A 104,410-nucleotide genomic window follows, 5' to 3' on the forward strand; every position below is an offset into this window, starting at 1 on the left:
GCTTCGCCAGCGGGGGATAATAACCTAAGTCCTGCGGCACTTGAGACGCTTGCCATTATCGCATATAAGCAGCCGATTATACGCGCCGATATAGAATCGATTCGAGGCGTCGCCTGCGGCGAGATGGTTCGCTCCCTGATGTATAAAGGCCTTGTGAAGATTGTCGGAAAGGCGGAAATCCTCGGCAGGCCGCTTCTTTACGGCACAACGAAGAAGTTTCTCGAAGTTTTCGGATTAAACGACTTAAAAGACCTGCCAAAAGCGGAAGAACTCAAACAGCCCGGACAATAATCACTAAAAAGATTCCCGGCACCATTTTGTCGCGGATGCCCGATGGTTCAGATTATTGTGATTTATCTTCAAGCCAGTTTTCAGCAAGGATAGCCAAATCGAGCATATTAACCTTGCCGTCAGGCTGAATATCCGCCCATTGGCAAAAGCTATTTCCGCTTGTGCAGTCCGTATGCAGCCACCAGTCGGTAAGCTGGACAACATCGAACATATCAACTTTGCAATCCCCATCGATATCGCCCGCCGGACAATCAGCAGTAATTATTTCGTTAATCCATGCCGCATAAGAACTTACTCTGATTCCCCAGAAATTGTCGGGGTCGACGTTTCCTGTGTTAGGGTCGTCAAACCATGTTTGGTTTATTCTTTCAACATAAGCTGACAGTGCGGCCAGTTTCCAGGTACCATTCTGGTAGATAAACCATCCGCCGCCTGAATCATACATTGCGGGGGCGGCTTCATAAGGTCTTCCGTTAAGGTCGAAATCGGCGACTAATGTATCGGAATAATAAGAGCCGACGTGTTGCAATGTACTCGTGCCGTCTATAATATTCTGTCCCCACCTTAAAGTAGTACAGGAACCTGCCCATAAATATCCGTAGCTTTGTCCGCTTAAATAACGAGTACTGCCTCTATATTTGCCATATCCGCCGATACAGATATCCTGATTAACTTCATTCCTGTCTATATATGGCGGCGCATAGGCGGTAAGATCGGGGTCTGAATCGTCGGTATTTTTGAGACGGATAAGACGAATATCTACAAGACCTGTTGGGCCGCCGGTCCATTGAGAATTATAAACGCATTTATAATTAATACCGTCGATATTTACTGTCGCCGGGCTGCTGTTTTGGTGGCGAGTGGTAACAATCCATTCAGGGGAAACAACTACAAACGAAGCGTTTGTACTCCATTTTCCAACGATGGCATTTACAGGTCTGTCTGTCCACGTCAGTAAATTCGGCTCTCCATTAGCGTGCAGAATCATACTTATACCGGTAGTTGGCATTATCAGCAGAGAAAATGCGCACAAGTATATACAACAAAACTTGTTCTGACTGTACCCAGGCCTTTTCAGATACTTCCCTCCTTTAGGTTTTACAAAAAAGACTTTGAAGGTCGGATTTTCTTTGTCCCTGCTATCTATACCTTCCTCAAATTCCTTATTTTATATAAAATACCAAATTAATCTCGAAAAATCAAGAATTTCAGTTTTATCTCGAAGTTTTTTCCGCTAAACGCCAAAATTTTTAATAAATCCAGAATATTTGTTGCTATAAAGGGTCAGCGAAGTTAGTATTATGCGCGAGTATTGATTTGAGGTGCTTGCGTAATAGGCCGATTAAGGAATAGTTGAGATTTTATACAAATCCATCCGAAACATGTCATTAACGTCCTCTCTCATTTTGCAGCGTTTAATAAGATTATTTCAGGAAGATATAGTTTTCTAAAGGAAATTTGCTAAACAGATGCTACGAGTGTAGCATAATTTTTTTACTTTTTTAATTTGAGGGTTTTTCAGATGAACATTTATGTAGGTAATTTGTCAAGAGATGTAACAGAAGACCAGTTACGGCAGGCTTTTGAGGCTTATGGTGAAGTTAAGACCGTGTCCATTATAAAGGACAAACTCACCGGAGAGCCAAGGGGATTTGGCTTCGTTGAAATGTCTTCCAATGAGCAGGCAGCCGCGGCATTGCAGGAACTTGACGGCAAGGACCTTGGCGGCAGGGCGCTGAAGGTTAATGAAGCTCACGATCGCGCTGACAAGGGCGGCGGCAGAGGCCCGCGTCGCGGCGGCGGTTTTGGCGGCAGAGGCGGCGGCGGTGGTTTCGGCGGCAGAGGCGGCCGAGAGGGCGGTTATCGTTCTCCAAGGTAGTAATCCAGACCAGTACCTAACTAAATAATTATCAGCGGCCCGTACTGTCTTTTTATGGTACGGGCTTCTGTAATTGTTCTTATCATTTACGGTAAGGCATTAGGGGTTTTCGTATATTTGCTCGCACTTGCCGGAATAAACAGGCTGGCCGGTGTTTCTGCAGCATGACGTGTCATGTTTTGCGGGGTGTATAAAAATATTCCCAACTCCCCGAGTAGGACTCGAACCTACGACCTAGCGGTTAACAGCCGCTCGCTCTACCAATTGAGCTATCGGGGAATAGCTGCGAAAACAACGGATTTTCCAGATTTTAGCCGATTTGTCAAGCATAACTTACGGCTAAAGAAGCTAAAAGCTGGACAAACTATAAATTTTAAGATACTATGCCTCCTTTTTCAGCGGGAATATGTATTTTATAGGCTTTTCATAAATATAGTTGGATTGTTATAATATCGTCTTATGGCTATTGACAGGCTCGAATTAGAAGGTTTTACAGTAATAAAAAAGCTCGGTACGGGTGCCCGGACTACAATTTTTCTTGCGCGCGATGAGGAAACCGGCAGTACCGTTGCTCTTAAACGGGCTGTATGCGAAAAGCCGGAAGACACACGAATATTCGAACAGATGACAAATGAATATAAAGTCTCACAGGCTATCAATCATCCATACCTTCGTAAATGCAATAAGCTAATCAAAGTCCGCAAGGCTCTCAAAGTCAGAGAAGTATTTCTTTCGATGGATATGTTCGAAGGGGAGACTCTTGAAAAGACAAAGGCCCTGAGTCTCGGCGATGTGCTTCTTGTCTTCCGCATGGTTGCCGACGGTCTTAACGCGATGCATCAGCAGGGCTATATCCATTGCGATATCAAGCCGAATAATATTCTGATAAACGAATCAGGCGCCATCAGGATAATAGACCTCGGGCAGGGCTGCAAAATCGGTACAGTAAAACCGCGAATACAGGGTACGCCTGATTATATCGCGCCGGAACAGGTGAAAAGAAAACACCTTAATCAGCGGACGGATATATTCAATCTCGGAGCGACGATGTACTGGGCCCTTACCGGCAAAAATGTTCCGACCATGATTCCGCAATCAAATGATCTTTCAGCGATGCTCGGCCAGCGGAAATTTCCCACTCCGAGCCAGGTGTATCGCAAAATACCGATAGGCGTTTCGAATCTTGTTATGGACTGCGTCAAAGAGGAACCTGAAAGACGGCCCGGTTCGATGGTTGATATTATTTCAAGGCTTGACCTTCTTATACACAGTATTTTCGCGAAAAAGATGAGCGCTCAATAATGACAGAAGAATTTATCAAACTGCTTGAAGCCGGTATCCTGGCAAATCAGCAGGATAAATACCGCAAGGCCAATGTGACGGTTCTGCCGCAAAACGGCGATGTCGTCGTCGCAGGCGATATTCACGGCCACAGACGGAACTTTGAACGAGTTGTTTCTTATTCAAATCTTGAGAAAAATCCCGACAGGCATCTTATTCTGCAGGAAATCATACACGGCGGGGCGGAAGACCAGCAGGGAGGATGTCTATCGTATGAAGTGCTGGCCGATGCCGTAAAATTAAAAACAGAATACCCTGACAGGGTGCATTTAATTCTCGCCAATCACGATACCGCATTCATAAACAACAGCGATGTTATGAAAGGCGGAAAGGAAATGAACGCCGCGATGCGGGCGGCGATGCAGCGGAGTTTCGGCAAAGATGTTAAAGCCGTGGAAAGTGCGATTGAACGTTTTCTTTTTTCGCAGCCGCTTGCGGTCAGATGTCCGAACCGGATATGGATATCACATTCCCTGCCTTCAGACAGAACGTTGGGAAAATTCGATTTTACGATATTCGACAGAAATTTGAAAATCAGCGATATCGTAAGGCCTAATTCAGCCTATCTTCTGACGTGGGGTAGAGGACAAAGCGAAGAGACACTCGAATTTCTCGCGCAAAAGCTCGACGTTGATTTCTTTGTTCTCGGCCACCAGGTGCAGGAAAGCGGCTGGATGAGCAATAATAAAAATCTTATCATTATAGACTCACAGCACAATCACGGTCACCTGCTGCGATTTGACCTTGGTACTCAATACACGATAGAGAAGTTAACGAAATCGCTTGTGCCGATTGCAAGTATTTACTAAAGGGCCGGCAGATATGATGTTTTTGTACCTAATGGTTATAGCTTCAATTTTGATTCAGGCGGTAGTTGTTTTCCTTGTTATCCGCAATTATAAATATGTCCTGAGAAAGTTGAGTCAAAACCGCACTTCCCATTGCCCCAGAACCTCGCTGATTATCCCATGCAAAGGAATCGATACCGCTTTCGATAAAAATATCAGGTCTTTTTACGAGCTTGATTACAACGATTACGAAATAATCTTTGCGACAGACAGCGCAGAAGATGCGGCTTATAATCGTCTGCTTGAGCTTAAAGAACAGTTTAAAGACAAAACAAAGGCGTTTAATATCAGAGTTCTTGTCGCAGGTTCGACAAGTCAGGGCAGTCAGAAATTGCATAATATGCTTTGTGCGTGCAGGAATGCCGACAAAGATGTTAAGGTTTTCGCGTTCGCCGATTCCGATGCCTGCGTCGGCAGCAACTGGCTTGGCGGGCTTGTTTATCCTCTTCGCAAAGAGCGACACGGCGTTTCAAGCGGTTACCGATGGTATGTTCCATTGAAAAATAATTTCGCGACAATAGCCTTGTCCGTACTCAACGCCAAGGTCGCGCAGCTTCTTGGCGCAACGGCCTTCAATTACGCATGGGGCGGCTCAATGGCCGTGCGTGTCGATGTATTTCAAAAGCTCGGCATGGATAAAATATGGGAAAAAGCGGCAAGTGATGACCTAACTATAAGCAGTGCGGCCAAGAAGGCCAGACTCAAGGTTATCTTTGCGCCTGTATGCTTTGTGGCTTCTTACGAGCAGGTTGACTGGACGAGCTTTATGGAATTTGCACGGCGGCAGTTTCTTATTACGCGCATAACAACACCGGGCAAATGGTGGTTCGGTTTTCTCAGCGGCCTGTATTCGGTTCTGGCAGTGTGGGGATTTGCGGGATTAGCTTTTTATTTATGGAACAGAGGCTCTGAAAACTGGCGTATTTTTTTGCTAATGGCTTTATTGGCTCTGGCCGGACAGTTTTTAAACGCTATTTTGCGGCAGAAGATGATTTTCAGGATTTTTTCCGCTGATTGGCAACAGATGAAAATCGCGGCGATTGCCGATATCGCAGGAAATCTATTCTGGTCGTGGCTTATGCTCTTCTGTATCGTTTATTCATCTGTGGGCAGGACGATAAAATGGCGGGGCGTACGGTATAAACTTAAAGGGCCGACAGAAGTTGTCAGGCTTTAATTTTTTCAGGCCTGTTGCGGCTGGTTGTTTTCGCCGCCGATGATGTAAACACGATTTTTGCCGCTGCGTTTTGCTTCCAGCAGGGCCTTATCAGCCTGTTCAAAAAGTTCATTAGCGGTTGAACCGTCGCGCGGAAACGTGGCCAGACCTCCGCTTATTGCTAAAATACCTTTGCCATACGCACCAAGTGCCGGAAGGTCGGTTTTGTTCAGCTCTCTCCTGAATCTTTCGCAGATATTTATTACCTGTGTTGGATGTTCGCTTTCAGTACGTCTTCTTTCCGCTGTATGGCCGGAATCGAGAGCGACGGATTTATCGGCCGGCAAATTCCAAAAGACAACGGCAAACTCGTCTCCGCCGATTCTGCCTACAACGTCCTGTTTCCTGCAGCATTTCTGCATTAAAACAGCAGCCTGTTTGAGAATATTGTCTCCGACGTGATGACCGTAAAGGTCGTTGTATTGCTTGAAGTTGTCAATATCGAATATCAGCAGGGTTGCCTGCAGGGAGCGTTGTTTTATATGTTCGATTATCTGACGAAGAAACTCCCTGACGAATCTTCTGTTTTTCACTCCGGTAAGTTCATCTTCCATTACCAGTTTTTCAAGAATTTCAATCCGCTCGAGCTGCTCTTTGGCGGGTTTGACATCAGGTGCACTGCTTTCTGACGGCTGCGGGTTTTTCAGGGAGAAAACGACAGGGCAGATATAGTAGTCATCCAGCAGTTTTTCGCCATTGGACAACTGTGCCATCATTTCTGCGGCCAATGGTTCCTGCTGCATTTGGGCCAGCAGAAAGATTTTTGATTTCGGATTTGTCTGTCGAAGATTTTTAATCGCCGAGGGCAGATTTTCATCGAAACTGTCCGGCATTATTACTATGGCATCGAATTGATTCGCCGCGGCAATAGAAACGGCATCGGGAATATTCCGGCTGCTGCGGAACTTTATTCCGGCGCAACCTGATGTATCGACGAGGGTTTTGTCGCTTTGGCCTATCAGCAGTATTTCCGCATCCTTATTTTTACCGTCTATTATTATCCTGCTTTGCATCATCGGCTCATTATACTAAAAAGCCGATAGGAAGTCAAACTTGGCAAAACGGGCAAATTGCAGAAGCTGGAATTGTCAGTTGTCCGGCAAAACGGAGAGTTTTTCATGGGCTTGTTCGGCGAAGATACTGTTGGGGTAGTCTTTAAGGAAACGTTCAAGGCCGTCTTTTGCCTCGGCCAGGTATTTTTCTTTTTCTATACTGCTTAAATTCTGTTCTTTCCAGATGGTCAGTTTCAGAGAGGCCTGTTCGAATTTCGCCTGGATTCCGCCATCGGTACCGGCGAAGGTTTTGGCGACTTCGCCCAGCCGCTGTGCTCTTAAAATAACATCTGAAATGAGTATGGTCTGAGCCAGGACGATATTGTCCTTTAAGGGACTTTTATCGCCAGCCTGTTCGAGCAGATTGTCAAGCTGATTACTGTAAAAAATATCGTGCGGGTTGAGGATAATAAATTTAGCCAGAAAACGCCGGTCTTTGGGGTCGCTGCCGAGATTTTCACTGCCGATTAAATTTTGCAGATACAGGAGTTTTCTTTTTATTTTTTTGAGTTCATAATCGGTAATAACGGTTGTCGCGGGTTTATGGAAAATCGACTCAATTTCACTGGTAGCAATGTCGGTGGTTTTCGCCGACTGTTTTTCAATCATTGAAAGGCCCTGTTCTATCAATGTATTAGCGTATGTAAATTCTTCCATTCCCGCCAGATGAACGGCTCTTCGCCATCGCGCTTCGATTGATTCTGTGCTGTCGGGATATTCGGAATAAAGCCTGTGCCATATCGGAAGGTTCTCCCTTTGAGGGTAGTCGTTGTAGAAATGCAGAATCTCCTTTTCGACGAGTATATTAAGTTCCGGCGAAAGCTCGCTCAGCATGGCTTTATAGTAAAGCGCTATTGGCATCCGTTTAATTCTGACTTTGCTTTTAAGCAGCGCGTTGTGCAGAAACGCCGGCTTCCACCACTGCTTGGGAGGGTTGATGAATTTATCATATTGCCTCATAAGCTGGCGTTTTTCCCCCTGGTAGCCGAGATTGGCCGGCTCGTCAAACCATTCCGGCCAGCGGTCGAGCAGCAGCCTGTTCTGGATTTCCTTTTTCAGCACCGCCCTTAACGCTATGGTTTCGACCGGATAAAAAGGCGACTGGAAATAACTTCTGCTCTGCGGGCTTTTCAGCGTGCGGTCGAGAGCGTCTGAAATACTGTTATCCTGAAATTCCTTTATGGTTTCGGGATTATTCTTGGCGATGTAAAGCTGGTAATCAAGTTCGGAAAGACTGATGGTGTTCTGAAATATTATTATCGCAGCGGCAAGAGTGATGGCGCTTATACTCCATATCAGGCCGGGCCTGTAACGTGTGAAATGGCCTATCACAATTATAATAGCGGAAATTACCAGTGCGGTAACTACGCCGTCAAACCATGGGGCATAAGACAGCGCCCATTGAATGCTGTCGGCGTTTTTGACGCCGCCGAAGAAACCGAAATATATAAATACAGGTGAAATGCACATAACTACGGCAATGTATCGCGACCTGAATCGCAAAGGCCTTAGTGCCGCGGCGAAGGCTCCAATCAGGACAAAAATCGCCAGTCCCGGCAGACCTGCTATGAAAGCCAATACCAGCACAAACAGGATGCTATATTTGAAACTCATAAGCTGCGAAGCGAGGATTGGCACAACGATAAAAATTCCGACAAGAATACCCATTACAAATATCTGAGCGGGATATTCAAAAATACTTAACGGCGACAATATCAGCTTTTCGAGGTAAAAAGGGCCTGGAAATTCAGGACAGATAAGTTTGCCTGTTAGAAGCTTTGACCAGAAAACAGCGGCGATATAATACACACAAATCGCGAGAAAATAACAGCCGTTTACATTTGCATGGCTGTAGTGCAAAGTAGGACCGGCGGTCATAAGCTCTTTTGAGGCTAATTTTTCAGTTTTAGGGATATCAATATCAGGCATATCAGTATTATAATCTGTGTTTGTTCCAAATAACAGGCAATTTATCAGGGGGATATGGGCAATAATGGACTTGTTGGGTCTGGATATATAGAGCCAATTTTCGTAAAAAACCGGCTGTTTAGACCGCTCTTATCATTTCTGTGATTTTCATCAGCCTGCTTATATTATCGCGTTCGGCCTCGGCAAGTTTGTCGTAGATAAAGCGAATTGTCTGATGCAGTTCAGGGATAACCACATGTTCGAGCACGTTTACGCGACGGCGTGTTTTCTGGAGTTCATCGGCAAGGAGCTGAGCCTGTTTTTCCTTTTCGGCAAGTTCGAGCAGTTTGTCGAAGACTTTTTCCAGACCCTTAAGTGCGATGTCAAGTTCGCCGCTGGTGGTTGAAAAGCCATAGCTTATTATTTCACCTTCGATTTCCTTGGTGAATTTCGGAACCCTTACGTTCATTATCGCGGCAAAACTTATTGCAAGACTGAATTTCTTTGTTGGAACTTCCATTGCTGATTTTATATTTTCAGGTTCCATCGTGGCCCGCGCCATAACGAAACGTCTCGATGTCTCGACCAATTCTTTTTCAACCTCGTTTCTCAATGAGCCCAGAGTTCTGGAAATTTGTATAAGCTGTCTTGAGATTTCATCTCTTTTCTGGCTGAGCAGTTTATGCCCTCTGGCCGCAAGCGCAACGCGTCTGCGGAGTGAAAGCAATTCCATTCTTGTCGCATTTGTGTTTGTCTGCATAGCCGGTTATTTTCTGAAGTTAGGCATATATTTCTTAAGGAACTCGGCGCGAATACGTTTCAGTTCGTTATCTTCGAACATACTTAACAGTTCCCAGCCGAGATTGAGAGTTTGTTCGATGGTTCTGTTCTCATAGTAGCCCTGAGAGATATATCGTTTTTCAAATTCGTTCGCAAAGGTCATATATTTTCTGTCTTCGTCCGACAGGGCCGCTTCGCCGAGGATTGTCGCAAGTTCCTGGCACTCTTTGCCGCGAGCGTAAGCGGCGTATAGCTGATTATACAAATCGGCGTGGTCTTCGCGTGTTTTGTCCTTGCCGATACCCTTGTCCTTCAACCGTGAAAGGCTCGGCAGCACATCAACCGGCGGGGCGATGGCTTTGCGATGCAGAGAACGCGAAAGAATTATCTGCCCCTCGGTAATGTAACCTGTCAAATCCGGTACGGGATGGGTCTTGTCATCTTCGGGCATTGTCAGAACGGGCACCATCGTAATCGAACCCTTTTTGTTTTTGATTCGTCCCGCACGTTCGTAAATCGTCGCAAGGTCGGTATAAAGATAACCCGGATAGCCTCGCCTGCCGGGAACTTCTTTTCGCGCGGCGCTAATCTGGCGAAGGGCTTCGCAATAATTTGTCATATCGTTAAGGATAACGAGAACGTGCATATCCTTTTCGAAGGCGAGATATTCCGCGGCGGTGAGAGCGACTCGCGGGGTCGCGATTCTTTCGATTGCAGGGTCGTTGGCGAGATTGATAAACATAACGGCTCTTTCAATAGCGCCGGTGTTCTGCAAATCATTGATGAAGAACTGGGCGGCTTCGAAAGTTATGCCCATCGCGGCGAAAACTACGGCAAACTGTTCGCCTTTGCCGAGAACCGTTGCCTGTCTTGCGAGCTGGGCGGTCAGTTCGTCGTGAGGCAAACCGGAACCGCTGAATATAGGCAGCTTTTGGCCGCGAACAAGCGGATTCAAGCCGTCGATGGTCGATATGCCGGTCTGGATAAATTCGTTGGGATAGTCTCTGCTGTATGGATTGATAGGGTTGCCGTTGATGTTGAGGCGTTTTTCAGCGATGATTTCTGCGCCGCCGTCTTTTGGTTCGCCGATACCGTTGAAAACTCTGCCGAGAATGTCCGGCGAGACGGCAAGCTGCTGAGGTCTGCCGAGCATCCTGACCGTGGCGGAATTTATGTCGATGCCTTCGGTGCCTTCGAAGACCTGGACAAGCACTTTGTCCCTGTCGACCTGCAGTATCTGGCCGTGACGGATTGAGCCGTCGCCGATTTCTATATCGACTATTTCGCCGTAACGGGCGCCATCGACCGATTCGACCAGTATCAAAGGACCGCTTATACTTGTTACTGTCTGGTATTCCTTAAGCATTTTTTGCTCCTGTAAGTTGAGCCTTGAATTCTTCGTCTATTTTGTTTCGTATTTTTATGATTGTTTCAATCTGCTCTTCCGGCACAAACTTGGCCCTGGCGATGTCCTGCCATACCGCAAATTTTAAAATGTCGCCTGTCTCAACGCCGCGGCCGATAGCCTCAAGAGCTTTGTTGTGGAAGTGAAGTATACTCTTGAGCATTTCGAACTGTTTTTCCATCGAGGTATATGTATCTACTTCGTGAAAGGCGTTCTGGTGCAGGTAATCTTCACGGATACTTTTGGAAGTCTGGAGTACCATTCGGTCGGCCGGACTTATCGCTTCAGAACCGACAAGCCTTACGATTTCGACAAGGCCTGATTCCTGTTCCAGCAGGCTCATCGCCTCCTGGGTCAGAGACATCATTTCCTGTCCTCTTTCCTTGTCCTTGAAGCAGCTTGGCAGATATTGTTTATAAAACGAATAGCTTGTCAGCCAGTCGATTGCAGGGAAATGTCTCTGATAAGCGAGTTTGCCCATCAGCGACCAGAAGACCTTTACGACGTGCAATGTCGCCTGTACAACTGAATCTGACAAATCGCCACCCGGCGGACTTACCGCACCAATTATCGAAAGAGAAGCCTGACGGTCGGGCTTTCCAAGACAATCGACGCTGCCGGCACGTTCGTAGAACGATGCGATTCGTGAGGCAAGATACGCGGGATAACCTTCTTCAGCGGGCATTTCCTCAAGTCTTGTCGATATTTCTCGCATTGCCTCGGCCCATCGGCTTGTAGAATCTGCCATCAGAGCTACGTTATAACCCATATCACGGAAGTATTCGGCGATTGTCATTCCTGTGTAAACCGAAGCCTCTCTTGCGGCTACGGGCATATCGGAAGTATTGGCGATAAGAACCGAGCGTTTCATCAAAGGCTGGCCGCTGCGGGGGTCTTTCAATTCCGGAAATTCCATCAGCACATCGGTCATCTCGTTGCCTCGCTCGCCGCAGCCGACATAAACAACGACGTCGGCATCGACCCACTTGGCAAGCTGATGCTGCACAACTGTTTTTCCTGAACCGAAAGGTCCGGGTACGCAGGCTGTGCCGCCTCTGGCTATCGGGAAAAATGTATCTATAACGCGCTGGCCCGTCTGCAGGATAGAATTCGGTGCAAGTCTTTGTTTTACTGTCCGGCCCGTGCGTACGGGACATTTCTGCATCATTTTAATTTCATGCTTTTTGCCGTTGCCTGAGGTAACAGTCGCGATAATCTGCTCGACGGTGTAATCGCCTTCTTTAAGGCCTTCGATTTTTCCGCTTATATTCTGTGGAATCATAATTTTGTGCAGCAGAATCGGTGTTTCCTGAACTTCGCCGATTATATCGCCGCCGTCAACCTGAGCACCATTTTCAATAACAGGTTTTAAATGCCATTTCTTTTCCCTGTTAAGGCCCGGCAACTGACTGCCGCGAAGGATATAATTTCCCTGCACCTTATAAAGCTCATTAAGCGGCCTTTGGATACCGTCATAAATACTTTCAATCAATCCGGGTCCGAGTTCGACGCTCAACGGGGCTCCGGTATCGACGACAGGTTCTCCGGGGCCGACACTGATGGTGTCTTCGTAAACCTGGATGCTCGCGGTTTCGCCTTTGAGTTCGACGATTTCGCCGATAAGGTTATGCTTGCTGACTCTCACAACATCATACATTCTCGAACCGAGCATTCCTTTGGCTGTTACGACCGGACCTGCAACTTTTACTATCGTTCCTGTTTTTGTCTCTGACATAATTTATCCTGTTTTAGAAAGAGTCTAAGAATTCTGTAATATATTTATTCCTGTAGCGTGTTTCAAAAGCCTCGACAGGCTTTCAATCGCAAAGCCCTTCGATTCGGTAGTAAACGGCACGACGAGCACGCAGGGCACAGGCTTTGTGACGAACCGGCCGAAAACTTCCTGCGCGGCCGGGGCCATATTTTCTGAAACGATGACAAGGACATACTTTTCATCAATAATTTTTTCCGCTGCCTGAACAATCTGCTCGGCCTTATCGTCGACTGTGAAACAATCCACGCCGAGCGCCGAATAAGGCATCACGAAATCAGCACTACCGAGTATCGCTACTTTTCCCTGCATAGTTAAACAACAATCCTGTCATGAATTACTTTTGGGTCCATCTGCGCTTTTTTACAGGCAAGAACCATTCTTACCATTCTTATCTCGTGCTCTTTTCTCATAAGATAAGCCACTATCGGCTGATGGCCGGCGGTTATCTGGTCGGCACTTTTGAGATAGCCGGTAAGATGCCACTCCGCAGCCGCTTCGAGTTTTAAAAATGAATTATTGCTTTGCATATAACCTGCGCCTGCTTCGAGTATTTGATAATAAGGCGTCGCGGCAAAGGCCTGAGCAAGGCCGTCATAGCCGATATCAATCATCTGGCTGAGCCTGGCGGGGTCGATATATCCGCCGGGCATAAAAACGTCCCTGTCCTGCATCTCGGTAAATTTCAGCCTCATCATCGTGCGGATGTTAGTGATGTCTGCATACATTCTCATAAGCTCGACAAGAAAAACGCTGCCTGCCTCTGCCGCGTTTTTAATCTGAAATTCCGCTTCGACTTTATCCATTGCGATATCGATATCACGGACGTTTTTGTTTTTGTAGTAGCCGAGAACTCCCGCTTCCACCGCTTCCTGCAAATACTTCGGCAGGGCGGTATAATCTTCCTGCTCAAAAACCAGTTCGAACTGGTCGACAGGTATATTTCCCTGGTCGCAGTAATCGGCCGGATTGCCGAGCGGTTTTTCGAGGACGAGCCTGCGTATCGCCAGTCTCATATTCGCGAAGTCAGACCTTGCCTGCAGAAATTCTATTATTTTCTCATCAATGAGCAATTGGCAAATTAGTTTTTTTGTTTCCCTTCGTCTGTCGCACAGCAGTTTTTCAAGCTCTTCATTTGAAACGGATTCTGTCATGGCATAATCGGTTCCGTTCAGAAGTTCGACAGTGTCCTTAAAGCTGTTACTATTTGCCATTTCTGCAAAAAAGGCCGAGTCGAACAATTTCTCCGACAGCGTTTTTACCTGTGCCGTCGCGAAGATATAACGCCAGTCTTCTTCACCGACCGGCGGATACAGGCTAAAATGCAGAACGTTTTGTTGTTGAACCGGATTCATTTTATTATCAGTTTATCCCTGGCCAAATAATTCAGCGGCCAATTCGCTTTGAAGGTTTTCTTTTGCCGTTTCAAGAAGAACTTTCAGGCTTCCATTTACTCTTACCCTGCCTTTTTGCAGGATGAAACCTGCTCCGATATCAGCTTTTGCCTCGGCCAGTTTCAGATTTCCCTTTATTTTTGGGGAAAGTTTCGCGTTTAACCGTTCGACAAAAGCGGCATCGATTCTTTTTTCATTTTTGTCGATGACAATTTCCTCATCGCCGGTATTTACCGACATAAGTATCAGTTTTTCCATAAGCTGCTGATAGTCCTGTGTGCCCATGGTTTTGATTTTTTCCGCTGCCGCGGCGAAAGTCTGCTCGAGCATATCGTTTCTTGCCTGGAGAGATTTCCTGGCTATTTCCATCCTGGTCTGCGCAAGTATCTGCGAGCTGGTCTCCTGAGCGGCCTGGTTTGCGAGCTTTGCGGTCTGGCTGTCGAAGCTGTCAAGCTCTGCCCGGAGTTTCTGTGTTTCCTGCGAGGCTTTTTCGTCAGCCTGCTTTTTTATATTTTCCGCCTGCCCCTGGGCTTCGGACAGAATCTTGCCTGTAACTTCATTGGCACTCATAATATTTCACCAAAAAATATACTGATTGTTTTATTGACCTGTCACGGCGGCAGTAACAACCTTTACCGCTTCCCAGTCAACTCCGAATTTCAGAATGAAAATCGTTGTCAAAAGTCCGAACAACGCGTAAAGCTCAACCATAGCTGCGTAAACGGCACCGGCCTTAAAAGCCATTTCAGGACGTTTGGCGGCCATAACGATGCCTGCGGCACAAACATTACCCTGATGAATCGCGCTGATCAGTCCTGCTATGCCGACAGGAAGACAGCCGGCAAGTACGGTAAGACCCTGCCATGTACTTAATGTAACTTTGAAATCGGCTGAGAAGAAACCCATAAAGTTCATAACAAGCATCGCGCCGACAAGACCGTAAATGCCCTGCGTGCCGGGCAGCACGACGAGCATAAAATTAAGGCCGTATCTTTCAGGTTTTTCCGTAAGGACGCCTGCAGATGCGCGGCCGGCATTGCCGACACCGATAGAAGAGCCGGAGCCGGAAAGAAATACCGCCGCCGCCGCTCCCAAAACCGCCAACATATTACCAATTCCCATCATTTCCATAGCCAGACCTCTCTAAAAATATAGTTGCTTTTAAATTTTTTCTTTCTTTATGTACACATATTTATACTGTTTCGACAGCGGTGCGAACTCTTTGCCTCCGCCGACGAGGAACTTCGGAAAATATTCGACAAACTGAAGACGCATAGTATGAACAAACGCGCCAAGCGCCGACGATGCCGTCGCGAAGATATGGCCGAGTACCAGCAGGATTATCGCCAGAACCATCCCGACATAAGGTATTTCACTGAGAGTTTTGCCGATGACATTAATGGCCATCGCAACGCCGGCAGAAGAGATGCCCAGTGCCATAAGACGCAGATAGCTCAATATATCGCCAAGATAAAAAACTGTGCTGAAGAGCTGGTAAGTTCCCATTCCTATTCTGCCGCCCCAGCCGCCTTCTCTCTGACTGAATAAAAGTATGACAGCCGCCGGGAGTATCGCGAATTTTATCGCGATTGAACCCAGTATCGCAGGCGCAAATCCCATTTTTGCCGCTCCGAACAGGGCGAGCGAATTAACCAGTAAAAACCATACGAGCTTGTCGCAAACCGCCGCGATATATTCTTTCCTTCTGGCAAGGTCAAAAAATCCGACAAGAAGGCCAAGCATTATCTGGAAATAACCGAGCGCTACCGCTATTGCGAAAAACTTCATCGGGTCGCTCAGCGGATCGAACCACATTGTCCTGTCGATAAGAGTGACAATCCATTTGATATTATATGCAACGCCAAGGTCCCGCAGACCTGAGCCGAACCAGCCGCCGGTCATTGCTCCGGTTCCGATTGACAATATTCCGCAGACAAGCAGCAGATATAAAAATCTCTTGTCGCCCTGAAGTTTCTTTATCAGATAAACGGATGCAGCGATAAGTATCAGGCCGCAGCCGACATCGGCAAGGCACAGAGCGAAAAAGATTGCAAAAAACGGTGCCAAAAACCACGTCGGGTCAACCTCGACATACATCGGCATTCCGTACAGTTTGGTGATTACCTCGAACGGTTTGGCTGCAAGGCTGTTCTCTATTTGAACGGGAACTTCCTCGTCCTGTGCAGGATTGATGAGATTAAAGCTGGTGCCTTCGAATTTTTCGAGGATGCTCCGTAGTTTTTTCAGGTCGTGTTTTTTTATCCAGCCTTCGAGTATGACTGTTTTTTCGCTTTCCGGCACGGCAAGTCTTGTCTGCTCGCGGCCGAGAAGATTTCTGTAATGGTCCGCAAGGATTTGGAGCTGCAGGCGATTTTCGCTTAACTGCCGAGCCTGTTTTTCGAGAGAAACAATCTGCAGGCGTGTATCGTCAATCTGCTTTCGTGTGTTTGTAATCAGTTCGGCCGGAGTACCTTTGAATTGCGATAAATTTACCGCTTCGAATTCGATGCTTCTAAGAGCTTTATAGACTTCGGCGGAATGTTCCTTAAGAGCGACGACAATACAGGCGATAAGCCTGTCTTTTGTGCCGATTTTTTCAATCGCCGCCTTAAAGTCTTTTATCTTTTCCGGTATGAGCACGAAATTTTTTTCAGGAATAAGCCCTAAAATCGCAGAGCTTTTTTCAAGTTTCTCCAAATCAGCCAGGTCAATGCCAAGTTTTTCCCACGGCAAAAGCATACTTAATTGCCCCTGTGAATGTTCCTGCTGGTCGCGGAGTTTATGAAGCTGATTTGAAAGTTTACTGCATACTTCGAGCATCTGCATAGCCTTGTCGGTATTAACCGCCGAGGCATATTCTTTTTCGCTGATAACCGCACGCGGTGCGAGCATTTGTGTAAATGTAGGTTTTGGGGCGTATTGATTTAAAAACTGGACCGTTGAATCAATCTTTGTACTTAATTCTTCAACCTGTTTCGGTTTTTCGACTTCGGTATGCAGTTCAGGCCAGTCTTTACTGACGTTGGCCCGCTGGGCATCGTGTATTTGCACCATGCCCGAATTCTGAAGGGCTTCCAGAACATCTGCCGCTTCAGTATGATAACTGGCGATAAGAATTTTTTGCATTAGAGCTATTGACATTGTTTGTCCGGTGAAACTCTTATTGTGTTTTTTCAGTCAGGCGATTACGCAAAAAATCAATGACTTTATCTGCCGCCGATTCTTTACGCTTCGCCGCAGCGGCTTTTAACTGCTGTTGCTGCTGAGCTGCTTTTTCCGTCATTTCTTTGGCCTGTTTTTGCCCTTGGGCCTGACCCTGCTCTTTTGATTTCGCAATCGCTTCTTTTCTCTGCCGCTGAGCCTCTGCGAGCCGGTCGTTACGGTCTTTTTTAACCTGCTCTTCGGTTTCGGCAGTGTATTTTTGAGCGTCTTCTATCAGCTTTTTCGCCTTGTTTTCAGCTTCTTTAATCTGTTTTATTAGTTCCATTTTTATACCATATATAGATTTGTATTATTTTGAACGCGAGCAGAAGAAGCAAGTATAGGTATTGTTGTATAAATTTCCAGAAAATTACCCCAGTTTTTTTGTAAGATTATCGGCATTTATTAACAAAAAACGGTCTTTCGTTAAAAAATACACAAATGTAGCTGTCAGGGCCTGTTTTGCCGATTATTAGGAGTTTTATGTGTGTCTGGGGCGGTTAGTTTCGGCGGTTTGTGCGATAAGGTAAGGTTTTTTTTAAAAAAATGGTACCAGAATAGCCGTGATATTTTATACCTCTACGGCCTGATATTCCGAGGCGAGTTGTTTTTCTCTCTGTTCACCCGGCTTGAAAGGCAGGGGCTGGGCGAATTGAATTACTATTTTTTTCATAAAAGAACTTATGTTTTCGACCCTGCATACAAAGCCGCTTCTTATATGATTTTCAAGATTGAAAGAATCATCCAGGTCATGGCGAGGTACGCTGAATCGGGCTGTTATATATTGACCCTGATATGGAGAGCTGTCTGAGAAACAAGTAAAGGCCGCTCCGTCACTGCTGATGTTAACCATCTGTCCCTGTGACAGAATATCTGTAAAATCTTCGGCAAACCAGACGGGCCAGTGATAGTTAAGACGTTTTTCTCTGCGGCGTTCCATTGTGTGTTCACTCATATTGCAACTCCATTTAATTTAATAGTTAAAGTTCGTCAAAAGACAAGCACGGGTTAACGAGAGCAGTTATAAAAATGACGATATTTTTTTTAAGAGTCGAAAAACTTTTCAAAACCCATATTTTGTTGGAAGAAAAAAACGCTGAATAAACCGCAAAGAATGCCGATGTCCGATAATCTTTGAAATTTATGCTGCGGAAAGATGAATTTATATCGATTTTACTTGACCCGAGGGTATGTTTTTTATTATACTTAGTATAAGAACGCTGGGTTTGGCGCAGACGCAAAAAAACTTTAAAGAACAAACTCCAGCAGGGGTGCCGGATGGTCCGACACTCCTTATTTTTGCGCCTGTTTTTAAAGTTTGCTTACCATCTCGGCAAACATATTTCCCCTCTGTACAAAATTAACGAACATATCGTAACTTGCGCAGGCTGGACTTAATAAAACCACATCGCCGTTCGTTGAAATTTCTTTTGCTTTATTCACCGCTTCGGTGAGCGAACCTGCCCGATAAATCGTAGGCACCGCTCCGGTTTTTTTTACAGATTGTTCGATTTTATCGGCCGTTACGCCAATCAATATTAATGCTTTCAGTTTATTGCTGATTTTTTTTGCCATTTCATCAAAAGGCAGTCCTTTATCGTATCCGCCTGCGATTAAAATTTTCGGCTCGCTGAATGCCTCCACTCCGACGACTGTACTTTCCGGCGTTGTTGCAATCGAATCATTATAATATCTCACGCCGTTGACGGTTCCCACAAGTTCGAGCCTGTGGGGCAGGGAAACAAAACTTCCTACTGATTCGACTAAATCCTCATTGCTGAGGCCGAAATGATAGGCTATGGTTATCGCTGCGGAAAGATTTTCAGCATTTGCCTTGCCGGGCAGCTTAAAAACTTCGGTCAGTTTGCTGTCGAGTTCTTCTCTGTCGAATAAAACACAAATTCTATCTGTTTTTTTATATTTTTCGTACCATTGACAGCATTTTTCATCGTAAGCGTTTAATACAGCCACATCGCCGGGATTTTGAAAACGCAAAATGTTTTCCTTGGCGCTGCAGTAATTTTCCATTGTTTTGTGTCTGTCGAGATGATTCGGAGCGATATTTGTAATGCAGCCTATATAAGGCGATTTTTTTATGCGGGCAAGCTGTTCGAGCTGAAAACTCGATATCTCAAGTACCACAACATCATTTTTCTTAATCTGCTCAAGCGTTTCGAGCAGCGGCCGATTGCCGATATTGCCGCTAAGCCAGACGTTTCCTGTTTTTATGTTTTTCAAAAGATGCGCGGTCAGGGCGGTAGTTGTACTTTTTCCGTTTGAGCCGGTGATTGCGACAATTTTCGCGGGGCACAACTGGAAGAATATTTCCATCTGCGATGTTATAAGTTTGTTTCTGCTTTTCGCGGCGTCGATATAAGGGTTTGCTTCGTCAACCGCGGGATTAACGATAATAACATCCGAATCGGTAAAATCGGATATCTGATGGCCGCCGATGTGAAACTCGATATTCTTAAAACTTGCGAGTTCTTTTATCGAATCCGCAAGTTTTTTTTCATCGCCCTTGTCGGTTACGATAACTTTTTTGGCGAACCTGGCGGCGAATTTCGCGGTATCGACCCCGCCTCCGAATACACCCAGCCCCATTACAACAACAGATTTATCTTTGATAAAGTCGATACTCATTATTTTTGCTGTAATGCCTGCGCAAGCTCAATCTTGGCATCAATTACAGCCTGTTCTATACATTTTTCCCAGTTATCGCCGAACTGCTGAATATATTTTTCATTTTCATAAGCGTAAATTATAGACCTCGATGCGCTGATAATGGCACCGGTGCCGTCCGGTTTGCAGAATCGTACGCAATCAGCGGCTGTCGCACCTTGTGAGCCGAAGCCTGGAACCAGAAACCATATATTTTTATACTTTTCGCGAAGAGCCGTTGTCTGCTCGCCGCTTGTACCGCCAATGACCATACCAACGTTACTGAAACCGCTGTTGCCGAATCTCTGCTTTTGATTTGCGATTTGGGCAACTACTTCGGCGAGTTTCTCATACATTTTTACTCCTGCCGCATCGGCAAAATCCTGAATGACTGCCGCCGATGGATTACTCGCGCGAACCCAGACGAAAACACCTTTTCCCTGGCTGTTTGCCATATCTGCGAATGGCAAAATGCCGTCAGAGCCTGCAAAGCCGTTTATGGTGACAGCGTCGGGTGCAAATACATCTTCCAGTCCTTTGAGTTCCGGATTCTGAAGATGAGCTTGTGCATAATTTTCCGCGGTATGTCCGATATCGCCGCGTTTGACGTCGCCGATAATTTCAAGACCGAGTTCCTGCGCCTCGCTGATGAGCGAATAATAACATTCGACGCCTTCCCAGAGATATTTTTCAAAATAAGCGATATTTATTTTCACAGCCGGCACAAGCGGTGCGATAATTCTTAAAACTTTCGTGCTGAACTCAAATATAGCGTCAATCGATGCGGCAGCGTCTTTTTCGTCGCTTAGGCTTTTGGTTTGACGTATAGCAGCGGGTAATTTGCTGTAAACAGGGTCGAGACCTGCTATCAACTGGGTTTTCTTTGATTTGACAGCCTTATAGAGCCGGTCTCCGAAATGACTTGCCATCCTGTTCCTTTCAGTTAATATACTATTACTATCTATTTTAATCTTATTTAGCAGGAAATACTATAAACATAAAATTTTCTTTGGCAAGAAGGTAATGAAAATTTATTTCAATTATGAAAGAGTAAAGCAAAGCCTGAAAAATCCAAAAGTAAGAACAATTATTACTTTATCGGAATGGTTCCTGTTTTTTTTGATTCTGTTCTGGCTTATTGGACTTTTCAGTGTTCCCAAATATTACCGGCCGGTTAAGTCTGTATCCGATGGGCAGGTAAGCCAATATCTTACCAATCGTATACTTCCCGATATGCACAACAACTCGCAATATGACCAGCCGTTTGATATTGTTTTTTCCGAGAAGGGCATCAATGATATTCTCGTAAGGCATATTGACGCCAATAATCTGGGGAAATCGAATCTATCGGACGTCAGTGTTACTTTTAAACGGAACAGAATCCTGCTGACAGGCAAAACTGTTTATCACGGATTTAATTTTATTGTGACAATTGTCTTAAAACCATACATAAACAAAGAAGGATATTTTTTGCCGGGGATATCAAAGATACTGATAGGCAAAAGCCGTATCCCGTTTGCGGTCAGAGCAGTGAAAAGGAAAGTCCTTTACGAACTTACGGGCTTTTTTAAGGATTCTGATACCGCAAATTTTGTCGGGATATTGTTCAGCAGCAACAGGATAGAACCGGTATTTCCGTTTAATCATCGGAAACTTCGAGTTGAGAAAATAACACTTCAGGACAAAGAAGTTGTCATTAGTTTTCTACCTCAGCAGGATAATTAAGCACGATGGATATGAAAGAAAAATGTTTAAAACCGCAGTTTGAAATTACAGGCGAAGCTTTAATCGCAAGAGCGCCTGCGAAAATTAATCTTTCTCTTCTGGTCGCCGATAAAAGGCCTGACGGTTTTCATAATATAGAAACCCTGATGGCGAAAATTACGCTTTACGACCAGTTGCTTTTTGAAATCGGCAAGGCGGAAGGAATCGAACTTGTTTGTAATGGACTCTGGTCTCCGGCAGGAAAAGATAATCTTGTCTATAAAGCGTGCGGCCTTTTTTACAAATGCATCGACAAAAAACCATCAGTTAAAATAACCCTTACAAAAAATATTCCGGCCGGCTCAGGTCTTGGCGGGGCCAGCAGCGATGCGGCGACGGTTCTTCTGGCTCTGAATAAACTGCACGGCCAAATAGTTAATGATGACCAGCTTTATAACCTTTCAGGACAACTCGGAAGCGATGTGTCATTTTTTTTGAATGGGCCTTTAGCTGTTTGCAGTGGCAGGGGAGAGAAAGTGGTTAAAGTGGGCAACTCTCGCCCTTTTGCGGCAATTCTTGTCTTGTCTGACATAAATGTTTCTACTAAAATGATTTATGAAAATTTTGACGTGGACTTGCAGCTTTTTGGGTCTCTTGACGATGTCATAAAAGGCTATATTTCAAAAAACAAGATTGATTTAATACCAAAAATGTGCGCTAATATGCTTGCCAAAACATGTTTTTCATTGAATAATGAATTAGCTCTGTTAAAGGTAAAAATTCAAGAAATTACAAAACTGCCGACCTCGCTCAGTGGTAGCGGTTCAGCTTTGTTCGTGGTTCTCGATGCCGAACAATACCATAAAGCGGAAATATTACGGCGAGAAATTACAGATTCGCTTGACTGCAATTGTATAATAGTTTTCAACAACGAATGGTAGTTTTGTGAGGCGATTGTTATGGAGATTACCGAAGTCAGAGTAAAGTTGATTGCCAACAAGGACGAGAGACTCAAGGCATTTTGTTCAATGACCCTCGATAACGATTTTGTCATTCGCGACATCAAGGTTATCATGGGCACCAATGGTTATTTTGTTGCGATGCCTTCGAGGAAAATGAGCGACCATTGTCCTAAGTGCGGCGGGAAAAATCATCTCAGGGCAAGATTCTGCAATAACTGCGGGGCGTCATTGGGTGAGGACAGAGCAAAGAAGGATATGAAAGGCAGAATGAAATTACATGCCGATATAGCTCATCCAATCAATGCTTTGTGCAGAGAGACGATTCAGGCCAAAATAGTCGAGGCTTTCGAGGTGGAACTCGAAAAGTCCAAGCTCCCCGGCTATAAGCCCGTTGAGTTTGACGAGCCGGATGACGATGTTCCTGACGATGTGGCCGGGCATTCATAAGCCCCAATGGTTTCTGCAGAGAGAGATTAAGTAGGCTGTTGTTTAACACACCTTTGTGTTTCGAGAGGAGACAAAAGGTTGCGGTTCTATTCCGCCTTTATATAGCAGTTGTTTGATTTTACATCGTTGAAGCAATGAGAGGAGAGTAAACTACTTCAGGATTCAATAATAAGTTCTTCGAGTATTCTATCTACTGCGGCATCGAGTTTTTCATCGATTTCGTATTTGCCCATACAGATTTGCCTGCGAACGGTAGAAATCTTTTCAAGTCTGACTTCGGGCAGGTTGGATATTTTTTCGAGCAATTGGCCTATAGGCGTGCCGGCGCCTGCCTGGAGAAGTTCTTCCGCATGCAGGTCATCGGCAGAATTTAATTTTTCTACTCTTATATTGAGCGAGGATAGCCGGTTATTCAGTTTCTGAATTTTAATCTGTTCCATTGCAGTAAACCTTTCTTGTATGCCTTTTAGACCGGAAAAAATCCATTTTTCCGACTAAAACTCAAGGTTAGCAGGTTTTATCCTGCCGAGCCCCTATATGTTGTGCTCCCGCTATTCCCTTACGGCTTTCACTATTTCACTTCTAATACTGATATCGTCTGTATGAAAACTAAAACTTTAAAAAAGATTTGAACTTTTTTATAGATGTTTAAACGCCTTCCTAAAGCGTTAAAACTGCGTTTATAGCCCTGTTAACGCAGTTTCCCAGGGTTGTTTATTTTAAAGGCGGGTTTATCTGATTTTATGATTTAGGACGGCAGGCGACATACAATATATTGTGGTAGGGTGATTTTGAGCAAATTAAAATAAAGCGGATTTTATAAAAAAATAGGCTTATTGACTTAAAGAGCTTGACAAAATGGTTTTAAATATTAACTTTATACGCTTTCTGTATAATATAAGTTTCGGGGCCGTAGCTCAATTGGCTAGAGCATCGGACTGTCGATCCGAAGGTTGAGGGTTCGAGCCCCTTCGGCCTCGTTTGTTAAGTGATTGGCCAGTAAGCAGTTGTGTTTACTGGCCTCTTTGCTTGATACCCAGAAATGCCCTGCGGTGTCAAAATCATGTTAATTCCTGGCGAGGTTTCTTTTACTTATTTATACTCCTCTGTCCTGTGCCGTACGATTTGACCTTCAATCATATAAATAACATCCTCAGCGATATTAGTAGTATGGTCGGCGATACGCTCCAAATGGCGGGAAACAGACAGCAAATGAATAAGAGAATCTATCTGCTCAGGATGTGCAAGAATCGCTTTTTGCACCTTTAAGTACATCTGACGGTTCATATCATCGATTACATTATCAGTGCTGCAAACTTCCTGTGCGAGTCTGGGGCTCATATTTACAAGAGCATCGAGACTCTTCTTTAACATCTCCTGTGCGACACCTGCCATATTCCCGAAATCGAAAGCTATATCAGGTTTCGGTTGTGTAGCAAGAAAAACTGCCCGTTCGGCTATGTTTACCGCCAAATCGCCGATTCGTTCCAGGTCGCTGTTTATTTTCAAAACAGCAATTATAAAGCGCAAGTCTATGGCAACCGGCTGGTACAGGGCAAGCGTTTTGAGGCATTCTTCCTCGATTTCGACTTCCTGCTGGTCTATGGTAATATCGTTCTCTATTATCTTCTGAGCCAATTCGCTGTTTCTTTCTTCAATAGACAGCGCAGCATTGTGAACGGTAGATTCAATTTTGGCGCCAAGATTGAGTATCGTTTTTTTCAAACTCTCTATTTCTCTTTTTAAATGTTCAGGCATATCTGATTCCCATCATTAATATTTTTTCCCAACTTGTGAAACAAGGCTATACGCATACTGCTTATCCTTGATATTTATGGTTCCATCTTTATTGCCGGAAAGATGCGCATCGGCATAATCGAAGGATTCTGAAAGTTCGTTAATTATTTCTATTCTGGTCCATGGAATTATACGTACCATATTTATGCCGGCGTAAACGTCTTTTTCAGAATTCACCATTTTCCCAAAATGATAAGTTCTGCAGTCCATACGGACATAGGAAGAAGTTATCTCAAGTACATGACCTACAATTATATGATTGTGAGCTTCCGGATAGGTCTTGACGGTGCGAATTTTCCAGATTTTTATTTCAGTATCTTTCGGCATATCAACCAAACCTTCCTGTAATATAATCTTCCGTTTGTTTATTGGACGGATTACTGAATATTTTCGAAGTCAGGTCATATTCTATCATTTCGCCCATGCAGAAAAACGCGGTTCTGTAACTGATACGTGCGGCCTGCTGCATATTATGAGTAACTATAATGATTGTATAAGAACTTTGCAACTGAGCAATGAGGTCCTCTATTTTGCTTGTCGCTATCGGGTCCAGTGCCGAGCAGGGTTCATCCATAAGAATAACCTGCGGCTGAGTCGCCAATGCGCGGGCGATACAAAGCCGCTGCTGCTGACCGCCGGACAAGGCTAATGCTGATTTTTTAAGCTCATCCTTTACTTCGTCCCAAAGAGCGGCAGATTTCAAACTCTTTTCTATAATTTCTTCCAGCCTGGAATATTTTTTTATGCCCTGAAGCCTGGGGCCATAAGCGACATTGTCAAAGATGCTTTTTGGAAACGGATTCGGCTTTTGAAATACCATCCCCACGTGCTGACGAAGATTTACGAGATTGATTTTTTTGTCGTAAATGTCCTGGTTATATACCATTAATTTTCCTTCGGTGCGGGTATGGGGAATGAGGTCGTTCATCCGGTTTATGCTTCGCAGGAAAGTGCTTTTTCCGCATCCACTGGGCCCGATTATGGCAGTCACGCAGCAGGGGAAGATATTCATCGATATATTTTTTACTCCCGTTTTATTGCCATAATAGAAACTGAAATCGTCAGCGACGATAGCCGCAGGTAAATCCCGGTTGCAGACAGAGTCGGAATTCAAGTTTTTTCCTGCCGCTGAAATTTTTATTGTTTGTTTGTTGTTCATTTTTTTCGCTTCTAAAATAGAGTTTTGCATATTTTCAGTGTCCGTGAAGTTTTTTAAACAGCCTTGTCCGCAAAACGATCGCGATGGCATTGAGGCAAAGAACTAATATTATAAGAGTCGCAACCATTCCATATTGATTGTGCGGTACCATCATAGCGAGACGGTCGCCGACGGCCATATCGTAACTGCCGTAGGAAAGAGTTCTGGTTGACTGGAAAATCGACGAAGGAACGGGGCCAAGCGCTATGGCTCCTGTAAAAAGTATCGGAGCAGTTTCACCGGCCACACGGCTCAGGCTTAATATTACGCCTGTAAGAATACCGGGCATCGCGGCAGGCAGTGTTACAGATATGAAAGTTCTAAATTTGCCTGCGCCCAACGCAAGCGAAGCCTCTTTATATGTTGACGGTACGGTTTTTATAGCTTCTTCACTGGCGCGAATCATCACCGGGAGCGCTAATATGCTTAACGTCAAAGAAGCTGTAAAAATACACGGCTTGGAGGCGGCGCCAAAAGCCGGCAGAAGAAACAATACGAAAAATGCCAAACCGAACAATCCGAAAATAATACTCGGAACTCCTGCCAGAGAATTTATGCATACCCGAATTATTTTTATTATGAAATTGTCCGAGGCGAACTCCGTCAGATACGCCGCCGAGATGATGCCAAGCGGTATGACAAAAAGCATACTCAAAAGAGTCAGCAGTAATGTGCCGATAATCTCAGGCCCGATTCCGCCGAAGTAATGGCCGGGCGTACTGTCGTCGATTAAGTACTGCCAGTAAAACCGCAATTTGGGTTTCATCATTGTTTTAAGATTGTCCTTAATATATCCGAAAAGCGGTTCGATTTCAGTGCCGGCAAACTCTTCTGCACGTTGTGTTCTGGTTTTTACGAGCGGTAGTCCATCCCCCTGCGAGACCCATTGTTCTTTCCACAGGATTTTATCCAGTATGGACTGGGCCAAATCCCAGCGGGTCGCACCGAACTGATTCATCGCGGTTGCGGGCAAAGCTGCGCCCGGACGCGGCCCCAAAAGCAAAGTCAAAAGGTCTTCGATTTGGCCGACAGATTCGGCATATAGATGCTGTTTGGTCAAATCTGTTTTTTTCGCAGCTTTTTGAAAATCCGCGGCTATTACAAAAAAATCCTCGGCGGAGGTGCCTTTAAAATTTTCGTCCCCTGAAAATTTCATCACATAAGTAACACATTCAGCGATCTCGGCTTTATCTTTGCTTGCGAAAGCGATTTCAAGCCGGTCGCGGATGTCCTTAAGCGTAGAACGAATGTCAGTGTATTGCTGAGGCGTCAAATCTTTCCTGCGGAGTTCCTGACCGCAGCGGCGGTATATCGTTCTGACCTGTTCGGTCAAAGACTGCGTATCTATTCCTTTTTTGAAATCATCAATCGTATCGTATATTTTCTGCCGAACGGCGGCGGTTTGTTTTTTTTCAGCCGACAGTTTCATTTCATTGCCGCGGCGGAAAAGAGTAATCTGCATTTTGCGGAATTCCACTGTATCCCTGAAAATAACCGCACTTGTTCCTTTTGACAATATCGGCCCAAGTATCATAATAAGCAGAGTTATAATGACAAGAACTGTCAGCCATGTTACGGCTGTGAATATTTTATCAAAATGGCTGCGGGTTGTAATTTTCATTTGAGTGCCCCGGTTTTTTTAGCGGTGCGTGAAAGGAAATATTCGCTAAGGAGATTGAGGCAAAGAGTGATGACCAGCAAAAGCAGCCCGATAGCGAAAAGAGCCCTGTAATGTTCGCTGCCTTTTGCGGTTTCTCCCATATCGCCGGCGATTGTTGCCGTCATTGTTCTTATAGACAGAGACAAGTCCCACCATGGGTGAGGAATCCGGCTGGCATTGCCTGAAGCCATCCATACGACCATCGTCTCGCCGACAGCTCTCATCATGCCGAGTATAATTGCCGCGATGATACCGCTGTGAGCTGCGGGAATAATCACTTTAAAAATTGTTTCCATTCGAGTTGCGCCAAGCGCGTAGGAACTTTCCCGCAGTTCTCTGCCGACGGCGGATATGGCATCCTGCGAGACGCTTATAATTGTCGGAAGCGACATCACCGACAGTATAATCGCGGCGTTTAACGCGTTTACACCCGTGGTAAAGCCCAGCCTGTGCTGCATCCACGGAGCCAGAACCATAACCGCGAAGAACCCGTAAGCTACCGAAGGTATTGCCGCGAGAAGCTCTATAACAGGTTTTACGACGGATTGTACTTTAAAGGATACGACGTCGCTGAGGAAAACTGCCGCAAAGATTCCTGCCGGCACCGCAAAAATCATCGCTGTAACAGTAACGTAAATCGAACCGACTATTAAGGCCAAAGCGCCGAACTGGGGTTTTTCCGCCTGCGGATACCAGCCTGTATTCGTAAAAAATTCTGCCGGACTGAATTCACGTAAAAAAGGAAGAGCTTCCTTGATGATAAAGAAAAAAATCAAAAAAACCGACAGCACAGAAGTACAGGTTATCAGAAACAGAATTGACTGTCCCAAATAAAGACCCAGGCAGCGACCAAGTCCCTGGCTGTAATTAAGAACCAACGGCTGATGTTTGAGAACATCAGCCGCCGGTAATGCAACCTGATTTATTTTTGCCTCATTCATTTATATCTTTAGTAATGTGTTACAGGAACAAATCCCTTTGCTTCGATAATTTCCTGTCCCTTTTCAGAAAGATAGAAAGTACAGAATGTATAGCTCAGTGAACCGAGTTCAGGGTAACCGTTTGTGAACAAGAACAGCGGTCTTGAAAGCGGGTATGTACCGTTGGCAACGGTTTCTTTTGACGGCATTATGCCATTTACCTTCAGGCCTTTTACTTCTGCATCGAGGAACCCGATTCCAACGTATCCGATAGCGCCAAGGGTAGTTTTTACGCGACTGTGTACCTGCGGATTGGAACTGACATACTCGACGCTTTCGTCCATTTTAACCTTTTTCATTACGAAGTGGTCGAAAGTTTCATAAGTTCCGGAAGACGTATCTCTGCTGACTACTACGACAGGCATATTCGGGCCGCCAAGTTCTTTCCAGTTTTTAATCTTTCCGATATATATATCGTGAATCTGCTGAACGCTCAGTTCTGTGACGGGATTGGACGGATGAACTATTACACAAATTCCGTCCATTGCTATCGTGTGAGCAACGGGCATAACGCCTTTATCAACGGCCGATGTGAATTCCTCGAGTTTCATAAACCGGCTCATCATAGCGATATCGCATCGTTTGTCAATAAGGGCTGCTGCGCCGTTTCCGCTTCCGTTTTTGGTTACTGTAATCTTGATGTCCGGATAGGTCTTGTTAAAAGACTCGGTAAAGGCATCGGCAATCGGGCCGACTGTTGTCGAACCTTCGATTTGCAGGGCTTTATCTGCCGCGGTTACTTTGCCAGTTGAAACAAGAGCCAGCATCATCAATCCACATACAATCAGTTTTTTCATTTTTAATCTCCTTTTAAGTACTATACGTGTTAATTGTTAGAGTTTAGTTAGGATTATGTAAAATATTTATTAATAATCTTAACATTAGAATTTAAGCACCAAATCCGCCTGCAATCTTGTGTATTTGCTGTCTTTTTCTCCGGCTCCGAGCTGGTCCATAAAGTAAGTCAGGCCGGCCTGTAAGTTCTTTGCTATCTGATACTTAATGCCAAATCTGTGGCCCTTGGCATCGGTCCCGCCGCCGGCAAAATCGGAATCGCTGAACTGGCCGAGAACCGCATCAGCATCGAGACTTCGGTAATCATAAGAAAATTCCCATGAACCGGGGTCTTTGGCCTTGTTAAGACTAAAGCCGATAAGCCAGCCGGTATCTGCCGAACTTGTAGCCGCGATATTTTTCACATAGTCGCCAAAGACGGCCACGGGCATATCGTTGAATTTGAAGCCGTATTCACTGAAAGCCTCGACGATATCATAATCATTTTGATAATTAAAAGTACTGGAGTTGATACTGTTGCCAAGTGATTTTACGGGGGTACTGCTGCTCCATTGCTTATATAAGGACTGTTTTCCTTTCAAATTACCGTAGTTGTAATAGCTCATACCCGCGGTAAGATAATTTTTGTTTTCAAATGTATGCTTCAAATATCCCTGCGCACCCCATAGCGATATATTGCCGGTCGATGAAGACTGGTCTACCCAGAAACCGCCGCCATTGACATATAATTTGTTGGTTTCACTAAGAGACTTTTCATAAGAAGCGGCAATGCCTTCAGGATTCAAATCATCGTCCCATACAAGCTGACTGCCGCCAACTCTGTAGAATGGGTTCTTCATTTTTCCGCCGTACACGTTCAATCCTTTTACTGAAGCGGGATGCCAGTCGAAATACGCCAGGTCCAGCCATATCGCTTTACTCGAAAACGCGTTTTCAAGGGTCTGATTTGTGGATGTAGGGTCGGCCGAACCGCTGGCAATCCTGAATATCGCATTCCAGTCGTCATTTATTTTGGCGTCCAACTGAAGTCTTGCGCGAATGCGGTTTTTGTTGTCTCCGGCATTCCATCTGCCGTTGCTTTGTGAGTTGACCGTTTCGTGGCGATATCTTAAATCGCCGCTGAGTTTTACATTTTCAACCCATTTAAGATTGTCCGGCAGCAAAGAAAATTGTTTATCCTGGACAGCGGTTGAGATTTTTTCGTCTATTTTCTTTTCCTGTGTTTTCTGGCCGGCCTCAAGCTGCTCGAGTTTTTGCTGCATTTGCATTAACATTTTCTGCTGTTCGTCGAGCTGCTGCTTAAGCTGGGTGACTTCATCAGCCCTTACGGTGACAGGGCCGACGAAAAGAATCAGCAACACAATAGACATAAGCCCTTTCTTCATTGCAATCTCCTTATTAAAAAGCATCCGATTGTTTCGCTCGACAGACCTGTTCTGAAGAGCAGTTTTGTAAAAAGAATAAGCAGAAATTGTTAAAAAAATGTGTGATAAATATTAGAATTATGTTAATAAAACAGCAGGTGCACCCTTATAGAATGCACCTGCGCACCTTCCTCGTCCTGCTGGATGCTTTATTTATCCATCGCCTGCTTACCAGTTTTGGGCCAGGGTCGCGAAATCTACAAAATCAACTCTGCCGCTATGATTGTAGTCCATTCCTTCGCACCACGACGGTGATGAGCAGGTCTGGAGCCAATGATTTGCAAATGCCGACAGAAGAGTCGTTCTATACATATTCAGGTCTTCTGAAGTAACAAAGCCGTCGCCGTTAATATCGCCGTCAGCCCAGCCTTTGCCGTAATTTGTTCCTATATTGGTTATAATAATGTCTCGGTCATCGGCATCAATTTTGCCGTCAAGGTTGACATCGCCGTAGTTAGTTCCGAGAATGTCCATCACAACTATATCTATGTCCTGACCGTCAACAGTTAAATCGCCGTTCATATCGCAGCTCAAATCCATCCATGATGCGTCATTGAGATTGCTCCAGTTAAGGACGATGCCGCGTACGTTAAGATTGATTGACGGAGTCTGACCGAGAGCAGCAGCTTTTATTCCGCCTCTGAGCACATTATATATCCAGTCAATATCCTTTGCGTTGATGATGCCGTCAGCCGCTATCGGGTTTGCTCCCGGGGTAACTTTCATATCATTAGTATCAACGGCATTAACATCGGCACCGGCAATATCCGCTTTTGACCAGCCTGAATTCGGCTCATAAACTCCGCCTGTTGCCAGAACGGTACCGAAGTAATTTCCGCTGCCGCCGGTGGCTTTATCGGCATAATCAACTTGCGCGAAACCTCCACTGCGGTCAAGGTTTCCGGTTGCAGGGTCGATTGCAAGGCCATCGGCAAAATATCTTACATCGTTGGTATCGAAGTTCCCATTGCCGTCGAAATCGCCGATGATTTCAGGAACGACATAATCGCCTGTTTGTCCGCCGTAGTATCCGCCGTGGTTTACATTCTGTTCGAATGCACGTGGATTCTTAACTGCTTCGATAAGTTTGGCGATATCATTCATATTACGTTTATGTTTCTCGGTACTGATATAATTGAAATCGCCTGCGACTTTGTTTCGCTCTGACAGTTCGATGCCGGCATTAACGGTATTGCCGCCGTTATCGACGTATGAGGATGTCCTGCCGTCGCTGTAAGTTGCACCGCCGATAAGGACCGTTCTGCTCGGAGCCAAACCTGACGGCTTTACAGCACCAAAAGCGGGAATCGGTGTAAGTGTAAGTTCATGAGTACTTCCTCTGACGAAATCCTGTAAAGTCTGATTAAGTTTTGCATTAGGTCCGAAATAAGTTGGGTTGAGAGGACTTGGCATTTCATCGATAGATGCCACAAGGAAGTAATTATAAGCCATATACTCGCCGGGCATATTATAATTTGCACTAAGCCCGTTTGAATCAACAAAGTCAGCGATACTTTCAGTTATATTATTAATATAAGCCGCTGCATGCGGGTTTGACATAGGATAAGCTGCACCAGATTCCGGGCTTCCTACGGTAGCAAAAGTTTCATTGCCGCCGATTCGCCATCCGCTGTTCGGGTCGCCGTTATCAAGAATGTTATCAAGAGTTGGACGGAGATAAACCAAACCTCCGAGATTTTTAACGCTGCACACCTCGTACTTGCCGCCGTAAACATCGCCGCGGGCTCTGCTCGAACCGCAAAGGCCTGTATAACCGATGCCAAGCCTTCTTGTTTCGACAGCTTTTTCCAGTACGCCTGAGCCGCCGCAGTTTGTGTATTTATGGTCTTTTCCAAGTTTTGTTTCCGATTCCACATCGAATTTTTTCCCGACGTTATCGCCGCGTCCCCAGCTTGGGTCAACTCCCAATGTGTTCATTGCACCGTTACGTGTGCCGGAACCTGAATCACGTGTAGCAACCGCGAGATTTTCACCGCTGGGCATACGGCCGGTAACATTAAGATATTGTACTTGCTCTGCGTTGATGTTTCCTGAAGGAAGTCCAACACCCTGATTTGCGACAATCGCGATTGGAACCCAGGCGATTTCAGTATCAAATACAGTCTGGACATCCGGTGATGTCGTATTTGTATTAAGACTGCCGAGACTTTTTAATTTATTGCTCTGTGTGGTATCCCAGCATTTAAGAGGATTTCGGCCGTAGCCTGCTTGTGCCGGCGTTTTATCCCATTGAGCATCTGTATCTGCTCCGGTATAAACAAACCATGTTGTAGGAACGTCCATTACAGCAATGTCGATATTGCAGGGGTCAACAGGGCAACCGCCCGGCTGATAATAGTCGGCGATGCCCGGCTGAAGAACGCCCAGTTGTGCCCACATAATGCGATTAATATAACCATAATCTGCCGGGACTGTTAAATCGGTGAAAAGTTCAGGGTCGGCGTTATACCAGTTTACAAGGTCTGACAAACCATTTCCTGAACCGACTCCGCGATAAGCCACCGACCAATACGAGGACCAGCCTGAAGTTGTATATGTTGCCGCTAATTGGTCAACATAAGGCGAGTATTTCATAAAACCGTATAAGCCATCGCCATCGACATCAATATAGTCATTTGTCGAAGCCGGTGCAGTGAAGAAATCAGCGAAAAGCGTTGCGCCGCTGATGTTCACCTGATGCTGCTGTGCATAAAGTGAACTTGTCATTATCACTGCCACCAAAAACAATACTGAACCATTTTTTTTCAAACTCATCTTCATTTTACACACCTCCATTAATAATATTAATTGCTTTTTCCACTACTTATTACTTCACTTCATTTCTGCCGGTTATGCCGTAGAACTTGTCGCCCCATTCTCTTTTCTCCAGTGTTTCAAGAACGGTTTTTCTGGCAACGTGACCGTCAACATAAATAAAATTGGCACAACCTCCGAATTCTTTTGTTACGCCGGAACCTGAGTGATGTCTTCCAATCGCGTTAATGGGATGACCTGCACCGCCGTCGAGAAGGTCTGAAGCCTGCTCAACTTCTTTGAGAGACCTTAAACCAAAGTTCCTTGCCGCTCCATTGTCGCCGTAAACATAAAATGGTGTATTTAAAGGCGCTTTATAAACGGCGTTACCTTTGTATCCTGTGCCAACATGTGAGAACGCCAGAATGGGACGATGACTTTTGCTCAAAATTCCGCTGCCCTGCTGAACGCCGATAGCCTTCCAGTTATTATTGAATTCCGTCGCAAGGATGAGCGAAGCCGGATTTCTCAGTTCATCGCTGCGTACGAAACGATTTACTCTCTGGCCTTCGGACATTACGGGAGTAAACTTGTTGCGGGGAATAATCGCTGCGTTTGCGGTAATCGATATTCGCGGGGCCTGTCTATCCGTAAGATTATTTGCACTTGTCTGGCCGTTTTGGTCCTGCTGTCCCCTTTCCCAGTCTTCGCCTTTTGTACCGGGATTTGTCCGCGGTGCGCCGCCGGATTTCATAGAAGGACAGGTGAATACTTTGGCATCGCATTTTCCGGAATAAAACAAATACCACGACCAGTGGATATAACCGTACGGATGACTTGGGTCCTGGTTCTCTATGCTGTAACCGCCATCGGCGTTTGACGGATACAGATAAGAGGCCGGAAAATACTGGAATTCGGTTATGTAACAAAGCATTCCCGTACCAACGCCTCGCATATTGGCAGCACAGATGACTCCCTGAGACAATTTTCTTGCTTTGCTTAATGCAGGCATTAATACAGCCAGCAATAGGGCGATGATGGAAATAACCACAAGCAGCTCAACGAGAGTAAATCCGCTATTACCGGTTTTTTGTCCTTTTAACGTCTTAAAATGCATTTTTCAAACCTCCATAAAAAAATTCTCTGTATATTTCTGGAGGTGATGATAGAAAGATATGTTTAGAAACGTATTAAAGTAATGTTAGAATTTAAAAAAAGTGAAAAGTTTTTTAGGCTGTCGGCAGATGGATTATGAAATTACTTCCCTGGCCGATGGAGCTTTCGACGGTAACGAATCCGCCGTGAACGCCAGATATGTGCTTGATAATGGCAAGCCCAAGTCCTGTTCCGCCCAGTTTCCTGCTGCGGGCCTTGTCGACAACGTAAAATCTTTCGAATATGCGGGAAAGATGTTTTTGTTCTATTCCGCAACCCTGGTCTATGACAGATATGGTAACTTCATTCGCCGTTTTTTGAGCTTTTACTATTATTGTACTGTTTTCCGGACTGTACTTAACGGCATTGTCCACAAGATTTATTACTGCCTGCTCTATAAGAGCAGCATTTATTTTTACTGTTATCTCCTTGTCGCAAAGCAGCTCGACCGCTATATGCTTTTGGTCTGCTTTAACTTTGGAAAGTTCGATAGCTGAAACGAGACTTGGCCTAATATTTGTTTTTTCAAAAGAAAGCCTTCTTTTTTCGCTGTCTTCTTCTAATCGAGAAAGACTTAGCAAATCATCCACTATTGCATTTAACCTGTCGGCATGTCTGGCGATAATATTAAGAAACCTCTTCGCTTCTTCCGTATTGTTGATAGCCCCTTCCTGAAGTGTTTCTACAAAGCCCTTGATTGAGGTTATAGGCGTTTTAAGCTCATGAGAAACATTAGCAACGAAGTCGCGTCTCACTTCTTCCAGTTGACGGGTTCTTGTAACATCGTGCAGCACCAGAACCGCACCGTTATTATTGCCTTTATTATCAGTCAGACTGGAACCATACAATTGCAGGAAACGTCCGCTGTCATTCAATACGAAACAATCGGCTTCAGCCGTTTGTTTATCTTCGAGAGTATCCTTTATGTACTGCTGAAGCTGAGGATTACGGACAACCTCTTCAATATTCATCCCATTTGACTTGGCTGTATCGATATCGAGCAAATCTGCGGCCGCTTTGTTAATGCTGACTATATGTCCTGCCGAATCAATTGCCAGAACGCCCTCAATCATACTTGAAAGAATTGCTTGTATCTGGCTTCGCTCCTGGGTTATTGTGTCAATCCTGTCATTAAGCTGGCGAGCCATTTCGTTTAAGGCTTTCGCCAAATCAGCCAGTTCAGCCGTATTTGGTATGGATAGCCTCATATCGAGCTTGCCTGAAGCGAAATGTTTTGCGACCTCGGTCATCTGCTCCACAGGTCGGCTTATTTTCTTGGATATAGCCAGGCTTATCGCTGCCGCACAAATTGCGATGATAACGCCTGCCCAGAAAAGTTTTTTATAAATGTCTTTGAGCGCTTCATCAATTGCGGTAACGGGCACAGATGTCCGGACAACAGCTATGACTTTGTCATCCTGCCCACCATTTGGCGAGGTCTCGCTTTGGGCGGACTTAATTGGGATTGCCAGATACATCATTCTTTTGCCAATGGTCTCACTAAATCTAATTGAGTCGCCAGAGCCTTGCCGCAGTGCATCCTGAAATTCCGGCCTGTCAGCATGATTTTTCATACGGCTTGGGATTTCGTCCGAATCCGCGATGACTTCACCATTTGGCAGGATTACTGTAATTCGTGTGGAACTGGTAATTGCTATTTGTTTACAAAAATCATCTATTTCTTTAAAATTTTGGGTTACCAGATTAGCCGATATTTGTTTTTCAATCAAATGAGCCCTGATTTTGAGAACCTCGGCAACCTGATTAAGGTGAAATTTACGTAATGACTGTGACCCATACCACGCTACACTGATTACTGAAATAGCAATAATTAGTAAGAAAGATGGATAAATTTGCCATAACAGCCGCTTTTTAAACATTGATTAATCCTTAAAGCGATATCCAACGCCGCGGACAGTTTCAATATATTCGCTGCAAGGCCCCAATTTTTTTCGAAGCCCTACTATCTGAACATCTACGGCTCTGTCCGTAACCAGGTAGTCATCACCATGCAGCATATCAACAATCTGGTATCGTGTAAAAACCAGGCCCGGTCTTTTAGCTAATGCGTAAAGGATATTGAATTCAGTAAAGGTTAAATCTACCAGTTTGTTTTTAATCAGAACCTGACGGCGGGCGGGGTCTATAGTTAAGTCGTGAATTTTTACCGGCGACTTTTCCAAATCACGTGCTACGTTCCTGTGTAGAATCCTGCGTATTCTGGCTACAAGAACTTTTGGACTGAATGGCTTGGTTAAATAATCATCAGCCCCCAATTCCAGACCGGTGACAATATCAGATTCTTCACCTTTAGCGGTAAGCATTATGATTGGAATATTCTGCGTTTTGGCATCACTTTTCAGTTTCTTGCAGACCTCTAAACCATCGATGCCGGGAAGCATTAAGTCCAGAATCATCAGGTCGGGCATTTTGACCCTTGCTTTTCTCAAGGCATCCTCACCGGTGGTTGCCGTCTCAACTTTGTAGCCGTTCTTGTCGAGGTTATACCTAACCAGTTCGAGAACGTCCTCCTCATCATCTACAATCAGAATATTTTCCTTTGCCATAGCTTTTTTATACTCTATTTGTATTAGCTTGTTGTTAGCAAAATGTTAGTTTTTTGTTAGTTGGCTTGAGTTTAGTTTACCATAATCTGGTCCAATCTCAACATCTGGTCTAAATAGAGCTTATCCATAGTTTACAATTCTTGATTTTTGTTGCAAATAGTGATGTCAGATTAGAAAGAGACCGGTGTCAAAAAAGTGTCAATCGCCACGGTATATCCACTTGTCAGTCACTTGTATATTCACTTGTCAACCACTTGCAATCCTCATTTCGGCTCAAAAACACGCGTGTAAGTCATTGTTAGATAGGGTCTTATGGAGTGTCTATAGGACTGTCGATCCGAAGGTTGAGGGTTCTGCCGTAAGGCATCCTGCGGAGAGTCCCTTCGGCCTCGTTACGCTAACGCCTTGTAAATTAAAAGACTTACAAGGCGTTTTTGTTTGCATATAGATTCAAACACCACTATCGAGGATGGTAAACCACTTGTAATTCATCTTACTCAACTATTTTGCCAACACATTTTATGTTGCTGAACGAGGCCTTGGTTAACTGAGAATTATCGTGGCTAAGGCAAAAGATGCCGACATAAGCAGTTTTTGGCAGGCCAGGCAAAGTAGCCGTCATAAATTTCTCCCATTGGTCATTACCTTTACTATGATAAGATTCAATAGTCTGGCCTTTGCGTATCAGTTTTAAATTTATGCCGGGGAAATCATGGCCGAGATGGCCGTCGGTTTTTACGTGCTCGGCTTTGTGATAACGACATATAAATTCGAGTTCGCCGGCAGGTCTTACGCCGAACAGCGCGCAGACAGAATCATCGGATAAATTTTCTCTAATCATAACGCCTGCCTTGGCGTACATATGCACAAATGTTAATTCGTCAACGGTCGCGGAAATTTCGCAATCGCCTTCAATTTTCTTCCATATAAACCGAAACTGGTCGTTTGATAAATAAATGTCAGCACCGGAGGCGTAAAGGTCTATTTTGCTGTCGGAATAGACTTTCTGACCGCCGGGAATACTTGTCCCTATATCAGTTGCGGCCCAGCCGATAGGCTTACCATTGAAAGGCGCAGATGTAATCGGCTCGGGCATTGGCGGCGGCTCGGGCAATGGCGGAAGAGGCTGTTTGTCGGTCAAAGATTTTTTGAGGCCTTCAAAAATTGTATAATCTGAAGATAAAGATTTAAAATAATTTTCTATTTCACTCAAACTTGCAGTACTGAAATCTATATCCTGTATTGGATTTTTGTTTGTGACCATTTCCCAATACCCTCTGCGTTCTTCGCCCGGGATTGTGATTACCTTATACGCCCACATGGTCGCAGCCCAGCCGTATTTGGCATAAGTGTCGAAATGATAACGCATCATTTCCGCACCGCCGGCAGAGGTAAATACAACATTAAATTCACCCATTAAAAACGGTACATTATATTCTTTAAGTTCATTATCAATATCTTTTAAAACTACTTTTAGAAATCTTGTCTGATTTTTACGTGTCGGGGGGCCGCCATCGAAAATACCCGGATAACGATGAAGCGAATAAACTACATTGGACCAATTTCTGTCTTTAGGATTTCCCATTTCTTTTATAGAAGCGTGCCCCTGCATAAAGATAATATGGTTATTATCAATCGTCCTTATTGCTTTATAAATAGAATCGTAAGCCTTGAGCTGTTCGCTCATATCGGCGCCCCACGGTTCATTTAACAAATCATAGCCGGCGATGCAGGAACGGCCTTTGTAACGCTCGGCAATTTGCTGCCAGAGCCAATACGTCCGTTTTTTATAAGATTCATTGTTCCAGAATTGATTAAAATCTTCTCTTCCGCAATGTCCCATGTTGCTTTGTCCGCCGGCGGCGCCGTGCAGACAAATAATCGTATAAATTCCCTGTTTTTCGGCCGTGTCTATGGCATGGTCCAGCCATTTGAAGGCGTTTGGCTTAATATGCATAGGGTTATTTTCGTCTTCGATTAATTGATAATAAACCGGAAGACGCACACAATTCATCCCAAAAGACTTAATGATTTCGAAATCCCTGTCTTTTATCCAATTGGCTCTGAAAACATCCATTAACCTGTCTTTTTCCTGATATCCAAAACGAGACGCCAGCACAGATTCTAATGTATATTGGTCTCTGATTTTATTGTTATATGAATGCAGCATCCACATTTCTATCGAAAACCAGTTGCCAAGATTGCAGCCTTTGAGAATTACAGTTTTATCGCTCTCATCAACAATAAAAGTACTCTTTGCTTTCAACATCGGCAATTCAGCGGCATACAAAGGCAGTACGATTGCAGCCAGTAAAATCAAAATCATATATCGGGTTTTGACAGGCATTTTTAGTCTCCTTTAAATTTATGGACGGTTAATTATAAGAGTCTGAATCGAGTGAGACGGACTCTCTAATGTCGCGCTGTAATTTTTAAAACGCAGACAAAAATCTATTTTATTTTCGGTTCTGTTCATAACGACGGTAACGACAGAACCGTTTTGATTTTGAAAAGCGGTAACTTCAAGATGTTTGCTGCTGGCAGAAGAGAATATTCTTATGGCTCCGGGCTTTATAAATTTGCTGAAGTGTCCGAGATAATAATACGAACTTTGATAATGCAGTTTGCCGGTTTTAGTGTCTGCGATAATAGGGGCGTCGCAATAATTATGGGCGTGGTTCGGCCCGCCGTTTTCGTCAAGAAGCATATTCCAGTCAACCCAGCCTGCTGTCCAGTTATTCAAATCGCCGATAATCGCGTGACCATAACCTTCTCCTGTTTGCCAACTGCCGAGTTTGACGCCTCTTTCATGACATCCTTCCGTTGCGATTAAGTGTTTGTCAGAAAAGAAGTTATGTACCTTTGAAAGATTCTCGAAATATGTTCCTGCATACCAGTGAAAACCTACTGCCCACACATATTTAGCTGCCTGCGGGTCGGAGAGAATTGTTGAAACTCTCTCGACGAGAATATCTTTGTTGTGGTCCCAAACAATAATTTTAATGTGCGACAAACCCTGTTCGGCGAATTTCGGTCCGAGATAAAATTTCAGGAAATCTCTTTCTTCCTCATTCGAATAAATGCAGGAGTCCCATCTTTGGACGGCATCAGGCTCATTTTGTACCGTAACGGCCGAGATAGAAATGCCGGCATCTAAGTACGCTTTAATATATCTTGTAAAATAAAGAGCCCATGCATTATAGCAATCAGTTTTTAATTTCCCGCCGTTATTCATTTGCGAATTGGTTTTCATCCATGCAGGGGGGCTCCATGGCGAAGCGAAGAGTTTAAATCCTTTTTGAGATGTCCGCATAGCGTCTTTAATAAATGGAATCAAAAACTTTTTATCGTGAGCGATATTGAAATGTTTAAGCTCGTAATCACCTTCGATATCGTCATAAGAATAATTCGAGAGACTGAAATCGCAGCTATTAATATGTGTACGACACAAGCTGTAGCCCAGGCCGTCAACCTCGTCAAAATAAGCACGGAGAACCTCATCCTTTTTTTCCGGAGGAATCTGAGATAAAACATAAGCACCGGCCTCGGTGAAAGCGCCGCCGAATCCTTTTATTACCTGAAATGTTTTTGATACGTCCAGCTCGACAAAATCGCAAACCGCAGCAGACTTGTCTTTTGACAGAGAAACCGAGCCTCTGATTGCCAGGCGGTCTTTAGAGTCTTTGGCGGTCAAAATAACCTGAAGGTCATTTTCCATTAAATTTTTTTCCTGTAAACGAAAACAGCACAAACAGACTCTGTTAAGTCTGTAAATGCAACTATATATTTCAATATGTACTATTACTTAGAAACCGATTGCTATTATAAAATATTGCATTTATAAGTCAAGTTAAACTTGACTTAAAGTTGTATATGTTGTAATATACACACAGACAGACTTATATGGATATAAAATGGTTCAAAGTTTCAAAAAAATGTACCTTGCACGTTTAATGTCGGTCTTTTTAATGGTGACGGCCTATTCAGGCCTTTGTCTGGCCATACCGCAGGAACTGATACTTAATGGCGGCTTTGAAAGCGGCTCAGGCGGCGTGCCGAACTCATGGTCAAGCAGGGGAAGCGGCGGATGGGCCACATGGAAGAATGATAATGCCTGGGGCAAGTGGGGAACATGGTATGTCAATGCAGGTGCTGCAAGCAGCGGCCAATATCAGGAGTGGGTGCAAAATATCTCGGTAGCGCCCGGTACAACCTGCACGTTCAGCGTACAATCCAGAACAGAGGACTGGGGCAGCCCAACCGGCTATATTCAAATTGACTGGAAAAATACATCGGGAACAATCATCAGTTCCGTTCAGCAAACTCTTTATTCCGGCAGCCAGAATCTTGTATGGGCACTATATAGTCTTGGCCCCGTAACAGTTCCGGCCACTGCCGTAACGGCGGACATCATCCTGCATGGAGGATACTATGGAACTGTGTTATTTGACCAGGTCTCAGTTTTGAGTCAGGGTCCAAATACCGATTTTAACGGCGACTACATCGTCAATTTCGATGATTTTGTATTGTTCGCAAATTTGTGGCTCACATCATCGACCACGTATGACCTGACGGGAGATGGTTTTGTGGATTTTAGCGACTTATCTGTTTTTGCTGATAACTGGCTTGCAATCACAAGTCCGCCATATCAAGGCTATCAACTCACCGTTAATGACGTAACAAAGTATCAGACAATGGACGGCTTCGGCGCTTCACTGACCGAGTCATCCGCGTACCTTATAGGTTACTATCTTAATGCCAATGAGCAGCAAAGCGTGCTTCAAGACCTCTTTGACCCCGATATCGGCATCGGTCTGTCCTATTTGCGTCAGCCCATGGGAGCTTCAGACTTTCGTTTGAGTAATTACAGCTATGATGATATTCCCGGCTCTGTCCCTGCCGATTACGGTCTGACCTCGTTTTCGATTGCGCGTGAAACCACATATATAATTCCGCTGATTCTGGAAGCGATGGAAATTAGTCCCGACATTAAAATTATGGGCTCGCCGTGGTCTCCGCCGATATGGATGAAAACTCCGCGGGTATGGGAAGGCAAAAGCGGCAGCACCAACAGTACACTAATCGATAACGACAGCGTCTATCAGTCTCTGGCAAATTACTTTGTCAAATACATTCAGGCCTATGCAGCATGGGGTATTAATATAGATGCCGTAACATTGCAGAATGAGCCGCTTAATGCGACTCCTGCGTCTCCGGGCCTTGTTATGTCAGCGGCAAATCAAATACGGCTGATAAAGCTGGTCGGACCTGCCTTTGCGGCAAACGACATCACCACAAAGATTATCAGCTATGACCATAACTGGGACAACACCTCTTTTGTTACAGCCGTTTACAATGATGCCGTCGCTTCATCGTACGTCGATGGTTCTGCGTGGCATGACTATTTCGGCGATGTCTCTGTGCAGAGCACCATCCACACTAACTTTCCCACTAAAAATATATATTTTACTGAAAGCTCCGATGGAGTATGGAATGATGAAGGTTTCAGTGAAGACCTGATAAGAAACGGCAAATTTGTCATTGATGTTACACGCAACTGGGCCAAAACGGTCATAAAATGGAATCTTGCACTGGACCAGAATAATGGACCAAAGACGAGCGGTGGCTGCGATACCTGCTACGGCTTTATTACGATTAATTCCGCGACACACGCCGTTTCGCATCGGCCTCAATATTATGCGATAGGTCAGGCAAGCAAATTCGTGCGGCCCGGAGCATCGCGTATCGACTCAACTCAATCGCCGGGCGCAAATATCAAGAACGTATCTTTCCAGAATCCGGATGGTTCAATTGTCTGTTTTGTGGTCAGTCCGGACTCAAGCCCGCACAATCTGAGAATTGCATGGGGGACTAAAACATTCATTTACACCCTGCCGGCTGCTTCAGTCAGCACGTTCGTATGGAATCCGGGGTCGGATATAGTTAATGTCTGGATCACTACCGGCGACCAGACGAAATTGCTGCAGAAACAGCATATAGTATTCTTCCAGTGACCAAAGGACATTGTTAATCGTAATGCGATATAAGCAGTTAAAGATATGCCTCACAACCTTAATACCGGTTTTCTTGGCAGTGGCGGTCTGTTCGAACCTTTGTTTCGCAGCGTCTCAGGAGTTGGCGCTAAACGGAGGTTTTGAAGACAGTTCCGGCGGCAAGCCGAACTCGTGGTCAAGCCGGGGAAACGGCGGATGGGCTGTTTGGAAAATAGATGAAAACTGGGGTCAGACAGGACGATGTTTCGTATGCGCGGGCGGCTATTCCGGCAGTGAATACCAAGAGTGGGTACAATCTATTGATGTGGTGCCCGGCACAACTTGCATCTTCAGCGTAGATTCCTGTACGGAAGACTGGGGCACGCCAACCGGTTATATCAGAATTAACTGGAAAGATGCATTCGGAAACACGATAAGCACTTATACGAATATGCTTTTTTCCGGCAGCCGGAATACAACATGGTCGCAATACAGCAGCGGCAATATAACAATTCCGGCCGATACCGTAACAGCGGAAATTATCCTGCACGGAGGCATTTCCGGAACTATATTATTCGATCAGATTTCATTTACAGGCCAGGTCCCGCCGATACAGGTAAACGCTGATTTCAACGGCGATTTGTTCGTCGATTTTCAGGATTTTGCGGCGTTTGCTCATTCATGGCTTCAATCGTCAACCCTATACGACCTGACCGGAGACAGTCAGGTGGATCCCTGCGATCTGAGCATTTTCGCAGACCACTGGCTTAAAGTTCCAGACCTTCTGTTTGAAGGCAATTTGATTGAAATCGACGATACCCAAAGGTATCAGGAGATTGACGGCTTTGGCGCATCACTGACCGATTCATCCGCATATCTTATTGGCAATTACCTCACCTCTGCTGAACGTACAAGTGTGCTCGAAGACCTGTTCGACCCTAATATCGGTATCGGGCTGACGTATTTGCGTCAGCCAATGGGCGCTTCAGATTTTCGCCGAGTTGATTACAGCTATGACGATGTCCCATACGGTGACACCGATTATAACCTGACTTCATTTTCAATTAATTATGATGTTACATACATAATTCCCATACTTCAGGAGGCGCTTGGCATCTGTCCTGACATCAAAATTATGGGCACGCCATGGAGCCCGCCTGCATGGATGAAGACGAGCAAGGCATTCGGCTATGGCAGTCTGACTAACGATGACAGGGTCTATCGGGCATTGGCAAACTATTTTGTCAAATATATTCAGGCATACGCAGCATGGGACATCGACATCGATGCGGTTACCTTGCAGAATGAGCCGTATTATGAGCCATACTCGTATCCGGGTATGCACATGGAACCTGCCGACCAGATACGACTGGTAAAACTCATGGGACCGGCTTTTGAGGCAAATGGCATTAACACAAAAATTATTATCTGGGACCACAATTGGGACCGGCCTGATTTTCCGGTCGCCGTTCTAAATGACAGCGAGGTATATCAATATATTGCCGGCACGGCATGGCACTGGTACGGTGGAGATATTTCAACACAGAGCCAGGTACATGATGCCTACCCGGACAAAGATGCCTATTTCACCGAAGGCTCTGACGGGACATGGCAGCCGCAGGATTTCGGCTGGAGCCTGATAGATAATGGCAATTTAATCGTGCGGGCAACGCGCAACTGGGCAAAGACCGTAGTCAAATGGAATCTTGCACTGGATCAGGATAACGGCCCCAAAATTGCCGGCGGCTGCGATACCTGCCACGGCGTTGTTACAATTAATTCAGTAACACACGCGGTTTCACGTCGGCCTCAATATTATGCGTTAGGTCAGGCAAGCAAATTTGTGCGGCCCGGAGCCGTGCGTATTCAATCGACCGAATCAGCGGGAGCAGGTATTGAAAATGCAGCCTTTCAGAATCTGGATAATTCGATCGTGTGTCTTGCTACTAATGCTTCAACAAGTTCGCACAACCTGAAAATCGCATGGAATAATAAGTCGTTTATTTATCCCCTGCCTGCCGTTTCATTCAGCACGTTTATATGGCGTCCGAATTCGAACGACGTTAATGTCTGGATTACGACCGGTGATCAGCAGAAACTGCTGGAAAAACAGCGCACAGTATTTTTTCAATAGTCAGAGGCGGATTATCCTTCGAAGACAAGTTTTACTTCCGTATCAATTGCCTCGTAGAAAGTATCTAATCGCGGCTCGACAAGAAAACTATCTGTACCTTCCAGAGCAATTGCCAGAACATTTTCTTTCTGCAGGAATGTTGCAGGCACATAAAACTCGTGCTGCGGGCCTATAGATTCAAATTGCCCCAGCCCCTTGCCGTTGAGATAGAATACGCATCTTTGACTGGCGTTCGGAATTGTCAGTCGCACTGCGGCTTCAACGCCCGGATGGCACTTGTATTCAAATTTGCGTCTGAACCAGACGATATTGCCCATTTTTTCAGAGATAACATATTTTTCAGCGGTTGGTACATTTGTCCAGTCGGAATCGTCGAATAAACTTTTTGTGTAGCCCTTTAATATGCCGGTTAACTGCTGGCGGACTCTGAAATCTGAAACGTCGGTCGTTAATGGATTACCTGCTGAGGCGGCGTTGATCAATATCGGCTGCATTATTCCGCTGTATTTCAGGATTGCTCCCTCGTGCGGATGGGATTTGTTGTGGTAGATGTTTGCGTAAAGCACTGCGAGACAATTTCTGCCGGCAACGATAAATTTATTATCGATGTCTATTCTCTGCGGTTTATTTTCCGAAGTTATGCCTGTCCAGACGAGATTGCCGTTGAGATAAATATACTGGCGGTCGGTAGCATTGCCTGTGTAGATGATTTGGACATCTCTTGATTTTGATGACAGCTCGAATTGTCCGCGATACCAGATGTAGCCGTGTTCGAGCAGGCCTGCTTCTTCAAGCGATGTCGGCTTTGCCAGTCTCAGCCAGTTGCTGTCATCGTAGTCCGGGGCGATTTCGTCTGTATCGGCTTTTACTTTCCAGTCGCCAAGCCATTTAAGACTTACGCTGTTTTTCGCGGTCTTTTTGTATCCAAACGAAGTTTGCATATCTTTAACATCTGTAAATGTTTGTATTGTTTTGTCGGCGATGGATGCATGGGTGATTTTTTTGCCGCCGAAATAATGGAATGTATTTTTTTCACCGCTGACAACCTGTATTTTTACAACAGCCTGATTGCCGCTCTGTTCGATGTCCTTTGTGAAATAGGCATCACAGACAAGAATACCGTTGTTCATCGGTTCTACTTTGCCGGCCAGTTTCTGGTCGATGATAAACAGCAGATGATTTTTAATTTGCGCAATTTGTATTCCGGTATGTTTATATTTTAGTACGGCCTGTTCACTGCCGGCCAGTTCGATGTCGCCTTTGAGGATTTTTACTTCTGAAGCGGAGACATTTAAAGTTGTTTTGCCGATTTTGTCGGATTTGCCGTACAGACCGAAGAAAACCTGCCCGTTAATTTTTTTCGTAAAGAGCAATTCAGAACTTGAACTCATTATTTTAATGTCTGTATTGGGTATGCAAACATCGACCGGGAGAAGAGATGTTTGATAAGGCTCAAGTTCGAGGCCGGTAATAATTGTTTTGCCGTTTTTGAAGATGCTTACAGTTCGGCTTTGCGGGCTGAGATTTCTGACGCAGACAAGCTGCTGACCTTTGCCGTCTCTTTTGGCATATACTTTGAATTTTTCTGATTTTGTCGAAAGTGTTTTGTCGGCGGCAGAGCCGGTTTTTTCTATTATTTGTATTTCATTTTTTTCTGATATTGCTGAAAAGTCTTCCGTACTTTCTGATTCGAGAAGTAAATCTTTATAATCCTGACAAAATAGCATAAAAGCCTTTGTCCAGTCATATCTGCCGGGCATTACATGGCCCCATTCGCGTATCATTGAGCCGCCGAAGTCGAAACTTGTGCCTGTGCCGATGCCTGTTATAGGCCAGTTATTTCCGCGGCAGCCCCAGTACGGAAAGGTTGTGCCGCCAATAAACATATAATAGTTCAGAACGGATGCTCCGAGTATCAAAACGCTTTTGGTTACGCTTTCAGTCAGATTGATATCCGGAATGTAAAAAGGCTGGCCGAATTGTGAAAACCATCCGACCTGCAGTTCGAGAATCATAGTGGGGCAGTCGGGCTGGCCTTTTTTGGCGTTTATGATTTTTCCGTCGAAATATTCGTGCTCATACATCCAGTGCGTAAAGAACGGAATGTTGGGATAATAAGTGCGTGTGTCGATAATACCTTTTCCCCTGAGAAATTCCGCTTCGTTTGCAAATTGAGGAATGTCTATACCGAACTCCCTGAGCATTTTGCCGAGTCGTTTGAAGTATTCGACAGCGGTTTCAACCGAGATTTTTTCTTCGCCGTAATGCATAAGATGGTCGTATTCGTTTTCGACCTGGATACAGAGGATATTTCCGCCTTTGGTAACCATATATGGCAATATTTTTTCGGCAACGGATTTGTACCAGCCGCGGACATAACCAAGATATTTATCGTTTAGTACGCGCAATGGTATTTTTTTGGATAGCAGCCAGTCCGGATGTCCGCCGAAATCCCATTCCGCGCATATATACGGGCCGGGTTTTACAATCAGATATATTTCATGTTTTTGGCACAGTTCGATAAATTTGCCCAGGTCTCTGTCTCCTGTCCAGCATTGTTTGCCTTCGGTCTGTTCGTGCCAGCTCCATGGAATATATGTTGTGATAAGATTTGCCCCGCATCGTTTTGCTTTGATTATTCTGTTTTCCCAAAGTTCATTCGGTGTGCGGAAATAATGGAATTCGCCGCCTGTAAGCAGCAGTCTTTTCCCGTTGACTATAAAACTTTTCGCGTCATAAGTAATGTTTCCCTGCGATGCTGATGCTGTCATAATTAATTTCCTGCCTTAAAAAGTAATTAACCTAATTCTATTTCTATTGACTGAATTTTGTGTTCTCTTGCTTTGCGGGCGATTGTTTCGTCAAAGACGCCGCCTTTTATTTTTGTGATTCTGCCGTTTATATCTTTTATCTCCGCGGCTATCGGCTTTACGCAGTCGTCGCCGAAGGTATTTTTCATCTTTGGGTTTTTATATGTAACCAGAATATCGCCTAAAAACATAAAACTGAGTGTTTTTGCCGCGAAATTTTGTTTTACCTGTTTATTATTTATCCACAGGTTTTTTGTCTGCGGCCTTGTTGTAAACAGCCAGTCTGGAATTGCGGGATTTAAATGTAATGTGACTTTGCCGTTATGGTCAATCGTGAATGGTTTTTCGCCGACAGCCATCATCAGGAATATGTGTATAAATTCCGCTGTTGAGCCGCTGAGTCTTGCGACAAATCCTGTGCCGTGGATATTGGCATCCGGGTTTGCGCTGCTTGCGATGAAAGAGGAATTTTCGAGTATGCTTCGTCCATAAATCTGCGGATTCATAAAAGGCACAAATACATTTTTGAAATCAGTGTAAAATTGCTCGAATAGCCCGCTTCTAAGCAGTTCAAGCATATATTTATATTCCATATGCGTCCAGATGGATTCGTTTTCCAGCCAGCCCCGTGAAAATGTTTTGGTTCTTCCAATTTCCATAGGCTGGTCCAAAAGCGGTTCGTTGACCTTATACATTTTTAATTTTTCATCGAACAAGCCGCTTTTTCTGACTGCTTTTGCCATGGCCAGCGTTTTGTTTTTGTTTTTTTCAATTCTTAAAAAATGCACCGGCCCTTCAAGAAACGACGGCAGGGGATGCTGTTTGAATTTTGTGACTTTTATACATTGGAACCCCCGTCCGTTTAATTTAGGGTTGCCGTTGGTAATTATTTTCTTATAAGTTATCGGCTGATTTATAAAATAGCTCGGCAGAACACCGGCTTTTGATTTAGCCTGTGCTTTTGCGATGCCATAGTTGAGTTTATCCAGAGCCGAGATTAAAAACTGCTTCAATTCCGCAATACTGACGGTTTTTTGTTTGCCTGAAACGCCGAAGAATATCTCAGTCCTGTATTCTTCTTTGCAGGATGCGGATTTATTCCAGTAATCGAAACCATTTTTGTTGGTTTTCAGAAGTTTCTTGATTTTAGATATGAAATTGTAAGTCTCATTTGCGATTGATATTTTTTTTATGTTAGATTTTTCAATGGAATCGAGCGTAAAAATTATCAGCCGTTTTAATTCGAGGGTCTCGCACAGACTTGAACCGAACAATCCCGGAAGGCCGTTTAGTGCGTCATACCAGTTCGGTTTGTCAGATTCCATTTCAATGCCGATACCTTCAAAATCCAGCGAAGCGATTTTATTTACTATTATGCTGATAATTTTATGTGCGAGGGTTGTGTTGTAAATTTCGCCTTTACCGTATCTGGTTCTGACCTCATTTTTTCTTTCGCTTCTCTGTTTGATTAGCGATTCTTTTTTACTGCTGCGGGCGACAGAATCAATCTGCATCGGTTTGCCGCACCAGAGAACATATTTGTCTTCCCGCGGCAGAACATAATGATGATTATCAAAAAAAGTGAAATCATTTTTCTCGAACAGGATATATCGCAGATTCTCCGGCCAGACAGCCAGATAGTTTTCGAACAAATCGAGATTGTAACACCAATGGTCAGACCAGAAACCGTGCCCACAATCCGGCTGGGAGACTTTTTTGCTTATTGTCAATATTTGGGCGATAAAAGCAGGCATGCCGATTTTTATTTTTATATTACGTTCATCCAGATAAGTTGTTATTTGGCCGGGCGTATAATGTTTTTTGAAAAGCTGCAAAACGCATGCGGCCTGCTCTGAGGAAAAGGCAGCTTTGATAATTTGTTTTAATTTCGGTGTGTTTGTTATTTCAAAACTTACCGGTTTTACAATCAGCGGATTGAACCCGTCCAGTTGAATCATATTGTAGAATTGTTCAATATTATCCGTTTTTACGTCAGGGTTAAACAGCAGGTCATTTCTGCGGTTCTGATTAACATCGCGGAAATTGCCGTTTCCCTGAGAATAATTGGTAGGCGATAATTGAAAATCGTTGTAGTCTCTTTCGAGGTCGCCGTGCTTTCGTGAATATAAATGAAGCGTTGTGCTTTTGTCTCTGTGCCGCAGCGATACCGGGAAACCGCCCCGCAGCGTATTATCCAGAAAATTCTGCCTGCAGTATAAATCAAACTCATTTGAACTGCTATGTACAAAATTATTCTGTGTCAGTTGTTCAATAACGGTCTGGTTTTCGGATTGTTTTCTCGGAATATAACTGCCGCTGCACATCTGCGTTATAAGTTTGTTAAGTTTCTCCACGCTCGAAATACTTCCAATTATCGAATTATACTCACACGATTTTTTTGGACTGATTACTGCTGTAAAATATCCCATCGCACACGGCAGACGGTTTTCAGTAATTTGTGTTCCATTGAGTTTATAAGGCGTTTGGCCGGCAAATACCTTCGGGTAGCTGTAATCAGTTAAATGAGCAAAAATCTTTTCGGGGTCAACTATCGGCGATATAATTTTCCCCTTTGCCTTGCCGCCGATAAAGCCCAGATAAAAATTTCCCTCTTTTACAGGTATTACTTCAGGACTATCCTGCTGTTTTGTGCGAATTTTAAAGTATGGAGCGTTATTTTTAAGATTTGTTACCTCGACAAATGATTCCACGAGCCGCCGCATATTTTTTAAATTGTAGTTATCAACGCCGAATGGAATTATCAGAGGCAGTCCGTCCAGCACTTCCATTTTTATTTTTTTGGTTGTTCTGTTCTCAATAGTAAGCTTTCGCACAAGCCCGGCATAATTTTCTCTGACTATGTTGAAAAAATCGACTTTGAAATACAATCCCAGCGTTTTATTTTCCTCTTCTATAGACAAAGATTCCGGGCGAATTATCATTTTTTGTGTTATTTTCATTGAACGCTGCTCCAGCTTATCCTGAAACGGTTCGTATAGGAATCCTTTTTTGCCGTAGAAAATTTTTACAAAAGTTCTGAAGCCCTGTGTTGAAGAGAGCTGATATGCGGCATTGGCGGAGAGAAATTCCATTATCGGTTTTTGTTTATCCTCAAGACCGATACTGCACAGGCATTGGCCACGGTTTACATAAAAAACCCACATAGGAATTCCATCTGCCCCGGCAATACCCGGGAAAAAACTGGCAAATGGTTTTGCCTGATTATAATTTTCAATAACGAATTCACCGTTGTCGCCCAATGAATACTTTGGTATCATTTTTGTCTCCGGATACATTTTAAATTTCACGGGAAAATTTTATATTTTTGCATTAGCAACCGGTTTCTATATTATATACCTGAAGTTTTTATTGTCAAGTGGTCTGGTGCGGAAGATTTTAAAGGCGATTTTATCCCTTAAGACCGGTAAGCGAAATGCCCTCGATAAAGGCTTTTTGCGCAAAGAAATAAATTATGATTATCGGCAGAACAATAAGGCTCGATGCCGCCATCAGATAATTCCAGTAAGTTCCGCCGTGCTGGCTCTGGAAAAATTGCAGACCAAGCGCAAGGGTATAAGTATCTTCCCGTGTCAGATATACCAGCGGACCGAGAAAATCATTCCACGACGCGATAAACTGAAACAACGCTACCACCAGCAGTACAGGTTTTGACAATGGCAGTACGATTCGCAGCAGTATTCCCAGTTCGCTGCAGCCGTCGATTTTTGCCGCCTCGGTCAGTTCGGTTGGTATTGTGCGGAAGAATTGCCGCATCAAAAAGATATTGAAAGCTGCTGCTCCGAACGATGGAATCCACAGCGGCTTTAATGTTCCAATCCAGCCGAGTTTGCCGAACACAACGAACAATGGTGCCATTATAACCGGAAAAGGTATCATCATTGTAGCTAAAACGCAGTAAAACAGTACATCCCTGCCTTTCCACTGGATTCTCGAAAATCCGTATGCAACCAGCGTTGACGATACCAGTGTGCCTATTACCGACAGAACGCAAACTATCAAAGTGTTTTTCGCATACTTCCAGAATGGTATCGCCGTTGTCGCATGGGTATAATTACTCCACATAAATTTTGATGGGATAATTGTCGGCGGGATTTTTGTTGTTTCCGGCAGCGGCTTCAGCGCCGTTGACAGCATCCAAATAAGCGGAAACAAAAACGCTATCGCACCGATTATTAGTACCGCGTGTATCGCGGCAGACGACAGCAGCCGTTGTTTTTTATGTGATGTAGGTTTCGGTAGATTATTTTTCTGCATAATAAACCCTGCTTGCCGTTAGTTTTGTTGTAATAATTGTTATTACAACGATGATAATAAACAGTAGAACAGCCATCGCACCGGCATAGCCCATCTTTAAGAAGCTAAACGCGTTATCGAACAAGTACATTGTGTAATAGTATGTGCTGCGGGCAGGACCGCCTGCGGTCATAATATATGGAACTGCAAAAACCTGCAGGCAGCCTATGATTCCGAGTATAAGATTAAAGTATATCACCGGCGAAATCATTGGGATTGTTATGTGTCGAATTTTTGCAAACCAGCCTGCGCCGTCAATTTCCGCAGCCTCATAAAGGCTTCGCGGCACATCCTGCAGGGCTGCAAGGTATATCACAATTGAACCGCCCACGCCCCATATTCCGGTTAGTACGATTGAAGGCGTTGCCCACATTGTCGAACCGAGCCAGTTCGGCCCGTTAATGCCCAGCAGGCCGAGTATATAATTTAAAATTCCATTTTCTCCGTTGAACATCCATTTCCACAAAATAGCCAGCGCGACCATCGGTACTAACGACGGCAAAAAATAAATCGTGCGAAAAACTCCGCGTCCGATGATTTTTTGGTTCAGCAGAATAGCAAAGAACAGCGAAACAATCATTGAAAGCGGTATCGCCATAGCCGTATAAACGACTGTGCTTGTTATGGATTTTAAAAATATCTCGTCGTGGAAAAGACTGCTGTAGTTTTTCAGCCCGATGAAAATTGGCGGGTTTAGTACGTCATATTCGCAGAAGCTGTAATAGACGCTCTTATATATTGGATAGAGCTGGAAAATCAGAAAGCCGATTATCCACGGCGAAATGAATATAAGCCCCTTGAATAAGTTTTCGGTACTTTTTTTCAAATGTGGTTTACTGCCTTTCCATTCTTTTCTCTTTTAAATCGAGATATTCCCGCCATTTGATTTCAATTCTTTTTTGTACTTCGTCAAGGGCCTGCTGTGGAGTTTTTTTCTGCAGCCAGACCGACTGAAATGCATTGTCAATTTCACGGGCATATTCTGCCCATATCGGAATCCGCGGCACGGAATGGACATTGGGCGACTGACTCAATCTTATAAATAACCTGATTTCCTTATTCGGATGCTGTGAATAATCCATTTCATTGGCGATTTTCAGCGGCACAAATTTATTTTGTTTCAATGCCAGATATTCCAGGTTTTCCGGCCTCTGTATAAAACCTATAAACTTAGCCGCCTCTTTTTTGTGTTTTGCCCCTTTCGGCACAACCAATACGTTGCATTCAGCCATTGTAACATCTTTGAATTTCCCGCCTGACGAGGGAAACGCTGCCGCTGACCAGTTCATTTGCGGTGCTAATTTTTCTATGAATCTGCTCATCCATATTCCCTGCAAAACCATTGCCAGCTTGCTCGACATAAAGCGATCGTCCGACCACGAAAACGCGCCGAATCCGCTCGTAAAGTTCTGCAAAGCCCTTGCGCCGTATGTTTGCGCATAAGATTGTATCCATTTAAATGCTACTACATTTTCCGGACGGTTGGCTGTTATGTTTTTACCGTCATACCAGTTCCCGCCAAACCACCAGACCCAGGCATAATTCCACCAGCCGGGCTGTGTGGGCACAAAGCCGAGCATTTCATAACTATCGCCGCTTTTTCTGACGGTAAGTTTTTTAGCGAGGTCGTCTAATTGCTCCAGTGTTTGCGGCGGGGCGTTCGGGTCAAGGCCTGTGCGTTTTAAAATGTCTCTGTTCCAGTGCAGTGCGATTGTCGTGGCCGCTATCGGCAGACCATATAATTTATTTTCATACTGGCACTGTTTCCAGTAAATATCAATATAGTCCTGTTGCCTGGCATTGATGACGGACAGAAGATTGTCGAGGGGTTCGATAGCATTTTTGTCCGCAAACTGCGGAATACTCGAATTCTGCAGGTTTGCCAAATCCGGCGGATCGTTACCGGCGATTGCTATCAGCAGCTTGCGTTCTATTTCACTTACGCTCAAAAGATTAACGTATATCTGGTCCTGAGAATTGTTGAACTTATCCACAAGGTTTTTTATTGCCTCAAGTTCAAAACCTGTCCACATTTCCCAGTAGTCGACAACGACTCTGCCCATAGCCGGGTCAGGGGTTGATTTTGAACACCCATCTGCGGCCAGAGGCAGAAATATCAACGCTATAACCAAAAAATATCTCATAAATATCCGATTTTGCGCCAGACACTTGTTTTTTGAATAAGAGTTATAATGCTTTTATCGGTCAATCGCATTAAATAAAAAGGATTCCAGGCATTACGTTTTTTAATCTAAATTGCCATCCTTGTATTTGCAGATATATCGATAGCAACCGATTGCTAATAGTAAAATAAACCGTTCAACCTGTCAAGTTTTTAGCGTTTTTTTATTTTTTGGGGTTAAAAATCTAATTATTTTCCGGATATTCTACGAAAATTATAGGGCTTATCTGGTTGCAAATACATAATTTACGAAAAATGATATATTGCATCTGGTATGCATTCAAATGCCGATTGAAAAAAACTGATATTTTTACTAAAAGAGCTTGACAATAAAATTTTAAAAAGGTAATATATTCTATAGCAACCGGTTGTTAGTGCTTAAATATGAATAAGAAGGAACGTGAAAGCCTTTTCGCTGAACTGTAAGGCTTATTTAATATGAGAATATTTATTTTGGAGGAAGTTAAAATGAGAAGAAGCAAAATAGTTATTATGTTGTTGGCTGTATGTGCGATGGCCGGCATCGCCAGCGCCAACCTGTTGTCGAACGGGAATTTCAATGACCCGGATTCAACGGCAGCACCGACAGATTGGAATATCTGGACTTATGGTGGCGGCTGGGCTAACCACCAAAATACCAATATACCTTTCGACGGCAGTTATTTCATGGCTGTCGGCGGGTCCAGTGATGCCGGTGCCGGGTTGTATCAGATAGTGGCCGGAACAGAGGGTGTGGAGTATACCCTTACTGTTGAGGCCGGTGCTCAGGCATGGTGGAAACCTCTTGGCGAAATGAAGATGTTTTTCCTGGATTCTTCAGATGCCGAGATATCCAGCGTGATTGCAGTTACGGCTGATCCACCGGGATACGATATTCAAGTGGATTGGCATAGTGTCTCACTAACAGCAATTGCTCCTGTCGGCACAACCCAGGTAAAGGTTGAACTTGCTTGCGCAAGTGGACAGGGAACTGTATGGTTTGACAATGCTGTACTTGTTCCAGAGCCGGCAACATTGGTAATTCTGGGACTTGGCGGATTATTGCTCCGTCGTAAAAAATAGTTTTACTTGTTAATCGATTTGCTCTGCCGCTGTTAATCAACGGCGGCAGGGCTGTTTTAAAACGTTATAACGGTTTTATTGTTTTCTGTATACGAACCGTAGCCAAATATGCAGGAGTCTGAGAATGCTGAAAAAGAAAGCATTTACGCTTGTTGAGTTGTTGGTGGTGATTTCAATCATAGCTCTTTTGCTCGCGGTTCTTATGCCAAGTCTCAGCAAGGCACGTAAGCAGGGCCAGCGAACCGTATGCCTTACTCGCCTCAAGACGTTGCAGCTTTCCAATAACGTTTATGCAAATGAAAATGATGGTCTGTATGTGCCGCTCTTAACTACTTCATCGGCTACGGGTCCGGTATCGCAAAATCAGGTTAATCCTTACACATGGGTAGCTAATCTTGAATTCAGGAAAATCACCGGTGTAAAGGGCAAGGAAAACTCAAGTGTAACTTATAACAACAGTATTGTTCTTCCGGATGAATTTTTCTGCCCAAGCGACGAGATTGCAAAGAAGCATCTCAAATCGGATAAAAATGTGCTGGTAAGTTACGGCTATAATTCAGAAGACTGGTGGGGGATGAAGGCAAATCCTCAAAATTCTTTTCCTGTGTCGATACCGAAAGGAACCAGCTATGGTTACCGGCAGACGCAGATAAAGGCCGCATCGCAAACGCTTATCTTTGTCGACTCGATCGACTGGTGGGTAATATGGATTGGTGCAAATTACAGCCAGGCCTGGGATAGGATTGGTCAGAGACAGCGGGAGGTTTACGCCAATCCCGGCAGCTATGGTATTACCGGGGCCGTGAGTACTGTCGGGCCTGTGATTTTTCGCCATGACGAAGGTGCCAATGTTGCTTTCTACGACGGGCATAGTAAATACCTAAAGAAAAATGTAATGTTCATAAATGGTAATCCTGGAACACCAATGCGGGCCTGGTGGGATGCGACAGGTATGTGGATTAATAAACAGTAAGCAATCGAATTAGCTCAAGCAGTTATAATCATATTATTCGGGATTAGATTGAAAACGTATAGATATTTTTTTAATTAGGAGGAACTTAATTATGAAGATAGTATTTTTATGTGTACTTGCCGTAGCCTGCGGGTTTTTGGCCGTATCGGCCCAGGCGGAACTGTTGGTCAATCCCGGTTTCGAACTCGGCGGAACTCCGCCGCCTGCCGCATGGCAGGAAGGGTGGGTGCCTGATAATTGGTTTAAGTGGGGCGTAGGAGGCTGGGCCAGTTGGAAAAGTGAATCGCGGCAATCGATACCATATACACCTCACACCGGGGATAAGTTCTTTGCCGTAGGTGCGTGGACTAGCGGCGAGCATCAAAATATCGGTCAGGTCATAAAGGTCTATCCTAGTGAGGTATTTACTTTCAGTGTATGGGCAAGCACGGAGAACTTTGGTACACCTTATGGGTATTTTCTTGTACAATGGTTTGATTCTGGCGGTGTTCAAATCGGAAGCGATGAGTTTGGGGGGTTGATGAGCGGCGTTCAGGTTGCGACATATACTCAGTACAGCTATACAACATCAGCGGCGCCGGCAGGTGCAGTAACGGCGAATTTCCAGATAGAAGGTGATTCACAGGGAACGGTTATGGTCGATGATGCGTCGGTTAAACTGCGATATGCGGCCAATGATCCGATTCCTGATAATAATACATCTGTTCCACCGTCCACCTCGCAACTTCAATGGACAAGACCTGCCCCGCGTACGGCCGGTCCTGTTACTGTGGATGTATGGTTCGGTACGAGTATTGGTGGGATGACAAAGGTCGTCGATAACCAGGCGGTAGATTCCTGGACTATTACACCGGCGCTGTCAGCTTCGGCTTATTACTGGCGTGTTGACTGCCGCGACGACTCGATAGTAACAACCGGCCGTCAGTGGCAGTTCTTTACTAATACCGCTCCTGTTGTAGATGCAGGCCCGAAACAGAATATCTGGCTGGCATCAGGTTCTGCAATTGCTGTAATGAATGCTGCGGTGACCGATGATAATCTGCCCAACCCGCCGGCCACAGTGACGTATCTGTGGACAGTGGACAGCGGTCCGGGAACTGTGGTATTTTCACCGTCTGACACGGTTAAAGACCCGAATGCGACATTTACGACAGCCGGCGATTATGTCCTGAGACTTACGGCAAATGACAGCCAATTTAACGGCAGCGATACTGTGATAGTTCGTGTGTTTGCTGCCGGTGATACCGGTTTGATAGCTGAATACAGGTTGAACGAAACCAGCGGCACCAAGGCAGCCGACAGTGTCGGCGGACACGATGCCAACCTCTTTGGCGGTCCGACATGGCTGCCGACAGGCGGTAAGGTAGATGGTGCATTGCAATTGGTCAGCAGTTCCAGTCAGTATACTAACTGCGGCGGAGGCTTCGTTGGCGATCACAATATTTCGCCGACATGGGCCGATCTCAGGGACGAGATTACGCTTTCTGCGTGGATAAAATTGCCGGTAGTAGGATGGCCAAGCGGAAATAATCCCTGGACGGCTATTGTCACCAAGGGCGATACGTCATGGCGGTTGACGCGGAATGCCAACAGCAACACCGTTTACTTCTACTGTAACGGCCTGCAGGAGTTTGGCCGTGAAGTGATTGGAGTCGTCGATGTTGCGGATAATCAGTGGCACTTTATTGCAGGAACGTATGACGGTGCGACGATAGCTCTGTATGTTGACGGTATTCTTCAAAACTCTTATCCGTCTTCAGGTCAAATAGCTTTTAATAATTATGATGTTTACATCGGCAATAATGATGAGAGCGTCGATAATCGCTTCTTCTCCGGCGTTATCGACCAGGTCAGGATACACAATGTCGGTTTGCCGCAAGCCAAGATACGTGAGCAGTATGTTGCGGATGGTGGAACCACGATTTGTCCGGAGTACCTGGCCGGCGATATTAATAATGACTGTTATATAGATTTTAAGGATGTCGCAGTGCTTGCCGAAAATTGGCTCAAGTGCAATGACATAACAAAACCGGGGCAATGCCAATAGGTTATTGCTGCTTGTTGTTACGTTTTTAATAATTCGACTGTGGGCATCCGGCACGAGCTGGATGCCCTTTTATAAACAGGAATAGGATATAGTAAGCTGCCGCAGGGGCGGTAGGGAGGTGTTTTGAGCAAAAAAAAGGTTGAGATTCGGATTTTAATGGATTATACAGGAGGGGGTATATGGTACTTTTAAAGTCGGAATCTATACCTATGGGTCGCAAAAAGGTAAATTTATGTGATGTTGCCAGGATTGTCGGGGCAAGCAAGTCCACCGTCAGCAGGGTGCTGAACAACAAACTTGGTAATGGTTTTAGCGTTACTGACAGCGTAAAACAGCGTATTCTCGATGTTTCAAAGCAGTTGGGTTATCGTCCGAACCTTATCGCCCAGAGTCTGTCGAATCAGCAAAGAATAATGATTCACATTCTTGGCGGAAGTCACGCTCTGCACGACCTCGGCGATATTTATCAAACTGCTGTAAATGAGATAGTTTCTATAATAGACGACGGTCTTAAATACGGCAATATCACGGTTGATATGTCCTCTCACCATTCAAACGAGAGCGAACTTCCTCCCTGGCATATAAACGCAGCGGTAATTCTTGCCCGCTGTAACCCCGTCACGGTTGAGGAGCTGGAGCAGGCAAATATTCCTTATGTTGTGATTAATGGTCCTGCCGGCACAAAGGGGTCTGTGGTTGTTCCTGATGACGTTAATGGAATGAAATTGGCGGTAAAACATCTTGTGGAACTCGGGCATAAAAGGATAGCTTATGCCGGACCACAGGCGGCGTTTTTGAAAGGACACAGCAGTGTATATGACAGGCATCAGACATATTTGGCCGAGATGAAAGAGTTCGGTTTAATACCGATGCCGGGTCATGAAAAACTGCTGTCAACAGTGAAAACATATAAAAATTTATATGAATCCGCGGTCAAATACATAGAAACGCTGGTCGTACAGAATAAAACAACGGCAATAATTGTATATGGCCATATGGAAGCTATAAATCTGATGCATGCGGCACAATCCCTGGGTATTTCCGTTCCGGAACAGTTGAGCCTGATATGTTTTTGCGACCAGCATTCATGCGATATTATGAGTCCGTCTATGACGTTCATAGATTTGATGTCCAAGGAAATGGGACAGGCTGTTGCCGAACTGTTAATCAGGCAGTTGAATCAGTCGAAAAAGGTCAAGCCGGAAATCATTAAACTGCCTGAACAGTTGATTATAAGAAATACCACATCAGTCGCACCCAAAGATTAGTTTGTCCGGCTATGGCGGGATTTGGGGTATTTGCGGCGAATTCATAAAAAACAATAATGTAAAATAATGACAGGCTGCTTATCTCGGTAAAAAAGCATTTGTTGTTAAAGACAATACCAATCAGGAGAAATAAAGATGTTTCGGGAAACTGCAAAACATCGTTACAGAGTTGTATTATTGAGTATTGCTTTTTTAGGTATGGCCTGGAATTGCCGGGAAAGTGCCGGAGCTATGAATAGTAATAAGAAGATAAAACAGGAAATTGACAAGATGGTAAGCAAAATGACGCTGGAAGAAAAGATTTCCATGGTTCACGCTAACACGTTGTTTACTACCGCTGCAATAGAGCGGCTTGATATTCCCGGGTTATGTATGTCTGACGGCCCCCATGGGGTGCGTGAGGAACAGAAACCCGACGACTTTAGCCCGACCGGCCTGTCGACGGATGCGAGTACTTATCTGCCGACGCTGACTGCATTGGCGGCGACGTGGAATCCTGACATGTCATATTGCTTTGGAAAAGTACTTGGCAGTGAAGCAAGAGCCAGGGGCAAGGATGTTATTCTTGGTCCCGCCATTAACATAATGCGCACGCCGCTATGCGGACGGAATTTCGAATATATGGGCGAAGACCCCTATCTGACTTCGAAAATGGTTGTGCCGTATATAAAAGGCGTTCAGGAAAATGATGTTGCTGCCTGTGTAAAGCATTTTGCGCTGAATAATCAGGAGTACAAAAGGCACTCTGCCGATGTGCAGTGCAGCGAACGTGCACTGCGGGAGATATATCTGCCCGGGTTCAAAGCTGCCGTTCAGGAGGGCGGTGTGCTTACGCTTATGGCGGCGTACAATCTGTTCCGCGGACAGCACTGTTGTCAAAATGAGTATTTGCTTAATGAGATATTAAAAAAGGAATGGGGCTTTTCCGGAGCGGTCATTTCTGACTGGGGCGGTGTTTATAATACAAAAGAAGCTGCATTGAACGGTATGGATATTGAGATGGGCACAAAAGTTCCGAACGGCGTCAGGAATGATTTTGAAAACTATTTTCTGGCAAAGCCGTTTTTGAATGAAATCAGGCAGGGGGCATTGCCAGAGTCGGTTCTTGACGACAAAGTTAAGCGAATCCTTTACGTGATGCATAAGATTAATATGTTTGATAAAAATCGCAAACCCGGCGCATTTAATACGCCTGACCATCAAAAGACGGCACTCGATGTTGCGCAAGAGGCGATAGTTCTGCTGAAAAATGACAAAGGCTTACTCCCAATAGCCGCTGATGTTAAAAGTATTGCCGTAATCGGCGAAAATGCAGCAATGGAGCAGGCACATGGCGGCGGCAGTTCCAATATCAAGGCAAAATATGAAATTACTCCGCTTGAAGCCCTGCAGAAAAAATTGAATGGAAGAGTTACCCTTAATGTTGCGCAGGGCTATTCATTTCAGGACGATGCTTCTGTGCAAAAACTGATTGACGAGGCGGTTGAAGCTGCAAAAAAATCTGATATTGTCATTGTGTTCGGCGGGCTAAATCATCAATTCGAGACGGAAGGCCGCGACCGTAAGGATATGAAGTTGCCATATCATCAGGATAAGCTTATCAGGGCGGTCGCTGAAGCTAACCCAAAAACGATTGTTGTGCTTATTTGCGGCAGCCCCGTCGAGGTGTATCAGTGGGTTGACGCTGTTGGGGCTGTTGTGCAGGGCTGGTACGCTGGTATGGAAGCCGGTACGGCTATGGTGAATGTTCTGTTCGGCGATGTCAATCCGTCGGGCAAATTGCCGTTCACATTTCCTGTCAGACTGGAAGATTCGCCGGTCGATGTATATGGCGATTATCTGGGTGATAACGAAGGCAATATTGTCGAATACAGGGAAGATATCCTTGTCGGCTATCGTTATTACGATACCAAAAAGGTTGCTCCGCAGTTCTGCTTCGGTCACGGCTTGTCCTATACGCAGTTCGAGTACGACAAACTGAAAATCTCACCGGCCCAAATCAAAGCCGGTAGGCAGACAGTTGTCAGTCTGGAAGTGAAAAATGTCGGCAACAGTTTCGGAGCTGAAGTGGTGCAGCTTTACATCAATGCCCCCGAAAGTTCTGTTATAAGACCTGAAAAAGAGTTAAAGGGCTTTGCAAAAGTATTCCTTAAGCCGGGTCAGAAAAATACGGTCAGGTTTGTCATAGACGAGAGCCATTTGTCATTTTACGACGAATCCAAAAAACAGTGGACTGCCGAAAATGGAATATTTAATGTTTTAATCGGCAGTTCTTCGCGTGATATCCGCTTAAAAGGCGGGCTTGAGTTTAATGATAAAACCGCTAAGTAATTTACGACCCTGACAAAAAGAGCCGCGAATAAAATTAATCAATACCAAAGACCTGGCTGAAATGACTAAGGACTGGCTTGAAGACGGGATGTGGCCGTAAAAAAACGATTATAGTATCTCATCATTTTTGCTTATCAGAAGACATTAATTCTTGCGAAATTGCGCAACTTAGTTAACATCTCTACGTAGATTTTTTATTATCTCAAAGAAAGGAATTTAACTCCTATGTCAAATAAAGATAAATATAGTGAAATGAAATACAATCGATGCGGTCAAAGCGGGCTTTTACTCCCCGCGATTTCTTTGGGATTATGGCACAACTTTGGTGGTGTCGATACGATGGAAAACAGCAGGGCGATGGTTGTCAGGGCTTTTGATTTTGGCATAACGCATTTTGACCTCGCCAATAATTACGGCCCGCCGGCCGGTTCAGCCGAAGAAACTTTTGGAAAGATTCTTAAATCGGATTTGGCAAATCATCGCGATGAATTGATAATTTCTACCAAGGCTGGTTACTGGATGTGGGATGGGCCTTACGGAACAGGAGGTTCAAGGAAATATCTATTGGCAAGTCTTGACCAGTCTCTCAGGCGTATGGGGCTTGATTATGTCGATATTTTTTATTCGCACTGCTACGACCCTAATACTCCGTTAGAAGAAACGATGTCTGCGCTGGATCAGGCAGTCCGACAGGGCAAGGCTCTGTATGTTGGTATATCTTCTTATAAGCCGCAGCAGACTTTAACAGCTTCGAAAATTCTCAAGAATCTCCAGAATCGCTGCCTGATTCATCAGCCCAGCTATTCAATGTTTGACCGATGGATAGAAGATGGTTTGCTGGATGTACTCGAAAGCGAAGGAATGGGCTGTATAGCTTTTTGTCCGCTTGCGCAGGGCCTTCTTACCGATAAGTATTTAAAAGGAATACCCGAGGATTCGCGTGCAGCCAAGCCGCACGGCTTCCTCAAGGCCGAGCGGATTACAGAAGAGGTCATTAAAAAAGTAACGTCTTTAAAAAAGATTGCCGAGCGAAGAGATCAGTCGCTTTCGCAAATGGCACTGGCATGGGTATTGAAAGATAAACGTGTTACTTCAGCTTTAATTGGTGCAAGCAAAGTCGAACAAATCGATGAAAATGTCAAAGCTCTAAAAAATCTTCAGTTTATGCCCCATGAGCTGGTTGAAATAGACACCGTTCTGAAATGAAATATTACAGATATACAAGCTAAGCTTTCATTGTAATTATCTGAATGTTTTATAAATATTTAGCGGAAAATTTTCAATCAAATCGACGGCTGGAACTGGGAAAAAAGCTCAAAATCACTAAAAAAAGGGGGATTTATAACAAATAAGTAACAAAAAGGCATGTTGTGCGTTATAATACATAGTTACGGATAAGGTGTATGGCTGGCAGAGGAGGCCTAACTATATAATATTTCATACGAAGGATAGCTGTGAAGAAACGGCGCAAGTGGATTATCAGTATTTTTGTTGTGATTGTGGTGCTGCTGGTGATTGGCTGGCTGGCGGCCAAAAACCACAAAGGAAAAGACAAAGGTCAGGTAGTGCGCATCGAGGATGTCAATCAGGGTGAACTGACAGAGCGAGTCAGCGCGCCGGGCGAGATTGAACCCAAGACTACCGTTCAGATAAGCGCAAAAGTATCTGCGCGGATTATAGCGATACCATACGACGAAGGAAGCATAGTAACCTGCGGCGATCCAAACGCAAATCCGCCTAAACCGGCCTCACTATTATTGCAACTCGATGCGAAGGACCTGGAGAGTCAATTACGGCTGGCCGAGGCGAGCCGCAACGCCCAGGAAGCGCAGATAGAGGTTGAGAAGTCGAAGGTTGAAAGCAGCAAGGCGACCATACTGGGGCTTGCAGCGTCATTAAAACAGGCTGAAAGTGACCTTGAGCGTAAACAGGAACTGGTCCAGTCTGGCGCTGTCAGCAAATCAGATTTCGAGCAGATAAAATACAAGGTGGACTCGCTTCGTGCAGATAACGAGAGTGCCAAATACAATCTTGAAGCGGCCCAGCAAAATCTGGTAGTGATGAAACACAATTTAGACGCGGCAGAGGCAAGGATAGCGGAAGCAAAAGATGCGCTGAGCTATACGACGATAGTATCGCCGATAAACGGAGTAGTAACTCGCGTAAATGCCAAGGTGGGTGAAATGGTGGTGACGGGGACGATGAATAATGCCGGGACGGTGATTATGGAAGTCTCTGACCTGTCGCAGATATTAGTTGTGGCGCAGGTTGACGAAGCGGATATCGGCGAACTGGAAGTCGGCCAGAAGGCGACGGTAAGCATACAGGCGTTTCCAAATATCACATTCAATGGTATTGTTAATGAGATTGCGCTCAAGCACCGATTCAGCGAAAACAATACAAGGTATTACCGCACGGAGATACTGCTCGATAAAGACCCGAACCTTTTAAAACTTTATACAGGGCTAACGGCAGATGTCGATATTGAGACGCGCAAACATATCAACGTAATCAAGGTTCCGAGCCAGGCGGTGGTTGCCAGGGATATCGATAGTCTGCCTTTGGAGATTCGTGATAAATCGCCTGAACTGGACAAGGACAAAAAGTTTGCGCCGGTGGTATTCAGATACATCGACGGTAAAGCGGTTGTAACGCCTGTGAAAATTGGGCAGGGTGACCTGACGCATACGATAATTTTGTCGGGGCTTAAGGCAGGTGACAAGGTAGTCGTGGGGCCTTACAAGATTTTAGACAGTCTCAAGCACGACCAGAAACTGCGTGACGAGCGGGATGTGGAAGCAGAGAACAAGTCAAAAGACAATGCCAGGGGAAAGAAGGGCAAGAGCGACATCAATGAGCCGGCAGGAAAGTAACACAAATGGTAAAGTAATAATCCGGCTGCAGGGGCTCAAGCGGTTTTATCGAGTCGGCGTGGAGGAAATTCATGCGCTTGACGGAGTAGAGTTAGAGGTGCGGGAGAACGAATATATCGCGGTGATGGGTCATTCCGGTTCGGGTAAAAGCACATTAATGAACGTTCTCGGGTGTCTGGACAGGGCGAGCAAGGGCAGCTATGAACTTGACGGAGATGATGTGACACAGTTGAGCGACGCAGAGCTGGCAAATATACGCAACGAGAGAATCGGTTTTGTGTTTCAGTCTTTTGAACTTCTGCCGCAGATGAACGCATTGAAGAACGTGGAGATGCCGCTTCTATATGCGCGTAACGGATGGTTTGGCCGGTCTGCGAGGGCAAAGAAGTCTCTTGAGCGAGTCGGTCTTGGGGACCGGATTAAACACAAGCCGAATCAGCTTTCCGGCGGAGAGAAACAGCGTGTTGCGATCGCACGTGCCCTTGTATGCAATCCGAGCATATTGCTTGCCGACGAACCGACGGGGAATTTGGACAGCAAAACGAGTGAGAATATATTAGACCTTTTTGACGAGCTTCACAGGCAGGGCCAGACGATAGTAATGGTAACGCACGAGAGTGACGTTGCCCAGTACGCCAAAAGAATAATTCGAATGCAGGACGGTCGTATTTGCAGCGACCTGACAACAGAGCAGGACGGGGTCAATCAGTCCCGTCAGGACGATGATTCAGGGGAGGAAACGAAATGAAATGGCTGTTTCTTGCTCCGCTGATGTTTATCCAGCTTGTATATCAAAGCGTGTACCTGGCGATTAGTCAGATATGGGCGAACAAGACACGGTCGATACTGACAACGATAGGAATTGTAATTGGCGTTGCATCGGTAGTCGCGGTTATAGCGGCACTGACAGGATTAAAGGCGAAGATTCTCAGCCAGGTGGAGACGTTTGGGAATAATACTATAATCTTGCAGCCGAGACGGCCTGATACCGGGCCTAAGAAAAATGTTTCTTGGTGGGATGTGAGATTTAAGCCAAAAGAATTTGAAGGGCTTTTGGAGCATTGCCCATCGATAGAGCGATATACCCGGATAAGCGAAGCGGGACAGCAAACGGTTAAATACGGGGAGAAATCTGTAGAGAATGCGCAAGTGTACGGCGTTGAACCAGCCTGGCACGAAATAGAACACAGGACCATAAATATTGGTCGGGGGATATCGGTAATAGATACGGGCCGGAATGTGTGTTTGATTGAGCCGGGACTTCGCGACAAACTCGGTATGGACAAAGACTGCATTGGGGAATCGATTCGAATCGGGTTCAGGAATTTCAGGATTGTAGGGGTGATAGAGAAACGGGCAGACCTTGGAATCGGCGGAGGCGGGCAGGAGCGACACGAAATAATAATTCCTTTTGAAACAACAAGGAAGTTCCGGCAGGAATTCTGGGCATGGGCGCTTGCGGAGAGCAAGTCGCCGGAGGTTCTGGATGAAGGAGTAGCGGAACTGAATTTTTTTCTTCGCCGGACGCGGCAATTAGACCCGGGCGAGCCGGAGACATTCAGAGTTGAATCACTGCAGAGTGCAATCCAGACTTTCAATAACATAGCGATTATGGTAACGCTTGTTGCCGGCGGTGTGGTGGGAATATCATTACTGGTCGGCGGTGTAGGCATTATGAACATTATGCTCGTATCGATATCGGAACGGACAAAGGAAATAGGATTGCGAAAGGCGGTAGGCGCTAAGAGGTCTGCAATATTAACGCAGTTCCTCGTAGAGGCGGTGATACTTTGTTTTGTAGGCGGGTTTGTAGGAGTAGGTTTGGGAAAGCTTTTGACTTTAGCGATAGCACATTCGAATCCGCTGCTCGAAAAAACATATATACCTGCATGGGCAGTGGTACTTTCGTTTGCGTTCGCAGGAACGGTAGGAATATGTTTCGGGATGTTCCCGGCGATAAAAGCTGCGCGTCTGGACCCGATAGAGGCGCTTAGGCATGAATAGAAGTCTTAACTTTTTCTAATAAGGGAATTTATATATGCGGCATTTTAATTACCCATTACTGTACATATTTTATATTTGCTCGCTGGCGATAACCGGCTGCATGGTTGGCCCCGATTATCATCGGCCGCAGGTATCTGTTCCTTCCGACTGGACAGGTACGGCCGGTCAAAATACTGCCGCTATGGATATTGTTCACTGGTGGACGGCATTTAACGAGCCAAATCTTACCTCGTTGATAGAAAGGGCCGTAAAATCAAACCTGGATTTAAAACAGGCAGAGTCGAGGCTTCGCCAGGCTCGCGCGGCACGCCGAGTTGTATCCGCGGGATTATGGCCCTCGCTTAACGCCGGCGGTTCGTATACTCACGCCCATAGTGCTGGTTCTGCTGAATTTTCCGGAATGACAAGCGATTTATGGAGAACAGGTTTGGACGCCGCCTGGGAACTGGACATATTCGGCGGAGTCCGGCGTAATGTAGAAGCGGCCGAGTCGGATATTCAGGCCGCTGTTGAGGATCAAAGAGATGTCATGGTAACTTTAGTCAGTGAGGTGGCGCTAAACTATATTGAACTTCGCAGATACCAGCAGGAAATTGTAATTTCCCGGAACAATCTCAAGGCTCAGCAGCGTTCAGCCGAGCTGACTCGCCAGCGGTTTAACAGCGGATTGATTGGTGCTCTTGATGTCGCCAATGCCGATGCGCAGGTAGGAAACACTGCTTCGCAGATTCCAATGATGGAGGCATCCGCCCGGCAGACCATTTACAGTCTGAGCGTACTGCTTGGCCTCGAACCTGCGGCTTTACTGGAGGAATTATCGCCGACATCCACGATTCCTGTTACTCCTCCCGCTCTGCCAGCCGAACTTCCCTCTGTTCTGCTCCGCCGTCGTCCCGATATTCGCCGGGCCGAAGCTCAGATACACGCCGCGACTGCACGCATCGGTGTAGCCACTGCGGATTTATTTCCCAAGTTCAATCTCACAGCATCGGGAGGCTATCAAAGCAACGCTATGGATACGATGATAAACTCCAGATATGGCTCATGGTCGCTCGGCCCTTCCGTCAGTTGGCAAATTTTCAACGCCGGCAGTGTTCGCGCCAACATCGAAGTCAGGAAAGCTCTTACGGAACAGGCATTACTGGCCTATCAAAAAGCAGTCCTCACGGCTCTTCAGGACGTTGAGAATGCTCTTGTGGCGTACTCCAAAGAACAGCAGCGCAACAAGGCTCTTGAAGATACCGTGACCGCCAATCGCAAGGCGGTGGAACTGGCTACTCAGCTTTATTCACAGGGCCAGACCGAGTTTCTCAGTGTTTTGGACGCACAGCGGTCCCTTTATGCTTCCGAAAATTCTCTGGTACAGAGTACCAGCAACCTGTCGACTGATTTGGTATCGCTTTATAAAGCCCTTGGCGGCGGCTGGGAAGAAGAATCACCAGTTAGTTTTGACGGTGAACCCAATTTACCTGCCAAGTAGATTAAATTTGAGGTGGAATAAATAACAGGTGCGATGAATTAATTATCAGGGGGCTGAAAACAAAAAGACAAACGGAAACGGAGAGCTTCTTGTTTTGCCCTGTCTGCAAATCAGAAATAAACTATAGACGTCTGTTAATCTTTGGATTTAGCTTCGCTAACCTTAACTGTATATCCGCCGCAGTCTTTTCCATCCAGTGCGTCTATTGCCGCTTTAGCCTCGGCATCACTGCTCATCTCGACAAAACCGAAACCCTTGCTCTTGCCGGTCTGGTGGTCGGTAACTATATAAGCTTTTTTAACTTTTCCGAATATAGAAAACAATGTTTCCAGGCTTTCCCGGTCCGCATCAGGACTTATATTTCCAACATATACTTTTTTACCCATGACTATACTCCGTTTGTATTTATCTATGTTCCAAAAAACATTATAACTTAAATTTGTGAGAAATCAAATGGATTAGATATGAGCCGTTCGCACTTGGATAGCGACGCTAACAGCTTAGTTTAGAAGCCGTTCATATAACTGTTGAGTTTTCTTCGCCATAGTTTCGACTGATAGATGTGATTTCACCCAGTTTTATAGTTTTTACATATTGACCCCATTTTTGCATATATCTGTTCAATTGAATTGCATTAGGTAAGCATAGACAGATTTATGTGTTTTGCCCCCAGCTATTTGGTCTTAAAATTTAGCAATCTGGTATCAATATTTTTCCATAATTCCCCTTGACTTTTAGGTCATTACTTAGTAAATTGTTAAAAGATTAACGCTGTTAACAAAATAACAATTACAGGCAAGGATTCGGGTTTATGACCCCTGAAAAGACAATTGAGCGAATAAGTTTGTATAGAAGGGTTGTTGGCGATTTGCTCGTTAAGGGCAAAAACTACGCTTATTCGCACGAAATTGCCAAATTGGCCGATGTTAAAAGCTCTCAGGTTCGGCATGATTTTATGTTTATAGGCACTAATGGAAGGGCCAATGCCGGTTACGACCTGAAGGAGTTGAGGGGGCATATTGAGGATTTTTTAACCGGAGGTAAATCGGACAATTTCTGTATCGTAGGGGTCGGCAATCTCGGCAGGGCTATTTTGGCGTTCTTTCACGCAAGGCATAAAAATATCGTGATTAAAGCAGCATTTGATAAAGACCCCGCGCTGAAGGATAGAGTTATTCAGGGCTGCAGGTGCTATTCGATAGACGTCGCCAATGAGGTAATCAGGAATGAAGAAATTAATCTTGGAATAATTGCGGTCCCTGCGAAGCAGGCCCAGGGAGTTTCGGAAATTCTTCTTGAGGCCGGCATCAGGGGTATAGTTAATTTTGCGCCTGTGCCTTTGAAGTTTAGGCAGGGGATATTTGTTGAAAATGTTGATTTAACAATGTACCTCGAAAAAGCAGCGTTCTTTACGAGGAATGTAAGTAAACTTTTGGAGGTTTAAGTGTCTCAGATAAAAGCAGTTTTAGAGAAATATCCGAACGCAAAAAGGGAAAGCCTTATTCCCATTCTGCAGGATATTCAGGAAGCGTGCGGGTATTTGTCCCGCGAAGTGGTTAATGAAGTTGCTAAGTATATTGACCTGCCGCCGGCGAAAATTTACGGCGTAGCCACCTTTTACAACCAGTTCCGTTTTCAGCCGCTGGGGAAGTATCATGTCATGATTTGCCGCGGTACCGCCTGTCATGTCAAAGGATCCCAGAAAGCCCTCGATATGGTGGTCAAGGTCCTGGGTATCCAGCCGGGTCAAACCACGCGCGACGGTTTGTTCAGCCTCGGCGTTGTGGCTTGTATGGGTGCCTGCGGATTGGCACCGGTAGTAAATATCAATGGTGAATTTTATGCCAAAGTAACCCCAAAGAAATTATCCGGCATCATTGCCGAAATCAGGGAGAAGGAGCTGTCCCATGCAAAAAGCTGAAAATACTGAAAAACAAACCGGGAAATATCAGTGCTGGCCCGACGCTCTGCGGCCTTCCAAAGAATTGATAACCAAACTTCAATGCGGACCATTTAAAGGCGCACTGGCAAAAGGCCAGGAGGTATTTGACGAATTGGTCGATACACTGCGTCGGGATAAACTGACTAAACCAGTGGTGTTTGTCGGAGCCGGAACCTGTGGTTTGGGCGCCGGAGCGGGAAAAACCCTCGATGCTATCCGTGAATATTGCAAAACAAAAAAACTCGACGCTGATATTGTGGAAGTGGGCTGTATAGGCTTCTGTTCGGAAGAGCCGATTGTCGATATTAAACTTCCGGGCAGGGCGCGGGTAAGTTTCGGAAACGTAACTGCTGAAGATGTACCCGGACTGTTAGACAAGGCCTGGGTTGGCAAGTTTGACAAGGGCCATCTGCTCGGGCAGTTTCGCAGCGATTGCGACCAGGCATGGCAGGGCGTGCAGTATCTGGATGAACATCCTTTTATGAAACTGCAATGCCGCGTCGTACTTGCCGGCAGCGGTATCATCGACCCAACAAATATCGACGAGTATATCGCCCGGGGCGGATATTCCGCCATGGCCTTGACTCTCAAAAACAAAACCGCCATAGAGTTATGCGATTTGGTCGAGTCCAGCGGACTGCGTGGACGCGGCGGCGGCGGTTTTCCTACAGGGAAAAAATGGAAATTTGCCCTTGGGACAATAGCTGATCAGAAATATCTGGTCTGCAATGCCGACGAAGGCGACCCAGGCGCTTTTATGGATCGTGCCGTTGGAGAAAGTGACCCGCATCGGCTGATTGAAGGTATGATTATCGCTGCCTACGGTATCGGTGCGACCAAGGCTTACATTTATATTCGTGCCGAGTATCCTCTGGCAGTGCAGCGTTTACAGAATGCGATCGAACAGGCCCGTGCATACGGCCTGTTGGGGCATAATATTCTCGATAGCGGCAACGACCTCGATATCGTTATCAAGATGGGTGCCGGTGCTTTCGTTTGCGGCGAAGAGACCGCTCTTTTGAATAGTATCGAAGGCAAACGCGGTATGCCTCGTCCTCGGCCGCCATTCCCGGCAATTTCGGGCCTTTTCGGCAAACCGACAGTTATCAACAATGTTGAAACTCTGGCCAACCTGCCAATGATTATCGAACGCGGAGCCGATTGGTTCAGCGCTATGGGAACCAAGACCAGCAAAGGAACGAAGGTATTTGCCCTGTCCGGTATGGTTAAATGTACCGGACTGGTCGAAGTGCCGATGGGAACTACCCTCAAACAGGTTGTCTATGATGTCGGCGGCGGAATTCCAAATCGCAAACGTTGCAAAGGTGTACAAATCGGCGGACCTTCCGGCGGCTGTATTCCGGAACATCTGCTGAAAATAGAAATTGATTATGAGACAATCAAAACAGTCGGCGCGATTATGGGTTCCGGCGGTCTGGTCGTTCTCGATGAAAATACCTGTATGGTCGATTTGGCCAAATACTTTATGGAATTTATACAGTCTGAAAGCTGCGGAAAATGTATTCCATGCCGCGAAGGCACCAAGCGAATGCTCGAGATTCTCGAAGCAATCACCCGTCCTCGCCGCAAGGAAGACAATAATGACGCGCTGATGCGGTTCCAGGGTGTGGTACAACTGCGTCAGTTGGCAGAGACCATCAAGGCGACATCTTTGTGCGGCCTGGGTCAGACGGCTCCGAATCCGGTGCTGAGCACTCTTAACTGGTTCCGCGAAGAATATGAAGCGCATGTTTTCGACCGTGAGTGTCCTGCAGGGGCCTGCAAAGAATTAGTCGGAGCGCCTTGCCAGAACGGATGCCCGGTAGGCACCGAAGTATGGCGATATGTCGCTCATATCTCCCGCGGTGAGTACACTGATGCTTATCGTGTTATTCGTCGGGCTAATCCTCTGCCGTCTGTTTGTGCACGCGTATGTCATCATCCGTGCGAGACTGTATGCAGGGCGGGAATTACCGGTGGTGAGCCGATTGCAATTCGAACTCTAAAACGATTTATCGTGGATAAGATTGACCCGTCTGTATGGAAAGAACCTGTAAGACCGGCAGATGAAAAATCCGCTAAAATCGCAATTATCGGTTCGGGCCCGACAGGTTTGGCAGCGGCCGAAGCACTTTCTGTTGCAGGTCACAAGGTAACGATATTCGAGCGCGAATCCAAAGCCGGCGGTATGCTGGTCAGCGCGATTCCTGCTTATCGTCTGCCTCGCAAACTTCTGCAGAAAGAAATTGACGCTTTGCTGAATCAAAACATCGAAATAAAATACAACACAGCGCTGGGCCGCGATATCACACTTGACGGACTTTTAGCTGACGGCTACAAGGCGGTTCTGCTGGCGCTTGGTTCTTATAAGAGCCTTCAATTAGGCCTGCCTGATGAAAATGTCAGCGGCGTAGTCCCCGGCATGAAATTCCTCAAGACTTATAATTTGCGGAACAGGTCGCTGGCGAAAGGCAGAGTCGGAATTATCGGCGGCGGAAATTCCGCTATCGATGCCGCACGCGTCGCAATTCGCCAGAAAAATGTGGATAGCGTTACCGTGTTTTATCGTCGGACACAGGCTGAAATGCCTGCATTCGCCGAGGAAATCGAAGCCGAATTGGCCGAAGGCGTTAAGCTTAAAACGCTGGTTGCACCGGCAGGGATTATTTCTAAAGATGGAAAACTGACAGGCGTTCGGTTTATTCGCAACGAACTTGGCGATCCCGATATGAGCGGCAGGCCGAGACCGGTTCCTATCAAGGGGTCTGAGTTTGATGTGCCTATGGATACCCTGATTGTGGCGATAAGCGAACAGCCGTATACACGCGGTATGCAGTCGCTGAATCTTACAAAATGGGGCACTGTTACTATCAATGAAGAAAACTTCATTACCAGCCGACCGGGAGTTTTCGCGGCGGGCGATGTTGTTTCGGGACCTGCGACAGTAATAGCGGCTTTAGCGACCGGTAAGAGCGCCGCGGGTATGATTGACCGTTACGTTCGCGGCCGTAATATGAAGGTTATTCAAAAAGTTCGGATGCCATCGGTTTATATCGAACCGGCGCAAATGGACGACGAAGAAGCGATGGATACCAAACGCGTTGAACCGCCGCACCTGGATATCGAATGCCGTTGCGGCAACTTCCATGAAGTCGAAATGGGCATAACTGAAGAACAGGCCATTTGTGAAGCGCGTCGCTGTCTGCGTTGTGATCTGGAGTTTACTCAGCCCGAATAATATACTATATACAAAATAGAATGAGGTCTTAGATATGTTTAATATAGAAATTGATAATCGAAATGTACAAGCCAATGACGGCGAAACAATCCTTGCTGTTTGTAAACGGGAAGGCATCAGGATTCCCACCCTGTGCTTTATCGAAGGGCTGGCTCCCAGCGGCGCCTGCCGAATGTGTATCGTGGAAGTGGAAGGTTTCCCGGGTCTAATTCCCTCCTGTTCCTATCCGGTAAAAGAGGGTATGAAGGTGAAAACCTCAACCCCAAAAGTTCTCAATGCCCGCAGGACTATCGTAGAATTGCTTTTGAGCGACCACCCCGATGATTGTCTCTATTGTCTGCGTAACGGACAGTGCGAACTGCAAAAGCTTGCCAGCGATATGGACGTGAAACGGCTTTCCTTCAGCAAAGTGAAAACAAAACGTCCCACCGATGTCTCCAGTCCGTCGATTATTCGCAATCCCGAGAAGTGCATCCTTTGCGGCAAGTGTGTCCGTGTATGCGAAGAAGTTCAGGGCGTTTCAGCGATTGATTTCATCGGTCGCGGCTGCAAGGCTTTTGTTGGAACCGCCTTCGACAGCGGCCTGAATGTTTCGACCTGCATCAATTGCGGTCAGTGCATTATGGTTTGTCCGACGGGCGCTCTGACCGAACGGTCGTATGTCGATGAAGTCGCTGCCGCATTGGCGGATCCCGACAAGTATGTCGTTGTTCAGCACGCACCATCGATTTCTGTAACTCTGGCAGAAGAATTCGGCGTCAAACCCGGTAAAGATGTTGACGGCCAAATGGTTACCGCATTACGGAGGCTGGGTTTCAAGCGTGTATTTGATACCTCTTTTTCGGCGGATTTGACCATTATGGAAGAAGGTTCTGAATTGGTTCACCGGATTAAGACCGGCGGAAAACTGCCGATGATGACAAGCTGTTCACCCGGATGGATTAAATTCGTCGAACAGTTTTATCCCGATATGCTCGAAAATGTCTCGACATGCAAGAGTCCACAGCAAATGATGGGCGCACTGATAAAGAGCTTTTTTGCCCAGCGAGAAAAGCTGGATCCGAGCAAAATCGTAAGTGTTTCGATAATGCCCTGCACGGCCAAGAAATTTGAGTGCCAGCGCCCGGAAATGGCGGTAGATTATGTCCCTGATGTGGATTATGTGCTAACGACTCGTGAACTGGCCCAGCTTTTCCGCAGATATGGCCTGGAACTGGGTGCTATGACTCCGGATACCGCTGATACTCCTTTCGGTGAAAGAACCAGTGCCGGTAAAATTTTCGGTGCCACCGGCGGTGTGATGGAAGCTGCGATTCGCAGTGCCTATTTTCTGCTTACCGGACAGGAATATCCGGAAGAGAAAATTCCTGCCATTCGCGGCCTCAAGGGACATAAGGAAGTTAAACTTAAAATTGGCGAACTGGAAGTCGGAGCGGCTGTGGTAAGCGGACTGGGTAATGCCCGTAAACTGCTCGATGAAATTAAGGCAGGCAGGAAAGATATCCATTTCATCGAGGTTATGACCTGTCCGGGCGGCTGCATTTCCGGCGGCGGCCAGCCGATTGGTACCGATGCCGAAGCCGTGAAAGGGCGTTTGCAGGCTCTCTACCTGATTGACCGGGACGACCGGGTTCGGGCAAGCCATCACAATGAATCTGTTGGGCGGCTGTACCGTGAATTTCTGGGCGAACCACTCGGCAAGGTAAGTCATCACCTGCTGCATACACATTACAAAAAACGCGATATTATGGTATAAATATCCGGAGGGAATTTTCCCTTGCCGGATACTAAGAATTAGGAGCGACTATGACCGTATTAAAAAAAGTTCTCGTTGTCGATGACGACCCGGATATCCTCGACCAGGTGGAGATGGTTCTCAAGGCCAATGGCTATGATGTAGCCACTGCGAACTCAGCCGCCAATGGCGAAGAGTTTTTAATTTCCACCCAGCCCGATATAGTAATTTTGGACCTTATGATGGAACAGATGGATTCCGGATTTGTCCTGTGCCATCAAATCAAAAAAATGTATCCGAATATGCCCATCATCATGCTGACGGCGGTTCGTTCCTCAACAGGGCTTGGCTTTGATGCCAAAAGCCCGGAGGCGAAATCCTGGATTAAGGCGGATTGTATTCTCGACAAACCCGTACGAACCGAAGAGTTGTTGAACTCTGTGCGAAAATTGCTTCAGGTTTGATCGAATCCCCGCTCAGAATCATGGCTTAACCTACGGGCAACCGAGACAGAACCTGCTGACAGAGGACAGAAGCAGCGAAAGAAATCAGGTTGTAAGATAGGTGATTTTAAATGAGAGACAGCAGTAATAAACCTTTGGTAACGACGCTGGGCGAGCGATGCAGGATATGCTATACCTGCGTAAGAGAATGTCCGGCCAAGGCAATCAGGATTGCAAACGGACAGGCGGAGGTTATTGCCGAAAGATGTATCGGATGCGGAAATTGCGTTCGGGTGTGCAGCCAGAAAGCCAAGCAGATTCTTGATTCAAAACAGAAGGTTTACGAACTGTTAAAATCTAACTCCAAAACGGCGGTGATACTGGCGCCGAGTTTTCCGGCGGAATTTGTCGAATTTAAATGTGAAGAGCTTGTAGGAATGATTCGCAGCCTCGGCTTTGATTATGTCAACGAGGTAGGTTTCGGAGCCGACCTGATTGCGGATAGATATAACAAGCTGCTGGACGAAAGCGGACCGAACTGTAAATATATCGCTACGAGCTGTCCTGCGATTATAGCGTATGTTGAAAAATACCATCCCGATTTGGTTGGAAATCTGGCACCAATAGTTTCCCCGATGGTTGCGACGGCAAAAGTACTTCACCAGATATACGGTGAAGATTTAAGGGTAGTTTTTGTTGGGCCGTGCATTGCCAAAAAGGGAGAAATCACGAGCGTTAATATGGACAGCGAAGTAGATGCAAGCCTGACGTTTATTGAACTGCGGGAGATGCTCGAAGCGGAACTGGGCAGCGAAAAAGCACAAAACAGTATGTTTGATGAACCGCTTGCCGGCGTCGGCGCGATATTTCCAATCAGCAGAGGATTATTTCAGTCTGCCGGTATCGAGGAAGACCTTGTGAGCGGGAAAATTGTCGCGGTTGAAGGCGGCAACAGTTTTGTCGATGCCTTCAAGGAATTCGAAAGCGGAGATATGAATGTTCGGCTACTGGAAGTGCTTGCGTGTAACGGCTGTATAATGGGGCCGGGCATTTCGAATAAAAAACCTCTGTTTAACAGGCGGGCATCTGTCAGCAGTTACGTTCAGGAGAAGATGAGTAATTTCGACAGGAAAAAATGGGAGAAAAATGTAAAGCGGTTTGAAAATCTCGACCTTTCGAGAAAATTTTCTGCTTATGACCAGCGGATTAAGCTGATACAGGAAGACGACCTTGAACATATTTTAGTGCGGATGGGCAAATACACAGCGGAGGATGAGCTTAATTGCGGAGCCTGCGGTTATAATACCTGCCGTGAGCACGCATTGGCGATATGGAAAGGACTGGCCGAAAGTGAAATGTGCCTGCCTTATTCGATTGAACAGCTCCACAAGACCATCGAGGATTTGGCGAATTCCAATAATCAGCTTGCGAATACGCAGGAAGCGCTGATGCAGTCTGAAAAGCTTGCGAGTATGGGGCAGCTTGCCGCCGGTGTCGCCCATGAAATTAATAATCCGCTCGGCGTGGTTCTGATGTATGCGCATTTACTGCTGGAAAAATACCGTGACGATATACTGCTGAAAGACGATTTGCGTCTAATTGCCGAACAGGCCGACAGGTGCAAGAAAATTGTCGGCGGCCTGCTGAATTTCGCCAGGAAAAACAAGGCGATTCTGCAGCCTGCGGATATTTATGAAATTATCGATAAGTCCATACAGGCCGTGCCAAACGAAAAAGGCGTCGAAATCATGGTTGAAAATACGCTTGAAGACAGAATCGCCGAACTCGACAGTGAACAGATGAGCCAGGTTTTCAGTAATCTGGTTGCTAACGCGATTGCAGCGACGGGAAAAACAGGACTGATAACGATAACAATCGGCGGCGATAATAAAAATCTGAATATAAAGGTTATCGATTCCGGAACCGGTATTCCAAAAGAAAATATTTCCAAGATATTCGAGCCTTTCTTTACGACCAAACAGATAGGAGATGGTACCGGGCTTGGACTTGCGGTCGCTTATGGCATCGTCAAAATGCACAGGGGCGATATAGAAGTCGAATCTAATGCCGACCCTAAAAAGGGTTCGACAGGAACAACCTTTACGGTTATTTTGCCGAGAAGAAAGACGAATGGTTTTCAATAACAGGCTTTTAGGGGATTAATTGTGGAAGAATTATTTAAAGTTCTTGTTGTCGATGACGAAGCCGGGATGCGGTCGGGAGTAGCGAGGGTTTTGAATGATTACAGCATTAATTTGCCTGAAATAAAATCTGAAGTCAGATTTGAAGTGATAGAAGCAGTGAGCGCTGAAAGCGGGCTGGAGATGATAGAATCACAGCATCCTGATATTCTGTTTCTTGACCATAAACTGCCCGGAATGAGCGGCCTTGAACTGCTGAGTAAAATCGCGGAAAAGAAAATTGATGTGTTGACCGTGATGATTACGGCTTACGCTTCGCTGGAAGCAGCGGTTGAGGCAACGAAGAACGGCGCATATGATTTTCTTGCCAAGCCTTTCTCTCCCGGGGAGCTTAAGCATATGATTCGCAAAGCCGCCGGCAGAATTATTTATAAACGTCAGGCTAAAAATCTGTCTGAAGAAAAGAAAAGGGTTCGTTTCCAGTTTATTTCAGTACTTGCTCACGAGCTTAAGTCTCCGCTTGCGGCGATACAGGGTTATTTGAATATTGTCAATGACAGGGTTTTGGGCAATGAACTTGGCGCTTATGATAATGTGATTAACAGAAGCCTGATTCGGCTCGAAGGAATGAAAAAACTGATATTTGACCTGCTGGATATGACTCGGATTGAGTCTGAGCAGAAAAAGCGGGACTTTACTGATATTAATCTTTGTGAACTTGCCAAAAAGTCGGTTGAAACCTGTATTTTGACCGCGAAAGAGCGGAACATCGCCGTTAATCTTGAGGTTAAGAATGATTTAACGATGAAGGGCGATGTTTTCGAGATTGAAATTATATTGAATAACCTGATATCAAATGCGATTAAATACAATAACGATAGCGGGAAAGTTGACATCAACATAAGTACGAATAGAGAACGGATTGTTATAAAAGTCAGCGATACCGGCATCGGGATGAAAGAAGAAGAAATAAACAAACTATTTAAGGACTTCGTGAGGATAAAGAACGAAAAAACAAGAAATATCCTCGGAAGCGGCCTTGGGCTTTCAACCGTTAGAAAGCTTGCGGAACTATATAACGGGAAAGTAACAGTTGAAAGCGAATTTTCCAAAGGCAGCACTTTTACTGTCGAACTTTTGAGGGATTCGCAGGAATTTTTGAAAGAAGAAAATGAATCGTCAGGAAATAATATCCCGGTTAAAACAGAAAAACCATTCTGAACTTGGAAAGCTGTGGGATTTCGCCGACCGAATCCGAAAAGAAAATGTCGGCGAACAAATACATCTCAGGGGCCTGATTGAGTTTTCAAACATTTGCAGCAGGAAATGTCTCTATTGCGGCATAAACGCGGGCAACAGTAAATTACAGCGTTACCAGATGACTAAAGAAGAAATTCTCGAATGTGTCCAAGCAGCCTGTAAACTCGGATATGGAACGGTTGTTCTGCAAAGCGGTGAAAATAAAAGGCTGGATGTAAATTTTCTGGCGGACGTTATAAGAGAAATTAAGGAAACAACCGGCCTTGCGATTACTTTGAGCGTTGGCCAGTGGGACAGGGAAGTTTATAAACTGTGGAAGCAGGCGGGGGCCGACAGATTTCTTCTGAGATTCGAGACAAACGACGACGAATTGTATCGAAGGCTTCATCCTGACAGTAAAAATGGGGTAGAAGAACGATTCGAGGCGTTAAAATTACTAAAAGAGCTTGGTTATGAGGTCGGAAGCGGTGTAATGATTGGCCTGCCCGGCCAAAGCTATGAAAGCCTTGCGGACGATTTACTCGAATTCAAAGAACTCGACCTGGATATGATAGGTGTCGGGCCTTATATTAAACACGAGAATACTGAACTTGACAGAAATATGCAGGCATTCCTGCTTGGTTCAGAAAATCAGGTGCCGGCAACTGAGGAAATGGGTTATAAAGTTTTCGCACTGGCCAGGATTTTGTGCCCGAAAGCAAATATACCGGCGACTACGGCACTGGCGACACTCAATCCTGAAAATGGTTATGAAAAGGCGCTTGCCTGCGGGTGCAATGTGGTTATGCCGAATATTACGCCGATAAAGTACAGGCAATTTTACAATTTATACGAAGGCAAAACCTGCCGGCAGCATTTAGATTTCGATATGGCTATAAAACAAAGAATCGAAAAAATCAGCCGAATGGCAGGGAGCGGAAAGGGAGTCTCGCTCAGATTTCTGGAAAGAACGGAAAGCGGGGCAAAAATATGATAAAAGAAAAAACATTCAGCAGTACCGTAAAAGATTTCATCGATGATGATTATCTTCGCAGACTGATTGATGAGGCAAAACCGGATAAAGAAGCGGTCAGGGCAATTATAGCGAAAAGTCTCAACAAGCAGGCGCTGACAGTCGAGGAAACGGCGGTGCTTTTAGCTGCAGACAAAAAATTAACTGAAGAGATTTTTGCCGCGGCCCGGCAGTTAAAAAAAAATGTGTATGGAAACAGAATAGTCCTGTTCGCTCCTTTCTATATTGGCAATAAATGTATAAACGATTGCAAATATTGTGCTTTTCGGGTTTCCAATAAAGAAGCAATCAGGCGTACACTCAGCAGCGAGGAAATAATTGAACAGGTTGAGGCCCTTGAAAATGCCGGTCATAAACGGCTGATACTGGTTTTCGGTGAGCACAAGGAATATGACGCGGATTTTATAGCTCAATGCGTGCGGAATGTTTACAGCGTTAAAGTCGGCAACGGCGAAATTCGCAGGGTCAATATAAATGCCGCTCCATTGGATATTGAAGGATATAAAAAGGTTAAAAAGGCCGGCATCGGAACGTATCAGATTTTTATGGAGACCTATCATCACGAAACTTATGAGCAAAACCATCCGGTAACAACCATGAAAGGTGATTATTTGTATCGGCTCGATGGTTTGAGCAGGGCGTTCGAGGCCGGCTGCGACGATGTCGGAATCGGTGCGCTGTTCGGGTTGTATGACTGGCGGTTTGAAGTTCTCGGTCTTGTCAGCCATTCTCTATTTTTGCAGAAAAGTTACGGAGTCGGGCCGCATACGATTAGTTTTCCGAGAGTTCAGCCTGCCGCGGGTGTGAACATCGACAAAAAATGGATGGTCAGCGATTATGAATTTACGAAACTTGTCGCGATATTGAGACTTGCGGTTCCATATACCGGCCTGATTTTGACGGCACGTGAAAGTCCGGCTTTGCGAAGGGAGATGATGGGCTTCGGCGTTTCGCAGATTGACGCGGGAAGCAGAATTGAGATTGGCGGATATACGGAATTCGGCGATGCGCAGGTTATGGAACGCGAACAGTTTGTGCTTGGCGATATTCGCAGCCTTGACGATGTGATGAAAGAACTTATTGAAGATGATTTTGTTCCGAGTTTCTGTACTTCCTGTTACAGGCTGGGACGTACGGGCGAGCATTTTATGGAGTTTGCGATACCCGGCTTTATAAAAAAATTCTGCCAGCCGAACGCGCTGACTACCCTTATGGAATATCTTGTCGATTACGCATCTGATGAAACAAAAGAGGCGGGCTTGAAACTTATTGAAGCCGAGCTTGATAAGATGAAAGATGAAAAAATAAAAGAGCAGGTCAAAGAACGGCTGCAAAAGATTAAACAAACCAACCAAAGGGATATGTATTTTTAAAATGAATCTGCGCAAAGAAAAAGACCTTATAGGTGAAATGGAAATACCGGCCGATGCCCTATACGGTATTCATACGGCAAGGGCGATGGAGAATTTCCCGCTTGCGCTGCGGCCGGTGCATAAAAAGCTTATTTCAGCGTTTGGCGCAGTAAAACTTGCGTGCGCGAAAACCAATCACGAATTAAAAAGCTGGGATGATAAAAAATATTCTGTAATTCAGCAGGCCTGTCTGGAAATGATTGCCGGCAAACTTGACGAGCATATAAAGGTCGATGCTCTTCAGGGCGGGGCGGGGACGAGCACGAATATGAATGTTAACGAAGTGCTTGCGAATCGCGCTTTGGAAATTCTCGGTAAAAAGGCGGGCGATTACGATGTCATTTCGCCAATCGACGATATTAATCTTCATCAGTCAACTAACGATACTTATCCAACGGCTTTAAGAGTCGCGGCTCTGTGGGAGCTTACGGAGCTTGAGGGTGAAATTGTTGTTTTGCTCGAATCTTTTCAGCAAAAGGAAAAACAATTTGCCGATATTGTAAAACTTGGCAGGACACAGCTTCAGGATGCCGTTCTTACGACGCTTGGGCGGCAGATGAGCGCCTATGCCGAGGCGATAGGACGCGACAGGTGGCGGATTTATAAATGCGGAGAACGTTTGCGGGTTGTAAATCTCGGCGGTACGGCTATTGGAACGGGGCTGGGTGCGCCGAGAAAATATATCTTTCGTGCCGTTGAACATCTCAAGGATATCGCGAAACTGCCGCTTTGCAGGGCGGAAAATCTTATTGAAGCGACGCAGAATACGGATGTGTTCGTTGAAGTCAGCGGAATTCTTAAAGCTCTCGCTTCGAATCTGCTAAAAATTTCAACTGATTTGCGAATTATTTCGAGCGGACCAGACGGCGGAATCGGTGAGATTGTTCTGCCGGCAAGGCAGGCGGGTTCTTCGATTATGCCGGGCAAAATAAATCCTGTTATCCCGGAGGCGGTTTCGCAGGCGGCGATTGCGGTTATGGCAAACGATTCAGCGATTACACAGGCCTGTTCAGCGGGTAATCTCGAATTAAATCAGTTTATGCCGCTTATTGCAGATGCAATGCTGACGAATATACAATTATTGACGAATGCGTGCAGAATATTTGCCAAATTATGCATAAGCGGAATCGAGGCAAACGAAAAACGATGCAAACAAAACGTCGAGACTTCGACGGCGATTATTACTGCGCTTGTTGAAAAAATCGGTTATAAAATGTCGCAGGAAATCGCAGCAGCCGCTAAAAATGAGAATAAAACTATTCGACAAATTGTTATTGAACGCGGAATTATAAGCGAGGAAGAATTTGACGGTTTAATTTCTCCGCAGAAAGTAACAATGCTCGGCAGTGCGGATACTACGGAGAAAAAATGACCGGCACTCCGAAATCTCTGCGTTTACACATTGGCATATTCGGCAGGCGAAATGTTGGGAAGTCGTCGCTGCTGAACGCGATTACTCGTCAGCAGGTTTCGATTGTTTCGGAAGTCGCAGGCACGACGACAGACCCTGTGGAAAAGCCGATGGAGCTTTTGCCGATTGGGCCGGTGCTTTTTATCGATACGGCAGGAATCGACGATGCCGGGGCGCTTGGAGATTTGCGTATAAAGAAGACGAAACAGATTTTTGACCGGACAGAGCTTGGTGTAATTGTAAGCGATAACGGCAGGTGGGAGAATTTTGAACAGGGTATTTATGACGAGCTTTGCAGCAGAAAAACTCCTGTAATAGCTGTATTCAATAAGACTGATATTGCTCCATGCCGACAGGCTGCAATCGATAAGCTTAAATCAATGAATATTCCGATTGTGCAGACAACTGCGAATCAGCAAAAAGGCATAGTGGAATTTCGCCAGGCATTGATTAATACAGTGCCGGAAGATTTCATCAGTAATTCGACTATTATGGGCGACCTTGTCGGACCGGGGGGCTTGGCGGTTCTTGTTGTTCCGATAGATAAAGAGGCGCCGAAGGGCAGGCTGATTGCGCCGCAGGTTCAGTGCATACGCGATATACTTGAAATGGACGCTTATTGTGTGGTTGTGAAAGAACGCGAATTGTGCGATGTGCTGAAAAGGCTTGAGAACCAGAGGCCGAAAATCGTTGTTACGGATTCGCAGGCTTTTCTTAAAGTCGCAGGCGATACTCCGGACGATATTCCTCTTACTTCTTTTTCGATACTATTTGCCAGATTCAAAGGCGACCTGAATGAATTTGTCAACGGAGCTTTGGCAATCGAGAAATTGAAGCCTGATGATAAAATTCTTATCACCGAGTCATGTTCGCATCATCCTATCGCGGAAGATATTGGAAGGGTCAAGATTCCGCGATGGCTGACGCAATATGTCGGCGGGAAACTGGCGTTCGATATTTACCAGGGAAATGATTTTCCGGAAAATCTGGCAGATTATAAACTTGTTATACAATGCGGCGGGTGCATGACGAACAGAAGACAGGTGCTTTCGAGAATAGAACATTGCCGAAAAGTAGGTGTTCCTGTGACAAATTATGGAGTTGCGATAGCGTATATACTTGGTATATTTGAGCGGGCACTTAGGCCTTTTGCCGGCAGTCTGGATTATTTTATGAGGAAAGGACAGTAGTATGGCGAAAAAAATCGTTATTCTTGCGATAGACGATGATTCTGATGTGCTCAACGCCCTGAGAATTATTCTCGAAGCCAACGGTTTTGAGATGGTCGAGGCGTATTCTGCAGAGGAAGGATTGGCCAAATATAAGGAATCGAATCCCGATTTTATCCTGGTGGATTTGATGATGGAAGAAGTCGACGCCGGGCTGAATTTCGTCAGGGAAATCCGCTGCTTAAATAACAAGGCTCCGGTTTATATGCTTTCGAGTGTAGGCGATAATCTTAGTCAGACTACAAGCTATATTGAGCTGGGTCTGGATGGCGTTTTGCAAAAGCCTGTAAACAATGACACGCTTTTGAAAATAATTCGGACAAGAGTTAATTCCTGATATACTATTTTATAGTAAATTCAAAAAGGAGTATTTATTTCGGTTTCTCAAGACCTTCCACTACTGCGCCGCTTTCGAGTATGAACGGCGGACCTTCCTGCGTTTCAATTTTCACATTTTTAAGAGTCACTTTGGCGTTACGAATCGTTAAACCCTTCGGCGCCGTAATATGAACGTTTTCCAGCACAACATCTGTTATGGGCCACTCCGGCAGGCCGACTATAATACCGGCACTTTTGGGACTGGTAGCCGTAAGGTTTGAGATTTTAATTTTGCTGTATTTTGGCGTCGAGTCGGTGACCGGCTGTGCCGTATCTTCCTTCGGGATTTTAGGATAGTACGCAGTAATATTAATCGGAGTTTTCACATTTTTCATCGTGAGGTCGCTATAAGTAATGTTTTCGACAATGCCGCCTTTTCCGCGGGTTGATTTAATCCTGAGTCCGCTTTCTGTATTTTCGAATGTGCAGTTTTTAACGGTCATATTCTGCACACCGCCGATAGTTTCACTGCCTATGGACATTCCGTGACCGTGAAAAAAATTACAGCCTGTAACATTAATATATTGGCAGGCGGCATTTGGATGGGCGAGGTCGGGACGGCCTGATTTCATTACGATGTTATCATCGCCGGTGTCGATGACGCAATCGGTAATGGTGACATAACGGGAAGCACTGGGGTCGATAGCGTCTGTATTTGGCGAATCATCAGGGGCCGTTATCGTTACTCTTGCAATTTCCACATCCTCACAATTTCGGGGGATAATATGGAAACTTGGCGAATTGGTCAGCGTAACGTCTTTGATTCGCACGCCAACGCAGTTATTTAAAACCACCAAACGCGGACGTTTTCCTGTCTCCGGCTGTTTGGCTTTTTTTGCCGCTCGGACAGGTTCCCACCATCTGGCACCGGAGCCGTCAATTGTGCCTTTGCCGCTTATGGTTATGTTTGTCAGGTTATTGCCGTTTACAAATTCCAAAGGATCATTGCTACTTTTGTTTTCTGTGTTCACGAAATCGTTTGGGTCGTCTGTTGCTTTTAAAATTGCACCCTCGTCAAGCTGAAGTGTGATATTACTTCTAAGAAAAACAGGCTTGCTCAGATATGTTCCTGCTGTTAGACGAACCGTGCCGCTGCCGGCTTTGCCGCATTCATCAATCGCTTTTTGTATTGCTTCTGTGTCGAGTGTTTTGCCGTCGCCTTTGGCGCCGAAATTACGGATGTCGAGAATTTTTGCTTCAACTTTATTTGAGTCAGCGACAGGATCTTTGCGGAAGCAGGGTTTTAGTTCCGGTGCGATACGGACAAGTTCTTCAACGACCAGCCGGGCAAACTCTACACTGCCTTTAGCGTTGAGATGAGTATTATCGACCTGATTATTGTCCTTGACGGGGCTTAGCTCGATACATTTTTCCTTACATAGCTTTTCGCATAGTTCTTTACTGCTTGCGTGAAGGTCAATTAGCGGAACGTTTTTCTCTTTGGCGATTTGTTTGACTGCTTCGACATAAGGTACCAGGCTTGAATTGATTTTACCGTTTCCGGATTTGTCCCATTGCCTGCGAACAAGCGAGGTAACCAAAATCGGCTTTGCGCCAATAGCGCGAGCTTCGTCCACATAACGAGTCATATATTCACGATAAGTAGTATTTGGCTCTGTCGAACGTTCGGGGCCTTTGCCGGGTTCATCGTTATGGCCGAACTGAATTAAATAATAATCGCCTTTGAGTTCCAAAGCCTGGGCCCAGCGATTTTCGGCGATGAAACTTTTTGAGCTTCTGCCGCCGGCCGCTGTATTGACACATTCTGCCTTGTCGGTGAGAAATTGCCTGAAACCAAGTCCCCAGCCGGACTTGTCTGTAACCGTAGAATCGCCAACGAGAACAATTCGTACCTTATGCACATTAACATCCTGCACAGGTTTAGCGTCTTTTTCAGCTGCGAAGCCGGTTAAATGAAAAATACAAACGGCTAAAACTAATCCTATAATTTTTTTGCAGTTCATAAACATATCCCTTCACTGAAAGCAGAATGATGTTATCTAAGGTTCAAACACAAAAACCCGTTTTTAACAAACGAATATTTTGAAACCAAAAGTTCCAAAACGCGCAACGTCAAAGATGTTATTATTACCTTATATACCCCAATCCATTATAGATTGCAATATGCCGTAAATATTATTAAAATGACGTCTATGGAATGTCTTAGCGGCTGATTTCTAAACAGTTTATAATGATAATTAGAACAGGAGTTGAGATGGCAGATAAAGAAACGGATTTGACAATCGAGCCTGAAGGATTAAACGAGTTTGAACGCCGACCTGTACCCCAAAGCGCATTATTAAGATTCAAGGATTTTATCGGTATGTATGCGGGGGAACATTGCGCAGGAACTGAACTGATGATTGGGCCGCTTTTTGTCGCTGCGGGCGTAAGCGCGTTCGATTTGATATTCGGTTTGCTTTTGGGTAACGCACTGGCGGTTTTAAGCTGGACGTTCCTTTGTGCTCCTATCGCGACACGTTCACGTCTGACGCTTTATTATCAGTTGGAGAAAATTTGCGGCAAGAAACTGGTAGTATTATACAATTTCGCCAACGGCATTATGTTTTGTTTTCTTGCAGGCTCAATGATTACAGTAGCCGCGACTGCTATAGGAGTCTGGTTCGAATTCAGGATGCCCGGCCTGAACGACCTCTATCCGAACAGCTTCGGCTGGGTTCTTGCCGTTTTCGCTGTTGGAGCATTAATTTCCGTCGTTGCCGCTTATGGTTATAAAATCGTTTCCAAAATCGCCAACATTGCGGCCCCCTGGATGCTGCTGGTTTTCTTCGTTTTTGGAATTGTAGGCTTAAAACAATTCATCAGCGTAACTGGCGCACAGATTAATGGCTTGTCCGACCTTTGGACTCTTGCCAATACTCAGATATGGAAGGGCGGCGCTGCGCTGCCCGGACAGGTCAAATTCACCTTCTGGCATGTAACCTTTTTCGCCTGGTTCTGCAATATGGCTATGCACATTGGGATGTCGGACCTTTCTATTTTCCGCTATGCGAAAAAATCCTGGTATGGCGTGGCTTCCGGTTCGGGAATGTATCTTGGCCATTTCTTTGCGTGGATTGCCGCTTCGATACTTTATGCCTATCAGCTCCATATAAATCCTGAGAATACGGATGTTCTGCCCGGGCCGATGGCTTACAGGGCTGCGGGCATCACAGGTCTTATTTGCGTAATTATCGCCTGCTGGACGACGGCCAATCCCACCATTTACAGGGCAGGTCTCGCGTTTCAGGCTATAATACCGAAAAGTTCGAGATTTGCCGTAACAATCGCAACAGGATTAATAGCTACAGTTGCCGGTATGTTTCCTGCGATAGCGATGAAGCTTCTCAATTTCGTCGCACTATATGGGATGCTGCTGATGCCGATGGGTGCCGTGATTTTTGTAGATTTCTGGCTCCTGAAAAAATTTGGCCTGCGCAGCAATTATGCCGAGATAAGTAAAAAAACTTTTAACTGGGCCGCTGGCCTGAGCTGGTTTGTAACGCTGGGAGTCTGCTGGTGGCTGGTGATATATGGCGGCGTTCAGATATTTTTCGTAAGTCTGCCGGGCTGGTTTATTACAGCAATTTTATATGTTGTGCTGAGCAAAATATATCAGAAGAAGGTTTATGGGCATTTAACTGCGGAGGCAAGCTGAAATATGACTAATCAGATTTTTAAAATAATCTCGTTTCTGGCTCTTGTCATTTTGATACTGCCGTCGTTTATGTACTTTGCCGACAAGATGAATCTTGACCAGGTTAAAAATGCAATGCTGGCGGCTACTGTTATCTGGTTCGTTGCCGCAAGCCTGTGGATGTGGAAAAGTAATTCGGTATAATGCTATCTCACCATAACTTGGCCGGAGTCGACAACGAGAGTTTGTCCGGTAATAACTCTCGACTGGTCGGATGACAGGAAAATCACGGCGTCCGCGATATCCTGACCTTTGATTTCAACGCCGAGAATCGTTTTGTTCACATAATATGGAATGACCTCTTCGGGCCTGATGCCGTATTTTTTTGCGCAGATTTTAATATATTCCGGATTCCATATTTTTGAACCTTCGAAAACATTTCCCGGACAAATTGAATTCACACGTATTCCGTATTTGCCCAGTTCCATCGCCCAGCCTCTGGCCATATGTATTTCGCCTGCTTTGGTCGCGTTATAAGGCGTGTTGTTTTTGCTGGCTTCCAAACCTGATTTTGAGCTTAAGTTTATTATGCTGCCGCCGATGCCCTGGGCAATCATTATTTTCGCGGCATATTTTGCCATCAGCAGATAACCGGTCAGATTTATTTCCAGTGCCAGCCGCCATTTATCGGCGGGCATATCCACCAGCGAATATGCCGGTGCGATACCGGCCGCGTTGACAAGAATATCGAGTCCGCCGAATTCGTCCATTATTTGACTGAAAGCATTTTTAACGCTGGATTCATCAGTCACATTACACACAGCGACAATAACTTCAGCGGAAGGAAGCTCTTTTAATATTTCGCTTTTTGTCTGCTGCGCCGCTGCTGAGTCAATATCGGCCAGTGTCACAAAAGCTCCTGCTTTTGCAAGACCGATAGCGATACTTTTTCCAAGTCCGCTTCCGGCACCGGTAACAACGGCAATTTTATCTTTTAATTGGCCGTCATTTGTATTGCCTGCGGCTTTCTGACGAAAAGCTTCCGATTCCCAGTTATTGACAAAATCTATTTCCCGCCTGCGGAGCGGCTTGATGCCGCCGAAAGACAAAGCGTTATGTCGAATAAATAAAGAGCTTGATACGATATCCCTGATAACGCCTGCGGTTTTTTCAGGAGCGGTTACAAATAATCCGAGACCTTTGACTAAAAACGCTTTTGAAAGTTTTTCACCTTTTTTAATTTGCGAACTCAATTTCGCCGCTATTTTTTCAGAATTTACCGTTTCCAGCCAAATAGGCGTTCCGTTAGCGTAAACAAGCTCGTCAGGGCTAAGACAAGGACAGGAAAGCATCTTTTTAATGTTTTTATGCTTTAAAAAGCCTGCGATGGTATTATCAATGAAGAATTTTACCGGCACATATTTACCGGCGGCTTTATAGTATGCTTTTCTTATGGCATGTTTCGCATTCGTTATTTCCTGCGACGGCAGAACTTTTGGTATAGCCGCCCAGGGGCATTTAAGACCGGCCTGCATAATCTTTACAACCTGCGAAACCAGCTTTAGTGAGGTGTTCATGGATTCGGAACTGATAATAAGACCGTGTTTTTCAAGGAAAAGAACTGCCGGCTTTTTTTTGTACTGCGATTGATACTTATTAATTAAGGCCGATATTTTTTTGGCGAGCATAAAACCCGGGTCAACATAGGGAATCCATAACGGGGGATTCTTCCAGCCGTTGAAAATTTTATCGACCTTTTGCTGTCCATCTTTGGCGTTAACAAAAGCCCTTACAGCGTCAGGATGCAGATGAATAACATATTTATCGAGCATTGCGTGCAGGTGTGCCTCGACCGATGGCCGGGCATTGCTCTTGAGATTATCGGCACAGGAACAGGCAAGCCTTCTTACGACTTCTGTCTCCCGCGGGGTAACATCGAGTTTTGCAATATCTTTATCTGGAAGAATAGACAGAACTTTTTTAACGTCGAGCATTCGCCAGCCTTTTTCGGCATTCATATCTTTCAAGGTTGAGCCGCTGGCTTTGATATACATAAACCTGCCGTCGTTTGTTTTGACGGATGTGTTTCCGCCGCCGCCCTGGACGAGTTTCGTATCTTTTCCCACTGTATTGGAAATTTTAATCAAATCCGCTAATGCTTTGTCTATTTTCATATCTGTTTCCGTGTAAATTTTTCTATTAAAGTATTTTCAGCTTCTTTGGTCCACAATCCGTTATCGAGTTTGCTGGCTACATCCGGCATTTCTTTTTGCATTTGCTCAAGTGTTGTAAGAAGTAAATTCCCGCATTGCGGATATATAATTATTTTACCCGCTATGGACTGATTTTCAACAGCCCTGATACCCTCTATCGCCGATTCCAGGCTCGCGACAGCAGCCACAGAAAGATTCGTATCGAGTTTGCCTGCTTCGACTTTCGCGAGAACCTTTTTTATATCCTCGATAGTAGAGCCGCTTGTGCCGATGAAATAAAGTTTTTTCTCGATATAAGCATTAAGGTCGATTTTTCCTTTTACCATGGCCGGGATACCGGCGAAGATATTTATAATGCCGCCTTTGGCCGCGTCTTTGACGCATTGTGCCGCAAGTGCGGGTACAGGGGCCATAAGTGCGGCGTAATCGATATTGACAGGGGCTTTCTCTTTTGTGGGGTTATATGGTATATATTTTACACCTTTTTCTTTGGCGAGATTTGCCGCAATTTTTGTAAGCGACAATAGTCTGTTATCATCCAAATCTCCGGCATAAACAGTGATTCCTTTGATTCCCTGGCAGATATTTCTTATTGCGTGCATAACTCCCATCGGGCCGCCGGCGCCGATGACGTTCACCTTATCATTGGTGCGTATTTCACCGGTTGGCGGTATATGTTTCATTGCATCGGCAGGGTTATCGCCTGTTGTGCCGATTATTCTTATGCCGCCGTAGTGTACTAATCCGACAGCAGTTTCAACTTCCCTGTCGATTTTTTTGCCACACAGAACGATATTTATCAGTGCGTGAGCCTTGGCCTTATCGAAAAGCTTTTCGATAGTTTCCGCTTTTGCCCCGAAATAAACGATATCGTCAAACTTTTCATTTATATTTTCAAGTGACTCTGCCTTTGCATCTGATATTTTTTCAGGCTTGCCGAATTTTTCGAGCATTTTCGTGAAATTTGCGGAATTAAATTCGTCCTCTGTTACCACAAGCATTTTACTTTGCGGGCTGATTTGTTTGCGTTCTTTCGATATGTAAGAATCTTCAACGCATGCCCACGGTTCGCAAAGCGCCACTGCCGAGGCGCTTTTATCTTCCGGTGCGGGAATGAGTATAAATTCTCCTTCGGGCGAACAGCTTATTCTTTCATCGATTAATGTATATTCCTGAAGAGCGCCTTCGATGTTATATCCGAAGGCTCCGTTTGATTTTTCAGTTTTGAGCCATCTCATATCCGCCTGAACAAGGAATCTGTCGCCGACTTTCGCCCTTGTAACCCTGCTGCCGACTTTCACTGCCCTGACAACCGCTTCATGCCCCGGCACGGTAGGAGTTTTCTCTGTTTTATAGGCGGGATATTCATTCAGAACCGCCTGCTCCGCACCGGAAACAATTTTTCCTTTGCGAACATGGCTGTCGAATTGTTTAAGCAGCTTCAAATCCGAAAAACAAAGTCCTACGGCTTCGACCTTACAAAGAATTTGATAATCATTCGGCAAATAAACTTCTTTTTCAGTGTTAAATTTTAGCTGGTTCGGCCCCGTCAGTTGAACTGCTCTTTGTTTTTTTGGAATTCCCAAATTTATTTATCCTTCTGTCATTTCGAGCGAAGTCCTGATTTTATCAGGACGTAGTCGAAAAATCATTAAAAAGTATTCTTCATTTTTTCTTTGTATGAGCATGTACGAACATGGCGCCTTTATAAAAGTCCTCGCAAAGCGGCGCAAGTTCTTTTGAGTTAAAATCGTCAACAAATTTCTGGCCGGGGCTGTTCATTTCAGTGCCAGCTATTATGGGCAGGTTTCTTTTTCTGCAAATATCGACAAATTCATATAGTTTTTTACATTTTTCATCGGCCAAACCTTTGCCCGGCGTATAGTTTCTATCTGGAATAATATTGACCGCTGCAACGCCGTCAGCGACAGCGATGTCGAGCAGTTCTTCGATTGCCTGTTCGCCTGCACTTAGACCGTTTAGCCAGGTTAAAGTCGGTATGCCTCCGATTGCGAGGATGAATTTATTGATCTCTGACATTTTCGGAAATGAATTAGAGTCCGGCCGAACATATCCGACACCGCCTTGCTTCATAATTTTCGAACGGATAAGTCCCTGAAGTTTTATCCCGCCCGGCAAATCGAGTTTGCTTACATCCTGACCGAGTTTATCGCTCCAGAATTTTATCAGGTCGCTGCCGTGATGAATTTGTGCTGTCTTTTTTGCGTAAGCCAGACAGATATGCCTTTCAGTAACATTTCCCGCCGGCGTTAATGGAATTACGTCTTTTTCGTAATCGACAGTTATTGGTTTAAGATAAGCGTTAACTCTTTCGAGCATATTCCTGTTGCGCTGCTGTGCGGTCGATTTGAAACTTTCCAGTTGAGCTTTAAATTTTTCCGGTATTCCGCTGTAAGGCAGGCCAGTCGCCATATGATATGAAATGCCCGGCTCGCCCGGCGAATTAATTTCTCTGTCGGCAAATTCAGGAACGAAAACTCTTGTCTCCATTCCGCTCGATGCCTTGAGCCCCAGTTTTGCCGCGGCTTCGTAGAGTTCATCAGTCGAATCTATGACATCGAAATCTACTGTGCCGCAGCATCCAAGCCCCGTTTTTTTCGCCAGCCAGGCGATTTTTGTCGGGGAAAAACCCTCGGCGTTGTAAGAATAGAATGTGTGGAAGTGCATATTGGTTCTTTTGTCCGAGTTGGGAAAAGTGATTTTCCCGCAATCGGCTAAACTAATCAGCTCATCCAGGGCGTTTTGCCGCTCCCTGAGATTAAAGCTGTCCAGCTTTTCTTCCAGTTTGATAATTTGCAAATCATCCATCTTTCAGCAATTTTATAGTATTAACCGCTGTCGGTCAATCGCGTAAGTTTAGTTTTATTAGCCGATAATCATCATCGGTTCATTGACCGGCAGTGTCTGACCCGCTTCGACCAGTATTTTTTCCACTGTGCCCTCGGCAGGGCTTTCCATTTCGAGCGTCGCTTTGTCTGTTTCAATCTCGAACAGCACATCGCCTTTTTTGACCTTGTCGCCGACATTAACTTTACAGCTTACGATAGTTCCTTCTTCCATTGTTTGACCGAGTTTCGGTAAGTTTATAGTAGTTGCCATTTTTACCTCACTTTTTAACCATTGCCTTAACGGCGTTAATAACATCATCTACTGTCGGCACACTTGCGTTCTCAAGCGGTTCGCTCATCGGAGGCGGAACATCTTTGGCGGCCAGATTTACAGGTGCCGAAGACAGACAATCGAAACCTGTGCTTCCATCTTTAAATTTATAATCGATAACCCTTCGGGTAATTTCAGCGCCGACTCCGCACATCGCGAAGCTTTCGCAGAGGGTTACTAATCTCTTTGTTTTCTTTACCGATGCCGCTACAGTGTCGATATCCATCGGCTTGATTGTCCGCAGGTCGATAACCTCCGCGTTGATGCCGTCATTTGCAAGTTTTTCAGCGGCTTCAAGAGCGTTCATCGCCATTTTACTGTAGCTTACAATCGTAACATCGCTGCCGGTACGTTTAATATCTGCTTTGCCGAGCGGAATGATATAATCTTCAGCAGGAACAGCTCCGAGTTGTCCGTAAGTTGCTTTATGCTCGATAAATACTACCGGGTTATCGCTGCGTATAGCGGCTTTTAAAAGGCCTTTCGCGTCGTAAGGCGTCGAAGGCATAACAACATAAAGGCCGGGAATATTTACAAGCCACGGCTCAAGACTCTTCGAGTGATGAGCGGCTATGCATCTGCCAAGTCCGCCTTCGGTTCGCAGAACCATCGGCACTTTCGCGTGTCCGCCGAACATATACCTGTTGAATGCGCCGTTGTGCATCAACTGGTCCATCGCGATTGTAAGAAAATCGACATACATAATTTCAGCTATCGGCCGCAGTCCCCGAATTGCCGCACCAACTCCGGCGCCTGCGATAGCCGCTTCGGAGATAGCGGTGTCAATAACTCTATCGAGTCCGAATTCAGCGAGCATGCCTTTTGTCGCTGCGTAAGCTCCGCCGTAGAGGCCGACGTCTTCGCCGAGAAGGATAACATTTTTATCTCTTCTCATCTCTTCGGTCTGGGCTTCCACCAGTGCGCCGCCCATTGTGAGAACTTTCATTCCGAAATCGGACTGCACTTTGCTCTGGGCCTCCTGGCCTTTTTCCTTTCTGGTTTTAGCGGTAGAAGCTGCGAAAGCGACATTAAACGCCTTTGTCGCCTCCATTGCCTTTTTGGCAAGCTGCTTTTCATTTTCTATAATTGACGTTTCATAGGTTTCATCTACATAAACATCTTTTTCGAGGTTGGCTGCATTCGGCCAGGGACTATCGATTCCGAATTGTGTCGATTTTTCGATTGTATCATTAGCTTTTTTCTGAATGGCGTCCAGTTCTTCCTGTGTTGCGAGGTTTTCGCTAAGCAGCTTATTGGAAAGAACGGTAATTGGGTCCCTGTCTCGCCATTGTTTTTCTTCATCTTTTGTTCTATAGGCCCTTGGGTCGCTTCTGCTGTGGCCGTACCATCTGTATGTCTTGGCCTCGACCATTATCAGTTTGCTGTTTTTGCGGGTGTATTCGACGGCTTCTTTCATCGCAAGATATACGGCAACCACATCCTGTCCGTCTATTATCATAGCGGGCACATCATAAGCTGCGGCTCGAGTTGCGATATCTGTAATATTGCTTGCCTTGGCTGTTCCGACCACCGGGCTGCCTGAATATGGTACGCTCATACCGTAAAGATTATTTTCTATAACCGCGACCATCGGCACGTTCAGAGTTGAGGCCATATTCATCGATTCGTGGAAAGTGCCTGTATTTGTTGAGCCGTCGCCGAAAAACGATATTACGACTTTGCCGGTTTTTTTATATTTTTCAGCAATTGCCGCTCCGACCGCCGTTGGCTGATTTCCGCCGACAATACCGGTCGAGCCTAAATTGCCGTTTTTGACATCGACTATGTGCATTGAGCCGCCTCTGCCGTTGCAGTAGCCTGTTTCTTTTCCCATAAGCTCTGCCATCATACGGTTCCAGTGTGTTTGTCTTTCCTCTTCGCTTTTTGCGTATTTATTGCCCATCGCGCCGCAATGACCATGGCCTCGGTGTGTTGAGCCGATTACATCGCCGATTTGAATTGCCGCGATTGCCCCGGTCGCAACTGCTTCCTGACCTGCGTAAAGATGAGATGCGCCTTTGATAATGTTTTGGCCGAGAAGGTCGAATACCTTTTCTTCAAAGAATCTGATTTCGTGAATTGTCCTGAGCCAGTCTTTAACCTGTTCCAGACTCAGTACTTTGCCCTCGATTAATTTACTAATCTGAGGCAATGCGGTTTTCCGTTTATCATCGATTTTAAATGCCATCTGCTAACTCCTATTCTTATATTAAAGCATTACCCCTTTAGTATATAGTATACCATTTTTACACGTTCAAAAACAGACCCCAAGGGCATCTAAAATGTTTGTTTTTTGCTCAAAATAGGCCAAAGTGAACAAAATAAAACAAAAAAGCTTGTAATCGAACCGGAACGATATTACAATATGCGATTATGGAACATAAACGAACGATTAAGTTGTGAGGTGAAAAATGGGTCTTTCGGCTGAGAATCGACACAATTACATACTCGATTGCTTAAAGAATAACGGCAAAGTTATAGTTAAGGAAACTGCTGAAAAATTTGGCGTAACGGAGGTAACGATTCGCCGGGACCTTGCGAGCCTCGAAACAAAGGGCCTTGTCAAAAAGACTTATGGCGGGGCGGTATTGGCCGGCACCGAATTTAATCCCTCCGTCAGATTTCGTCATACAAAAAATCTATCCGCGAAAAAAATAATCGGCAAACTTGCCGCTGATATTGTTAAAGATGGAGATAATATTTATCTCGAGGCCGGCTCGACATGCTATGAGATAATTCCGTACCTTGCCGACAAGAAAAACCTTACAATAATTACGAACTCCCTGATGTTGATGAGCAGGCTTCATGAACAGCCTCAGCACAGGGTTATTGTTACGGGCGGTCAGTATCGTTCCGATACTATGGATATGATAGGTCCGCCGGCGGAGAACACTATTTCTCAATTGGGAGGCTTTACTTCTTTTACAAGCGCCGATGATATAAGTATCGGTTATGGTATCAGCGGCGCCGATGTCGCGACGGTAAGTTTTGTCAAACAGGTACTGAAAAGGGCGGCAAGGGCGGTATTCGTCGGAACAAGAAATAAATTCGACCGTGGCGCATTATATAAAATAGTGGATTTGGACGATTTGGATTATATTGTTACTAATGCCTGCCCCGGCGACGCATGGGAAAGATTCGCCAAGGAGCATAACATAACGCTGTTCTATCCCGCCGAAGCGGTGCACGAAGATTTGCAGCCGGAGTTTTAATTCTATTAAATAAATTTAGGAAGGACGACAATATGAAACAGGACGATATTATTAAAGCTTACAATACTGCAAAACAGAGATATTCTGAAATCGGGGTCGATACTGACAATGCTATGGATGCCCTTGCCGGGATACCTGTTTCGATAAATTGCTGGCAGGGTGACGATGTCGGAGGTTTTGAAAAGCCAAACTCCATTCTCGCTGGCGGCGGAATTCAGGCGATAGGTAATTATCCCGGAAAAGCCCGGAATATTGACGAGCTAAGAGCGGATATTGACAAGGCGTTGAGCCTGATTCCCGGCAAACATCGTCTTAACCTTCACGCCTGCTATCTGGACAACGGCGGCAAATTCATTGAAAGAGATAAAATCGGCATAGAGCATTTTCAGAGCTGGATTGACTGGGCCAAACAAAGAGGTCTGGGTCTGGATTTTAATCCGACTTATTTCTCACATCCTAAAGCGGCCGATGGTTTTACTTTGAGCCATTCCGACAAGGGCATAAGGGATTTCTGGATAAACCACGGAATAGCCTGCAGAAAGATAGCTGAACAAATGGGTAAACAGCTCGGCTCCGCCGCAGTTACCAATTTCTGGGTTCCGGACGGCTATAAGGATATTCCTGTCGACAGAAAAATTGCCCGCGAAAGGTTAAAGGATTCTCTGGATAAAATTTTCAAACAGGCAATTGACCCGAAATACAATCTGGATTCTGTTGAGAGCAAACTTTTCGGGATAGGCTCTGAGAGTTATGTTGTCGGTTCGCACGAATTTTATATGGGTTATGCCGTATCACGCAAAAAATTATTGTGTCTTGACGCGGGCCATTTCCATCCAACCGAGACTATTGCCGATAAGATTTCGTCTGTGATGATGTTTTGCGATGAAATGCTTTTACATGTCAGCCGGCCCGTCCGCTGGGACAGCGACCATGTTGTTATTCTTAACGATGAGCTTGAGGCGATAAGTCAGGAGATTGTAAGGGGCAATTTTTTAGACAGGGTACATATTGGTCTTGATTTCTTTGACGCGAGTATCAATCGTATTGCCGCATGGGGAATTGGAACCCGCTCTATGATTAAATCGCTGCTGCTGGCCCTTCTTGAGCCGACGGAAAAACTGAAACAGATTGAGAATCAGGGTGATTTTACAGCAAGGCTGGTGACGCTCGAAGAGCTTAAGACGATGCCGTTTGGTTCCGTCTGGGATTATTATTGTATGAAGAATAATGTTCCCATCGGCTTCGATTGGCTCTGGCAGGTCAAAAGCTACGAAACGGCTGTACTTTCAAAAAGAGCCTGATTCTGATTAGCGGCGCAGACATTTTTGGTTGTCTAAAGGCGGTCGGTACACTATACTGAAAAACTCAATTTTTTATTAGTTTTAACTTTTTACTAATCGCTGTTTTTTGATAAAATTCGCGGGAAGTATTTTAAAGGAATTTTTTAACAGGAACCAAAGAAATGGAACACAAAAAATCAGGTTGTCCGGGCAAGGCAAAATATCTTGCGGGGAAAAGAATCCTTCCGAAACCAACATCCAAAGACACAAGCATAGTCAGTCTTATCGATAATATGGATGCCTACAACGGCGGAAGATTAAGAGCGGCCTGTCATCTCCTGCGGGACAGATATTCTCAGGAAGATGTTACGGTAGGCTTAAGTCTTGCAGGTGCTCTGACACCGGCAGGGCTGGGGCCATCGACGATTATTCCATTGATGAATCACGGCTTTGTCGACTGGATTGTAGCGACAGGCGCCAATATGTACCACGATATTCATTATGCCTTTAATCTGCCGATGTTCCGCGGAACCCACACCGTTGATGACGCGGACCTCAAAGCAAAAGGCGTAACCCGAATCTACGATATCCTGTTCGACTATGAAGACGTCTTAATGGAAACAGACCGCAGACTGCGCGAAATCCTCATCAGACCTGAATTCCAAAAAGAGATGGGCACCCGTGAATTTTATCACCTTCTTGGCAAAATACTCAGCGACCTCGAAGAAAAACATAATCTCGGCCAGGTAAGTATCCTCGCAGCAGCGTATCGCAACGGCATACCGGTATTTACATCTTCGCCGGGCGATTCGACTATCGGAATGAATGTTGCAGGATTGGAATTACTTGCGGAAGCATCGGGATTATTAGACAAATTCAAACTCAAAATCAATCCGAGCATCGACGTTAATGATTCTACCGCAATTATCTTGAACGCCAAGACTTACGAAAAAGGCAAAACAGGCGTTATCCTAATCGGCGGCGGAAGCCCGAAAAACTTCGTGCTCCAAACCGAGCCGCAGATTCAGGAAGTACTTATGATTCCTGAAGTCGGCCAGGATTACGATATCAATATAACTGATGCAAGACCCGATACGGGCGGACTTTCCGGCGCGCCGCCATCAGAAGCGGCAAGCTGGGGCAAAATCGACCCGACAAAACTCGAAGAAACCGTTACGGCCTACCTCGATGTAACCGTAGCGTTTCCAATGATGGCTGCCTACGCAATACAGGCCGCTAAACCCAAGAAACTAAAAAGGTTATATGACAGAGCAGATGAACTCCATAAGAAACTGATTGAGTCATATCTCGAAAATAATAAGGAAGTAGATAAACTTAGAGGGCTAATCAGGAAGCTTGATTAACACGGACGGACACCGACTAAAACACTGACCGACACGGAGAGCTGTAAGTCCTTATTTTTATTTTAAAAATAAGGACTTAGGGGAAAAAAATCGTCACAAATGCGCAAGTTTTTTTTATTTTCGCGCAAGTTCTTCCAAAAACACACCCAAAACTAACCACGAATTCACACGAAATGACACGAAATTTAGTTTTTTAACGACTTTTTTACGGTTTTTGAAGGGTTTTTCGCGGAATTGCGCACTTTTTTTTAGGGTATAGGAGACAGGGTAGAGGGTATATAAAAAGCGGGAAGTTGAGGAATCGCCATATCGGGAATTTTTGTACCTATAGCATGGCATAATAGCCATTAAGTTTGGGGAAAGAGGGGATAGAATTGAAGATTTGAGGAGTCCGCCAAAGGCGACTCAACATAAGATTGATATTAGATAATGACAGGGGGAAATTAGTGGGAATTGGAAGATAATAAGGTATAATTTCTGCGAAACAGCAAGGATGGGCAAAAAGAAAATTATAGTATAACAATTTTTATTTGTACATAGGAGGAATTAAAATGAAGAAGATAATTATAATTTGTATGATGACGGCGATAACTTCTGCAGTCTACGCGCTGCCATCGGATAACTTCGATAACAATTCGATGGATCCATCCTTATGGCATCTCTATCAGGTTGATATAAATGCCTGGGTGAGCGAAACTAACCAGAGATTAGAGCTGCGTTCTACTGGGGGAGGGGCGGCAATTTATTACGCTAAGGGCTGGGGTCTTTCAGCGACTAATGATTTTTCATTTAAGATTGATTTTCACTTTTTCAGACCATCTTCCGGCCCAGCAGATACTGATGCCTCCGTTCAGTTTTGTATTAACAATGGCTTTTCTAACGATGTTATAATAGAAGCCGGCTGCGGTTCAACTGGTGAAGGAACCGCTTATCACTCATTTTTCTATAGTTCGATAGAGAATCCAATAGAAGGCACTGAAGTGCCCAAAGGCGAGAAAGAAAGAAATACAGACAATGGAACTTTGTATATCTCCTACGATGCAAGTGAAGATGTACTTTATCTGAGCGATATCGGCTATGGGTCTGAAAATGCATGGGTGACCATCCCAGGCCTGGTGCAGGGCGAATGGGGCAACAACGCTCTCATTCCATCTTTCGGCGGCTGGTCGGATGGCATAGTTCTGAATTCCGGAGACGCCTATCTTGATAATTTCGTAGTCGATAGCGGAACAATTGTCCAAATCTGCGAATATGCACTTGCCGGCGATTTAAATAATGACTGTAAAGTGAATTTTGGCGATTTTGCAATTATGGCCGAGAACTGGCTGATAGATTGTTACGCGAATCCTTCCGATCCTGCTTGTGTGTCTAAATAACAATCAGGGACATCAAGGCAGGTGAAAATTTTTTAGATGGATTGATTTTTGAAAATATTCATGATATAATTTGTCGAACATCGAGGTAAAGAAACGGCATCGGAGGAAGAAAATCTATTCTTCTTAAGCAAGCTAAAAAACTGCTTCGGGAATTATAAAATATCACAGCAAAAAGTGTGGTAGATTGATGCTAAAGAAAACAGAACTCATCCGCCGTCGCCAAGGCTATGGCGGGACAGGGAACGCAGGAGACAGAATAAGGAATCCCGCTGAGGACGACTTAATATGGAGATTGATATTAGTATAATGGCAGGATAACTCCGCACCGGATTAGGTGTGGGATAAAATTGATAGGAGTTGTGCTTATTACATAAGAGGTGTTGAAGAGAAATATTAATATTAATATCGCATTGATGCTCAAGTAGGAGTGCATATGAAAATGGAAACGTCAATAGTTACTATTGGGTCAGCAAATTCTGAACAGATTTTAGTGGTAGATAAGGTTATTTCAGGATCTAAAAATAACTGTAAGTTTGTCAAAGAAAGCTTCGGGGGCAGCGCAGTTAATTGGGGAGTTCGTCTCAAATCAATAAATATAGATGAAATTGGTGACATATATGTTGCCTGCCCCATAGGAGGCGATGGTAGAGGCGGTAGAATCCAAGACGAGTTATCACAAATGAAGATTAAAGTTATTCCTAGTCTTCCATTGCCGGAGGGGTGTACAACTAGTCATAGTGTTATTGTTGTAAGTGGTGATGAACGTACAGTATATACCGAAATTGGGTCCTCTGTTGAAAAATGGGCTATGAGCTTAGCAGAAAACATAGAAACAGAAGTCCCGGCTAATAAGCCAATTATTGCAATGATTGGCAATATTGCTAAATCTAATGATAACAATGGGAATGCACTTATAGTTACTGAACAAGTAATTAGTGCTCTATCTAAAAAACAAATTTCTTTTATATACGCCAATTTTGGCCGTGCCCAGTATTCTTTCTGTTATCATCACTGGGTAAATGTTTGGGATAAGATAAATTGTTTTCAGCTCAATGTTAATGAGGCTCGAGATTTTGTTACCAGATCATGTGATTGTGCAGAGTGTAGGAATAGACTAAAGGATAAAAAAGTTAAATTGCCATCAAATCTTTCTCTTTATAGTATTTTGAAATTTTTAAAGGGAATTGATGCAACGGCCGTAATCACACTTGCAGGTAGTGGTTCTGTTGCTGTTATGAGAAATGATAATAATGTGATATTTACATGGCCTAGACAACCCACAAAACATTGTGACACAACGGGAAGTGGTGACGCCTTTGGCGCAGGTGTAATTTGGGCGTTATTAGTCTATGGTAAACTAAAAAATGTTCGTGAGTATTCCAGAGCATTCTCCGCGGGTAGCGTTTGGGGCGCTTCAGCCTGTAGCGAGTACGGAGGCCACAAAGGAACACCGGATACCAGTGAGTTGTTTCGAGCTCTAGGTGATACTGCCCTTGAAGACTATCCATCAATTTATAGGGAAATTGATAAAGCTGAGCCATTGCTTTATATGCTTGATGACAAGAAATATTATTTTTAATGATATGTGTTATAGATTATCAAGAGTATTTTTGCAGAACAAATCGATATAGCGAACTCGCTGAGATTTGCTGCTGACCTATGTATTGAATAGGACGAGGATTTTTGATTTATAGATTCCTGCTGAAAGAGAAGATTAAAAAGATTTCTCCACACTGGTCGAAATGACCCCGATGAGATAGCCGAAGCGGCATCTCACGGGGCAAGCAATGAGATTCTTCACTGTGCTACGCTCCGTTCAGAATGACATTCTGCGCGGGAATAACATTTCACTTGATTGTAACAAAATTCCGTATTATAAAAGGGTAATAAGTGCATAAGTACATAAGAACAAAAGGACATAAGGAAGTAGGGAATGAAGGAAAATTTAATCAAATTAGCGAAAGAACACGGGACGCCGTTGTTTATTCTTGACCACGCGAAGATTCGGGAGAATTTTCGCACGTTTAAGAAGAATCTGCCGAATGTTCAGGCCTATTACGCGGTAAAGGCAAACTCCAATCAGGAAATTATCAAAACGCTGTTCAACGAAGGGGCGAGTTTCGATGTCGCTTCGTATAACGAGTTTATGCAGATTTATAATCAGATAAAAGGTTTTAAAAAAGCGGAAAAAGACTTTTTTATCTGGGACAAAATCATCTTCTCCAATACCATCAAAGATAAAGAAACTTTGCAAAAAATCAAAAAGTACAAGCCTTTGGTAACTTACGATAACGCCGATGAGGTGGATAAGATTAAGGAAAATTGCGAAACTGCCGGGCTGGTTTTGCGATTGAAGGTACCCGATACCGGCTCGCAGGTCGAGATGAGCTCGAAATTCGGGGCTGAACCCGGCGATGCGGCGGGACTGATAAAAAAAGTCTTCGATTCGGGGCTTGCGGTCGAGGGTTTAAGTTTTCACGTTGGAAGTCAATGCACGAATTTCGATAATTACGCGGTCGCGCTTCAGATAACATCGCAGATTTTTAACGATGCCCGCAAGAAGGGCTATAATCTGAAAATAGTCGATATCGGCGGCGGATTTCCTGCGGCGTATGATTCGGCAGTGCCGCGGTTCGAGCAGCTTGCGGAAGTAATAGATTCCGAATGCAAAAGGCTGTTTCCGGAAGATGTCGAACTTATAGCCGAGCCGGGCAGGTTTATGGTGGCAACGGCCGCGGTGCTGGTTTCGGAAATAATCGGCAAGGCGACGCGAAGCGGCAAAATCTTCTATCATATAAACGACGGCGTATATCATACGTTTTCAGGGATTGTTTACGACCACTGGATACCGAATTTTCATTCGTTCAAAGATGGCGAGACGGCAGTTTGCGCGGTTGTCGGGCCGACGTGCGACAGCTTCGATAAGATTTCCATTTCGGAACAACTGCCGGGCAATCTGCAAATCGGCGATATGTTTTATACGGAAAATATCGGAGCGTACAGCATCGCATCATCGACGAAATTCAACGGATTTGAGGGAGCGAAGATACTGCATATAAATAATTAAAAGAACTCAGAACTCGGAACACAGGACACAGAAGAAAATTTGAACGTCCAACATCGAACGCTGAACATCGAACATTGAATAAAAAAATTGCTTCGCAATGATTTTATGAAAGCGTGTGTCTCCTCTTGCGGTTAAAATGCCGCATGAGAAAACCTAATTCAGCGACCACAAGTCGCAGAAAGGAGACACACATGGAAATTATATCAATGGATTCGCATA

At 45.1% G+C, this 104,410-nt stretch carries 81 protein-coding genes and 2 tRNA genes; 41 read left to right on the forward strand and 42 right to left on the reverse strand.

Features of this window, described 5'->3' with window-relative positions; translation table 11 throughout:
• The coding region (gene scpB, locus WC496_09685; GenBank protein ID MFA5293291.1) for an SMC-Scp complex subunit ScpB at positions 1-291 on the forward strand (291 nt) is incomplete at its 5' end.
• 52 nt (positions 292-343) lie between these two features.
• Here the strand turns inward: scpB and WC496_09690 are convergent.
• The gene (locus tag WC496_09690; protein MFA5293292.1) at positions 344-1,279 is read right to left on the reverse strand and encodes a dockerin type I domain-containing protein; all 936 of its coding nucleotides are present in this window, start codon (positions 1,277-1,279) and stop codon (positions 344-346) included.
• Between the two features lie 534 nt (positions 1,280-1,813).
• Here WC496_09690 and WC496_09695 point away from each other — a divergent pair.
• Positions 1,814-2,170: an RNA-binding protein gene (locus WC496_09695; GenBank protein ID MFA5293293.1), complete on the forward strand. Its 357-nt coding sequence runs from the start codon at positions 1,814-1,816 to the stop codon at positions 2,168-2,170.
• 206 nt (positions 2,171-2,376) lie between these two features.
• Here the strand turns inward: WC496_09695 and WC496_09700 are convergent.
• Positions 2,377-2,449: transfer RNA gene (locus WC496_09700), tRNA-Asn, on the reverse strand.
• 180 nt (positions 2,450-2,629) lie between these two features.
• Between WC496_09700 and WC496_09705 the strand changes: the two genes are divergently transcribed.
• Genes WC496_09705 through WC496_09715 form a run of 3 tightly spaced genes read left to right on the forward strand, consistent with a single transcriptional unit; the run spans position 2,630 to position 5,536 of the window.
• The gene (locus WC496_09705; protein ID MFA5293294.1) at positions 2,630-3,472 is read left to right on the forward strand and encodes a serine/threonine-protein kinase; all 843 of its coding nucleotides are present in this window, start codon (positions 2,630-2,632) and stop codon (positions 3,470-3,472) included.
• Complete coding sequence (locus tag WC496_09710; protein ID MFA5293295.1) at positions 3,472-4,320, forward strand: metallophosphoesterase; 849 nt, start codon at positions 3,472-3,474, stop codon at positions 4,318-4,320. The genes WC496_09705 and WC496_09710 overlap by 1 nt, the downstream gene beginning before the upstream one ends.
• A 13-nt stretch (positions 4,321-4,333) precedes the next feature.
• Positions 4,334-5,536 carry a glycosyltransferase family 2 protein gene (locus WC496_09715; protein ID MFA5293296.1) on the forward strand — a complete coding sequence of 401 codons (1,203 nt, stop codon included), beginning with the start codon at positions 4,334-4,336 and terminating at the stop codon, positions 5,534-5,536.
• A gap of 5 nt (positions 5,537-5,541) precedes the next feature.
• Here the strand turns inward: WC496_09715 and WC496_09720 are convergent, their stop codons facing one another.
• The 14 genes from WC496_09720 to pyrF form a co-directional block, all read right to left on the reverse strand.
• Positions 5,542-6,591 carry a GGDEF domain-containing protein gene (locus tag WC496_09720; GenBank protein MFA5293297.1) on the reverse strand — a complete coding sequence of 350 codons (1,050 nt, stop codon included), beginning with the start codon at positions 6,589-6,591 and terminating at the stop codon, positions 5,542-5,544.
• Between the two features lie 72 nt (positions 6,592-6,663).
• The gene (locus tag WC496_09725) at positions 6,664-8,556 is read right to left on the reverse strand and encodes a hypothetical protein (GenBank protein MFA5293298.1); all 1,893 of its coding nucleotides are present in this window, start codon (positions 8,554-8,556) and stop codon (positions 6,664-6,666) included.
• A gap of 118 nt (positions 8,557-8,674) precedes the next feature.
• Complete coding sequence (locus tag WC496_09730; protein MFA5293299.1) at positions 8,675-9,295, reverse strand: V-type ATP synthase subunit D; 621 nt, start codon at positions 9,293-9,295, stop codon at positions 8,675-8,677.
• Positions 9,296-9,301: 6 nt separating this feature from the next.
• Positions 9,302-10,681, reverse strand: a complete 1,380-nt coding sequence (locus WC496_09735; protein MFA5293300.1) for a V-type ATP synthase subunit B — start codon at positions 10,679-10,681, stop codon at positions 9,302-9,304.
• Positions 10,674-12,455 (reverse strand): V-type ATP synthase subunit A, encoded by a 1,782-nt coding sequence (locus WC496_09740; GenBank protein ID MFA5293301.1) that lies wholly within the window; start codon positions 12,453-12,455, stop codon positions 10,674-10,676. The genes WC496_09735 and WC496_09740 overlap by 8 nt, the downstream gene beginning before the upstream one ends.
• A 24-nt stretch (positions 12,456-12,479) precedes the next feature.
• Positions 12,480-12,803 carry a V-type ATP synthase subunit F gene (locus WC496_09745; GenBank protein ID MFA5293302.1) on the reverse strand — a complete coding sequence of 108 codons (324 nt, stop codon included), beginning with the start codon at positions 12,801-12,803 and terminating at the stop codon, positions 12,480-12,482.
• A gap of 2 nt (positions 12,804-12,805) precedes the next feature.
• Positions 12,806-13,846, reverse strand: a complete 1,041-nt coding sequence (locus WC496_09750; GenBank protein ID MFA5293303.1) for a V-type ATPase subunit — start codon at positions 13,844-13,846, stop codon at positions 12,806-12,808.
• Between the two features lie 12 nt (positions 13,847-13,858).
• A complete protein-coding gene (locus tag WC496_09755; GenBank protein ID MFA5293304.1) occupies positions 13,859-14,455 on the reverse strand; it encodes a V-type ATP synthase subunit E in 597 nt (198 codons plus the stop codon).
• Positions 14,456-14,485: 30 nt separating this feature from the next.
• Positions 14,486-15,016 carry a V-type ATP synthase subunit K gene (locus tag WC496_09760; GenBank protein ID MFA5293305.1) on the reverse strand — a complete coding sequence of 177 codons (531 nt, stop codon included), beginning with the start codon at positions 15,014-15,016 and terminating at the stop codon, positions 14,486-14,488.
• A 30-nt stretch (positions 15,017-15,046) separates the two neighbouring features.
• Entirely contained in the window at positions 15,047-17,026 is a 1,980-nt protein-coding gene (locus WC496_09765) for a V-type ATP synthase subunit I (GenBank protein MFA5293306.1), read from the reverse strand.
• A 19-nt stretch (positions 17,027-17,045) separates the two neighbouring features.
• Complete coding sequence (locus WC496_09770) at positions 17,046-17,372, reverse strand: hypothetical protein (GenBank protein MFA5293307.1); 327 nt, start codon at positions 17,370-17,372, stop codon at positions 17,046-17,048.
• Between the two features lie 285 nt (positions 17,373-17,657).
• On the reverse strand, positions 17,658-18,041 hold the full coding sequence (locus tag WC496_09775) for a hypothetical protein (protein ID MFA5293308.1): 384 nt from the start codon (positions 18,039-18,041) through the stop codon (positions 17,658-17,660).
• 356 nt (positions 18,042-18,397) lie between these two features.
• Positions 18,398-19,729, reverse strand: a complete 1,332-nt coding sequence (gene murD, locus WC496_09780) for a UDP-N-acetylmuramoyl-L-alanine--D-glutamate ligase (protein ID MFA5293309.1) — start codon at positions 19,727-19,729, stop codon at positions 18,398-18,400.
• Positions 19,729-20,676 carry an orotidine-5'-phosphate decarboxylase gene (gene pyrF, locus WC496_09785; GenBank protein ID MFA5293310.1) on the reverse strand — a complete coding sequence of 316 codons (948 nt, stop codon included), beginning with the start codon at positions 20,674-20,676 and terminating at the stop codon, positions 19,729-19,731. The genes murD and pyrF overlap by 1 nt, the downstream gene beginning before the upstream one ends.
• Before the next feature lie 94 nt (positions 20,677-20,770).
• On the opposite strand from pyrF, the gene WC496_09790 reads away from it, so the two are divergent.
• Genes WC496_09790 through WC496_09800 form a run of 3 tightly spaced genes read left to right on the forward strand, consistent with a single transcriptional unit; the run spans position 20,771 to position 22,860 of the window.
• The gene (locus tag WC496_09790; protein ID MFA5293311.1) at positions 20,771-21,472 is read left to right on the forward strand and encodes a hypothetical protein; all 702 of its coding nucleotides are present in this window, start codon (positions 20,771-20,773) and stop codon (positions 21,470-21,472) included.
• Between the two features lie 11 nt (positions 21,473-21,483).
• Positions 21,484-22,392 carry a 4-(cytidine 5'-diphospho)-2-C-methyl-D-erythritol kinase gene (gene ispE / locus WC496_09795; protein MFA5293312.1) on the forward strand — a complete coding sequence of 303 codons (909 nt, stop codon included), beginning with the start codon at positions 21,484-21,486 and terminating at the stop codon, positions 22,390-22,392.
• A gap of 18 nt (positions 22,393-22,410) precedes the next feature.
• On the forward strand, positions 22,411-22,860 hold the full coding sequence (locus tag WC496_09800; GenBank protein MFA5293313.1) for a SpoVG family protein: 450 nt from the start codon (positions 22,411-22,413) through the stop codon (positions 22,858-22,860).
• Between the two features lie 155 nt (positions 22,861-23,015).
• Here WC496_09800 and WC496_09805 read toward each other — a convergent pair whose 3' ends face one another.
• Positions 23,016-23,300, reverse strand: coding sequence for a flagellar biosynthesis anti-sigma factor FlgM (locus tag WC496_09805; protein ID MFA5293314.1), 285 nt, complete (start codon positions 23,298-23,300; stop codon positions 23,016-23,018).
• Between the two features lie 466 nt (positions 23,301-23,766).
• Between WC496_09805 and WC496_09810 the strand changes: the two genes are divergently transcribed.
• A tRNA-Asp gene (locus WC496_09810) sits at positions 23,767-23,840 on the forward strand.
• Between the two features lie 112 nt (positions 23,841-23,952).
• Here the strand turns inward: WC496_09810 and phoU are convergent.
• From phoU to WC496_09875, 13 genes are all read right to left on the reverse strand, one after another.
• A complete protein-coding gene (gene phoU / locus WC496_09815; GenBank protein ID MFA5293315.1) occupies positions 23,953-24,618 on the reverse strand; it encodes a phosphate signaling complex protein PhoU in 666 nt (221 codons plus the stop codon).
• A 15-nt stretch (positions 24,619-24,633) separates the two neighbouring features.
• Positions 24,634-24,984, reverse strand: a complete 351-nt coding sequence (locus tag WC496_09820) for a hypothetical protein (GenBank protein MFA5293316.1) — start codon at positions 24,982-24,984, stop codon at positions 24,634-24,636.
• A gap of 1 nt (position 24,985) precedes the next feature.
• Positions 24,986-25,816: a phosphate ABC transporter ATP-binding protein PstB gene (gene pstB, locus WC496_09825; protein MFA5293317.1), complete on the reverse strand. Its 831-nt coding sequence runs from the start codon at positions 25,814-25,816 to the stop codon at positions 24,986-24,988.
• Between the two features lie 34 nt (positions 25,817-25,850).
• Positions 25,851-27,476 carry a phosphate ABC transporter permease PstA gene (gene pstA, locus WC496_09830; GenBank protein ID MFA5293318.1) on the reverse strand — a complete coding sequence of 542 codons (1,626 nt, stop codon included), beginning with the start codon at positions 27,474-27,476 and terminating at the stop codon, positions 25,851-25,853.
• On the reverse strand, positions 27,473-28,456 hold the full coding sequence (pstC, locus tag WC496_09835) for a phosphate ABC transporter permease subunit PstC (GenBank protein MFA5293319.1): 984 nt from the start codon (positions 28,454-28,456) through the stop codon (positions 27,473-27,475). The genes pstA and pstC overlap by 4 nt, the downstream gene beginning before the upstream one ends.
• An 8-nt stretch (positions 28,457-28,464) precedes the next feature.
• Positions 28,465-29,292 carry a phosphate ABC transporter substrate-binding protein gene (locus WC496_09840; protein ID MFA5293320.1) on the reverse strand — a complete coding sequence of 276 codons (828 nt, stop codon included), beginning with the start codon at positions 29,290-29,292 and terminating at the stop codon, positions 28,465-28,467.
• An 84-nt stretch (positions 29,293-29,376) separates the two neighbouring features.
• On the reverse strand, positions 29,377-30,675 hold the full coding sequence (locus WC496_09845) for a putative porin (GenBank protein MFA5293321.1): 1,299 nt from the start codon (positions 30,673-30,675) through the stop codon (positions 29,377-29,379).
• Between the two features lie 207 nt (positions 30,676-30,882).
• Entirely contained in the window at positions 30,883-33,495 is a 2,613-nt protein-coding gene (locus tag WC496_09850; GenBank protein MFA5293322.1) for a dockerin type I domain-containing protein, read from the reverse strand.
• Between the two features lie 46 nt (positions 33,496-33,541).
• Positions 33,542-34,585 carry a type II secretion system protein gene (locus WC496_09855; GenBank protein ID MFA5293323.1) on the reverse strand — a complete coding sequence of 348 codons (1,044 nt, stop codon included), beginning with the start codon at positions 34,583-34,585 and terminating at the stop codon, positions 33,542-33,544.
• 112 nt (positions 34,586-34,697) lie between these two features.
• A complete protein-coding gene (locus WC496_09860) occupies positions 34,698-36,503 on the reverse strand; it encodes an ATP-binding protein (protein ID MFA5293324.1) in 1,806 nt (601 codons plus the stop codon).
• 3 nt (positions 36,504-36,506) lie between these two features.
• Positions 36,507-37,190 (reverse strand): response regulator, encoded by a 684-nt coding sequence (locus WC496_09865; GenBank protein ID MFA5293325.1) that lies wholly within the window; start codon positions 37,188-37,190, stop codon positions 36,507-36,509.
• Positions 37,191-37,683: 493 nt separating this feature from the next.
• Positions 37,684-39,537, reverse strand: coding sequence for a cellulase family glycosylhydrolase (locus WC496_09870; protein MFA5293326.1), 1,854 nt, complete (start codon positions 39,535-39,537; stop codon positions 37,684-37,686).
• A gap of 18 nt (positions 39,538-39,555) precedes the next feature.
• Positions 39,556-40,908 (reverse strand): glycoside hydrolase family 30 protein, encoded by a 1,353-nt coding sequence (locus WC496_09875; protein ID MFA5293327.1) that lies wholly within the window; start codon positions 40,906-40,908, stop codon positions 39,556-39,558.
• 196 nt (positions 40,909-41,104) lie between these two features.
• On the opposite strand from WC496_09875, the gene WC496_09880 reads away from it, so the two are divergent.
• Positions 41,105-43,204, forward strand: coding sequence for a glycoside hydrolase family 30 beta sandwich domain-containing protein (locus tag WC496_09880; GenBank protein MFA5293328.1), 2,100 nt, complete (start codon positions 41,105-41,107; stop codon positions 43,202-43,204).
• A 22-nt stretch (positions 43,205-43,226) separates the two neighbouring features.
• Complete coding sequence (locus tag WC496_09885) at positions 43,227-45,317, forward strand: glycoside hydrolase family 30 beta sandwich domain-containing protein (GenBank protein MFA5293329.1); 2,091 nt, start codon at positions 43,227-43,229, stop codon at positions 45,315-45,317.
• 11 nt (positions 45,318-45,328) lie between these two features.
• Here WC496_09885 and WC496_09890 read toward each other — a convergent pair whose 3' ends face one another.
• From WC496_09890 to WC496_09910, 5 genes are all read right to left on the reverse strand, one after another.
• Positions 45,329-48,088: a beta-galactosidase gene (locus WC496_09890; GenBank protein ID MFA5293330.1), complete on the reverse strand. Its 2,760-nt coding sequence runs from the start codon at positions 48,086-48,088 to the stop codon at positions 45,329-45,331.
• A gap of 26 nt (positions 48,089-48,114) precedes the next feature.
• Positions 48,115-51,405: a hypothetical protein gene (locus tag WC496_09895; GenBank protein ID MFA5293331.1), complete on the reverse strand. Its 3,291-nt coding sequence runs from the start codon at positions 51,403-51,405 to the stop codon at positions 48,115-48,117.
• A gap of 130 nt (positions 51,406-51,535) precedes the next feature.
• A complete protein-coding gene (locus WC496_09900; GenBank protein ID MFA5293332.1) occupies positions 51,536-52,402 on the reverse strand; it encodes a carbohydrate ABC transporter permease in 867 nt (288 codons plus the stop codon).
• Complete coding sequence (locus tag WC496_09905; protein ID MFA5293333.1) at positions 52,389-53,267, reverse strand: sugar ABC transporter permease; 879 nt, start codon at positions 53,265-53,267, stop codon at positions 52,389-52,391. The genes WC496_09900 and WC496_09905 overlap by 14 nt, the downstream gene beginning before the upstream one ends.
• Before the next feature lie 7 nt (positions 53,268-53,274).
• A complete protein-coding gene (locus WC496_09910; GenBank protein ID MFA5293334.1) occupies positions 53,275-54,585 on the reverse strand; it encodes an ABC transporter substrate-binding protein in 1,311 nt (436 codons plus the stop codon).
• Positions 54,586-55,091: 506 nt separating this feature from the next.
• Here WC496_09910 and WC496_09915 point away from each other — a divergent pair.
• From WC496_09915 to WC496_09960, 10 genes are all read left to right on the forward strand, one after another.
• Positions 55,092-55,685, forward strand: a complete 594-nt coding sequence (locus tag WC496_09915; protein ID MFA5293335.1) for a PEP-CTERM sorting domain-containing protein — start codon at positions 55,092-55,094, stop codon at positions 55,683-55,685.
• 124 nt (positions 55,686-55,809) lie between these two features.
• Positions 55,810-56,658 carry a prepilin-type N-terminal cleavage/methylation domain-containing protein gene (locus tag WC496_09920; GenBank protein MFA5293336.1) on the forward strand — a complete coding sequence of 283 codons (849 nt, stop codon included), beginning with the start codon at positions 55,810-55,812 and terminating at the stop codon, positions 56,656-56,658.
• A gap of 91 nt (positions 56,659-56,749) precedes the next feature.
• Positions 56,750-58,705, forward strand: coding sequence for a LamG-like jellyroll fold domain-containing protein (locus WC496_09925; protein ID MFA5293337.1), 1,956 nt, complete (start codon positions 56,750-56,752; stop codon positions 58,703-58,705).
• A 179-nt stretch (positions 58,706-58,884) separates the two neighbouring features.
• Complete coding sequence (locus WC496_09930; GenBank protein ID MFA5293338.1) at positions 58,885-59,973, forward strand: LacI family DNA-binding transcriptional regulator; 1,089 nt, start codon at positions 58,885-58,887, stop codon at positions 59,971-59,973.
• Positions 59,974-60,108: 135 nt separating this feature from the next.
• Positions 60,109-62,304 carry a glycoside hydrolase family 3 C-terminal domain-containing protein gene (locus WC496_09935; protein ID MFA5293339.1) on the forward strand — a complete coding sequence of 732 codons (2,196 nt, stop codon included), beginning with the start codon at positions 60,109-60,111 and terminating at the stop codon, positions 62,302-62,304.
• A gap of 225 nt (positions 62,305-62,529) precedes the next feature.
• Entirely contained in the window at positions 62,530-63,510 is a 981-nt protein-coding gene (gene mgrA, locus WC496_09940; GenBank protein ID MFA5293340.1) for an L-glyceraldehyde 3-phosphate reductase, read from the forward strand.
• Between the two features lie 248 nt (positions 63,511-63,758).
• Positions 63,759-65,177, forward strand: a complete 1,419-nt coding sequence (locus tag WC496_09945; GenBank protein MFA5293341.1) for an efflux RND transporter periplasmic adaptor subunit — start codon at positions 63,759-63,761, stop codon at positions 65,175-65,177.
• Entirely contained in the window at positions 65,158-65,925 is a 768-nt protein-coding gene (locus WC496_09950; protein ID MFA5293342.1) for an ABC transporter ATP-binding protein, read from the forward strand. The genes WC496_09945 and WC496_09950 overlap by 20 nt, the downstream gene beginning before the upstream one ends.
• Positions 65,922-67,181, forward strand: a complete 1,260-nt coding sequence (locus WC496_09955) for an ABC transporter permease (GenBank protein MFA5293343.1) — start codon at positions 65,922-65,924, stop codon at positions 67,179-67,181. Before WC496_09950 ends, WC496_09955 begins: the two co-directional genes overlap by 4 nt.
• A gap of 34 nt (positions 67,182-67,215) precedes the next feature.
• Positions 67,216-68,661 carry an efflux transporter outer membrane subunit gene (locus WC496_09960; GenBank protein MFA5293344.1) on the forward strand — a complete coding sequence of 482 codons (1,446 nt, stop codon included), beginning with the start codon at positions 67,216-67,218 and terminating at the stop codon, positions 68,659-68,661.
• A gap of 134 nt (positions 68,662-68,795) precedes the next feature.
• Here WC496_09960 and WC496_09965 read toward each other — a convergent pair whose 3' ends face one another.
• Positions 68,796-69,047: an RNA-binding protein gene (locus WC496_09965; protein MFA5293345.1), complete on the reverse strand. Its 252-nt coding sequence runs from the start codon at positions 69,045-69,047 to the stop codon at positions 68,796-68,798.
• A 425-nt stretch (positions 69,048-69,472) separates the two neighbouring features.
• Here WC496_09965 and WC496_09970 point away from each other — a divergent pair, with 425 nt between their 5' ends.
• The 12 genes from WC496_09970 to WC496_10025 all read left to right on the forward strand — a co-directional run bounded on the left by WC496_09970 (position 69,473) and on the right by WC496_10025 (position 84,821).
• On the forward strand, positions 69,473-70,105 hold the full coding sequence (locus tag WC496_09970) for a redox-sensing transcriptional repressor Rex (protein MFA5293346.1): 633 nt from the start codon (positions 69,473-69,475) through the stop codon (positions 70,103-70,105).
• Positions 70,106-70,582, forward strand: coding sequence for an NADH-quinone oxidoreductase subunit NuoE (nuoE, locus tag WC496_09975; protein ID MFA5293347.1), 477 nt, complete (start codon positions 70,106-70,108; stop codon positions 70,580-70,582).
• Complete coding sequence (locus tag WC496_09980) at positions 70,569-73,841, forward strand: NADH-ubiquinone oxidoreductase-F iron-sulfur binding region domain-containing protein (protein MFA5293348.1); 3,273 nt, start codon at positions 70,569-70,571, stop codon at positions 73,839-73,841. Before nuoE ends, WC496_09980 begins: the two co-directional genes overlap by 14 nt.
• Positions 73,842-73,875: 34 nt before the next feature.
• Entirely contained in the window at positions 73,876-75,597 is a 1,722-nt protein-coding gene (locus tag WC496_09985; protein ID MFA5293349.1) for an NADH-dependent [FeFe] hydrogenase, group A6, read from the forward strand.
• A 50-nt stretch (positions 75,598-75,647) separates the two neighbouring features.
• Positions 75,648-76,040 carry a response regulator gene (locus WC496_09990; GenBank protein MFA5293350.1) on the forward strand — a complete coding sequence of 131 codons (393 nt, stop codon included), beginning with the start codon at positions 75,648-75,650 and terminating at the stop codon, positions 76,038-76,040.
• 110 nt (positions 76,041-76,150) lie between these two features.
• Entirely contained in the window at positions 76,151-78,163 is a 2,013-nt protein-coding gene (locus tag WC496_09995) for a [Fe-Fe] hydrogenase large subunit C-terminal domain-containing protein (GenBank protein MFA5293351.1), read from the forward strand.
• 21 nt (positions 78,164-78,184) lie between these two features.
• Positions 78,185-79,381, forward strand: coding sequence for an ATP-binding protein (locus WC496_10000; GenBank protein ID MFA5293352.1), 1,197 nt, complete (start codon positions 78,185-78,187; stop codon positions 79,379-79,381).
• Complete coding sequence (hydE, locus tag WC496_10005) at positions 79,332-80,393, forward strand: [FeFe] hydrogenase H-cluster radical SAM maturase HydE (GenBank protein ID MFA5293353.1); 1,062 nt, start codon at positions 79,332-79,334, stop codon at positions 80,391-80,393. The genes WC496_10000 and hydE overlap by 50 nt, the downstream gene beginning before the upstream one ends.
• Positions 80,390-81,805 (forward strand): [FeFe] hydrogenase H-cluster radical SAM maturase HydG, encoded by a 1,416-nt coding sequence (hydG, locus tag WC496_10010; GenBank protein ID MFA5293354.1) that lies wholly within the window; start codon positions 80,390-80,392, stop codon positions 81,803-81,805. The genes hydE and hydG overlap by 4 nt, the downstream gene beginning before the upstream one ends.
• Before the next feature lies 1 nt (position 81,806).
• Positions 81,807-83,216 carry an aspartate ammonia-lyase gene (locus tag WC496_10015; GenBank protein MFA5293355.1) on the forward strand — a complete coding sequence of 470 codons (1,410 nt, stop codon included), beginning with the start codon at positions 81,807-81,809 and terminating at the stop codon, positions 83,214-83,216.
• Positions 83,213-84,445: a [FeFe] hydrogenase H-cluster maturation GTPase HydF gene (gene hydF / locus WC496_10020; GenBank protein ID MFA5293356.1), complete on the forward strand. Its 1,233-nt coding sequence runs from the start codon at positions 83,213-83,215 to the stop codon at positions 84,443-84,445. Before WC496_10015 ends, hydF begins: the two co-directional genes overlap by 4 nt.
• Position 84,446: 1 nt before the next feature.
• Positions 84,447-84,821: a response regulator gene (locus WC496_10025; GenBank protein ID MFA5293357.1), complete on the forward strand. Its 375-nt coding sequence runs from the start codon at positions 84,447-84,449 to the stop codon at positions 84,819-84,821.
• A gap of 34 nt (positions 84,822-84,855) precedes the next feature.
• Here WC496_10025 and WC496_10030 read toward each other — a convergent pair whose 3' ends face one another.
• Entirely contained in the window at positions 84,856-86,826 is a 1,971-nt protein-coding gene (locus tag WC496_10030) for a glycosyl hydrolase family 28 protein (GenBank protein ID MFA5293358.1), read from the reverse strand.
• A gap of 251 nt (positions 86,827-87,077) precedes the next feature.
• On the opposite strand from WC496_10030, the gene WC496_10035 reads away from it, so the two are divergent.
• Positions 87,078-88,520: a hypothetical protein gene (locus WC496_10035; GenBank protein MFA5293359.1), complete on the forward strand. Its 1,443-nt coding sequence runs from the start codon at positions 87,078-87,080 to the stop codon at positions 88,518-88,520.
• Between the two features lie 3 nt (positions 88,521-88,523).
• Positions 88,524-88,703: a hypothetical protein gene (locus tag WC496_10040; protein ID MFA5293360.1), complete on the forward strand. Its 180-nt coding sequence runs from the start codon at positions 88,524-88,526 to the stop codon at positions 88,701-88,703.
• A 2-nt stretch (positions 88,704-88,705) separates the two neighbouring features.
• Here the strand turns inward: WC496_10040 and WC496_10045 are convergent, their stop codons facing one another.
• The 5 genes from WC496_10045 to WC496_10065 form a co-directional block, all read right to left on the reverse strand.
• A complete protein-coding gene (locus tag WC496_10045) occupies positions 88,706-90,673 on the reverse strand; it encodes an SDR family oxidoreductase (protein MFA5293361.1) in 1,968 nt (655 codons plus the stop codon).
• Positions 90,670-92,298 carry an alcohol dehydrogenase catalytic domain-containing protein gene (locus WC496_10050; GenBank protein ID MFA5293362.1) on the reverse strand — a complete coding sequence of 543 codons (1,629 nt, stop codon included), beginning with the start codon at positions 92,296-92,298 and terminating at the stop codon, positions 90,670-90,672. The genes WC496_10045 and WC496_10050 overlap by 4 nt, the downstream gene beginning before the upstream one ends.
• Positions 92,299-92,377: 79 nt before the next feature.
• Positions 92,378-93,541, reverse strand: coding sequence for a hypothetical protein (locus tag WC496_10055; GenBank protein MFA5293363.1), 1,164 nt, complete (start codon positions 93,539-93,541; stop codon positions 92,378-92,380).
• Between the two features lie 57 nt (positions 93,542-93,598).
• Positions 93,599-93,832 carry a biotin/lipoyl-containing protein gene (locus WC496_10060; protein ID MFA5293364.1) on the reverse strand — a complete coding sequence of 78 codons (234 nt, stop codon included), beginning with the start codon at positions 93,830-93,832 and terminating at the stop codon, positions 93,599-93,601.
• Between the two features lie 7 nt (positions 93,833-93,839).
• On the reverse strand, positions 93,840-96,080 hold the full coding sequence (locus tag WC496_10065; protein ID MFA5293365.1) for a dehydrogenase E1 component subunit alpha/beta: 2,241 nt from the start codon (positions 96,078-96,080) through the stop codon (positions 93,840-93,842).
• Positions 96,081-96,303: 223 nt separating this feature from the next.
• Here WC496_10065 and WC496_10070 point away from each other — a divergent pair, with 223 nt between their 5' ends.
• The 6 genes from WC496_10070 (at position 96,304) to WC496_10095 (ending at position 104,191) form a co-directional block, all read left to right on the forward strand.
• A complete protein-coding gene (locus WC496_10070) occupies positions 96,304-97,104 on the forward strand; it encodes a DeoR/GlpR family DNA-binding transcription regulator (protein MFA5293366.1) in 801 nt (266 codons plus the stop codon).
• 32 nt (positions 97,105-97,136) lie between these two features.
• On the forward strand, positions 97,137-98,405 hold the full coding sequence (locus tag WC496_10075) for an L-rhamnose isomerase (protein ID MFA5293367.1): 1,269 nt from the start codon (positions 97,137-97,139) through the stop codon (positions 98,403-98,405).
• A 161-nt stretch (positions 98,406-98,566) separates the two neighbouring features.
• A complete protein-coding gene (speY, locus tag WC496_10080; protein MFA5293368.1) occupies positions 98,567-99,748 on the forward strand; it encodes a deoxyhypusine synthase in 1,182 nt (393 codons plus the stop codon).
• A gap of 551 nt (positions 99,749-100,299) precedes the next feature.
• Complete coding sequence (locus tag WC496_10085) at positions 100,300-101,124, forward strand: hypothetical protein (GenBank protein ID MFA5293369.1); 825 nt, start codon at positions 100,300-100,302, stop codon at positions 101,122-101,124.
• 433 nt (positions 101,125-101,557) lie between these two features.
• The gene (locus tag WC496_10090; protein ID MFA5293370.1) at positions 101,558-102,703 is read left to right on the forward strand and encodes a carbohydrate kinase family protein; all 1,146 of its coding nucleotides are present in this window, start codon (positions 101,558-101,560) and stop codon (positions 102,701-102,703) included.
• A 354-nt stretch (positions 102,704-103,057) separates the two neighbouring features.
• Positions 103,058-104,191, forward strand: a complete 1,134-nt coding sequence (locus WC496_10095; GenBank protein ID MFA5293371.1) for a type III PLP-dependent enzyme — start codon at positions 103,058-103,060, stop codon at positions 104,189-104,191.
• The last annotated feature ends 219 nt before the right edge of the window (positions 104,192-104,410 follow it).

The organism is Phycisphaerae bacterium, from assembly GCA_041652575.1.
Lineage (GTDB): Bacteria > Planctomycetota > Phycisphaerae > Sedimentisphaerales > UBA12454 > UBA12454.

Excerpts from the sequence above, each read along its gene's own strand:
- WC496_09690 (MFA5293292.1), bottom strand. The coding sequence starts at position 1,279 with ATGATTCTGCACGCTAATGGAGAGCCGAATTTACTGACGTGGACAGAC.
- WC496_09695 (MFA5293293.1), top strand. The coding sequence starts at position 1,814 with ATGAACATTTATGTAGGTAATTTGTCAAGAGATGTAACAGAAGACCAG.
- WC496_09705 (MFA5293294.1), top strand. The coding sequence starts at position 2,630 with ATGGCTATTGACAGGCTCGAATTAGAAGGTTTTACAGTAATAAAAAAG.
- WC496_09710 (MFA5293295.1), top strand. The coding sequence starts at position 3,472 with ATGACAGAAGAATTTATCAAACTGCTTGAAGCCGGTATCCTGGCAAAT.
- WC496_09715 (MFA5293296.1), top strand. The coding sequence starts at position 4,334 with ATGATGTTTTTGTACCTAATGGTTATAGCTTCAATTTTGATTCAGGCG.
- WC496_09720 (MFA5293297.1), bottom strand. The coding sequence starts at position 6,591 with ATGATGCAAAGCAGGATAATAATAGACGGTAAAAATAAGGATGCGGAA.
- WC496_09725 (MFA5293298.1), bottom strand. The coding sequence starts at position 8,556 with ATGCCTGATATTGATATCCCTAAAACTGAAAAATTAGCCTCAAAAGAG.
- WC496_09730 (MFA5293299.1), bottom strand. The coding sequence starts at position 9,295 with ATGCAGACAAACACAAATGCGACAAGAATGGAATTGCTTTCACTCCGC.
- WC496_09735 (MFA5293300.1), bottom strand. The coding sequence starts at position 10,681 with ATGCTTAAGGAATACCAGACAGTAACAAGTATAAGCGGTCCTTTGATA.
- WC496_09740 (MFA5293301.1), bottom strand. The coding sequence starts at position 12,455 with ATGTCAGAGACAAAAACAGGAACGATAGTAAAAGTTGCAGGTCCGGTC.
- WC496_09745 (MFA5293302.1), bottom strand. The coding sequence starts at position 12,803 with ATGCAGGGAAAAGTAGCGATACTCGGTAGTGCTGATTTCGTGATGCCT.
- WC496_09750 (MFA5293303.1), bottom strand. The coding sequence starts at position 13,846 with ATGAATCCGGTTCAACAACAAAACGTTCTGCATTTTAGCCTGTATCCG.
- WC496_09755 (MFA5293304.1), bottom strand. The coding sequence starts at position 14,455 with ATGAGTGCCAATGAAGTTACAGGCAAGATTCTGTCCGAAGCCCAGGGG.
- WC496_09760 (MFA5293305.1), bottom strand. The coding sequence starts at position 15,016 with ATGGAAATGATGGGAATTGGTAATATGTTGGCGGTTTTGGGAGCGGCG.
- WC496_09765 (MFA5293306.1), bottom strand. The coding sequence starts at position 17,026 with ATGTCAATAGCTCTAATGCAAAAAATTCTTATCGCCAGTTATCATACT.
- WC496_09770 (MFA5293307.1), bottom strand. The coding sequence starts at position 17,372 with ATGGAACTAATAAAACAGATTAAAGAAGCTGAAAACAAGGCGAAAAAG.
- WC496_09775 (MFA5293308.1), bottom strand. The coding sequence starts at position 18,041 with ATGAGTGAACACACAATGGAACGCCGCAGAGAAAAACGTCTTAACTAT.
- murD (MFA5293309.1), bottom strand. The coding sequence starts at position 19,729 with ATGAGTATCGACTTTATCAAAGATAAATCTGTTGTTGTAATGGGGCTG.
- pyrF (MFA5293310.1), bottom strand. The coding sequence starts at position 20,676 with ATGGCAAGTCATTTCGGAGACCGGCTCTATAAGGCTGTCAAATCAAAG.
- WC496_09790 (MFA5293311.1), top strand. The coding sequence starts at position 20,771 with ATGAAAATTTATTTCAATTATGAAAGAGTAAAGCAAAGCCTGAAAAAT.
- ispE (MFA5293312.1), top strand. The coding sequence starts at position 21,484 with ATGAAAGAAAAATGTTTAAAACCGCAGTTTGAAATTACAGGCGAAGCT.
- WC496_09800 (MFA5293313.1), top strand. The coding sequence starts at position 22,411 with ATGGAGATTACCGAAGTCAGAGTAAAGTTGATTGCCAACAAGGACGAG.
- WC496_09805 (MFA5293314.1), bottom strand. The coding sequence starts at position 23,300 with ATGGAACAGATTAAAATTCAGAAACTGAATAACCGGCTATCCTCGCTC.
- phoU (MFA5293315.1), bottom strand. The coding sequence starts at position 24,618 with ATGCCTGAACATTTAAAAAGAGAAATAGAGAGTTTGAAAAAAACGATA.
- WC496_09820 (MFA5293316.1), bottom strand. The coding sequence starts at position 24,984 with ATGCCGAAAGATACTGAAATAAAAATCTGGAAAATTCGCACCGTCAAG.
- pstB (MFA5293317.1), bottom strand. The coding sequence starts at position 25,816 with ATGAACAACAAACAAACAATAAAAATTTCAGCGGCAGGAAAAAACTTG.
- pstA (MFA5293318.1), bottom strand. The coding sequence starts at position 27,476 with ATGAAAATTACAACCCGCAGCCATTTTGATAAAATATTCACAGCCGTA.
- pstC (MFA5293319.1), bottom strand. The coding sequence starts at position 28,456 with ATGAATGAGGCAAAAATAAATCAGGTTGCATTACCGGCGGCTGATGTT.
- WC496_09840 (MFA5293320.1), bottom strand. The coding sequence starts at position 29,292 with ATGAAAAAACTGATTGTATGTGGATTGATGATGCTGGCTCTTGTTTCA.
- WC496_09845 (MFA5293321.1), bottom strand. The coding sequence starts at position 30,675 with ATGAAGAAAGGGCTTATGTCTATTGTGTTGCTGATTCTTTTCGTCGGC.
- WC496_09850 (MFA5293322.1), bottom strand. The coding sequence starts at position 33,495 with ATGAAGATGAGTTTGAAAAAAAATGGTTCAGTATTGTTTTTGGTGGCA.
- WC496_09855 (MFA5293323.1), bottom strand. The coding sequence starts at position 34,585 with ATGCATTTTAAGACGTTAAAAGGACAAAAAACCGGTAATAGCGGATTT.
- WC496_09860 (MFA5293324.1), bottom strand. The coding sequence starts at position 36,503 with ATGTTTAAAAAGCGGCTGTTATGGCAAATTTATCCATCTTTCTTACTA.
- WC496_09865 (MFA5293325.1), bottom strand. The coding sequence starts at position 37,190 with ATGGCAAAGGAAAATATTCTGATTGTAGATGATGAGGAGGACGTTCTC.
- WC496_09870 (MFA5293326.1), bottom strand. The coding sequence starts at position 39,537 with ATGCCTGTCAAAACCCGATATATGATTTTGATTTTACTGGCTGCAATC.
- WC496_09875 (MFA5293327.1), bottom strand. The coding sequence starts at position 40,908 with ATGGAAAATGACCTTCAGGTTATTTTGACCGCCAAAGACTCTAAAGAC.
- WC496_09880 (MFA5293328.1), top strand. The coding sequence starts at position 41,105 with ATGGTTCAAAGTTTCAAAAAAATGTACCTTGCACGTTTAATGTCGGTC.
- WC496_09885 (MFA5293329.1), top strand. The coding sequence starts at position 43,227 with ATGCGATATAAGCAGTTAAAGATATGCCTCACAACCTTAATACCGGTT.
- WC496_09890 (MFA5293330.1), bottom strand. The coding sequence starts at position 48,088 with ATGACAGCATCAGCATCGCAGGGAAACATTACTTATGACGCGAAAAGT.
- WC496_09895 (MFA5293331.1), bottom strand. The coding sequence starts at position 51,405 with ATGATACCAAAGTATTCATTGGGCGACAACGGTGAATTCGTTATTGAA.
- WC496_09900 (MFA5293332.1), bottom strand. The coding sequence starts at position 52,402 with ATGCAGAAAAATAATCTACCGAAACCTACATCACATAAAAAACAACGG.
- WC496_09910 (MFA5293334.1), bottom strand. The coding sequence starts at position 54,585 with ATGAGATATTTTTTGGTTATAGCGTTGATATTTCTGCCTCTGGCCGCA.
- WC496_09915 (MFA5293335.1), top strand. The coding sequence starts at position 55,092 with ATGAGAAGAAGCAAAATAGTTATTATGTTGTTGGCTGTATGTGCGATG.
- WC496_09920 (MFA5293336.1), top strand. The coding sequence starts at position 55,810 with ATGCTGAAAAAGAAAGCATTTACGCTTGTTGAGTTGTTGGTGGTGATT.
- WC496_09925 (MFA5293337.1), top strand. The coding sequence starts at position 56,750 with ATGAAGATAGTATTTTTATGTGTACTTGCCGTAGCCTGCGGGTTTTTG.
- WC496_09930 (MFA5293338.1), top strand. The coding sequence starts at position 58,885 with ATGGTACTTTTAAAGTCGGAATCTATACCTATGGGTCGCAAAAAGGTA.
- WC496_09935 (MFA5293339.1), top strand. The coding sequence starts at position 60,109 with ATGTTTCGGGAAACTGCAAAACATCGTTACAGAGTTGTATTATTGAGT.
- mgrA (MFA5293340.1), top strand. The coding sequence starts at position 62,530 with ATGTCAAATAAAGATAAATATAGTGAAATGAAATACAATCGATGCGGT.
- WC496_09950 (MFA5293342.1), top strand. The coding sequence starts at position 65,158 with ATGAGCCGGCAGGAAAGTAACACAAATGGTAAAGTAATAATCCGGCTG.
- WC496_09955 (MFA5293343.1), top strand. The coding sequence starts at position 65,922 with ATGAAATGGCTGTTTCTTGCTCCGCTGATGTTTATCCAGCTTGTATAT.
- WC496_09960 (MFA5293344.1), top strand. The coding sequence starts at position 67,216 with ATGCGGCATTTTAATTACCCATTACTGTACATATTTTATATTTGCTCG.
- WC496_09965 (MFA5293345.1), bottom strand. The coding sequence starts at position 69,047 with ATGGGTAAAAAAGTATATGTTGGAAATATAAGTCCTGATGCGGACCGG.
- WC496_09970 (MFA5293346.1), top strand. The coding sequence starts at position 69,473 with ATGACCCCTGAAAAGACAATTGAGCGAATAAGTTTGTATAGAAGGGTT.
- WC496_09980 (MFA5293348.1), top strand. The coding sequence starts at position 70,569 with ATGCAAAAAGCTGAAAATACTGAAAAACAAACCGGGAAATATCAGTGC.
- WC496_09985 (MFA5293349.1), top strand. The coding sequence starts at position 73,876 with ATGTTTAATATAGAAATTGATAATCGAAATGTACAAGCCAATGACGGC.
- WC496_09990 (MFA5293350.1), top strand. The coding sequence starts at position 75,648 with ATGACCGTATTAAAAAAAGTTCTCGTTGTCGATGACGACCCGGATATC.
- WC496_09995 (MFA5293351.1), top strand. The coding sequence starts at position 76,151 with ATGAGAGACAGCAGTAATAAACCTTTGGTAACGACGCTGGGCGAGCGA.
- hydE (MFA5293353.1), top strand. The coding sequence starts at position 79,332 with ATGAATCGTCAGGAAATAATATCCCGGTTAAAACAGAAAAACCATTCT.
- hydG (MFA5293354.1), top strand. The coding sequence starts at position 80,390 with ATGATAAAAGAAAAAACATTCAGCAGTACCGTAAAAGATTTCATCGAT.
- WC496_10015 (MFA5293355.1), top strand. The coding sequence starts at position 81,807 with ATGAATCTGCGCAAAGAAAAAGACCTTATAGGTGAAATGGAAATACCG.
- hydF (MFA5293356.1), top strand. The coding sequence starts at position 83,213 with ATGACCGGCACTCCGAAATCTCTGCGTTTACACATTGGCATATTCGGC.
- WC496_10025 (MFA5293357.1), top strand. The coding sequence starts at position 84,447 with ATGGCGAAAAAAATCGTTATTCTTGCGATAGACGATGATTCTGATGTG.
- WC496_10030 (MFA5293358.1), bottom strand. The coding sequence starts at position 86,826 with ATGAACTGCAAAAAAATTATAGGATTAGTTTTAGCCGTTTGTATTTTT.
- WC496_10035 (MFA5293359.1), top strand. The coding sequence starts at position 87,078 with ATGGCAGATAAAGAAACGGATTTGACAATCGAGCCTGAAGGATTAAAC.
- WC496_10040 (MFA5293360.1), top strand. The coding sequence starts at position 88,524 with ATGACTAATCAGATTTTTAAAATAATCTCGTTTCTGGCTCTTGTCATT.
- WC496_10045 (MFA5293361.1), bottom strand. The coding sequence starts at position 90,673 with ATGAAAATAGACAAAGCATTAGCGGATTTGATTAAAATTTCCAATACA.
- WC496_10055 (MFA5293363.1), bottom strand. The coding sequence starts at position 93,541 with ATGGATGATTTGCAAATTATCAAACTGGAAGAAAAGCTGGACAGCTTT.
- WC496_10060 (MFA5293364.1), bottom strand. The coding sequence starts at position 93,832 with ATGGCAACTACTATAAACTTACCGAAACTCGGTCAAACAATGGAAGAA.
- WC496_10065 (MFA5293365.1), bottom strand. The coding sequence starts at position 96,080 with ATGGCATTTAAAATCGATGATAAACGGAAAACCGCATTGCCTCAGATT.
- WC496_10070 (MFA5293366.1), top strand. The coding sequence starts at position 96,304 with ATGGGTCTTTCGGCTGAGAATCGACACAATTACATACTCGATTGCTTA.
- WC496_10075 (MFA5293367.1), top strand. The coding sequence starts at position 97,137 with ATGAAACAGGACGATATTATTAAAGCTTACAATACTGCAAAACAGAGA.
- speY (MFA5293368.1), top strand. The coding sequence starts at position 98,567 with ATGGAACACAAAAAATCAGGTTGTCCGGGCAAGGCAAAATATCTTGCG.
- WC496_10085 (MFA5293369.1), top strand. The coding sequence starts at position 100,300 with ATGAAGAAGATAATTATAATTTGTATGATGACGGCGATAACTTCTGCA.
- WC496_10090 (MFA5293370.1), top strand. The coding sequence starts at position 101,558 with ATGAAAATGGAAACGTCAATAGTTACTATTGGGTCAGCAAATTCTGAA.
- WC496_10095 (MFA5293371.1), top strand. The coding sequence starts at position 103,058 with ATGAAGGAAAATTTAATCAAATTAGCGAAAGAACACGGGACGCCGTTG.